The following is a 110,353-nucleotide window of genomic DNA, read 5'->3' as shown; positions in this document are numbered from 1 at the left end:
CCGCGGCGATCGCGGCCGGCCTTGTCTTCTACGCGCTCATCGAGCGTCCGTGCACCTTCCCGGACTGGCCGCAAAGGCTCGCCCGGATGTTGCGCCGGCCGCGGAACGACGCGCCAAGCCTCGCCTCGGAGCTGGACGGGCCGTCGGCCGCCCATCTCGCGCCACAGAGAAAATCAGAGACGTGACCACGCTTTCCTACGGAACCGCCCCGCGCACGGCCCCGAACACAGCCTCGGCCTCGACCGCGACGTCGCGACGCGAAGCCCGGATGGACTTCCTGTTCGCCGTGACGCCGATCATGCTGTTCATCGGCGGGTTCGCCGGCGAAGGCCGCAAGGCCCTGCCCTATTTCGTCGTGGCGCTGCTGGTCGCGGTCACCCAGTGGCGGCTGATCCTCTCGCCCCGGGGCATGCAGATCGCGGGCTCGCCGGCGCTGCTGCTGTTCATGTGCGCCCACCTCGGACTGGCGTTCTACACCAGCGTCGGCCAGGGCATCTATCGCGTCGCCCAGATGGCGTCCGCCTACGTCTTCATCGTGCCGTTCGTCGTCTGCTACTCGCAGCGGTCGATGAAGCGGTTCTTCAAGTACTCGTCGATCCTGCTGGCCGTGCTGATGATCGGCACCATCGGCTGGCACGTCACCCACCGGCACTTGGTGACCTGGAAGTATCTCTGGGACACCAAGACGGCCTACAGCCTCCTGCCGTTCCTGGCCCTGGCGTTCGTGACGTCCAAGACCCACGCCGCGCGGCTGTACGGCCCGGCGCTGATGGGCGTCGTCGCGGTGATCATCCTGCTGTCGGGCGAGCGCAAGGCCTACATCCTGCTGGGCGTCGCCCTGCTGTTGATGGCCAACCTGCGCAACCCCCTGACCTATCTGGCGCCGATGGCGATCCTGATCATCGGCCCGCTCGCCGCCGCGATCGACACGTCCGGCTACGTGACGCGGCAGATCGGCACGCTCACCGGCTTCGCGCACGGCGACGTCGTCCAGACCCTCAGCAATCAGCAGCGCGAGTGGCAGCTCAACTACATCATGGAGCTGTCCCGCCAGCACCCGGTCATCGGCCTGGGCACGGGGTCCTACGTCACGACCATGGTCGGGACCTACGCCAGTTCGGAGTCGCCGATCATCCGTCCGGGGATCGGCGTCCACGGCGAATTCCTGCGCGTCCTCGTCGAGAACGGCGCGCTGGGCATGGTCGCGTGGATCATCCTGGTCGTCAGCAGCGCCGCGGCGGCGATGCTGTACGCACGCGAGCGTCCGCGAGGCCTTCAGGAGCGGAAGCTGGCGACGTTCCTGTTCATCAGCGTCGGGATGTACATGATGTTCGAGGCCTTCGACACGACGATGGCCGTGGTCTACTGCCTGCTGCCGCACATCTGGCGCCTGCGGCTGGTGACGCCCCAGGCGACGCCCGTAACGACGGCCCCAATGGCGTCCCCGATGACGCCTGGAGCGAGACCCGCCAACTAGAGCATTTCCCGACCTGATTGCATCAGGTCGGGGCCCTAGGTTTTTGCCTTAAAGCATTTTCTTCACGCGAACCGGTATCCACTTCGCTCAAAAATGCTCTAGGCGGCGGGCGAAAGCCCTAGCGGCCGTAGAATTCCGCGTACCACTTGGCGAACCGGTCCAGGCCCTGGGCGAGCTTCACCTTGGGCTTGTAGCCCGTCAGCGCGTGGAGCTTGTCGATGTCGGCGAAGGTCGCCGTCACGTCGCCGGGCTGCATGGGGCGCATGACCTTGACGGCTTCCTGGCCGATGGCGGTCTCGAGCGTCGTGATCATCTCCATCAGGCCGACGGGATCGTTGTCGCCGATGTTGTAGATCTCGTGGCCGCCCTGGGCCGGGGGATTGTCCAGCACGCCGACGATCCCATCGACGATGTCGTCGATATAGGTGAAGTCGCGGGCCATCCTGCCTTCGCCGTAGACCTCGATGGACTGGCCGCCGAGGATCTTCTGGGTGAAGCCGTAATAGGCCATGTCCGGCCGGCCCCAAGGGCCGTAGACGGTGAAGAACCGCAGGCCCGACATCGGGAAGCCGTAGAGCTTGGCGTAGCTGATGCTCATCAGCTCGTTGGCGCGCTTGGTGGCCGCGTAAAGCGACACCGGCGCATCGACGGGATCGGTTTCCTTGAAGCCCGCGCCCTCCAGGGGGCGGTCGCCGTACACGCTGCTCGACGACGCATAGACCAGGTGGGTCACGCCGTTGTGGCGCGCGGCTTCCAGCACCGACAGATGGCCGGCGAGGTTGGAGCGCTGGTAGGCGAAGGGGTTCTCGATCGAGTAGCGCACGCCGGCCTGGGCGGCCAGGTGGACGATCCGCTTGGCGCCGCTGTCGCGGACCAGGGCCATCACGGCCGCGTCGTCCGCGATGTCCATCCGGACCATGGTGAAGCCCGGCCGGCCGTCCAGGCGGGCGGCGCGGGCGGCCTTCAGGGCCGGGTCGTAATAGTCGTTGAACACGTCGACGCCGATCACCGTCTCGCCGCGGTCGAGCAGGCGCTCGGCCACGTGCATGCCGATGAAACCGGCGGCGCCGGTGACGATGACCGGCCCGTCGCTCATGCGCCGCGCCCGATCGAGGCGTAGGTGAAGCCGGCGCGGACCATTTCGGCGGGCTTGTAGACGTTGCGCAGGTCGACCACGACCGGGGCCTTGAGCAGGGTCTTGAGGCGCGCCAGGTCCAGCGCGCGGAACTGGTCCCACTCGGTGATGATCAGCAGCACGTCGGCGTCCTGGGCCGCTTCGTACGGGCCGGCGACGAAGGTCACGCCCGGCATCATGTGGGCGGCTTCCTTGGCGCCCTCCGGATCGAAGGCCTGGACCTTGGCTCCCTTGGCCAGCAGGGCCGGCAGGATGTCGAGGCTGGGGGCGTCGCGCATGTCGTCGGTGTTGGGCTTGAAGGTCACGCCCAGCACGCCGACGGTCTTGCCGGACAGGTCGTCCGTACCCAGTACGGCGGCGACCTTCTCGGCCATGGCCTTCTTGCGGGAATCGTTCACCGCGACGGTGGTCTCGATCAGCTTGACGGGCGCGCCGTACTGCTGGGCGGTGCGCACCAGGGCGATGGTGTCCTTGGGGAAGCACGAGCCGCCATAGCCGGGACCGGCGTTGAGGAACTTGCCGCCGATGCGCTTGTCCAGGCCGATGCCGCGGGCAACCTGCTGCACGTCTGCCCCGACCTTTTCGCACAGGTCGGCCATCTCGTTGATGAAGGTGATCTTCATGGCGAGGAAGGCGTTGGCCGCGTACTTGATCAGTTCGCTGGTGCGACGGCCGGTGAAGACGATCGGCGTCTCGTTCAGCGACAGCGGGCGGTAGAGCTCGCGCATCACCGCCTGGGCGCGTTCGTCCTCGGTGCCGACCACCACGCGGTCGGGACGCTTGAAGTCCTCGATCGCCGCGCCTTCGCGCAGGAACTCGGGATTGGAGACCACGGCGAACTGGGCGTCGGGGCGGGCCTTCTTGATGATCGCCTCGACCTCGTCGCCGGTGCCGACCGGCACGGTCGACTTGGTCACGATCACGGTGAAGTCCTCGATCAGGCCGGCGATCTCTTCAGCCGCCGCATAGACGTAGCTGAGGTCCGCGTGGCCGTCGCCGCGCCGGGTCGGGGTGCCCACGGCGATGAACACCGCGTCGGCTTCCTTGATCGCCTTGGCGCCTTCCAAGGTGAAGAACAGGCGGCCTTCGCGCACGTTGCGCGCCACCAGATCGTCCAGGCCCGGTTCGAAGATCGGGATTTCGCCCTTCTCCAGGCGCTCGATCTTGCTCGGATCCTTGTCGATGCAGGTCACCACGTGACCGAAGTCCGCAAAGCAAGCGCCAGAAACCAGGCCAACATAGCCCGTGCCGATCATCGCTACGCGCATACTATCCCCATCTTATTAAGGACCCCGCCCAATGCGGCGAGACAAAGTTAGCTGTCGGCTATCATTGTCCAACAGTCAGGCGCAATCGTGTTCGCGTGATATTTGACGCATTCGCCCATTTCGATGTGAGAAATGCAGTCACTCGACATGTCGGGCTCCCCGCGCGCAGCGCAAATATACAGCATCGGCCGGCAAGCGGGGCCACGCATGAAATGTCAGTTCTTGTTGCTCCGCCCGCAGAGGTTTCGAAACCGCCGGCGGAGCACCTGAAGCTTCACGCCGGCCTCCGCGTCCCAGGAACCGTGAACCCCTGGCGGCGAGCAGCTCGTGAAGCAGGCCCGCCAGACCAGAGGACGATGGGCGCCGCCTGCGACACCATGACCTGAAAGATGAACGGCAGCTAAATTGCCGGTTAAGGGTATGTCCGCAATTTGGAGTCTAGTCTGGTTTCATCAGAACCAAGGTTAGTCTCATGGCTTGCTTCACTCTCCGCCCTTCGGACCGCTCGGAATTCGACTCGTTGCTCGGCGAACTGGCCGCCCAGTTCCCCGCCGCGCACGTCGAGGCCGCCCACAACGACAACTGGGCGTCCTACCGTGTCGACATCTCGTGCGACGCCCCGTGGGAAGGCGACCTGACCGCCTGGCTGCAGAGCAAGCACGCCGACTGCCCGCGCACCTGATCCCCCTTCTTGATTCTAGGGATTATTGGCTCGCCCAAAGGATACGGGCGATCCACACCACCTCGGCCAGATCCAGCGTCCGGTCCTGGCCGTCGCCCTTGAGGCAAGCCAGTTCGACGCTGCGGGCCGTGACCCGCGCCAGCTCCTTGACCAGCAGTTCGCCGCTTGTGGTCCGCACCACCACCCGGTCGCCCCTGCGCGGCTCGACCGACGGCGAGACCAGAAGGCGGTCGCCGTCGCGGAAGATCGGCGCCAGGTCGTCGCCGGTGATCTCCAGGGCGTAGACGCCCTCTTCGCCCAATCCCGGAAAATCGATCTCGTCCCAGCTCGACCCGACCGGCGCGCCGGTCTCGTCGAACGCGCCCTCGGCCCCGGCCTGGGCGAAGCCGATCAGCGGCACGGCGCGCGGATTGGGCCTGGGCGCCCGTTCGGTCAGGGCCGCGAATTCCGAGAAGCCGACGCCCGTCGCCTCCAGCACCTTGGCCAGGCTTTCGGTCGACGGCCAGCGCGGACGGGAATCCCCCTCGCCGCGCTTTGAACGGTTGAAGGCGGTGGGATCCAGACCCGCCATCTTCGCCATCGCCGAGGGGCTCATGTCGAACCGCCTGGCCAGGGCGTCGATCGCGGTCCAGATTTCGGTGTGCGACAGAGGCGTCATGGCTGCATCCTGGCCGTGAGCCTGGAAAATATGCCTCTACCCTAGGAAAGTAAACCTATCCGGCCGCAGCCAAGTTGACGTTTACGTAAACGTTGACGGCAGAATGTCGCGGGCATATGGTGATCGACGATAACCAACCGGCTCGGCCGCAGAAGTCGGGCCTGCCCAGGGAGGGTTCGAATGTTGGCCGACCTGCGACGTCCAGAGCGCACCTTTACAATCCGTCAGCTGTGCAACGAGTTCAAAGCCACGCCTCGCGCGCTGCGCTTCTATGAGGACAAGGGCCTGCTGACCCCGGCCCGCGAGGGCCTCAACCGCGTCTATTCCCACAAGGACCGCGTCCGCCTGCAGCTGATCCTGCGCGGCAAGCGCGTGGGCCTTTCGCTGTCGGAAATCCGCGAACTGCTCGACCTCTATGACGAGAACGACGACGGCGCGGCCCAGATGGCCCGGTCGCTGAAGAAGTTCCGCGAGCGCGCCACCGCGCTGGAGCAGCAGCGCGAGGACATCGACGGCGCCCTGATCGAACTGCGCGAAGCCTGTTCCCGCCTCGAGCGGCGCCTGGCCGAGATCCGCCCCGACCTGCTGCCGCGCGCCGCCGACTACGACCAGGTGCTCCGCGCCCGGCTCGACGGTCACGGCGACGCAGCATTGGGCAAGTAGACCCGATTCCGCGTTGTTCCTCCAAGACCGAGGACGCGCGCGGGACCACCTTCCTTTTCCACGATCCTCCCCGATCCGACTGACCAGGACCGCTTCATGACCTACCAGCCGCCCGTTCGCGAACACGCCTTCATCCTGCGCGACGTGCTCAACATCGATCAGCACGGCGACCTGCCGGGCTTCGCCGACGCGCCGTTCGAGACCGTCGAGCAGATCCTCGAGGCCGCCGCCCAGTTCACCGGCGAGGTGCTGGCCCCGCTGAACCCCGTCGGCGACAAGCAGGGCTGCGTCTGGAGCAAGGACTTCACGGTCAAGACGCCGGACGGCTTCAAGGAAGCCTACAAGCAGCTGTGCGAAGGCGGCTGGACGGGCCTGGGTTCGGATCCGACCTACGGCGGCCAGGGCCTGCCCCACGTCGTCAACCTGGCCTTCAGCGAGATGTCGAGCTCGGCCAACATGGCCTTCTCGATGTATCCGGGCCTGGCCCACGGCGCCTATTCGGCCATCCACACCGGCGGCAGCGACGACCAGAAGAACACCTACCTGCCCAAGATGGTGTCCGGCGAATGGACCGGCACCATGAACCTGACCGAGCCGCAGTGCGGCACGGACCTGGGCCTGCTGCGCACCAAGGCCGTTCCGGAAGCCGACGGCGCCTATCGCATCAGCGGCCAGAAGATCTGGATCTCGGCCGGCGAGCACGACATGGCCGACAACATCGTCCACCTGGTGCTGGCCCGCATCGAGGGCGCCCCGGCCGGCGTGAAGGGCATCAGCCTGTTCATCGTGCCGAAGTTCCTGCCCAAGGCCGACGGCTCGGTCGGCGAACGCAACGAGGGCGTCAAGTGCGTCGGCCTCGAAGAGAAGATGGGCATCCACGGCAACGCCACCTGCGTGATGCAGTACGAGGACGCCAAGGGCTGGCTGATCGGTGAAGAGAACAGCGGCCTGAAGCTGATGTTCGTGATGATGAACGAGGCCCGCCTCGGCGTCGGCCTGCAGGGCGTCGCCCAGGCCGAGGCCGCCTACCAGGCCGCCGTCGCCTTCGCCAAGGACCGCCTGCAAGGCCGTTCGCTGACCGGCCCGAAGAACGCCGAAGGCCCCGCCGACCCGATCATCGTCCACCCGGACGTGCGTCGCATGCTGCTGGAGAGCAAGGCCCTGATCGAAGGCGGCCGCGCCTTCCTGTTCTGGACCGCCCTGCACGGCGACCTGGCCCATCACCACCCGGACGAGGCCGTGCGCGCCAAGGCCGAGGACTATATGGGCCTGATGACGCCGGTGCTGAAAGGCTACCTGACCGACAAGGGCTTCAAGATCTGCTCGGACGCCATGCAGGTGCACGGCGGCAGCGGCTTCACCGAGCACTTCCCGGCAAGCCAATACCTGCGCGACGTCCGCATCGCCCTGATCTACGAAGGCACCAACGGCATCCAGGCGCTGGACCTGGTCGGCCGCAAGCTGGCGGCCAAGGGCGGCCGCGGCGTGATGACCTTCTTCCAGGAAGTCGACCAGTTCATCGGCGAGAACGACGGCGACGCCGAGCTGAAGCCGTTCATCGAGGCCCTGGCCGGGGTGAAGGCCCAGCTGCAGGACGGCACCATGTGGCTGATGCAGAACGGCCTGCAGAACCCCGACAACGCCGGCGCGGCCTCGACCGACTACATGCACCTCTTTGGCCTCACCGGCCTGGCCTACATGTGGTGCCTGATGGTCAAGGCGGCCAACGCCAAGATCGCCGCCGGCTCGACCGACCCGTTCTTCACCACCAAGATCGTCACGGCGAAGTATTTCATCGAGCGCGTCCTGCCTGACGCCGGGGCGCATCTGGCCAAGCTGAAGACCGGCTCGGCCACCCTGATGGCCCTGCCCGCGGAGGCCTTCTGATCATGGGCGTGCTCAACCTCGAAAAGCCGGCCTTCATGGCCGAAGAGGACATCGCGATCTTCGAGGACGCGGTCGGCAAGTTCTTCGATGAGCACGCCCCCGAATCCGTGGTGGCGACGTGGCGCAAGAACCACGTCGTCGACCGCGAGATGTGGAACACCGCCGGGCGGGCGGGCCTGCTGGGCCTGACCGTTCCGGAGGAATACGGCGGGGCCGGCGGCGACTATCGCCACGAGGCCGTGCTGATGGAGCAGTTGGGCCTGAAGGGCGTCGACGGCTTCGGCATCAGCCTGCACAACGCCATCGTCGCCCCGTACATCGTCCACTACGGCACCGAGGAGCAGAAGCAGCGCTGGCTGCCGCGCCTGTGCACCGGCGAGCTGGTCGGCGCCATCGCCATGACCGAGCCGGGCGCGGGCTCGGACCTGCAGGGGATCAAGTCCACCGCCAAGGTCGTCGGCAACCAGTACGTCGTGAACGGGTCCAAGACCTTCATCACCAACGGCCAGACCGCCAACCTGATCATCGTGGTGGTCAAGACCGACCCGACCGCCGGCGCGCGCGGCACCAGCCTGATCGTGGTCGAGACCGACGGCGCGGAAGGTTTCGAGCGCGGCCGCAACCTCGACAAGCTGGGCCACGAGGCCCAGGACACGTCGGAGCTGTTCTTCAACGACGTGAAGGTCCCGACCGAGAACCTGCTGGGCTCGGACGAGGGCCAGGGCTTCTTCCAGCTGATGGGACAACTGCCCCAGGAGCGGCTGAACATCGCCGTCCAGGGCATGGCCACCATCGAACGGGCCCTGGAGCTGACCATCGACTACGTCAAGCAGCGCAAGGCGTTCGGCAAGGCGATCATCGACTTCCAGAACACCCAGTTCGTGCTGGCGGAATGCAAGACCGAGGCGACCGTCGCCAAGGTGTTCGTCAACCACTGCATCGAGCAGCACCTGGCCGGCAAGCTGGACGCCGCCACCGCCTCGATGGCCAAGTACTGGATCAGCGACCTGGAGAACAAGATCGTCGACCGCTGCCTGCAGCTGTTCGGCGGCTATGGCTTCATGAACGAATATCCGATCGCCCGGATGTATCGCGACAGCCGCGTGCAGCGCATCTATGGCGGCACCAACGAGATCATGAAGCTGCTGATCGCGAGGACGCTCTAGCATGCTGGTCGAAGCCGCCGTCGTCCTGTGCCTGACCAACGCGACCAACGTGGCCGTGTCCGGACTGGTGCGCGACGGCCGCTTCAAGACCACCTCGGCCAAGCTCGAGGGCAACAGCCTGACCTATCGCGAGCCCCTGGCCGAGACGCCGTTCCCGGCGGTGGAGGCCGGCCAGACCGGCTGCGCCAACGTCGACGGCGTAACCCTGGCCAAGCCGCAGCTGGTGGTTCGGCCGGGCCAGTCCCCCGCCGTGGTCGCCGCCGCCGGCGGCGAGCATCGCAGCGACACGCTTTGCCGTCCGACCAAGCCGCTCAAGGCCGGCGAACGCCTGACCTTCGTCTATCGCAAGAGCCTGTTTGGCCAGCTTACGTGCAAGGAGACCCGCTGATGCCGATCGCCGCCGCTCCGCCGCCCGCCCAGGTCGCTTCCGACAGCCGCTCGGCCGTCGTCTGCGTGCGCGCGGCCGGTCCGCGTCCGCTGTTCTTCACCGGCAAGCTGGTGGGCAAGAAGCCCGGCTCCAAGCCGCCGGGCGATTTCGAGCTGCCGCTGAAGGTCGGCGTCGACCAGTGCAACAACCTGCTGCGCTCGAAGGTGGCCGACTGGACCCTGTCGGTGACGACGCCGGGCTTCACCGCCTGCAAGCTGGCGGCGCCGGAGTTCGGCTATCGCGTCACCTACAGCGCCAAGGCCGGCGCCCGGGGCCTGGCCTGCGCGCCGATCGCCAAGTCTCCAATCGGAACTTGGAAATAATGAGCCTGGCCCTACGCCTTGTTGACGCTGTTGGCCTTGATCTGGGCCGCGCCGCGCGCGTCCAGGTCCTTGCGCGTGGCATCCAGGCTGAGCGGGCCCAGCAGGGTGGCGTTGACGGCGTCCATGCCGGGCGCGGCGACGCCCGGTTTGCGGGCGATCAGGTAGCGCAGGCTGAGCCGCTCGTTGTCGGCGGCGTCGGGCTGGGTGCCGTGCAGGGTGCAGGCGTGCCACATGGCCGCGTAGCCGGTCTTGCCGGTCAGCAGGTGCTGGCGGGTCTGGACCTCGTGGCCGCGCCCGTCGCGATAGAGCCAGCCGGTCTCGTTCTTGGTGAGGTCATGCGGGAACAGCGTCCCGCCCAGCTTGTGGCTGTCCTCCAGCAGGAACAGCGGGGCGTCGTGCGTCCCAACGTCGTGCAGGTAGATGTACAGGGTGATGAAGTCGGCTTCCCGGTCCTTGTAGTCGATCAGGTCCTGGTGGAAGTCGATGCCGTAGAAATAGGTGATGTCCCGGAACGGGGCCTTCACATAGGCGCCCAGGTTGTTGACCGGGTTGCCGGCGATGCGGGTCTTCAGCCAGTCGGGCACGACGCTGGCCGGCACGCCGCAGATCAGCTTCTTGAGCAGGATCTCGTAGCCGTCGCCCAGCAGGGCGCTCAGAGCCGAGACGATCGCCGGGTCCTTCTCGACGAAGGCCAGGTCGTCCTCGAAACGCTCCAGCAGGTTCCTGCCGGGCGCGGGGTTGACCCCTATATATTGCGGGTCGGCGTCGAACTCGGCTTCCGACAGGAAGAGGTCCGCATCGAACGTCCGCAGCGCGCGGATCTTGGCCAGCAGGGCGCTCGCCGCCGCCGGGTCCACGCCGCCGCCGAACACATGATAGCCGCGCGCGATGAAGTCGCTCACCACCGGGGGGGCCGCGTCCGTCGAGCGCTCGGCTGCCGTCATCGTCCTGATCTCCAAATCACCGGAATCAGACGCCTTTTTGGTTAACGAACCATCCAAGCCTACGCAGGAAGGAGCCATACAATGGCCGACGCTTACATCTTTGACGCCGTGCGCACGCCGCGCGGCAAGGGCAAGAAGGACGGATCTCTGCACGAGATCACGGCCCTGTCCCTGGCCACCCAGGTCCTGGAAAGCCTGCGCGACCGCAACAACCTCGACACCTCGTACGTCGACGACGTCGTCCTGGGCTGCGTCGCCCCGGTGGGTGAACAGGGCAGCGACATCGCCCGCACCGCCGTCCTGACCGCCGACTACGCCGAAAGCGTCGCCGGCGTGCAGATCAACCGCTTCTGCGCCTCGGGCCTGGAAGCCGTGAACATGGCCGCGGCCAAGGTCGCCTCGGGCGAAGCCAACCTCGCCATCGGCGGCGGCGTCGAGAGCATGAGCCGCGTGCCCATGGGCAGCGACGGCGGCGCCTGGCCCACCGACCCGTCCTCGGCCTTCAAGACCTATTTCGCCCCGCAGGGCGTGTCGGCCGACCTGATCGCCTCGCTGTACGGCTTCAGCCGCGACGACGTCGACGCCTACGCCGTCGAGAGCCAGCGCCGCGCCGCCGCCTCGTGGGCCGACGGCCGCTTCAAGAAGTCGGTGATCGGCGTGAAGGACCAGTTGGGCCTGACCATCCTCGACCACGACGAGACCGTGCGCGGCTCGACCACCATGCAGACCCTGGCCTCGCTGAACCCCTCGTTCCAGGGCATGGGCGACATGGCCTTCGACGCCGTGGTCACCCAGCGCTATCCGCAAGTTGAAAAGGTAAGTCACGTCCACCACGCCGGCAACAGCTCGGGCATCGTCGACGGCGCCGCCGGCGTGCTGATCGGCACCAAGGAAATGGGCGAAGCGCTCGGCCTGAAGGCTCGCGCCCGCATCAAGGGCGCCGCCTCGATCGGTTCGGAGCCCTCGATCATGCTGACCGGCCCGTCGCTGGTCACCGAGAAGCTGCTCAAGAAGCTGAAGATGGAGGTCAAGGACATCGACCTCTACGAGCTGAACGAAGCCTTCGCCGCCGTCGTCCTGCGCATGATGCAGGCGCTGAACATCCCGCACGACAAGATGAACGTGAACGGCGGCGCCATCGCCATGGGCCACCCGCTGGGCGCCACCGGCGCGATGATCCTGGGCACCATGGTCGACGAGCTTGAGCGCTCGGACAAGGAAACCGCCCTGATCACCCTGTGCGTCGGCGCCGGCATGGGCACCGCCACCGTCATCGAACGCGTCTAGGATCCAAGGACTAGAGACATGGAAAACTTCAAGATCGAAGTCGACGCCGACGGCATCGCCCTGGTCACCTTCGACGTGCCCGGCCGCACGATGAACACCCTGACCGCCTCGGTGATCCGCGAGATCGGCGAGCTGGTCGAGCGCATCAAGACCGACGACGCCATCAAGGGCGCCGTGCTGACCTCGGGCAAGACCACCGGCTTCTGCGCCGGCGCCGACCTGGGCGAACTGGGCGGGGCCGAAGGCGGGATTGGCGGCGGCGACCTGAAGGCGGCGTTCGACGCCGGCTTCGCGCTGAACAAGGCCTTCCGGGCTCTCGAAACCGGCGGCAAGCCGATCGCCGCGGCGATCAACGGCTTGGCCATGGGCGGTGGTCTGGAAATGACCCTGGCCTGTCACTACCGCGTCGTGGGCGACAACCCGAAGATCCAGCTGTCCCTGCCGGAGGCCAAGGTCGGCCTGCTGCCGGGCGGCGGCGGCACCCAGCGCCTGACCCGCCTGATGGGCGTGATGGCCGCGGCCCCCTTCCTGCTGGAAGGCAAGTCTATGAAGCCGGCCGAGGCCCTGGGCTTCAAGGTCGTGCACGAGGTCGTTCCGGCCGGAACCGAGGTCGAGGCCGCCAAGACCTGGGTCAAGACCAAGGGCGACCCGGTCGCCCCGTGGGACAAGAAGGACTTCAAAATCCCCGGCGGCGGCCCCTACACGGCCAGCGGCAGCCAGGTGTTCATCATGGGTAACGCCATGCTGCGCAAGCAGACCTATGGCAACTATCCCGCCCAGCTGAACATCATGAAGGCGGTCTATGAGGGCCTGCAGGTGCCGTTCGACGCGGCCATCCGCATCGAGACCCGCTACTTCCTCAAGACCCTGATGTCGCCCCAGGCCAAGGGCATGATCCGCACCCTGTTCCTGTCTCTCCAGGAGCTGGGCAAGGGCTCGGGCCGTCCGGCCGGCGTGCCGCACTACGACGTCAAGAAGGTCGCCGTCCTGGGCGCCGGCATGATGGGCGCGGGCATCGCCTACGTCCAAGCCATGGCCGGCATCGAGACCGTGCTGATCGACCAGAGCCAAGAAGCCGCCGACAAGGGCAAGGGCTACGCCGAGGGCCTGGTCAAGAAGGCCGTCTCGCGCGGCAAGCTGACCCCGGAAAAGGGCGAGGCCATCCTGGCCCTGATCCACCCGACCGCCGACTACGCCAACGTCAAGGGCAGCGACCTGGTCGTCGAGGCCGTGTTCGAGAACCGCGACGTGAAGGCCGGCGTCACCAAGCTGGCGGAAGCCCAGCTGGCCGACACTGCGATCTTCGGCTCCAATACCTCGACCCTGCCGATCACCGGCCTGGCCAAGGCCTCGGTCCGTCCCGCCTCGTTCATCGGCATCCACTTCTTCTCGCCGGTCGACAAGATGGGCCTGGTCGAGATCATCATGGGCGAGGAGACCTCCCAGGAGGCCCTGGCCCAGTCGATCGACTACGTCCTGAAGATCAAGAAGACCCCGATCGTCGTCAACGACAGCCGCGGCTTCTACACCAGCCGCTGCTTCGGCACCTTCGTGCAGGAAGGCATGGAGCTGCTGGCCGACGGCTACGCCCCGGCCATCATCGACAATGTCGGCCGGGCCACCGGCATGCCGCGCGGTCCGCTGGAGATGCACGACGACGTCGCGCTGGACCTCTCCTACAAGATCGCCCAGCAGACCAAGAAGGACCTCGGCGACAAGTACGAGGAGCGCCCCTTCACCACGATCATCGAGAAGATGGTCGAGGGCGAGGGCCGCTACGGCCGCAAGAACGGCAAGGGCTTCTACGACTATCCGGAGAACGGCCCCAAGGTGCTGTGGAAGGGTCTGTCCGACCTGGCGCCGGTCAAGATCGCCGAGGTCGACAAGGCCGGCATCGAGGAGATCCGCACCCGGCTCCTCTACCGCCAGGCCGTGGAAGCCGCCCGCTGCTTCGAGGAAGGCGTGATCACCGACCCGCGTGAAGCCGACGTCGGCGCCATCCTGGGCTGGGGCTTCGCGCCCTGGACCGGCGGCCCGGTCAGCCTGATCGACGGCGTGGGCGTGGCCAAGTTCGTCGAGGCCTGCGACGCCCTGGCCCAGAAGTACGGCGCGCGCTTCGCCCCGCCGCAACTGCTGCGCGACATGGCCGCCAAGGGCGAGACCTTCTACAGCCGCTTCGGCGTCAAGGAGAAGGCCGCCGCCTAAGGGTGGTTCGCCGCTGAAAGACGGAGGGGCCCGGCGGCGACGCCGGGCCCTTCTCGTTTTCGGCCTCATTCGTTTCAGGCCCGACTTGTCGCGGCCATGCTCCCGCCGCACCCCGTCGCTAGAGCTTGGTTCGGTGAGATCGAGCCTATCTTTGACCCATCCCGCCAATGACGGCGCCCTAGCGGTCCGCCGGGAAGGTCGCCATGCGCCAGGTCCAGGATCGCGCTCCGTGAAATCGGCCCGACGGCGCTGGCTGGTGGTCGGCGGCATGTCTCTGGCCTTCCACGCCCTGCTGGGCTGGGCCCTGCTGATCGGCGTGCCCGCCCCGCCGACCCTGGTCGAGCCCCGCAGCGTCGAGGTCAGCCTGCTGGCTCCCGCGACGCCCGACCGCGCCGCGACTCCGGAAAGGGCGTCGACGGCGCCGGCGTTCCATCGCCCCGTCGCCGCCCCGCCGCCCAGCGTCCCGACGCTGCCCGTGCCGGGACCGACCCCGTCGCAGCGCGGCGAGGTCGTCGCCCCGCCCGGCTTCACCGCCCGAGGAACCCTGACAGGCGGCGGCGAGGCCCTGCGCGAAGCCGCCCGCAAGAGCGGTTGCACCGAGGCCGACATCGTCAAGTTGACCAAGGTCGAGCGCGAGGCCTGCGCCGAAGCCCTGGGCGCCAAGAACAAGAACGGCCCCGCCCTCTACGCGGCGATCGACCCCGACAAGAAGGCCGCCTTCGACGGCGACTGCAAGAAGGACGACGACTGGTGCCTCTACCGCACCGGAAAGGGCCCCTATCCCGGCCTGTTCGCCATCGGCAAGAAGAAGAAGATCAAGGGGTGGGACTAGGGCTCCGAGAAGAACGCGATGAGGACCGGCGCGATGGCGTCCGGGCGCGCGTTGTGGCCCTGCCCCTCGAGGGTGCGGCGCCTTGCGTTCGGAGCGGCCTGGGCGATCGTGTCGGCCGAGGCGCGCATGAACGGCATCGCCTCACGGCTCGCGCCGCCGTCCATCACCAGGACCTTGGCGCGGACCTTGGCGGCCCGCTCGACGGGAACCGAGCGATCGTCGCCGATCGCGGCCACGTCATAGGGCAACGTCGGCGCCATCGCCTCCATGCCCGCCCAGGCCGGCGTCGTCTTCATCTCGGCGACCGCGGCGTCGGGGATCCCGACGAACTTCATGTGATGCAGCACCGCCTCGCCACGACGCCCCGCGTCGAGCAGGCCGGCCTGCTCGGCCCTGTAGGTTCTCCACTTGTCCGCGGCGCCCGCCGACTCGTCATAGGGCGCTTCGTAGAGGGCCAGCTTGTCGACCTTCGGACCCAGCGCGCTGGCCGCTTCCAGCGCGAGCGCGGCGCCGGAAGAGAAGCCGGCCAGATAGACGGTTCCGCCGGCCGCCTCGATCAGCGCCGCGATATCCTCGATCTCGCGCTCGACGGCGAAGGGTGGGGTGTCGCCGCTGTCGCCTCGCCCCCGGCGGTCATAGCTGTAGACCGTGAAGCGTCCCGCCAGGCGCTTGGCGATGTCCGAACCGGCCTCCCGCCCCGCCAACGCGCCGTTCACCAGGATGACCGGGGGGCCGCTCCCCTGCTTGTCGTAGGCGATCTTGGTGCCGTCTCTCGAAGTGACCGTGTTCATCCTGGCTGCCTCGGCGGAGTAGGTCTGTGAATGATCCTGCTTTCGATCGTTTTCAGCGCCGCATCCGGCGAGCGCTCCGGTCGCCATGAGACAGCCGACCATCAGCGATCTTGTCGCCAAGCTGGGTAGTGTGCGCGGGTTCGGCGTCATGAAGGATCGCTTCCATCTTCGCCCCCTTGCCCCTTTAAGCCGCGGCCGCATCGATCGCTTGGGGGAAATTGCGCCTTCGTTCGATGCGGCGGACATTGAGCTGGCCGGACTCAACGGCAACGAAAAAGGGCCCCGTCTCGCGACGGGGCCCTTCTCGTTTCCAGTGAGCGCTAGACGCTTACCAGGCCTTGCTGAGGGTCACGAAGGCGCGACGCTCGACTTCCAGGCCCGACGTCTGGCGCTGGTGGCCGTCGGTCAGGTTCTGGCCGCTGACCGCCAGGGTCAGGCCGTGATCGAAGGTGCGGGCCACGCGGCCGCCCAGGGTGACGTAGTCCTCCACGCTGACCAGCGCGCCGGTCGACAGGTAGGCCTTGTGGTCGCCGGTGTAGTGGAAGAAGCCGTCGGCGGCCCACTGGGCGTTGGCCCAGCCGAACGAGACGTTGGCGCGGGTTTCCGGCGTCGTGGCCGAGAAGTTGGCCAGGCGGACTGTCGGCGAGAAGCCGGCGGTCGGTTCGTCGTCGACGTCGGTGAAGGTCCAGTCGCCGCTCCAGTGGTAGCCGCCCGAGATCTTGCCCGAAGCGCTCAGCTCCACGCCCCACATCTTGCTGTCGCCGATGTTGCGATAGCTGAGCAGCGGCAGGACGCCCGGCGCGGTCGGCAGGACGTCGATCTGGCCCGAGGTCGGCTGGCCCTTCACGTCTTCGGTCTTCTGGCTGAAGACGCTGACGCCGGCCTTGGCGTCCAGGCCCGGCAGGGCGCGCTCGTAACCGACTTCGTAGTTGGTGACGATCGAGGGCTCCAGGGTCGGATTGCCGATCACGCCGATGGTGAAGGGACCGGAGACGACCCGCAGTTGCACCGCGCCCAGGTCGACCAGGGTCGGAACCTGCACGCCGCGCGCGGCGGTGGCCTTGAAGGTGTCGGCCTGGGTCGGACGATAGACGGCGCCGAAGTTGTAGCTGGCCTTCTTGATCGAGCGATCCCAGTAGGCGTTGGTCACGGCCGGGTAGCCGGCCGGGAACGTGCCTTCACGCGACAGGCTCAAGTCGTCGTAGCGGCCGGCGGCGGTCACGGCCAGCTTGTCGCTGACGGCCCAGTTCCACATGCCCGAGACCGAAGCCACTTCGTAGCTCAGCTTGCCGCCGACCAGCGGGGCCGTGTTGACCTCGTTCTTGCGATACTCGCCGCCGATGCGGAACGTATGGTTCGCGCCGATCTTGAACAGGTCCTGGACGCTGACGACATCCAGCTTGTTCTCGAAGCGGGCCTTCTGGCCGACGATCAGTTGCTTGGCCGTCAGGTTGGTCTCGTAGGCCGAGACTTGCAGCAGGCCCAGCTTGGTGTCCGAAGCCAGGGTCGCCTTGACCGAGGTCGTGACGTATTTGCTGGGCGAGTAGCTGTAGTTCGAGACCGCCTCGCTGACCTGGACGTTCGACCACGAGCCTTCGACCCGCAGTTCGGTCTTCTCGGTCAGCTGGGTGATGGTGTCCAGGTTGGCCGAGACCCGGGCCGGGTCGGTCAGCAGGTTGGACGCCACGCCGGTGGTGTTCTTGTACTCGTCCATCTGGGCCGCGCCGGCCGACAGGCGGGCGAAGAAGCGCTCGCCCAGCTTCACCGACTTGACCACCGACAGTTCGCCGTAGCCGTTCGTGCCGCCCGTCAGGGTGACCGAGCCGGCGCTGTCGAACTTGGGGTTCTGGGTGATGATGTTGATCACGCCGCCCACGGCGTTGAAGCCGAACAGGGCGCTGTTGGGGCCCTTGACGACTTCGATCTGGCGGATTTCCGACAGCTGCACCGGCAGGGTGGCCCAGGCGGTGTAGCCGTAGTGGTCCAGATAGACCTGGCGGCCGTTGACCAGCACCAGCAGGCGCGGCGACATCGCCTGGTCATAGCCGCGGACGCTGACGTCCGAGGCGCCGGCGCCCCAGTTCAGCACGTCCAGGCCGGCGACGCGGCTGAGGATGGTCGGCAGGTCGACGGCGCCCGAGCGCTTGATGTCGTCGGCCGAGATGATCTCCATGGCGACCGGAACTTCGGTCGAGCGCTGCGGCGAGCCGGTGGCGCTGGTGGTGACCGGTTCGTTGAACAGCTGCTCCATCGAACCGTAGTCGATCGATTGGGCGTGGGCGGTCCCAGTGGACGCCAGGGCGGCCATGGACAGGGCGAAAGTGGCCGAAACGCCGGCCAGAAGAGTCTTTTTCATGATTGGTTCTCTGGGCTCGGTTCGGATCAGACTTCGCGGATCATCATGCGGAAGGCGGCCTTGAAGACCGCGCCCACGGCGGCGGCGGCCGCGCGGTTGACGACGATCTCGACCTTGGGGTCGGCCGAGACGCTCATCACGCAAGCGCCGCTGGTGGCGCACGAGGTGTCCGAACCGATGGTGATGATCTTCTTGGCCTTGGCGGCCGCGCCGACGTTGACGCCGGTGGTGACGTAGAGGGCGGCGACGCCGCTGACGCCCGAGACGGCCGAGGCTTCGACCGGCTTGGCGGTCAGGGTCACGGCGCCGGCGCTCATGCCGCCGCCGATGGCGGCCATCACGGCGTTCTTCTCGGCGACCGAGGCGGGCTTGGACGGATCGAAGACCACGCCCAGCACGGCTTTGCCGGTCGGGCCGTTCTCGAGGAAGGTCAGCGCGCGGCCGGCGACCTGGACGTCCTTGGCGGCGTCGGCGTGGGCGGCGCTCAACGGCGCAAACACGAGGGTCAATGCGCAGAGCGCGACGGCGCTCCGGGTATTTCTTTTCGACATTCTGTATCCCCTGCCCGAGTTTCTTCCGGGCTTTACGAGGCGGCAGATGTCGCGGAAGGAGTAAACGAGACTGTAATGGAATTCAGATAACGCCGGTACAATTCATGTGTAGTGAAGCCGACATTGAAGAAAATGTTCGTCAAAGAAGTCAGAAACGCACATCAATTCTAACTATCCGACTTGTCTATACAGAATTCGATGCAACTTTTGCGGCGCAACAAGCATCGATGAGGCGACCATGGCGACCAGATGCGCGGTGATAGCCTTTGATTTACGGCATTCAGTCGCGACAACCCTGGCTTCTCGTCAGTAGAAGTCGTGATTCTGCGAGTTAAAGATCCGTCGTCGGACATTTTGTCGCAACGCAGCGAAAACCGCCCGGCGAGACGCTTGGTCGCAGGCCCGCGCGCCTGGGAGGCGGGGCCGAAAGCGGGAATCGAAGACTGGGAAGTGGTGCCGCTTACAGGACTCGAACCTGTGACCCCCTCATTACGAATGAGGTGCTCTACCAGCTGAGCTAAAGCGGCGCGCTTCGTCTCCGGGCCGCTCGAAACGGGCCCGGAAGACACTGGTGTTCCTGTCGCCAAATCACCGACCCGGCGCGAGGAGCGGCCTATTTAGCGGCGCGAGGGCCGCTTGCCAAGCGTCGGCGTGAACCAGCTTTGCGACGAGGCGCCGGAGCGCCGGTTTCGGGGTCGGACGACGGGGCCGTGTCGAGGCCGCCATCGCCGGTCCCGTCGCCGATTCCAGGCCCGATTCCGGGATCGTCGGGAATGGGCATCAAGGCGCCGCCGGTCTCGGCCGCGCGGACGAAGGGCGTCGATTCCGCATAGGCCGAGGGCAGCTGCGGCAGTTCGCCCATCGTGCGCTCGCGGCGCTCGAAGCGCGGATGGATCAGTTCGCCGGTCTCGGCGTAGCTGACGGTCAGCCGCGCCCAGTCGTCCCGGGCGTAGGCGAAGGCCCGGCCTTCAGGGTCCAGGTCCGACCAGTCGGGCTCCTGCGGCGCGGCCACGCCCCGGGCGACCCAGGCGCGGGCCTCGTCGGCCTCGCCGCAGGCATAGGCGACGCGGGCCATCAGGCCGGCGACCCGCGCGGTCAGCGGTTCTTCGGGAAGCAGCCGGGCGGCGGCCCGGGCGGCGATCGGATCGCCGCCGATCAGGGCGCTCTCGACCTTCAGCAGCCGGCTCTCGCGGGCTTCGGGCTTCAGATTGGCCAAGGCGGCCAGGCGGGTCGCGCGCAGCTTGGGGGTCTCGCTGGTCTTCAGGTCGCGATAGGCCAGCCACAGGGCCGGGTGCGGAGCCTGCTTCCAGGCGGCCTCGATCAGGGTCCCGGCCTTGGCGGCCTTGCCGTCGGCGGCCTGCAGGCGCGCGGCCATCACCACGCCGGGCGCGAACTCGGGCTTGAGCCTGGCGGCCTGGGTCGCGAAGTCCAGGGCCTGGGCCAGGGTCTTGGGGTCGTCGGACTCCTCCAGACCGGCGGCCGAGGCGGCCAGCAGGGCGGCCCGGGCCCGTTCGGCGACCAGCGGCGGGACGATCTTGCGGTCCAGCGCGCCCTGGACCAGGGCCAGGGCCGCTTTCCAGTCACCCGCCTCCAGGCGCGCCTCGAGAAGCGCGCGCCAGGCCCAGCGGGCGGTCTTGGCCAGGCCGTAGGCGGTCTCGGCGTGCCTGAGGGCGAGCGCCTTGTCGCCCTCGGCCAAAGCGGTCTGCATCAGGCCGCGCAGGCCGGCCAGGCGCATCTCGGGGAAGCCCAGCATGGCGTTGTAGGCCTGGCGCGCGGCGACGTGGTCGCCCGCAGCCTCGGCGGCCTGGGCGGCCAGGACGCGGACCAGGGCCGGCGCGTCCTCGGCCAGTTCCGACGCCTTCTGGGCCAGGCGGCGGGCTTCCGAACCGTCGCCGGCGGCCACGGCCAGGAAGCCGCGCGACAGGGCCTCGACGCCCTGCTTGCGCTTGGCCTCGGCGCGGGCCCGGGCGGCGCGCTTCGGCGCCTCGATCACCCACAGCAGGGCGCGCCAAAGGATCGTGGCCAGCAGGGCCGTGAACAGGGTCATCAGGGCGGCCGCGGCGGCCGTCATCTCGACCCGCCAGCCCATCCAGTCGAGGCTCGCCGCGCCCGGTTCGCCGGTCAGGGCGACCATCGCCACGGCGATCGCGGCGACGAGGAAGAAGACGATCGCCGCGCGGATCATGGGGCCACCGGAGCGGCGGGCGGATAGGCCCCCTGGGCGCGCGTCACCTGGACCAGGCCGGCCAGGGCGTCGGCGCGGATCGCGGCGATGTGGCGGTCGATCTCGATCCGGCGCTCGGCGGCGGCGCGCCACGGCGCCAGCACGGTTTGAGCCGGAGGGGGCAGGCTCTCCAGGGTGGTCAGCGCGCCCTCGATATCGCCCTCGTTCAGCAGCCTCTGGGCGCGCGCCAGGACCGCGTCGGGCGTGCCGCCCTGGGTCGTGCCGACCTGGCGGATCGAGACGATGCTGGACAGGGCGTGCCGCAGCCGGGCCAGGAAGTCGGCGTTGCGGCCGGGGTCGCGGGCGGCGACGGCGACGCGGCCGGCCAGCGTCTCGAATTCGTCGGCCAGGCCCGCGCGGGTCGGCGCGCCGTCCTGGGCCAGGCGGGCCAGGCCGCGCAGGTCGGGCGACAGGGGCAGGACGCGCTCCAGGCCGGCCAGCTCCTCGGCGAACGGCCGGGCGGTGCGGGCGGCGTCGGCCAGGGTGGCGGCGGCCAGGGCCGCGCCGGCGGCGTCCAGGGCTCGCTGCTGACCGGTTTCGAGGACCGCGACCCGGCCTTCCAGCTGCGCCACGTCCTCGGACGCCGGCGGCGGGACGGCGGCGACGCTGGACGCGCCGTAAAGCGGCTGGCCGGGTCCGGCTTGGGAAGACGGGGTCGCGCTTCCGACGGGCTGCTGGACGGCGGGCGGCGGCTTGGCGCCGGAGAACCAGGTCGGGCCGAATCGCGCCAGGGCCGCGCCGGCCGCCACGCAGAGGATCCCGAAGGCGATCAGCGCCCAGAAGCCAGGACCCAGCAGGCGGCGACGCCCATACAGCGCCGGGTCGCGCGGGGCGTCGGATTCAACGGGGTCGGGAGCGAGCGTCATGCGCCATTCGTGCCCCACGCCGCCGCGCCGCGCAATCGTCCAGCTAGAGCGTGAGCAGATCCAGCAGCGCGGTTTCGGTCGGGTGCGGCGCGCAGACCACGGACGCCAGGCGGCCGTCCTGCTCCGCCGTCCCGAGCGCGCCCGCCACGGACGGCGACAGGCACAAGGCCCGAAGGCTGGGCGCGGGGCGGACCTGCAGCACCCGAGCCAGCTTGCCCGCCGCGCGCGGCGAATAGAGCAGAACCGCGGCCATGGTTCCCAGCTGGTCCAGGGTGGCGGGTTCGGGATCACGCTCGACCGTTTCGTACACCGCCACGCGCCGGGCGGTCAGGCCGGCCGCGACCAGGGGCGAGACGAGGTCGCCGGCGGGCTCCAGGGCGCTGGGGTGCAGCACCACGCCGCCGATCCGCGGCCCCTGCCCCACGATCAGCGCCGCGAGGGCGCCGACGTCGCCATCAGCCGAGACCACCTCGGCGAAGCCGGCCTCGCGCGCGGCCCGGGCGGTGCGGTCGCCCACCGCGAAGGCGGGGCGACTCCTGTCGGCGCAGAGGCGGGCGAAGGCCTCCACGCCATTGACGCTGGTGAAGGCCAGGGCCGCCACGCCGTTCAGATCGATCGACGGCGACAGGGGGACCACCTCCAGCAGCGGATCCACCAGCGGCGGCAGGCCCATGGCCGTCAGGCGCGCGGCGGTCTGCTCGGCGCCCGGCGAAGCGCGCGTGATCCAGATCCGCGGCGCGGCCGCCACCATCGGCCCTACTCGGTCAGGATGAGGGCGGGACCGCCCTCGGCGCGCACGGCCGCGCCCAACTCCAGGCCCAGGACCCGAGCCTCGTCGGCGGCGTCCTGGCTCGACAGAACCACCGAGCCTTCGCGGCGGAAGCGCTGGACGCCGTCCGGGGTCAGGGCCTCGACGATCAGGGTCAAGGTCAGGCCGTCCAGCCGGGCATGGGCGCCGACCGCCGTGCGGCACGAGCCCTCCAGGGCGTAGAGCGCGCCGCGCTCGGCGGCCACGGCTAGGGTCGTGGCCTGGCAGCGCACGGCCTGCAGCCACGGCAGGTCGACGTCCTCGGCGCGGGTCTCGATGACCAGGGCGCCCTGGCCCGGCGCGGGCGGGGCGGCCAGGGGATCGAGCCAGCTCTTGGTCAGGTGGCCCAGGCCCAGGCGGTTCAAGCCCGACTGGGCCAGCAGGATGGCGTCGGCCTCGCCGCGCTCCAGCTTGGCCAGGCGGGTGTCGACATTACCGCGCAGCATGACGACTTCGAGGTCAGGGCGCACGTGCAGGGCCTGGGCCTGGCGACGCAGCGATGCGGTGCCCAAGCGCGCGCCCTTGGGCAGGTCTTCCAGCCGCTCGGCCACATGGCTGATGAAGGCGTCGCGCGGATCCTCGCGTTCGGGCACGGCGGCCAGCACCAGGCCCGGCGGCAGTTGGGCCGGCATGTCCTTCAGCGAATGGATGGCGCAGTCGATGCGGCCGTCCAGCAGGGCTTCCTCGATCTCCTTGGTGAAGAGGCCCTTGCCGCCGATCTCCATCAGCCGGCGATCCTGGATGCGGTCGCCGCTGGTGACGATCGGGATCAGCTGGGCGAAGGCGTCGATATCCGCCCCGCCGCTCCAGCCGAGGGCGGCGGCGATGCGGGCCTGCATCAGGCCGGACTGGGCCAGCGACAGCTTGGAGCCGCGCGCGCCGATACGGATGGGTTGCCGGGACAAGGTTCGAACGTTACCTGCAAGGTCGAAAGACGCCTTGCCTGCTACAGGAGCGGGGAAGCGGCCGCAACCAGATGACCCCCTTAAGGAAAATGGGCCTCACCATCCTTGGACTGGAAACCAGCTGCGACGAGACCGCCGCGTCCGTCGTGCGCCGGGACGAGGACGGCCGCGTTACGGTGCTGTCGTCGATCGTCGGCACCCAGTTCGAGCAGCACGCCCCGTTCGGCGGAGTGGTGCCCGAGATCGCCGCCCGCGCCCATGTCGAGGCCATCGACGCGGTCGCGGCCGAAGCCATGCGCGCGGCGGGGATCGGCTTCGACGCCCTGGACGGCGTGGCCGCCACGGCCGGGCCGGGCCTGGTCGGCGGGGTGATGGTGGGCCTGGCGTTCGGCAAGGCCGTGGCCCTGGCCCGCGACCTGCCGCTGGTGGCGGTCAACCACCTGGAAGGCCACGCGGTCTCGGCCCGGCTGGGGGCCTCGATCGACTATCCGTTCCTGCTGCTGCTGGTCTCCGGCGGTCACTGCCAGCTTCTGGAAGTGGCCGGCGTCGGGGCCTGCACCCGCCTAGGCACCACCATCGACGACGCGGCCGGCGAGGCCTTCGACAAGATCGCCAAGAGCCTGGGCCTGCCCTATCCCGGCGGCCCGGCCCTGGAGAAGCTGGCGGCCAGCGGCGATCCCTCCAAGTTCGACCTGCCCCGCGCCCTGCTGGGCCGCAAGGACTGCGACTTCTCTTTCTCGGGGCTGAAGACCGCCGCCGCGCGCCTGGCCGAGAAGGTGACGTCCGAGCAGGAGCGCGCCGACCTCGCCGCCGCCGTCCAGTTCGCCATCGCCCGCCAGCTGTCCGAGCGCACCGACCGGGCCATGAAGCTCTACGCGGCGAGCCATCCAGGCCAGGCCCTGCGCTTCGTGGTGGCCGGCGGGGTGGCGGCCAATGGCGCGGTGAAGGCGGCGCTGCGGAAGAACTGCGCCGACAACGGTTTCAGCTTCGACGCCCCGCCCCTGGCTTACTGCACCGACAACGCCGCCATGATCGCCCTGGCCGGGGCCGAGCGGCTGGCGATCGGGATCTCCGACGATCTGGACGCCGTGGCGCGTCCGCGTTGGCCGTTGGACGAGGCCGCCGCGTTATCCAATCCGAGCAACAGTTTCGGTCGCAAGGGAGCCAAGGCATGACCTTCAAGCACGTCGGCGTCATCGGCGCCGGGGCCTGGGGCACCGCCCTGGCCCAGGTCGCGGCCCGGGCCGGCCTCCAGGTCACGCTGCAGGCCCGCGAGCCCGAGGTCGTGGCCTCGATCGCCGCCGACCGCGAGAACACCCTGTTCCTGGCCGGTGTGAAGCTGGAAGACGCCGTCACCGCCTCGGCCGACATGGCCGCCCTGACCGCCTGCGACCTGATCCTGGCCGTGCCGCCGGCCCAGCATCTGCGCTCGGCCCTGGCCGCCCTGAAGCCGCACCTGCAGGCCGGCGTTCCGGTGGTGCTGTGCTCCAAGGGCGTCGAGCAAGGCACGCTGAAGCTGATGAGCGACGTCGCCGCCGAGGTGCTGCCGGGCCAGCCGATCGCCGTGCTGTCGGGGCCCAGCTTCGCCGGCGAGGTGGCGCGCGGCCTGCCCACCGCCGTCACCCTGGCCTGCGAGGACGAGGAACTGGGCCAGCGGATCGGCCAGGCGATCGCCATCCCGACCTTCCGCCCCTACTGGGCCGCCGACGTGATCGGGGCCGAGGCCGGCGGGGCGGTGAAGAACGTCCTGGCCATCGCCTGCGGCATCTCCGAGGGCAAGGGCCTGGGCCGCAGCGCCCACGCCGCCCTGATCACCCGCGGCTTCGCCGAACTGACCCGCCTTGCCGTGGCCCTGGGCGGCAAGACGGAAACCGTCGCCGGCCTGTGCGGCCTGGGCGACCTGGTCCTGACCTGCTCCAGCCCCCAGTCGCGCAACATGAGCGTCGGCCTGGCGTTGGGCGGCGGCCAGACCCTGGAACAGGCCCTGGCCGGCAAGGTCTCGGTGGCCGAGGGCGTGGCGTCGGCGCCCGCCGTGCGCGCCCTGGCCCGCTCGCTGGATGTCGAGACCCCGATCTGCGAGGCCGTCGCCGCCATCCTGGCCGGCGAGGTCGATGTCGACAGCGCCATCCTCGGCCTGCTCTCGCGGCCGCTGAAGGCCGAGGTTTAGACGCCGTGCGTCCTTCGAGGCTCGCCGACGGCTCGCACCTCAGGATGAGGTAAGTGAGCGACTTCTGATTTCCTCATCCTGAGGCGCCCGCTCAGCGGGCCTCGAAGGACGCAGGGCTTTTCCACCTAGCCAAGGACCCCGCCCCATGCCGCTCTACGCCATCACCTGCAAGGACAAGCCCGGCGCGCTCGAGACCCGCCTGGCCACCCGCCCCAAGCACTTGGCCTATCTCGCCGAGTCCAAGGTCCTGAAGCTGGCCGGCGCCCTGCTGGACGACGACGGCAACCCGGTCGGCTCGATCCTGATCGTCGAGGCCGACGACAAGGCCGCCGCCCAGGCCCAGGCCGACAACGACCCCTACACCGCGGCCGGCATCTTCGAGAGCGTCGAGATCCACACCTGGCGGCTGGCGGTCGGCTCGGTCTAGCCGCCATGCCGCTGTTCGCCCTGCACTGCCTGGACGGGCCGGACACGGCGGCGCTGCGCACGGCCACCCGGCCGGCCCACCTGGCCTATGTGCGCGCCAAGGCCGACGAATACCGGTTCGGGGCCTATCTGCTGGACGAGGCGGGGGCGATGTGCGGCTCGCTGATGGCGGTCGAATGCGCCGACCTGGCCGCCGCGCGGCGCTTCTCGGCCGAGGATCCCTATGCGCGGGCCGGGCTGTTCGCGCGAATCGACATCCACGAATGGCCAATGGGGATCGATGCGGGGATCGACTCCGCCTCGGACTCGAAAACACCATGAACCCCGCCCGCCCCACCTCCGGGACCGTGCTGTGCCCGCTGGACGAGATCGCCTCGCCCGGCGCGCGCGGCTTTCGCTTCCGGGCCGAGGACGCGGTGTTCGCAGGCTTCGTGGTGCGGCGGGGCCAGGACGTGGTCGGCTATGTCGACAGCTGTCCGCACGCCGGCTGGCCGCTGGCCGGACCGAGCGGCCGGTTCCTGACCCGCGAGAACGACCTGATCCTCTGCGGCGGCCACGCGGCCCTGTTCCGCATCGAGGACGGGGCGATGGTCGCCGGCCCCTGCCAGAACGTCTCCCTGACCCCGTGGCCGGTGCGGGTGGTGGGCGACGCGGTCGTCACCGCCTGAGATAACGGCGGTCGCCAAGCGCCACGGTCAAGGTTAGGGTCCGCCTCAACGAAGACCTGGAAACAGGATTGGGGCGCGCCATGGACATCATTCTGCTGCAGCCGGGCGAGCCTGAGCTTGTCTATCCGCCGGCGGTTCCCAGGATCGACGGCCTGCCCGCCGCCGTGATCGGCGGCTTCGATCCCGGGCTGTGCGCGCCGCTGATCGCCTTCGGCCAGGACCTGAAGGCGCCCGCCTCGGCGACCGCGCCGCCGGCCGCCGCCTTCACCGTGGTCAAGCCCGTCGACGCCCTGTCGGTGAAGCTCTACGAGTTCTGCCTGCGGGCCAAGCCTCTGGGCGAAGGCCGCGAGCGCCCCACCTATCTGCACCGGGTGAGCAATGGCGTCCTGATGTTCACCGTCGCCCTGCGCGACGCGGCGATCACCGACATCCAGCTGCAGGGCCAGGCCGACGGATCGACCGTCGAGCGCCTGACCTTGAACCCCTCCGAAATGCTGTGGACCTACTACAGCGGGGCCGGGACGCTGCACACCGGTTGGAGCACCCTTCTGAAAGAGCCGATCGCCAGCTTCACCTGACCGTTCCTTAACCCCTTGGCGCTAGGGTTTTCCCGACTGAAACGGGAAACCGCGCCATGGCCGACGGGTCCAATCCGAATTTCGACGCCGCTCTGACCGACGCCGAGGACGCGCGCGGCCTGGGCGCCAAGCTGCGCTCGTTCGCCAAGGTCAATCCGCGCTTCGCCCCCGAGCTGGCCCGCACGATGCTGGCCAAGCGCGACCATTCGGTGGTCGAGGCCTTCAACGCCCACAGCGAAAAGGTCGGCTACGAGTTCACCTCGGGCTGGGCTTCGAACAACATCCCGTTCGTGACGCCGCTGCTGCGCGACTTCGCCGCTAAGAACGCCGACGGCCCGATCCGCTATCTGGAGATCGGGGCCTATGAGGGCCGTAACCTGGCCTTCATGGACTGGCTGATCCCCGGCAGGCTGGACGTGACGGTGATCGACCCCTGGTTCGACGAGGCCCTGAATCCGGAAGAGAAGTACCACGCGGTCGAGCCGCGCTTTCACCGCAACATGGCCAAGACCGGCTTCCGGTCGATGACGGCCCGCAAGGGCTTCTCGACCTATGAGCTGCCGAAGATGCTGGCGGCCGGCGAGCAATTCGACCTGATCTATGTCGACGGCAGCCACACCGCCCTGGCCGTGCTGATCGACCTGTGTTTCTGCGCCAGCCTGCTCAGCGTGGGCGGCATGATGGTGCTGGACGACTACTGGCACGACATCAGCGAGATCGGCGGCCCGGGCGTGAAACAGGCCGTCGACCAGTTCCACGCCGCGTTCGGCCGCTATTTCGAGATCACCGCCGTTTATCGTCAGGTGGCCTTGACCAAGATCGCCGAAATCCCGCGCTAGACTCCGATTGGGGACAGGCCCATGGGCCTGTCCCCGTCCGTGACTAGACCCGCTTCTCCGTCGAGAAGTCCGCCAGGTCCTCGATCAGCGACTTGGCGGCCTGGGCCACCAGCGCCCCGCCCTTTTCAGGCGTGGCCTGGGCCGGGTCGGAGCCCATGCGGCCGTCGGCGTAGCGGGCGCGGAAGTCCAGGGCCTCGCGGATCGGGCCGGTCGGGGCGATCTTGGGCGAATAGTCCACGGACTTGATGCTGTCCGGATAACCCCACTGGGTCACGGCGATCTCGGACGGCGTCGCATGGCTGCCGTGGCCGGTCGGGAACTGCTGGTTGGCCAGGCTGAGCACGCCCTTCAGGTCCCACCAGTTCTTCAGCTTCAGGGCGAAGGGCGCGCGTTCCTTGCGGAAGCTGTACTCGGCGTAGATCTCGGAGAAGGCCGCCTCGATCGAGGCGACGTTGCCGCCGTGGCCATTGAGGAAATAGATCTTCTCGAAGCCGTGGGCGCCCAGCGAGCGCACCCAGTCGCCGATCGCGGCGATGAAGGTCGAGGGCCGCAGGAAGATCGTGCCCGGGAACGCCAGATGGTGCTGGGCCATCCCGACATTGAAGGTCGGGGCGACCAGCACGGTTTCCGACAGCTTCGAAGCCTCGTGCGAGATGATTTCCGGGCACAGCCAGTCGGTGCCCAGCAGGCCCGTCGGCCCGTGCTGCTCGTTGGAGCCGATCGGCACCACCACCGTCTTCGACGTCGCCAGATAGGCCTCGATCTCGGGCCAGGTCGAAAGGGCGAGCAGCATGGCTGGAAACTCCGCGAGAAATCCTGGGCGGCGCCGGGGAAGGCGCGCGCCTACAAATTGGGGACGGCTTTACGCCCATCCAATGGCCCGACACACCCCCCTTTGGGCCGACCCTCTTTGGCGGATCAGGAGAGACGTCCATGACGCTCAAACTCGGCGACATTGCGCCGGACTTCACCCAGGACACCACCGAGGGCCCGATCCATTTCCACGACTGGGCCGACGGCAAGTGGGTGGTGCTGTTCTCGCACCCCAAGGACTTCACCCCGGTCTGCACCACCGAGCTGGGCGCCGTGGCGCGCCTGAAGCCCGAGTTCGACAAGCGCGGCGTCAAGGTGATCGGTCTGTCGGTCGACCCGGTGGACAACCACGCCCGGTGGGCCGCCGACATCGCCGAGACTCAAGGGACCGCCCCGAACTTCCCGATGATCGCGGACACCGACCTGAAGGTCGCCAAGCTCTACGGCATGCTGCCGGCCGACACGGCGGGCGGTTCGGACGGCCGCACGGCGGCCGCCAACGCCACGGTGCGCAACGTCTTCATCATCGCGCCCGACAAGACGATCAAGCTGATCCTGGTCTATCCAATGACCACCGGCCGGAACTTCGACGAGATCCTGCGGGTCATCGATTCCATGCAGCTGACCGCCGCCCACAAGGTGGCCACCCCGGCCGACTGGAAGCAGGGCCAGGACGTGATCATCGTCCCCTCGGTCAGCGACGAGGACGCCAAGGGCCTGTTCCCGGCCGGCTGGACCACCCACAAGCCCTATCTGCGCACCACCAAGCAGCCGGGCTGAGCCCGTCCAGCGGGAAGGTTCGCGCGGCGGCGGCAGAATCCTGAATGGTCTTCTTGCGTCGGGGCGCGCCGCGCGCATAACTCCGCCGCAACAAGACCAAGGGAGTTGACGGCGTGAGCGACGGACAGGTTTTTCCGGTTCCCGACGATTGGGCGGGCAAGGCCCATATCGACGCCGCCGGCTATGAGGTCGCGCTGGCCCGGATCGAGTCCGATCCCGAAGGCTATTGGCGCGACCTGGCCGGCCGGCTGGACTGGATCAAGGCCCCGACCCGGATCAAGGACGTCTCGTACGCCAAGGACGACTTCCGCATTCACTGGTACGCCGACGGGGTGCTGAACGCCTCGGTCAACTGCATCGACCGCCACCTGCCGCATCGCAAGGACGAGGTCGCCCTGATCTTCGAGGGCGACGAGCCGGGCCATTCGCACACGGTCACCTATGGCGAACTGCACGAGCAGGTCTGCCGGATGGCCAACGTCCTCAAGGACCAGGGGGTCCGCAAGGGCGACCGGGTGACGATCTACCTGCCGATGATCCCGATCGCGGCGGTGGCCATGCTGGCCTGCGCCCGGATCGGCGCGGTGCACTCGGTGGTGTTCGGCGGCTTCTCGCCCGACTCCATCGCCGGCCGCATCCAGGACTGCGCCTCGCAGTTCGTGATCACCGCCGACGAAGGCCGTCGCGGCGGCAAGCGGGTGCCGCTGAAGGCCAATATCGACAAGGCCCTGGATCACTGCCCCTGGGTCGGCAAGGTGCTGATGGTGCGCTGGACCGGCGCGGACGTGCCGCTGGTCCATGGCCGCGACATCGTCTGGGACGACGTCAAGGACAGCGTGCCCGCCACCTGCGAGCCCGAGCCGATGAACGCCGAGGACCCGCTGTTCATCCTCTACACCTCCGGCTCCACCGGAAAGCCCAAGGGCGTGCTGCACACCACCGGCGGCTATCTGACCTGGGCCAGTTGGACCCACGAGGCGGTGTTCGACTACCGGCCCGGCGAGGTCTTCTGGTGCACGGCCGACGTCGGCTGGGTGACCGGCCACAGCTATGTCGTCTACGGCCCGTTGGCCAACGGCGGGACCAGCCTGATCTTCGAGGGCGTGCCTAACTATCCGACCCCGGCCCGATTCTGGGAGGTGGTCGACAAGCACAAGGTCGAGATCTTCTACACCGCCCCCACCGCCCTGCGCGCCCTGATGCGCGAGGGCGACGAGCACGTGACCAAGAACGACCTGTCGTCGCTGCGCCTGCTGGGCAGCGTGGGCGAGCCGATCAATCCCGAGGCCTGGCTCTGGTACCACCGCGTGGTCGGCAAGGACCGCCTGCCGATCGTCGACACCTGGTGGCAGACCGAGACCGGCGGCATTCTCGTTTCGCCCCTGCCCGGCGCCACGGCCCTGAAGCCCGGCTCGGCCACCAAGCCCCTGCCCGGCGTCAAGCTCCAGCTGGTCGACGCCGAGGGCAAGGTCCTGGAGGGCGCGACCGAGGGCAATCTGGTCATCACCGACAGCTGGCCCGGCCAGATGCGGACGGTCTACGGCGACCACGGCCGATTCTTCGAGACCTATTTCAGCGCCTATCCGGGCAAGTACTTCACCGGCGACGGCTGTCGGCGCGACGAGGACGGCTATTACTGGATCACTGGCCGGGTCGACGATGTGATCAACGTCTCGGGCCACCGCCTGGGCACCGCCGAGATCGAGAGCGCCCTGGTCGCCCATGAGACCGTCGCCGAGGCCGCCGTGGTTGGCTATCCGCACGACATCAAGGGCCAGGGCGTCTACGCCTACGTCACGCTGAAGTCGGGGGTCGAGGCCACCGACCAGTTGCGCAAGGACCTGATCCTCTGGGTGCGGGCGGAGATCGGCCCGTTCGCCGCGCCGGACGTGCTGCAGTGGGCCCCTGGCCTGCCCAAGACCCGCTCGGGCAAGATCATGCGCCGCATCCTGCGCAAGATCGCCGAGAACGAGTTGGGCAGCCTGGGCGACACCTCGACCCTGGCCGATCCGTCGGTGGTGGACGATCTGGTGAAAAATCGCGCCAAGGCCTGATGCGCCAGGGGCTGAAACTCGGCTACGCTAGATTCATGCGTGGCCGAGCCCTTGTCGTTGCTTTCGTGATGCTGGCGGCCCCATGGGCGGCCGGGGCGCAGGAGCCGAACCCCGACTGGCTGCACCGCATCGAAAGCGGCGACGTCGCGTTGGAGGCCCACACCGATTCCAGCGGCCGCGGCGGCCAGGTGCGGGCGATGATCGACATCGCCGCCTCGCCGCACGTGGTCTGGAGCACCATCCTCGACTGCGAGCGGGCGGCGCGGATGACCCCCAGCGTCAAGAGCTGCACCGTGCTGTCGCGCGACGCCTCCGGCCGCGTGGAGGTGCGCGAGCACGTCGTCAAATGGAGCTTCCTGCTGCCGGCCCTGCACTCGACCTCGCGCCTGACGCTGGAGCCCTATCGGCGCATCGCCTTCCGCTGCGAGGCGGGCGACATCAAGGATTGCGAGGGTCAGTGGCTTCTGGAGCCGCTGGACGGCGGCAGAGCCACCCGGGTCACCTACGAGAACCGCGCCACCGCCCCCTTCGGCCTGCCCAACGGCATGACGACCATGGCCATGCGCCGCGACGTTCCAGCGGCCCTGCGCGCGCTGCGCCGAGAAAGCGTGGCGGCGGCGCGATGAGCCCGACGCCCGAGCCGCCCAAACTTGACGGACTCTGGCTGTTCGACGGGGTCTGCAACCTGTGTTCGGGCTCGGTCCGGGCGGTGCTGGCCATCGACCGCGAGGGCCTGATCCGCTTCACCCCGATCCAGTCGGCCTATGGCCGGCGACTGGCCCTGGAGCACGGGATCGATCCGGACCAGCCGACCAGCTTCCTGTTCCTCGACGGCGGCCAGGCCCTGGAGAAGAGCGCGGCGGTCCTGGCCCTGCTGCGGCGGCTGGGCCCGCCGTGGTCCTGGCTGGCGGTGATCGACATCCTGCCGCGCGCCTGGCTGGACGGCGGCTACGATTGGCTGGCCGCCAACCGCTACCGGCTGATGGGCAAGCGCTCGACCTGCATGTTGCCCACGCCCGAGCAGAAGGCCCGCTTCGTGCTGGAGCCGCCGACCATATGAGCGACAGCCTCAAACGCATCGTCCTGGTGGGGGCCAGCGGCGTGTTCGGCCAAAGGCTGGCGGCGATGATCGCCCGCTGGCCCGACGTCGTCCTGGTGCTGGCGGCCCGCAGGCTGGCACCGCTGGAGGCCCTGGCGGCCGACCTGGCCAGGACCAGACCCGCCGCGAAAATCGAGGTCGCCCGGCTGGACCGCCTCGACCCCACGGGCCTGGCCGCGCTGGGCGCTTGGGCGGTGGTCGACGCGGCCGGACCGTTCCAGGGCCAGGACCACGCCTTCCCCCGCGCCGTGCTGGCGGCCCGCGCCCACTATCTCGACCTGGCCGACGCCCGCGACTTCGTGGCCGGCTTCGAGGCGGCGCTGGACGGCGGAGCCCGCGCGGCCAAGCGCTGGGCGATCACCGGCGCCAGCTCGACCCCGGCCCTCAGCCATGCCGCCCTCGATAGGATGACCGCCGGCTGGACCCGGATCGAGCGGGTGGAAGCCGCGATCTCGCCCGGCGCCCGGGCGCCCCGGGGCCTGTCGGTGATCCGCGCCATCTTGGGCTGGGCCGGCGGGCCGGTGCGGGTGTTCGCCAAGGGCCATTGGGCGACCCGCCCCGGCTGGAGCGACCCGCGCCGCACGCCCTTCCCGGGTCTAGGCCGCCGCTGGACCGGGCTGGCCGAGGTGCCCGACCTCGACCTGCTGCCCGCCCGCTTCCACGTCCGCCGGGACGCGATCTTCCGGGCTGGGCTGGAGCTGCCGATTCTGCATTTGGGGCTATGGGCGCTGAGCCTGCTGCGGCGCGCGCGGCTGATCCGCACCTTGGAGCCGTTGGCCGTGCTGCTGGGCGAGGCGGCGGGCCTGGTCGCGCCGCTGGGCTCGGATCGCGGCGGCATGGTGGTCAGCGCCGAGGGCCTCGACGCCGACGGCGCGCGGCGCCTTGCCCGCTGGAGCCTGTGCGCCGAGGCGGGCGCCGGTCCCAGCACACCGGCCGCCCCGGCGGCGGCGGCTCTGCGCGCCCTGCTCGACGCCAGGCTGGGCGAGCCCCGCGCCGCGCCCTGCGTCGGCCTGGTCGAGCTGGACGCCATCCTGCACGAGCTGCGCGACCTGCCGATCCGCACCCGGTTGGAGAGCCAGCGTCTGGACACCCCCGGCCTGTTCCCCCGCCTGCTGGGCGACGCCTGGGAAGCCTTGCCCGAGGGCGTTCGCCGCGCTCACGCCGGCCTCGAGCCCGTCACCCTGACCGGCCGGGCGCGGGCGCGCGGCGCGTCCGGCCTGCCCGCCCTCGTTCGTCGCCTGCAGGGTCTGCCGCCGACCGGCCCGCACGAGACGACGGTGACGATCGCGCCGGCGAACGGCGGCGAACGCTGGATCCGCCGGTTTGGGGCCTGCACCTTCGACTCGACCATCGGGCCGGCCCGCGACGATCCGTGGACGTTCGAGGAAACCGCCGGCGCCCTGACCTTCCGCTTCTCGGTCGCGCCCTATCCGAACGGCCTGTCCTGGACCTTCGAGGGTTGGCGATTAGGCCCCGTTCCCCTGCCGCGCGCCTGGGCGCCGCGCATCCGGGCGCGGACCTTTGAGCACGACGGAAGCTACCGCTTCCGCGTGCTGGTCGCCCATCCCTGGCTGGGCGTGATCTTCGGCTATGCCGGCCGGCTCATTTCGCCCTCCCTCACTTCGGGCGAGGCGTGACCGTCAGCTTGTAGGGCACGTAAAGCGCCAGCTCGAGCGGCCCGGACTGGTACCAGGACAATGGCAGCTGCAGCCCCTCGGCGGTAACCGCGTAGTCGGGACCGAACGTTCCCGCCACCTTGCGCGCGTCGTCGGCCACCAGGGCCAGGACCTCGCCGCGATAGCGCTGCGGGCCGATCAGGGTGAGGTTCCAGTCCTCGGTCGGCAGGATTTCGGTGCGGCCGGCCTTGGCGGTCTTCTCGGCGAAGGCCGTGATGCGGCCGGTGGCGGCGTCGAACGTGTCGGTCGGGGCCACGTGGGTCTTGACCACCAGCACCGCGACGCTGGTGTCGGGCTTGGAGTCCGCGCGGATCACCGCGTCAAGCATGGTCTCGTCGAAGCGGCCGATCACCTCCTCGCCCTCCAGGCCCAGCTCGACGCCGGCGCCGGGCGCGGCCTTGATCATGTTGCGCAGGGTGGCCTTCAGCTCCTGCCGGCGCTGGGAGAGATCGCGGGTGTCGCACACCACCCGCACCTCGGTGATCAGGTTGTCGGCGCGCTTGGCGAGCGTCACGAAGGGCGTCTTGACCGGGTCGTACTCGGTGATCCGCGCGCCAGTGACCACGACTTCCTCGACCCCCGACTGACGGGCCTGGACCGGGGTGGAGACGACGACCAGCGCCGCCAGGGCGCTGGCGATGGACAGAGACTTCATGATGCTTCCCCCTCTGACTGTCTTTCCACCAGAGGATGCACGGTTGAGCTTCCCGGGCAATCCTCGCCTTTCATGACAAGACGGTAAGCTTGGCGCCTCCGGCCCGGATGCTAGGGTCGCGCCCTCAAGCTTTCGGAGCTCCGTCCTCATGATCCGTCCCGCCGCCAAGGCCGCCCTCGTCGCGCTGGCCCTTTCGACCACCGCTCTCTCTCCCTTGGCGCAAGCCCAGACCAAACCGGCTCCCGCGGCGGCGGCCGGCCTGGCGGTGCCGCCGATCGTCTACAAGGAGCGGACCCTGGCCAACGGCATGAAGGTCTACACCTCGCGCGACGCGACCACGCCGAACGTGACGGTGCAGGTCTGGTACGGCGTCGGCAGCAAGGACGATCCGGAGGGCCGCTCGGGCTTCGCGCACCTGTTCGAACACCTGATGTTCAAGGCCACGCGCAACATGCCCAGCGAGACCTTCGACCGCCTGACCGAGGACGTGGGCGGCTTCAACAACGCCTCCACCTATGACGACTTCACCAACTACTACGAGGTCGTCCCCGCCAATCACCTGCAACGCCTGCTGTGGGCCGAGAGCGAGCGCCTGAACTCGCTGGTCATCGACGACGCGGTGTTCAAGTCCGAGCGCGATGTGGTCAAGGAAGAGCTGCGCCAGCGCGTCCTGGCCAATCCCTACGGCCGGTTCTTCAACCTCTACATCACCCAGGCCTCGTTCGCCGACCACCCCTACAAGCGCCCGGGCATCGGCTCGATCGAGGAGCTGGACGCCGCCACCGTCGACGACGTGCGCGCCTTCCACGCCGCCTATTACCGCCCCGACAACGCCGCCCTGATCGTGGTCGGCAATTTCGACGAGGCCCAGCTCGACGCCTGGATCGACCAGTATTTCGCGCCGCTGAAGACCCCCGCCACGCCGATCAAGCAGGTCACCGTGGTCGAGCCGCCGCGCACCGGGTCGAAGACGATCACCACCTATGGCCCCAACGTGCCGCTGCCGGGCGTGGCCATGACCTGGCAGGCCCCGACCGCCGCCGATCCGGACGCCCCGGCCCTGGCCGTGCTGGACGCCATCCTCTCGGCCGGCAAGTCGTCGCGCCTGTACAACAGCCTGGTCTATGACCAGAAGATCGCCCAGACGATCTTCTCCTCGACCAGCACCAACGCCCAGCCGGGCATGTTCTACGTCGGGGCGATCATGGCCGGCGGCAAGACCGTGGAGCAGGGCGAGGCCTCGCTGAGCGCCCAGGTCGCCAAGCTGCGCACGACCCCGCCCACCGCGGCCGAACTGGCCGAGGCCAAGACCGGCCTGCTGGCCGACGCCGTGCGCGGCCGCGAGACCATCGACGGCCGGGCCTTCGCGATCGGCTACGCCCTGCGCACCGAGGGCGACGCCGAGCGCGCCAACACCGACCTGGCCGCCCTGCAGGCGGTGACCGCCGCCGACGTCCAGCGCGTGGCCGCCAAGTATCTGGCCGACGACCGCAAGGTGACCGTCCGCTACCTGCCGGAATCGTCCAAGCCGGCCGGCGCCAAGGACCCGTTCGAGGCCCCCAAGCCGACCCCGTCGGTGACCTACAGCGGTCCGGTCACCACCCTGGCCCCGGAAGCCGAGCGCACGGCCCCGCCCGCGCCCGGCAAGCCGGTCTCGCCGATCCTGCCCGCGCCGGTCGAGAAGACCCTGGCCAACGGCCTGCGGGTGATCGTCGCCAAGAGCAGCGACCTGCCGCTGATCACCGCCGACCTGACCGTGCGCGGCGGGGCGGGATCCGATCCCGTCGGCCTGGCCGGCGTGTCCAGCCTGACCTCCGAACTGATGACCGAGGGCACCAAGACCCGCACCGCCACCCAGGTGGCCGCCGCGACCGAGGCCCTGGGCGCCGATCTGGAGGCCGCTTCGGGCTGGGAGGCCTCGTCCCTGACCCTCAGCGTCATCGCCGACAAGGCCCCGCAGGCCCTGGCGATCATGGCCGATGTCGCCCAGAACCCGACCTTCAAGGCCGACGAGCTGGAGCGGGTGAAGGCCGAGACCCTGGACGGCCTGTCGGTCAGCTACCAGCGCCCCGGCGCCGTCGCGGGCTTCGTCGTGCCGACCGTGATCTATGCCGGCTCGGGCTACGGCCACGTCGCGGGCGGCACGCCCGGCTCGCTGCCGAAGATCCAGCGCGACGCCCTGGTCAAGACCCACGCCGCCAACTGGCGTCCCGACAACGCCATCCTGGTGCTGACCGGCGACCTGACCCCCGAACAGGGCTTCGCCCTGGCGGAGAAGGCGTTCGGCGGTTGGGCCAAGCCCGCCGGTCCGCCCCCGGCCCCAGTCAAGGGCCCGACCGGCTACACGGCCAAGAACGTGCTGGTCGACCTGCCCGGCACCGGCCAGGCCGCGGTGGTGGTGGCCAAGCCGGCGATTCTGCGCGCCGACCCGCGCTACTATGCCGGCCTCGTGGCCAACGGCGTGCTGGGCGGCGGCTATTCCTCGCGCCTGAATCAAGAGATCCGCATCAAGCGCGGCCTGTCCTACGGCGCCGGCTCCGGCCTGTCGCCGCGCGCGGCGATCGGCGGCTTCACGGCCACCGTCCAGACCAAGAACGAATCCGCCGCCCAGGTGGTGGGCCTGATCAAGGACGAGCTGACGCGCCTGGCCGCCGAACCGGCCTCGACCGCCGAGCTGGCGGCCCGCAAGTCGGTGCTGGTCGGCGACTTCGGCCGCGACCTGGGCACCTCGGGCGGGCTGGCCGACATCCTGGGCAACCTGGCGATCTACGGCGTACCGCTGAACGAGATCCAGGCCTATACCGGCAAGGTCGAGGCGGTCAGCGCCGCCGACGTCCAGGCCTTCTCCAAGGCCGTGCTGGACCCGACCCAGACCAGCGTCATCGTGGTCGGCGACGCCAAGACGATGGGCGAAAGCGTCAAGACGGCCCTGCCGGCCGCCGTGCAGATCCCGATCGACCAGCTGGACCTCGACAGCCCCACCCTCACGAAGGCCAAGTAAAGCGTGACCGACGACCGCCAGGCCGATCTGAAAAGCGAAGCCCAGCTCGCCTCGCCCTCCTATCGCCTGGCGGCGTTGGACCAGGACTTCCTGCTGGGCGAGTCGATGCGGGGCGTGCGGTTCCTGCTGGAGTTCGCCAAGGCCGACGAGGCCTTGCGGGCCTGGGGCGTGCGCTCGACCATCGTGGTGTTCGGCAGCGCCCGGGTCCGTGAGGACGGTCCCGGCGCGCAGGCCCGCTGGTACGCCGAGGCCCGGCGGTTCGGCCGCCTCGCGTCGGAGCGCGGCGGAGCGATCCACGCGACGGACGGCGTGCGCGACAACGTCATCGCCACCGGCGGCGGGCCAGGGGTGATGGAGGCGGCCAACCGCGGGGCCTGGGACGCCGGCGCGCCTTCGGTCGGCTTCAACATCACCCTGCCGCAGGAACAGCAGCCCAACCCCTACGCCACGCCGGACCTGTCGTTCCGCTTCCACTACTTCGCCATGCGCAAGATGCACCTGGCGATGCGGGCCAACGCCCTGGTGGTGTTCCCCGGCGGCTTCGGCACCTTCGACGAGCTGTTCGAGATCCTGACCCTGCGCCAGACCGACAAGGCGCCGCGCATCCCCATCGTGCTGTTCGACGAGGCCTATTGGCGCTCGGTGGTCAATTTCGACAGCCTGGTCGAGCACGGCATGATCAACGCCGCCGACCTGGAGCTCTTCCGCTTCGCCGAGAGCGCCGAGACGGTGTGGTCCAGCCTGCTGGCCTGCGGCCTCAAGCCGGGCGAGTCGATCGAGCTGGAGCCCGAGCAGGCGCCGCCGACGGAGCCGCCCACCCCATGACGGAAGTCGACGTCGCCATCATCGGGGCCGGGGCCGCTGGCCTGGCCGCCGCCTCCACCCTGGCGGCCGCGCCGCTGAACGTCTTGGTTCTGGAGGCCCAGGACCGGATCGGCGGTCGGGCCCATACCGCCCTGCTGGACGGCATGCCGCTGGACCTGGGCTGCGAGTGGCTGCATTCGGCCGACCGCAACCCGCTGGTCGAAAAGATTGCCGCCTCGGGCCTGACGATCGACAAGACCCCGCCGCCCTGGGCCCAGCCGGAAGCCACGATCAACTTCAGCGCCGCCGAGCGCCAGGCCTATGGCGAGGCCTTCGCGGCGTTCGACGAGCGGGTCGAGGCGGCGGCCGCCGGGGCGGCGGACCGGCCCGCCTCGGACCTGCTGGAGCCCGGCGGACGCTGGAACCCCCTGCTGAACGCCTTCAGCGCCTACTACAACGGGGCCGAGTTCGACCAGGTCTCGGTCAAGGACTATGGGGCCTACGACGACAGCGAGCTCAACTGGCGGGTCGCGGAGGGCTATGGGGTCGGGATCGCCGGCCTGGCGCCGCGCGGCGTGCGGGTCGTCGGCGACTGTCCCGTCTCGCTGCTACGCCACGACGGGCCTCGCCTGAGCCTGGAGACGGCCAAGGGGGTGGTCCAGGCCCGGGCGGCCATCGTCTGCATCCCCACGGCCCTCCTGGCCGCCGGAGCGCTGCGAATCCTGCCCGAGCTGCCCGCCAAGCTGGCCGCCGCCGAGGGCCTGCCGCTGGGCCTGGCCGACAAGGTGTTCCTGAAGCTGGACGAGCCGGACGCCTTCGCGGTGGAATCGATGGTCTACGGCGCGCCCGAGCGCACGGCGACCGGAGCCTATCACCTGCGCCCGCTGGGCCGGCCGGTGATCGAGGCGTTCTTCGGCGGCGCTCACGCGCGGTCGCTGGAGGCCGAAGGCCCCGGCGCGTCGGCGGCGTTCGCGATCGACGAGCTGGTTGGGGTCTACGGTTCGGGTCTACGCGGCCGAGTGTCGGTGCTGGCCAAGACCGCCTGGGCGTCCGATCCCTGGGCGCGGGGCTCCTATTCCCACGCCCTGCCTGGCCGGGCCGGCGAGCGGGCCGTTCTGGCCGCGCCGGTCGACGGACGGCTGTTCTTCGCCGGCGAAGCCTGCTCGCCGCACGCCTTCTCGACCGCCCACGGCGCGTGGGAGACGGGCGAGCGAGCGGCGCGCGAGGTGTTGGCGGCGTTGGGGGTCAGCGGGACCTAAGCCCTCCCCCTGTGGGGGAGGCGGCCGAAGGCCGGTGGGGGGATTGAGCTGAACCGGCCGATCACTCCCCCCTCCGATCGCTGCGCGATCACCTCCCCCACAGGGGGAGGGCCTATGAAATCAGGCCTTGGGCGCCGCCGGCTTGGCCAACAGGTCGCGAATCTCGGTCAGCAGCTTTTCCTCGGGCGTCGGGGCCGGCGGGGCTTCGGGCGCGGGATCCTCGGCGTCGGCGCGGCGGACCTGGTTGACCAGTTTGACCAGCAGGAACACCACCACGGCCACGATCAGGAACTGGATCACGGTGTTGATGAAGGCGCCGTACTGGATCGCCACCAGCTCGACCGCCTCGGTCGCCGGGTTCTCGGGCTTGAGCACCCACTGCAGCTTGGAGAAGTCCAGCCCGCCCATCGCCAGGCCGATCGGCGGCATGATCACCTGGTCGACCAGGCTCTTGACGATGCCGTTGAAGGCCGCGCCGATGATCACGCCGACGGCCAGGTCGATGACATTGCCGCGCGCGATGAACTCGCGGAATTCCTTGACGATGCTCATGCTGGACCTCCTCCGACTAGGGCCGGAAGGCTGAGCGCGTTCGCCCTCATGGGTCAAGCGTCGCCGGAAGTTCCTATTCGTCGGCGTTCAGGCGGCCGCGCAGTTCCTTGCCGCTCTTGAAGAACGGCACGTGCTTGGCGCGCACGTCGACGGTCTCTCCCGTGCGAGGGTTGCGACCGGCGCGGGCCGGGCGCGAGCGCACCGACAGGGCGCCGAAACCGCGGAGCTCCACGCGGCCTCCTTCTTCGAGCGCACCGATCATGCGCTCAAGAATGACGCCGACAACGCGCTCGACGTCCTTCTGGGTCAGGTGCGGATTCTCGTTCGCGAGCCTGGCGATGAGTTCGGACTTGATCATCGATATCCCCGACGCGTCAAAGCGATCCTGGGGAGGCAGGACCCGGCGCGCGTGCGACCTTTGCCCAAGCAAGCCTGAGTCTTCAAGGGGAAAGCTTGCCTAACGGGGGCTTTTGAGTCGGGTGGGCGACACCGTGGACCGACCTCAAAGACCCTTCGGCGCCCGGACGATCTTGGCTTCCGCCGCGGCGTTGCGCAGCTGCCGGTTGGTCTCTTCCACCGCCGCGAACGGGATTTCGCGGGCTTGACTGACCGTCTCACGCTCGAAACGCGCGATGCCGCCGGACAACGTGCTGGCCTGGACGCTCCGGGCGCCGCCGATCACCGCCTCGGCGTTCGGCCCCTTGATGCTGAACCCCTTGCCGGCGTTCGGCAGGACGATTTCGAACACGCCCTTTGAAAAGGTCGGATAGGCCACGGCGTAGGGCGCGTCGCTGTCGGGCCCCGGCTGGCGACGCGGCAGGGCCTTGGCCTGACCGTCTCCCGTGCCGGGGATCTGGAACTCCCGCATCCCCAGATCGTCGTTGAGCCGCCAATCCAGGGTCGCGTCGCCCGCCAGGGTCACGGTCATGGTCCCGTCGTCGGCGCGCGACCAGTCGACGGTCTTGAAATCGATCCAGCTGAGGCTCGAGGAAAAGCTCTGCTTGAGCGCGCGCTCGATGTCGGCGCGGCTGGCGGCCTCGGTCATCCGGCCGATGGCGCGCGCGCCCTCGCCCCGCACGGTGGTGGTCATCCGCGTGGGGGCCGGCGCATCCAGGCCCGCCGAGGCGTCGATGCGCAGGACGACCTCGCTGTCCGGAAGCGTCAGCGTCGGCTGCACGATCTCGACCAGGCCGGCCCCGCCCGCCTGGATCGGCAGGCCCCAGCGGTAGCCGGGCGGACGCAGGGTCGCCAGCCCGCCCCGATCACCGGTGCGCGTGCCGTCCAGCCAGTAGTCGGCGCCGTCGATGTGGGCGCGCACCAGGACGTGATTGAACTGGGCGGCGGCGGGAACGCGGAGATCGAGGCCGTCGCCGCCCGCCGTGGCCACAAGGACCGGCTCGGCCTGGACGCCCAGCTCGCGCAGCAGGGCCAGCAGCAGCACCGTCTTGGCCTTGCAGTCGCCGAACCGCCGCGACCAGGTCTCGTCGGCCGGCGTGGGGCGATAGCCGCCCTCGCCCATGCCCAGGAACAGATAGCGGGTCTTGTCCTCGACCAGCAGGGCGGCGAAGGCGCGGACCTTGGGATCCTGGCTGGCGGCGGCGATCTTCGCGGCCTCGGCCTTCAGCGGCGAGTCGGCGGCCAGGGTCGAGGCCTCGGTGAACAGCGGCGCCATCCGGGCCGAGATCTCGTTCCAGTCGCGGAAGGTCGAGGCCTCCAGCTGGCCCACGCGCTGGAACCGGGCCGGCGCGCCGACCGGCGGCCTGGGCGCGGTGACATTGGCGACGTCGACCAGCAGTTCGTGGGTCTTGCCGCTGATCGAGACCTTGGGCTCCGGAAAGCCCGCCGTCGCCTTCCAGGCCATCGGGACGCCGTCTGGCCACAGCAGGCGCACCCGATAGCGCGCCGCAGCGCCCGCCCAGCCCATGCGCTCGGAATCGTTGGCGCGGCCGCCGAACAGCGGCTCGTTGTGCTGCAGGCTATAGGACCAGTCGACCACGTCGCCGACCTGCAAGTCGTTGAGCTGGAGGCTGGCGGTCATCCGCCCGTCCAGCATGGCCCGCTCCATGTTCTTCTCGCGCCGCAAGACCAGGACGTCCTTGCCGCCCTTGAGCAGGTCGATCGTCTGGCCGTTCCGCACGATGCTCAGGCCGTGCAGGGTGAGCTTCTCGCGCGCGGGGTCCCAAGTCATCGACCGCGAGCCCGAGCCCGCCAGCCCCTCGGGCTTGGCGATCCGCACGACACGGCGGTTGTAGTAGGTGAAGCCCTGGGGATCGGCGAGGGCCTGGTTGTCGTCCAGCAGCATCTGGACGGCGGGCGGCGGCTGGCCGTCGTCGGGCGCGGCGGGGATCGGGGCCAGCTGAACCCATTTGGCGGGCGGGGCGTAAGTCGGCTTGTCGTCGGCTCTGGCCAGGTTCGCGCCGAACGCGCTCCAGGCGAGGATCGCGGCCGCGGCCGCCAAGGATTTCAGCACGCGAACGCCCCCAGAAGCCACGCGGCGCACAGGCGCCAAGCCACAACCTTAGGCAGTCGTAGCAAGCTTCCGGACAAAAGAAAACGGCGGCCGGATCGCTCCGGCCGCCGTTCCCATTCTGCTTTCGCGGTAAGGCGAAGGCTTAGTCCTTGGTGGCCCGCTCGCGCAGGGCCGCGCCGAGGATGTCGCCCAGCGAAGCGCCGGAGTCCGACGAGCCGAACTGCTCGATGGCTTCCTTCTCTTCGGCCATTTCCAGCGACTTGATCGACATCGAAACGCGGCGAGCCGCCTTGTCGATGTTGGTGATCTGAGCGTCGACGCGGTCACCCACGGCGAAGCGCTCGGGGCGCTGTTCCTGACGGTCGCGCGACAGGTCCGACTTGCGGATGAAGGCGGTCATCAGGGCGTCGTCTTCACCGAAGCGCACTTCGATGCCGCCGGTGGTGACTTCCGTCACCGTGACGGTCACGGTCTGGTTCTTGCGGTAGGTGTCGCCCGACATCGGATCGCCGCCCAGCTGCTTGATGCCCAGCGAGATGCGTTCCTTCTCGACGTCGACGTCCAGGACCTTCGCCTTGACGATGTCGCCCTTCTTGTAGCGAGCCATGGCTTCTTCGCCCGACGCGCTCCAGTCGATGTCCGACAGGTGCACCATGCCGTCGATGTCGTTGTCGAGGCCGATGAACAGACCGAATTCGGTCGCGTTCTTGACTTCGCCTTCGACGGTCGAGCCGACCGGATGGGTTTCCAGGAAGGAATCCCACGGGTTGGCCAGGGCCTGCTTCAGGCCCAGCGAAACGCGGCGCTTGGACGGATCGACGTCCAGCACGACGACGTCGACTTCTTGCGAGGTCGAGACGATCTTGCCGGGGTGGACGTTCTTCTTGGTCCACGACATTTCCGAGACGTGCACCAGGCCTTCGACGCCGGCTTCCAGCTCCACGAAGGCGCCGTAGTCGGTGATGTTGGTGATGCGGCCCGTGAACTTGGCGCCGACCGGGTACTTGGCTTCAACGCCGTCCCACGGATCCGACTGCAGCTGCTTCATGCCGAGGCTGATGCGCTGGGTGTCCGGGTTGATCTTGACGATCTGGACCTTCACGGTGTCGCCCACGGCGAGCACTTGGCTCGGGTGGTTGACGCGCTTCCAGCTCATGTCGGTGACGTGCAGCAGGCCGTCGATGCCGCCCAGGTCGACGAACGCACCGTAGTCGGTGATGTTCTTGACGACGCCTTCGCGGATTTCACCCTCTTGCAGCTGCGACACCAGTTCGGTGCGCTGCTCGGCGCGGGCTTCTTCCAGGATGGCGCGACGCGAGACGACGATGTTGCCGCGCGGACGGTCCATCTTGAGGATGGCGAAGGGCTGTTCCTTGCCCATGAGCGGGCCGACGTCGCGCACCGGGCGGATGTCGACTTGCGAGCCGGGCAGGAACGCCGAGGCGCCGCCCAGGTCGACGGTGAAGCCGCCCTTGACGCGACCGACGATGGCGCCGAGCACGGGTTCGTTCTTGGCGTAGACGCCTTCCAGACGGGTCCAGGCTTCTTCGCGCTTGGCCTTTTCGCGGCTGATGACCGCTTCGCCCAGGGCGTTTTCCAGGCGTTCCAGGAAGACTTCGACCGAGTCGCCGACCTTGATGGTGGGCTTGCCGGTTTCGTCGACGCCGAATTCCTTCTGGGGAACGCGGCCTTCGGTCTTCAGACCGACGTCGATGATCGCGAAGTCCTTCTCGATCCCGACAACGATGCCCTTGACGACGGTGCCTTCCTGGAAGTCGCGGCCGCCCATGGAATCGTTCAGCAGCGCTTCGAAATCGTCGCGCGTCGGGTTGAAGCTCATATCGTCAGCCATGCTGATGTTTAGTCTCGTGTTGTGGGAAGCCCTGCGGTGAGCGGCCGTCGGATGACGGTTCTCGGGATTCCGGATGATGTGAGTTTTCTCGTGCGGTCCGGCGCTTCCAAAGCGGCGGCGAGGCGGGCGGTGGATTAGCCCGGGAGGTTTCCCGACCGGGCGCGCGCCGTCTCGACAATGCGGCGAGCCGCATCGAAGGCCTGCTCTATAGTCATTTCCGACGTATCAAGCAAGACGGCGTCCGGGGCCTGCGTCATCGGCGCGCTGGCCCGGCCGCCGTCGCGTTCGTCGCGTTTCCTGATGTCGGCCAGGATCTCGTCGAAGGTCACGGCCTCGCCCTGGCCGACCAGCTGCTTCCAGCGGCGGTCGGCGCGGACCTCGGGGGTGGCGGTCACGAACAGCTTGGCCGGCGCTTCGGGGGCGATGACCGTGCCGATGTCGCGGCCGTCGATGACGCTGCCGGGCTCGCGGCCGGCGAAATTACGCTGCAGGTCGAACAGGGCCGCGCGGACGCCTGGATGCACGGCCACCCGGCTGGCGGCTTCGCCGGCCTGGCGGGTCCGGACCTCGGGCATCTCCAGCTCGGCCAGTTCCAGGCCGCGCGCCGCGGCCTCGGCGCCGGTCGCGTCGTCCAGGTCGCCGTCGGCGTTCAGCAGGCGCACGCCCACCGCCCGATAGAGCAGGCCGGTGTCCAGCATCGGATAGTCGTAGAGCCTGGCCAGGCGGCCGGCGACCGTGCCCTTGCCCGAGGCGGCGGGACCGTCGACGGCGATGACGAAAGCCATGGTCAGGCCTCCCCGATCGTCCCGCCCAGGCCGCGCATCATGTCGGCGAAGCCGGGGAAGCTGGTGGCGATCATGCCGGGCTCGTCGATCGACACCGGCGACTGGGCGGCCATGCCCAGGATCAGGTGGCTCATGGCGATCCGGTGGTCGCCGTGGGTCTCGACCATGGCCCCGCCACGCGGCGCCTGGCCCGTTCCCCGGACGATGAAGCCCTCGGGCTCCTCCTCGACGTCGACGCCGCAGGCTTCCAGGCCGGCGGCAGTCAGGGCGATGCGGTCGCTTTCCTTGACGCGCATCTCGCCGACGCCGCGCATGATCGTCTCGCCAGAAGCGAAGGCGGCCGCGACGGCCAGGATCGGATATTCGTCGATCATAGCCGGGGCGCGCTCAGGCGGCACGACGACGCCCTTCATGGCGGGCGAATGGCGGGCGGTGATGTCGCCGACCTGCTCGCCGCTGCTCTCGCGAACGTTCGAGATCGTCAGGTCCGCGCCCATCTCCTGCAGGGTGGTGAACAGGCCCGTGCGCAGTTCGTTGAGCATCACGCCCTCGACCGTCACTTCCGAACCGGGGACGATCAGGCCGGCCACCAGCGGGAAGGCCGCCGACGACGGGTCGCCCGGCACGGCCACGTGGGTCCCGGTCAGCTTCTGGCCGGCGGGCAGGCGGATATGCCGCACGCCGTCTTTGTCCTCGACGATCACCTCGGCGCCGAAGGCGCGCAGCATGCGCTCGGTATGGTCGCGGGTGGCTTCCGGCTCGATCACCTCGACCCCGCCCTCGGCGTGCAGGCCGGCCAGCAGCACGGCCGACTTCACCTGGGCCGAGGCCATCGGCAGCTTGTAGGACAGGCCACGCAGATTGCCGCCCTTCAGGGTCAGCGGCAGGCGGCCCTTGTCGCGGCCCAGCCAGGTGGCGCCCATCCGGGCCAGCGGATCCAGCACCCGGCTCATCGGCCGGCCGCGCAGGGAATTGTCGCCGGTGAAGGTGGCGCACAGCGCGAAACCCGCGGCCGCGCCCATGATCAGCCGCACGCCGGTGCCGGCGTTGCCGCAGTCGACCACGTCGGAGGGCTCGACGAAGCCGCCCTGGCCCTCGATCCGCCAGCGGCCGCCGCCTTCCTGTTCGACCCGCGCGCCGAAGCTGCGCATGGCCTGGGCGGTCGCCAGAACGTCGGCGCCCTCCAGCAAACCCTCGACCGTGGTGGTCCCCGAAGCCAGCGCGCCGAGGATCATCGAACGGTGGGAAATCGACTTGTCGCCCGGCGCGCGAACCGTCCCGCGGAGGGGCCCACCGGGGGTGCTCTTCAATCCAGCCGCCGTCATGCCGCCACCGGCCTCCGTATCACGCGCTTTTCACGAGGGGATTGCTTTTGACAGCGGCCCCCGGCCATGGCAAGTGACCCGCCGCTTTCCCCATCTGGATCAAAGGGTCGCCAACTTGGCCAATCCCGAACTGGGCGCAAAACAAATTTGCCCCAACTGCCAATCGAAATTCTACGACCTGGGCCGCCGCCCGGCCGTTTGTCCGAAGTGCGGCGAGTCGTTCGATCCCGAAGAGGCGCTGAAGTCGCGCCGCGTCCGTGCTCGCGCCGTCACCCCGGACTACGACGCCGAGGACGAGAAGCCCGCTCCCCCTCCCAAGGAGGAGGACGGCTACGAGGACGAGGTCGATGAGACCCCGGAAATCGACGAAGCCGCCGAGGAAGTCGTCGAGCCCGACGACGACGACAGCGACCCGACCGTCGCCCCGGCCCCGGCCGCCGACGACCTGGGCGTCGACTTCTCGGAAGACGAGGATCTCGCCGAGGACGAAGCCGACGACGTTCCGTTCCTCGAGGACGAAGACGACGAGGACGTCCTGGAGGACGAAATCGAAGGCCTGCCGGGCGCGGACGACGACGACTAAACGTCACCTGCGCCTGTCGGAAAATTGATCGAACAACGGTCCGAAAAATTTTCCAAAAAAGTGTGCCGGGAGGGTTGATCCAAAAATCCTCCCGGCATAGGTTCCGCGCCTCTTCGGGGGCCACCCACTCGGAACCGCCGGAGACACTGAGGAATTCTAGGTTTCCCCACTCGGAAATCTTTGAACCTTGGGGCTTTAGCTCAGCTGGTAGAGCGCTTGCATGGCATGCAAGAGGTCAGCGGTTCGACTCCGCTAAGCTCCACCAAGACGGCCGCTTCCCTAAAGGGAGCGGCCGTTTCCATTTCCGGCGCCCGGTTCGGCGACGCCGAGGCGCCCCGGGTCCGCCAAGGGCGCGGACGCAACTTCCCCGATAAAAAACGACTTCGGCTTGCAGCGGTTTGGCGCTCAGACTGTTTTCCGTGTTCGGAGGCTGTTCATGCGACCCATTTCCCAACCCGCCCTCGTCGTCATCGCGACCCTGCTGCTGGCGACCCCGGCCATGGCCCAGACCGAGCCCTCCAAGACCCAGCAGGTCGAGGAGGGCGCCTCGAAGGTGGTCACCGCGCCGCTCAAGGACGTCGGCGTGGTCAAGGACAAGATCCCCCAGGTGCTGATCGACGCCCGGACCGGGACCTACGTCCTGCCCTCGCCCCTGACCTGCAAGACGATCTTCGACGCCGTCGACGCGCTCGACGCCGAGCTGGCGCCGGACCTCGACGCCGACTCCACCCGGATCAAGAGCGGCATGTCGGCCACCGAACTCGGCGAGACCGTGGTCCACGGCCTGATGCCGATGCGCTCGTGGGTCCGCAAGCTCAGCGGCGCCGAGAAGAACGCCAACGAGGTCCAGGCGGCGATCGTGGCCGGCTCGATCCGGCGCGGCTACCTCAAGGGCGTGGGCCTGGGGATGGGCTGCAAGCCGCCCGCGGCTCCGCTGGGCGTGGCCTTGCCGACGACCGCGCCCGCCAAGGCCAAGCCCAAGAAGCGCTAGGCCCGCCAGAGCTTCCGCGCCTCCTCGGCCACGACATCGGGATATTCCTCGGGCCAGAACAGCTTGGCCTTGGGAAGCCGGCGCACGCCCCTGGAGTTCGGAAGGATGGCGGCCAGATAGTCCGGGCTCTCCTTGGCGAAGATGTCGTCGGCCATGCCCCAGACGATGCGGGTGGGGACCTTGCACGCGCGCAGCGACGCCTCGATCCCGGCCAGGGGATTGGGGTCCAGGCCCAGGGTGTAGGCGTTGACCAGGGCCTTGCTGGCCGGGGTGGCGACCAGCGGACCGAAATACATCTGGATCGCCGCGTCGGTGGGCTGGCTGGGGTCGGAGAAGCACATGCCGCCGAAACCTTCCGGAGAACGCGCCAGCTTGGGGTCCTGGAACCACGGAACCAGCCATTGGTCGGGATAGGTCCCCTCGCGGGCCAGGGCCAGGACTGGCTGCAGGGCCGGCGGCGGGCTGTCGGGCTCGACGTCGCAATTGGTCAGCAGCATCGTGCGGACCCGGTTCGGGAAGCGGGTGACGAAGATCTGGGCCACGGCCCCGCCGCTGTCGCTGGCGACCAGGTCGACCGAGGCGATCCCGAGGGCATCGAGGAACACCGCCAGCATGTCGGCCTGGTCGAACGGCGCGACGCCCTGGCCGGCGGCCACGCGGGTGAAGCCCAGCCCCAGGGAGTCCGGCGCGATGCAGCGGCGCTCGCCCGACAGCCGATCAAAGGCCCCTCGCCATTGGAACCCGTTGAGCGGGAAGCCGTGCAGGAACAGGGCGACCGGGCCGGCGCCGCGCTCGACATAGGCGATGTCGCCGAACCTGGTGGTCAGGTAGCGGCGCTCGGCGTTCCAGGCGCGCGCGGCCTTGGCGTCGTCCTCGGCGCGGGGCAAGGCCCCCTCGGCTTGGGCCGAGCCGGCGGCCGCCACGGCCAGAAGACTCATGGCGGTCAGGAACTGTCGTCTTTGCATCGTCCGATCCTCATGACGGGGACGGAAGGTCCCGGTTGCTGGAGGACTAGGACCGCGCGATCACCGGCTCCATGACCTGCGAGGTTATGGCGATCATGCCCGGCGCGGTTAGTGTCAGGTCATGAACACGATGACCTCGCCGCCGCCCCGCTCCGCCCCCGCCACGGCCGATCACCCCCTGGGCGACCTGCTTCGCCAGTGGCGGAGCACGCGCCGGATGAGCCAGATGGACCTGGCGCTGGAGGCCGGGATCTCGACCCGCCACCTCAGCTATGTCGAGACCGGCAAGGCCCGACCCAGCCGTGAGCTGATCGCCCTGCTGGCCGGGGCGCTGGACATGCCCATGCGCGACCGCAACGCCCTGCTGGTCGTCGCCGGCTACGCGCCCGGCTATCGCGAGACGCCCCTGTCGGATCCGCAGATGGCGCTGATGCGACGGGCCATCGAGTTCATCCTGGGCCAGCAGGAGCCCTTCCCCGCCTTCGTCGTGAACCGGCACTGGGATGTGCTGATGGCCAACCAGGGCCTGTTGCGGCTGTTCGGCTGGCTGCGCGACGGGGTCCAGCCGCACGGCAACATCATGCGCCAGGTGTTCGACCCGGCCGACATGCGGCCCTTCGTCGAGAACTGGGAGGAGGTGGCCGGCGACCTGATCAGCCACCTGCATCACGAGGCGGCCACCGACAAGACCTCGCGCGCCCTGCTGGACGAGGTGCTGGCCTATCCGGACGTGCCGACCCGCTGGGAACGACGGCAGCTGGGCGCTGCGCCCCTGCCGCTGCTGACCGTGACCTTCCGCAAGGGCGACCAGCGCCTGACCTTCTTCTCGACCCTGACCACCTTCGGCACCTCGCGCGACATCACGCTGGAGGAGCTGCGGGTCGAGTGCATGTTCCCCGCCGACGACGAGACGGCGGCCTTCTGCCGCGCGCTGGCGGACAAGGACGCCTGACCTCAATACAACCTCTGGCGCCAAACTTGCTGCATGGATCGCAAGCAGGAGGGGCGACCATGGACATCGGCGCGAGCGGCATCCAACGCGAAAGCCGCATCACGACCCTGAAATCGCTGGATGGAGGCGGCATGGCCATGCTGGCCGCCGTCAAGGACCAGGCGTTCAAGGCTTTCGACGCCGACCGGGACGGCAAGGTCTCGGCGCAGGAGATCGCCAAGCTCGGCAATAACGACCCGGACAAGCTTGCCGACAAGCAGGCTCTGGTCTCGGCTTTCGACAGCAATGGCGACGGCGCGCTGGACACCAGCGAATTCGGCGCCTCCAGGCTGCTGGACGGCAAGAACCTGCAGACCCTGCTGGGCGTGCAGGACGAGGCGGGCATGGCCAACTGGCTGATCGCCCGGGCCGACACCGACGGCGACGGGACCTTGTCCGCCGACGAATATGCGGGCGTGGCCTCGCCCACCGTCCGCTCGGGCCGGATCGTGGACGGCACGAGCGTCTGGGACCCGGTCGAAGACGTCAACGCCCAGCATTTCGGCGGGACCGACGCCGACAAGGACGGGCAGCTGTCGGCGGAAGAGCTGGCGACCAAACTCAAGGCCGCGCCGCAACTCATCCGGCTCGCCGGCACCAGCCAGGCGGCCGGCGTCCTGTCCACGCGCGGCGACAGCGATGGCGACGGCGCCCTGTCGGCCGACGAACTGACGGCGGCGGTCAAGGCCCAGAACCTCGACCCGAGCGATGTCGGCGACCTGATGCGATCGGCCGACCGCGACGGGGACGCGAAACTCTCCGCCGGCGAACTGCAAGCGGCCGCCAGACGCCAGCCGCTGCTTTTCATGCGCGACCAGATCAGCGGCGCGCCCGTCCCGCCCTCGAGCGGCGAGATGCTGCTGAGCCGGCTCCTGCACTCGACCATGCGCGGCCTGAGCGACCAGATGGCCTCGGAACTGGGCGGCGCCCTGAACCGGACGGCCTAGAGCATTTTCGAGCGAAGTGGATACCGGTTCGCGTGAAGAAAATGCGTAAAAACAAGAATCTAGAGCTCCCGGCTTGATGCAATCAGTCGGGAAGCGCCTTAGGCCCCGCGGGCCACGAACCAGCCGTTGCGGAAGCCCTGGTCGGCCTTGCCGTAGGTGAAGGCCTCGCCCTCGGGCATGGTGAAGCGGCCGCCGGCGGCGACCAGGATGGCGTGACCGGCGGCGGTGTCCCACTCCATGGTCGGTCCATGGCGCGGATAGATGTCGGCCGCGCCCTCGGCAATGCGGACCAGCTTGATCGAGCTGTCCATCGGGGCGCGCAGGGAGAAGCCGTACTGGGCCGCCAGCTCGGCCGCCCGCTCTTCCTTCATGGTGTGGCTGACCAGGGCCAGGGCCTGGCCCTCGGGCCAGGCCCGGACCGCGACCTTGATCTCCGCGCCGCCCGGGGTCTCGCGCTTGAGCACGCCGTCGGCGCTGGTGAACCAGACCTCGCCCGTCGCCGGAGCGCAGATCGCGCCGGCCACCGGCGCGCCGTTGTCGATCAGGCCGATATTGACCGTGAAGTTGGGATCGCCGCGCACGAAGGCCTTGGTGCCGTCCACCGGATCGACCAGGAAGAACCGCGGGCCGATGGCGTCGGGCGTGCCGAACTCGCTGGCATGCTCTTCCGAGATCGCCGGGATTTCCGGGAAACGCTCGACCAGCCGGGCCAGGATCAGGCGCTCGCCGGCCTTGTCGGCCTCGGTCACCGGGCTCTCGTCGGCCTTGCGGACCACGTCCAGCTCGGTGCGCCAGAACGGCAGGATGACCTCGGCGGCCGCCTCGACGATCGTCGCCAGGTCGCGGCCGTAGTCGGCCAGGTTCGCATAGCTCATCAGTTACCTCCAGAGCATGGGCGAGCCCATGCTCTGCTTCCTTTTGGTTCTGAGGGTCGTAGCCTTCGGCTAGGACCCTCGGGGATCGTCGCCGACGAACAGCAGGGTGACGCGCGTCGCGTCCACCGTCTGCTTGCCGGCGTCTTCGAAATTGACGGTCACGCGATGGCCGATCACCGACTGCACCTGGCCCAGACCCCAGTCGGGCTGGTCGGGATGGCGCACGAGGACGCCCGGCTCGAGAAACGGATCCATGACGCGCCCCTGATACGGCGCTGGCAGCGTTTGCCAAAGTCCCAAATCACGCCAAAGATCGCGCCATGACCGACGCCGACGCTCCCACCCCCGCCACCGACGCTCCCGAGCTGAACGTCAATGGCCCCGACTTCGCCGCCCTGGTGGCCGCCCGCCTCTGTCACGACTTCATCAGCCCGGCCAGCGCCATCGTCTCGGGCCTGGACCTGCTGGAGGACCCCTCCGCCCAGGACATGCGCGAGGACGCCATGAGCCTGATCGCGTCCAGCGCCCGCAAGCTGGCCGACCTGCTTCAGTTCACGCGCGTCGCATTCGGCGCCTCGGCCTCGGCCGAGAACTTCGACTCCCGCGAGCTGGAAAAGCTGGCCCAGGGCGTGTTCGCCCATGTGCGCCCGACGATGGACTGGGCCATCCCGCCGTCGACCATGAACAAGGCCAGCGCCCGCGCCATCCTCAACATCGCCCAGATCGCCGCCAGCGCCCTGCCGGCCGGCGGCAAGGCGACGCTGCGGGCCGTGGTCGCCGACGACCGGGTGGCGATCACCGCCGACGCCGTCGGTCCCCGCGCCCGTCTTCGTCCCGAGGTCCTGGCGGGACTGAAGGGCGAGGCCCTGGCCGAGGGCCTGGGCGGCCCGTGGGTGCAGGCGGCTTATCTGACCGCCCTGGTCCGCGCGGCCGGCGGACAGGTCGGCGTCGAGCTGGGCGAAGACCAGGTCACCCTGGCGGCCTGGGTCCCGGCCTGAACTTTTCCGGGGGATAAAACCCCGAAGATCGCGATCACCGTCACCGCTCCTTAACTCCCTCCGCCGCAAGGTGAGGGGATTGTATTGGAGCGTGCCGTGAAGACCTGTCTCGTCGTCGACGACAGCCGGGTGATCCGCAAAGTCGCCCGGCGCGTCCTGGAAGACATAGGCTTCGAGATCGCCGAGGCCGCCGATGGCGTGGAAGCCCTGGCCTGGTGCCGGGCGGCGATGCCCGACGCCGTGCTCCTGGACTGGAACATGCCGGTGATGAACGGGATCGAGTTCCTGCGCCACCTGCGCCAGGAACCGGGCGGCGAAGGCCCGACCGTGGTCTTCTGCACCGTCGAGAACAAGATCGAGGCCATCCGCGAGGCGCTGGACGCCGGCGCCGACGAGTACATCATGAAGCCGTTCGACGGCGACATCATCGCGGCGAAGTTCGCCGAGGCGGGCCTGCTGTGACGCCCGAGGACATGGACCTGCTGGCCGCCCTGGCCCGCCAGCGCGCCGGTCTGCGGATCGAGAGCGACAAGGCCTATCTGGTCGAGAGCCGGCTCAATCCCCTGGCCCGCCGCGAAGGCTTCGACTCGATCGAGGCGATGATCGCCGCCCTGCGCGCCCATCGCGAGGACCGCCTGATCTGGGCCGTCGTCGAGGCCCTGACCCTGAACGAGACCGCGTTCTTCCGCGACCGCGAGGTCTTCGCCCAGCTGCGCGACGAACTGCTGCCGACCCTGTCGAAGCTAGTGCGCAAGCGGCCGATCCGCATCTGGAGCGCCGCCTGCTCGACCGGCCAGGAGGTCTATTCCCTGGCCATGACCGCCGAAGAGTCCCGCGACATCGCGCCCGGGGCCCGGTTCGAATTCTTCGGCTCCGACCTTTCCGACCGTTGCCTGGAGAAGGCCCAGAGCGGCCTCTACACCCAGTTCGAGGTGCAGCGCGGCCTGCCGATCCGTGCGCTGGTCAAGCACTTCGAGAACCAGGACGAGATGTGGGCGATCAGCCCGCGCATCCGCCAGTCCGTGCGCTGGCGGCGGATCAACCTGCTGGCCGACCTGTCCTCGATGGGCAAGTTCGACGTCATCCTGCTGCGCAACGTCCTGCCTGGCCTGGATCCCAGCGTGCACGGCCGGGTGATCGAAAGCCTGGCGGCCCGGCTGGAGGACGACGGCGTGCTGCTGGTCGGCAGCGGCGAGTCCCTGGAGGGCGTCACCGGCGCCGTGCGGGCGATCGCCGGACGATCGGGCCTGTTCACCCGCGCCGCGGCCTGACGCTTCCAGGCCGGTTCAGGCCTGAGCCGTTCCCAGCTTCGCGCCTTGCTCGCGCCAGAACGCCAGCATCCGATCCCAGGCCGTCGCGGGCTCGCGCTCGGGCAGCGCCTTGACCAGCTTGCGATAGAGCGTCTGGACCGGTCCCGGCGCCGTCAGCGTCGCGGAGAGGTCCAGGGCCTCGATCATCGCCACGGCTTCCTTGCGGTAGTCGACCGGCAGCCTGCCGGCATGCGGCGCGGGCGTGCGGCAGTCGCTGAAGTCCAGCTTCACCCCGGTCAGCACCTCGATCGCCGTGGCCATGGTGCGGGCGTATTCAGGGTCCGCGCCCAGCCGGTCCACGTCGACAACCAGGTCGGCGCGCGGCAGGGCCGCCACATAGGACAGCACATAGACGGCCAGGAAGGCGGCGAACGACACGCGGGCCGGCGCGCGTTTCAGCCGCTTGCGCACGGCCTGGATGCGCTCGAACAGGTCGCCCTTGGCCGCCGTCAGCCCCAGCCGCCGGGCCCCGGCCTCGCCGCCCGCGGTCTCGGACAGGATCACGTACTGGCAGAGCTCGAAATAGGTCGGCCGGGGCCGCTTGCGCAGCGAATAGAACGACCGCCACTGCTGCACGGGATCGCGGATCAGCACGATGTGGGTGCCGCCGAACCGCCGCCGCAGCCAACCGATCCGGCCCAGGGTCCGGCAGCAGGCCAGCACCGGTGTGCGATCCTCGCGCCGCGCCGCCTCGATCAGGGTCTCGACATAGGCGGCCTGGCCCGGATCCTCGTGATCGGCCGGCAGGAAATAGTCGTCCAGAGCCAGGCGGGTCTCGAAACCGTGGACGCCGCCGTCCTGCCGCAGCAGGCCGGAAAATTCTGACAGGTAGGGCAGGCCTTCGTTCGGATGGCGCAGACCGCTGGTGGACGGCCGCTCCCGTTCGATCCACTCCGGCGTCAACCGCGCCAGCTGCTCGTGCCAAGGCTCGTAATAGGCCATCACCTCGGGAAGGGCGCGGAAGCGATGCCAGACGTAGGTGCTGGAGCATCGCCAGCCGCTATGGACGAAGATCGGCGCGGAGGAAGGACGCGGCAATTTGAGATCACACCCGTGGAACAGACGACCACAGGCTGAAGCCCCGGCGTGGCTGGCGGATATCGGTTCGGGCTGGATTGGGGCGAGATTTGTAACCGGTGCGCCACCGGTGAAATCGATTGTTACGAAGGATGGCCCGGATTTACCGGATCGTCTTCAAATTGCATCTTTGAAACAAAACCTAGGATGGATTTCACGGAATCCTGGGCACGAAAAAGCCCGCCGATCGGAAATCGGCGGGCTCGATCGAAGGTCCGGCGAACCGGACTCCGGAATGGACTACTTGGCGTCCTTGGCGGTGTCGCTGACGGCGCCGCCGACCGACGAGACGTCCTTGCCGGCGCCTTCGACGGTGTTGCAGGCGGCGACGCTGAGGCTGGCGGCGATCGCGGCCAGAATGATGAGCTTGCGCATGGGTCTTCTCCGGTGATCGCCCCAAATGGGCGTCTAGGTGTTGCCCCTCTTGAACGTGGACGGCGCAGCTAGGTTCCGGTGATGGCGGGCTCGGCCGGCGGGACCAATGGCGTCGGGAAGATCAGGCGCACCAGGAGGCCGCCGGCCGGCGAGGTGTCGAACAGCAGCTTGCCGCGCAACTGACGGGCGAAGGCGGTCATCAGGGTTCGACCCACGCCCTCGACCGGACCCTTGGGCGCGCCGGGACCGTCGTCGCCGATCGCCAGCTCGGCTTCCTCGCCGCGCACGAAGAACTCGACCGTCAGCGTGCCGCCGCGTTCGGCCAGGGCATGCTTCTGGGCGTTGGTGATGGCCTCGACCGCGAACAGGGCCAGGGGCGCCAGGCGGTCGGGATCGATGACCAGCGGGTCGGCGTGGACCTCGGTGCGGATCGGCCCGCCGGTCGACATGTCGCCGGCCAGCAGCAGGGCGGTCAGCTCCTCAAGGAACGGGCGCAGGTCCACGCGCTTGAGGTCCGGGCCCTGGTAGAGCGCGCGGTAGATCTGGGCCAGGGCGGTGATCCGCTGGCGGGTGTCGTTCAGGGCGGTGCGGGCGGCGGGATCGGTCAGGGCCCGTTGCTGCATGTTCAGCAGGCTGGAGATGATCTGCAGGTTGTTCTTCACCCGGTGATGGATCTCGCGCATCAGCGCGTCCTTCTCGCCCAGGCTGTCGCGCAGCGAGGCGTCGCGGGCGACGATGGCGGCGGCCATGTCGTCGAGCGTGGCGGCCAGTTCGCGGATCTCGGGCGGGGCGCGCTCGGCCTGCAGCGGCCGCACGGTGAACCGCCCCCGGGCGTAGATTGCCGCGACCCGGCGCAGATAGACGATCCAGCGGATCACCGCCTGTTCAGTGGCGTAGACCACCGCCGCCAAGGCCAGGACGAAGGCCAGCAGCGGGGCCAGCAGGCGCAGCATCGGGTTCAGCCACGCCCAGGACGCCAGGCCCGGGGCCTTGGCCGACAGGATGACGAACACCTCCTCGCCGACCAGGGGCGCGGCCGAGAAGTCGCGGGGGCGATCGTCGGCGTCGCGCCCCGACCACAGGGCCGAGCCGTTCTTGATGGTCTGGTCGCGCCAGGCCGTGGACGGCGTGCCGAACGCCCGCCGGTTGGTCGCCGCGAAGACGTGGCCCTCGGAATCGGCCAGGGCCACCTCGGCGCCGCCCGGCAGGTAGCGGTTGGCGGTTTCGGGCTGGATGGTCGACAGGGTCAGCACGGCGGCCATGGCCCCGTCGAAGCGGCCGTCGCGCTTTTCGGCCCGCACCGCCGTCAGGACCGCGGGCTCGTCGGCGTAGTCGACGCCGGGAATGCTGGCCACGACCATGTGCGATCCGGCGGCCAGGCGCTGGAACCAGCGGCGATTGGCGCGCGTGGCGTCGGGCGGCGTGGTGGCGGCCGCGCAGGACACCCGGCCATAGGCGTCGAAGCGGATCAGGTTGGCGTAGCCCGGCAGGCGTTGCTTCACGGTGTCCAGGCGTTGGGTGCATTCCAGCCCGACCGAGCCCGGACCCAGGGTCTGGAGCAGGACGCCGGCCGCCTCGATGCGGGCGCGGGCGATCGCGGCGCTGCGGCCGGCGGCCAGCTCCAGGCTCTGGCGACGCGAGTCGGCCTCGGCCTTGAACGCGAACACCGATTGCAGGACGCCGAGGATCAGGACGGGCAAGAGCGCGAGGAACAGCGCGCCCGCCAGTCGAACCCGGATGGACCCGACCGCCCCGGCGCCTCGCCCTAGAAGAGACTTCACCGCAGGGTGCTCAGTCTCTCCGCGTCGGCCAGGATGGCGTACATGGCGTCGCCGGCGGCGGCGCCGTCGCGGTCATAGGCGCCGGCCTCGAGAATCGCCTGCAGGGCTCGCCGCGCCCGGCTCACCCGGCTCTTCACCGTGCCCACGGCGCAGCCGCAGATCTCGGCCGCCTCTTCGTAGGCGAAGCCGCCGGCTCCGACCAGGATCAGGGCTTCGCGCTGTTCGGGCGGCAGCATGGCCAGACTGAGCCGCAGCTCGTCCAGGGCCACAGGCGCCTCGGGATCATCGACCGCCACCAGGGTGCGTTCGGCCGCTTCCTGGTCGAGCTGGCTCTGACGCCAGGACCGGCGCTTTTCCGAATAGAACTGGTTGCGCAGGATCATGAAGGTCCAGGCCTTCATGTTGGTGCCCAGCTGGAAGCTGGCGCGGGCGTCCCAGGCCTTCATCATGGCGTCCTGCGCCAGGTCGTCGGCCGCGGTGGGATCGCCCGTCAGGGTTCTGGCGAAGGCCCGCAGATGCGGGATGAGCGTGACGAGTTCCTTCTTGAAGGTCCCATCACGGGCCGGATCGAACGGTGACCGGCCGACTTGCGCTTCGCTCATGCTCAACGCTCTCCCGAAGGCTTTTCGGCCCTGCGCAGGATGTCTAGAAATTCGTCCGGAACCGGCTCGTTCACGACCTCGTCGAACATTTGACGAAGCTTGACGCCGATAGCCTGCTGACGGAGCCGCGCTTCATCCAGCGCGGCCGCCCCTTTGCGGTGATCTTCCATGGGTACGTGTTCGATCATGTCCTCGACGCCGACAAAGCGCAGCGCCCGCCCCCTTTGGCCGAATGAGAGTACGCCGGATGACAACGTCGGATTCCCTATGGGGTTCCACAAGCTTGGGCATATGATGGCAAAATTCTTCTGACTTCGGAACCTGCCATGGAACCGGCGCCCAGGGGTCGCGTTTATGTTCGGATGGCCGCACGGCGTAGCTTCACCGCACCGTAGGCTTTTTTGTATCCGAAGACACTCACACGGGAGGGGTCATGAGTCTTCTTGCCCGGCTGGCGCCGCATTTGCCTTACGTTCGTCGCTATGCCCGCGCCCTGACCGGCGACCAGACCACTGGCGACCATTATGTCCGTGTCGCGCTCGAGGCCCTGGCGGCCGGCGAGCGGTCGCTGGACGCCAATCTGTCGCCGCGCGTCGCCTTGTATCGCGTTTTCCACGCCATCTGGCTGTCCTCGGGCGCCCAGCTCGAAGCGCGCCGCGACGACTCGATCAATCCGGCCGATGACGCCTCGCAGCGTCTGATGCGGATCGCGCCGCGCTCGCGCCAGGCGTTCCTGCTCACCGCCCTGGAAGGCTTCACCCCGACCGAAGCCTCGCAGATCCTCGACTGCGACTTCGCCGAGGTCGAGCGCCTGATCGCCGAAGCCCAGAGCGAGATCGACGCCGAACTGGCCACCGAGGTCCTGATCATCGAGGACGAACCGGTGATCGCGGCCGATATCGAAGCCCTGGTTCGTGAACTGGGACATGACGTGATCGACATCGCCGCCACCCGCGGCGAGGCGGTCGACGCGGTGACCCGTCGCACGCCCGGCCTGGTGCTGGCCGACATCCAGCTGGCCGACGGCTCGTCGGGCATCGACGCGGTCAAGGACATCCTGGCTCGTCTCGACGTGCCGGTGATCTTCATCACCGCCTTCCCCGAGCGCCTGCTGACCGGCGAGCGACCGGAACCGACCTTCCTGATCACCAAGCCCTTCCAGCCCGAAACGGTGAAGGCGGCGATCGGCCAGGCGCTGTTCTTCCACCCGCGCCGGACCCAGAAGGCCGCCTGAAGTCTCGTCAGGTTCTGAAACGATCAAGGCCCCGGTTCTCACCGGGGCCTTTTTCTTGTGCGCTGTGTCAGGGGTCGCGAAACCAGGCTAGCCGGCGGGCGTCTGCTTCACCGGCGCCTGCTCGGTCGAATAGCGTTCGGCTTCCTGCGTGCTCTTGGCGCCGTTGTTGTGCTCGACACCGGCCAGGTCGCCGGAACGCAGGCCCCAGGCTCCGAACAGCGCCGCCGCGGCCAAGACGGTCGAGATGATCAGCACCCAGAAAACGTGCTTGCCCCAGCGGCCCTGGCGGGCGCGGGTCGCGTTGACGGCGGGGTGATGTTGTTCGAGATCGGCGGGCATGGGAGGGCCTCCTTATCGGGCGGCGGAATAGGCCCCCGCGTACGGCGTCGCCGCACCGCTGGGCGCCAGGTTGTCGTTGAAATGCTGGAGAACGCCCGCCGAAGCCGCCACCGCGGCGATCACCGCCAAGGCGGTCAGGCGGTTGCGACGGGCCTTCTCCCGGCGCGTCGGCGCGTTTTCGAAGGCCAGTCCACCATGCTCGGCTTGATAGGTGCGGATCACGACGTTAGCTCCCCAGTCCAAGGCCACGCGGCCTTCGGGAAATCAACGTTTCGTGCCCGGCGGCGTTCCCTTCGGACTTGACCGTGAGGCGTCCACGCGACGGGTCGGAAAAATAATCGCGGAAAAGGCGAAAAAAGTTTCGCCGGGCGGGAACCGCCTTGGGGAAGCGACGTTTTCGAATTGCGGAGGCGGCGACGCCCCCCCGACTTGAGGCTGGTGAAAGCCAGCCTGCTGCCTCCGCACCCCTCTTCCAGCCCTCCGAGGCGGACCCGATCGGGCCCGCCTTTTTTAATGCCCGCAAGGGAGCCGAGGGGTGGGGTCTGGCTAGCGCAGCTTTCCGTCGAGATCGAACCGGATGTCGGTGCGCCGCCGCAGAGGACGGTTCTCGCCGTCGCTGGTCATCGCGCCCGCGTCCCCGGCCGCGCCGACGTCGAACTCCACGTTGCCGTAGCCCATCTTGCCCATCGTCTTCATCACCACGTCGGCCCGTTGCTTGGACAGCGCCAGATTGGCGCCGGGCGCGCCCACGGCGTCGGCCAGGCCGATCACCCTCACCGAGGCGACCTTGCAGCCCGTGGCCAGGGCGTCGGCGCTCTTGAGCACCGAGCGCGCCTCGTTGGTCAGCTTGGCCGACTGGCTCTCGAAATAGATCTGGACCGAGAAGTCCTCGCAGCTCGGCGCCGTCTGCACGATCTGGGAGCGCGACTTGGGCCAGGGATTAGTCGTCGTGCATCCCGCAGCCAGGGCGCCCACAGCCACCGCGCCGACAATCGCCAATCCGATTTTCTTCATCGCTTGCCCTCTCTGACGTCACGGCGCGCAAAAGGCGGCCGACACGTGTCGACCGCCTTTACGAAGATTTCAGGTCAGGCCCGACTTAACGGGGGCTGCCGTCTTCCCAGTAGTAACGACCGCTGCGCGAGTCGTAGTAGTAATACCGTCCGGCTCGCTCGTCATAGTACTGACGGCGATTGACGTTGGTCGCGCCGCAGCCGCCGTCCTCGCGGCAGCCCTTCACGGCGCCGACGGTGCCGCCCAGGGCCGCGCCGACCAGGGCGCCGGTGCTGGCGCTGCCGCCGCCGACATTGTTGCCGACCACGGCGCCCGCCAGGGCGCCCAGGGCCGCGCCGCCCGCGGCGTTACGTTCGGTGTTACCGGTGGCGGTGCAAGCGCTGGCCAGCACGCCGACGCCCAAGAGGGCGATCAAGGTCTTGTTCATCGTGGCTCTCCGTTCGAGCTTGTCCCAAGCAGGCAAACGGCCGCCTCCGCCAACGGTTCCGGGAACCCCCGGCCAAGCGCCGCCGTTTGTCGTCTCGAACCTTCCCGCGCCCGTTCGCGCCTCTTGGAATTTCGCATGCGTGTGGAAGTCGTCACCAACATCGCCTCCGGCTCGGTCGGCAAGGACGCTCCGGCCCAGGCCGAGGCCATACTGGCCGAGCACGGCGTCACGGGGCGGGTCCACGCCCCCAGCGAGGGCGAGCTGAACGCCTGCCTGCGCGACGCCCTGGACGCCAAGCCCGACGCCATACTGGTGGTGGCCGGCGACGGCACCGCCCGGGCGGCCGCCGAGATGGCCGGCCCTAACGGTCCGATGATCGCGCCGCTGCCGGGCGGCACCATGAACATGCTGCCCCACGCCCTCTATGGAGCCGTTCCCTGGCCCGAGGCCATGGCCAGCTGCCTGAAGGACGGCCAGGAGCGGATGATCTCGGGCGGCGAGATCAACGGCCGCCTGTTCTTCGTCGCCGCCATCCTGGGCAGCCCCGCCCTCTGGGCCGAGGCCCGGGAAGCGGCGCGGGCCGGCCGCGCCGACCTGGCGCTGATGCGCGCCCAGCGGGCCCTGCGGCGGGCCTTCTCCAGCCGCCTTCGCTATGTGCTGGACGGCCGCCCCAAGGGCAAGACCGAGGCGCTGAGCCTCATGTGTCCCTTGGTCTCCGCCGAACTGCACGAGGACGAACAGGCCCTGGAAGCCGCCGCTCTCGATCCGGTCAGCGCCCTCGACATCTTCCGCCTGGGGGTCAACACCGTGACCGGCAACTGGCGCAACGACCCGTCGGTGATCGTCGGCCGCTGCCGGATCGGCAAGGTCTGGGCCGGCGGCCGGATCCCGGCCATCCTCGACGGCGAGCCGGTGCGCCTGGACGACACGGTCAGCATCCGCTTCCGCCCCAAGGCCTTCCGCGCCCTGGTGCCGCCTCCGGTTTCCGCCAAATGAAGCCGCTTAAACTGGTTCAGGTGTCCGACATCCATTTCGGCGGCGAGCACAAGGCCGCCGTCGAGGCGGCCGTCGAGCGCATCCACGCCGAGGCGCCCGACCTGGTGATCGCCGCCGGCGACCTGACCAAGGACGGCAAGGTCGAGGAGTTCGACGCCGTCCAGGCCTGGCTGGACCGCCTGCCCCAGCCGCGCATCGTCACGCCGGGCAATCACGACACCCCCTTCGTCGGCCCGCGCGAAATCCTGACCCGGCTTGTCTCGCCGTGGCGGCGGTACGAAGATCGGTTCGGCGAGCGGATGAACAGCGACTGGGACGACCCGCGCGCCACGGTCGTCACCCTCAACTCGGCCCGCGCCTTCCAGCTGCGGCTGAACTGGTCCAAGGGCGCGGTGTCGCGCCGGCAGGTCCGCGACGTCTGCGCCGACCTGAAGCAGGCCGCGCCCGACGCCCTGAAGATCGTGGTCTGCCACCATCCCCTGATCGAGATGATCGGCGGCCCGATGACCGCCAAGGTGCACGGCGGCACGGCGGCCGCCCAGGCCTTCTCGCAGGCCGGGGTCGACCTGGTGCTGACCGGCCATATCCACGCGCCGTTCGTCCACCCCTACCCGTTCGCGGACGGCTGCACCCAGGCGGTGGGGTCGGGAACCCTGTCGGTGCGCGAGCGCGGCGTGCCGCCCAGCTTCAACGTGATCGAGGTCGACGACGTCGACATCCGCATCACCGCCCTGGCCTTCGAGCGGACGGAGTTCGTCACCTGGCGGACCTGGTCGGTCCCGCGCCGCTGCGTGCCCAAAGGCCCAAACGAAAACGGCGCGACCGAGGTCGCGCCGCTCAAGGTCTAGAACCGAGCCTTAGACGGGTTCGGGATAGGTCCAGGCCGCGCCCTGGCCCTTGGCCGCGGCGAACTGGGCGTCGGCGAACGCCCAGTTGGGCAGGACGTCGAACCAGGCTTCCAGGAAGCCCTTCCGGTTGTTCTGGTGGTCCAGATAGTAGGCGTGCTCCCAGACATCGCAGACCAGCAGCGGGGTGATGCCGTCCTTGGTCAGGGTGTCGTCCGCGTCGTGGGTCGACAGGATCACCAGCTTGCCGCCTTGCACGGCCAGCCAGACCCAGCCCGAACCGAAGTGGCCGACGCCTTCGGCGACGAACTTCTCCTTCAGGCCGGCCAGGTCGCCGAACGCTTCGGTGATGGCGGCGGTCAGCTCGGCCGAGGGGCCGGCCTTGTCGGCGCTCATGCACTCCCAGAAGAACGCATGGTTCCAGGCCTGGGCGGCGTTGTTGAACACCTTGCCGGGACCGGCTTCCTTGATCACGGCTTCCAGCGGACGCTTGTCGCCTTCCGGCAGCAGGCCGTTCAGCGCGTTCACATAGGCCGCATGGTGCTTGTCATGGTGGAAATGAAGCGTGTTGGCCGAGATCGTCGGCTCCAGGGCTTCATAGGCGTAGGGGAGGTCGGGGAGTTTGAACATGATGGCTCCAGGGCAAAACGCCCCCGGAAGATGGGCGGGGAGGCCCAGAAAACCAGAGGCGGGAAAGGCTCGTCTTGTCGTTTAACGCTAGCGCGCTCGTCTATCGCGGCGGGGGCTTCTGCGAATCCAGCAAGGCCTTGGCGACGATCGCGGCCAGGGCCGGATTGCGGAAGGCGATGATCCCGGCCGCCAACCCTGCCCCGACGGTCAGGATCGGGCGATCCTTGACCATCTCGATGGCCTTTTCGGCGAAGGCGAAGGCGTCCGGCGCCGGCGCCGGACGGGTCCTTTCCTCGGCCTTGAGGGCGGCCACCAGGCCTGCGATCCCGACGATCGCCGCGGCCACCGCCGCGACCACCGCCGCCGCGCCGGCCGAACCGAGATGGGGCGCCAGCACCGCGAACAGCGCGAAGGCGGCGGAGACCACGCTCACAGCAGCGGCCGCGGCGATCGCCGCGGCCGCTGCCAGGGTCGTCAGAGTCTTGCCGAAGATCACTTGTCGCGGCCGCTACGGTTTCCGGCCAGCAGCAGGCCCAGCAGAACGCCGACGCCGAGGCCGGCCAGGGTGGCGGTGATCGGCCGCTCGCGAACGCGCTCGCTGACATAGCGGCCGGCTTCGTCGACCTGTTGGCTGGCCGTGTCGGTGTAGGTGCGGCTCTGGGCGCGCAGGGTTTCGAGGCCCTGGGTCAGCGACGCTTCGATGCGCTTGGCGGCGTCGGACAGGTTGGCCTTCGCCGAGGCGGCGGCCTCGCTGAGGTTGCTGCGGGCGGCGCTGGCGGCTTCGCCGAAGCTGCGCTCGGCGTGATCGAGGGCCGCGCCGGCGTTCGACGAGGCCTTGCTTGCTTCATTCAAGGCGGGGTTCAGGCTGTTGTCGGGCATGAGAATCTCCGGTTCGCGGCTCGGTTCTTGTTGGGGGCGGGCAGCGCGAAGCTGCGCCCGCACAACGCAATGCCGAGGCGACAAGTTCCATTGTAGCCTCAAGGCTGGAGCTTCACCACAGGCGATCTTCACCGCGCCTCGCAAAGGATCGGCGGGCGCCGCTTTTATCGATCTCGCGCCATGCGCGAACCCGGTCTATGGTCGAATCATGGACGATGCGGGCGGAACGCTGGCAGATGATCAGGAGGCGCGCCGGCTGCGCGCCCTCGACGCCCTTCGCGCCTTCGACGGCGACCCGGCCGACCCCCGGTTCGACCGGATCGTCCGCCTTGCCTCACGTCTGTTCGGCGCCCCGCGGGCGGCCATTCGCCTGATCGGCAAGGATCGTGTCTGGCTGAAAGCCAAGGTGGGCTTCGACCATGTCGAGGAACCTCGCCCCGCCGGCATCGCCGAACGTCTGCGCGAAAGCGGCGTCGTCTCGCATCCCGACCTGGCCGGAGCTCCCGACCAGACCCTGCGCCCCTGGTGCGCCGACAGCCGCTTCTTCGCCTGCGCGCCGCTGAAGACCGCGTCGGGCGAGATCGTCGGCCTGCTGACCGTCGAGGATCCCCTCCCCCGGGAAGGCGTCGACATCGGACTGGCCGACGCCCTGGCAGACCTCGCCGCCCTGGCGATGGAAGAGCTGCTGCATGACGCCGAGACGGCTCGCAACGTCGCCGAGCGCACGCTGGACAGCGAACGCATCGCCCTGGCCCTGCACGCCGCCAACCTCGGCGAGTTCGTCTGGGACATCGTCGCCGACACCGTCCGGGTCAGCGCGCGGATGGCCAGCATCACCGAGCTTCCCGAAGGCGTCGCGCCGGCCCAGGGCGGCGACGCCCTCTACGCCTTCGTCCACCCCGACGAGCGCGAGGCGATCCGCGCCGAAGTCGAGGCCCAGTTGCAGACCCAGGGCCGCTACGAGGTCGAGTTCCGGCGGGTGTCGTCCGATCCGCACCGGGTGGTCTGGAACAGCGTCGCCGGCCTGCTGGTGAAGGACGCCGGCGGCGAGCCGCTGCGGCTGATCGGCGTGGTCCAGGACATCACCGCCCGCAAGGACGCCGACGACCAGCGCGAGAACCTGCTCACCGAGCTGGACCACCGCATCAAGAACATCCTGGCCGCCGTGCAGTCGGTGGCCGGCCAGTCGGCCCGCAAGGCCTCGTCGCTGGACGGCTTCCTCAAGGCCTTCAACGGCCGGCTCAAGGCGATGAGCTCGGCCCACGACCTGCTGAGCGCGGCCCGCTGGCGCGGCGCGACCCTGGCGCGGATCGCGGCGGCCGAGCTGGGCGGCCTGGCGCCGAACCAGACCCGCTGGGACGGGCCGGAGCTGTTCCTGACCCCCCGCGCCGCGGCGGCCCTGTCGCTGACACTGCACGAACTGGCCGTCAACGCGGTCAAGTACGGGTCGCTGTCGGTCGAGAGCGGCCGGGTCGAGGTGGTCTGGCGCGTGGCCCCCGGCGGCGGTTTCAATCTCGAATGGCTGGAGACCGGCGGGCCGATGACCTCGCCGCCGGACAAGCGCGGCTTCGGCATGACCCTGATCGAGGACGTGGTCGGCCGCGAACTGGGCGGGCGGGCGACCGTCGAATACAAGCGCAGCGGCGTCACGGCGATGATCCACGCCGCCGCCGACGCCCTGGTCGACGAACCCGAGCCGGAACCGGTCGAGGCCCCCGACGCCCGCATCGTCGAGACCGTGGGCGGCGGCGAGGACAGCTTCAGGTCCGGCGACATCGCGGGCCTGAAGGTGCTGATCGTCGAGGACTCGCTGCTGCTGGCCATGGAGCTGGAGGCGGGGCTGGAGGATTCCGGCGTCGAGGTGGTGGGCTGCGCGGCCGAGCTGGCAGAGGCCCTGCAGATGCTGGAGCTGACGTTCGACGCCGCCGTCCTGGACGCCGACCTCAACGGCCAGTCGGTGGCGCCGGTCGCCGAGGTGCTGCGCCGCGAGGGCCGGCCGTTCGTGTTCGCCACCGGCTACGCCGACAAGGCCGCCCCGATGGGCTTCGACGCCCCGATCGTGAGAAAGCCCTACAACGTCCACCAGATCGCCCGGGCGTTGGCCTCGGTGACGGGGCGCTAGAACTTCCCGAGCTTGGTGCGGCTAGCACTTGCCCCCTACGGGCCTTCGGCCCTCTTCACCCAGAGGGGGAAGAGGACGCCGTACGGCCGCTGTGGGGGCGGACAGATGGCAAAGCCGTCAGGTGGGGGAAGTGGTGCGCCGCCCTAACCCGGCAGCCCCTCGAACGCCTCCAGCCCCTCCGGGATCACCGCCCAGTCCGGCCGGCCCTTCACGAAGATCGCCACGGTCGGTCGGAAGGCCGACGGATCGTCCAGCGACCCCGCGTAGATCGTGTGGGAGTCCGTCTCGCCCACCGGCCCGCCGAACACCAGGCTGGCGCAGGTGGGACAGCTGTTGCGCACCGCGTCGCTGCCTCGCGCCGATACGCACACGAAAGTCTTGGTGGGGGCGCTGAACGTCAGGTCGGCGGCGGCGAAGGCCATGAACGGGATGAAGCCCGAGCCGGACGCCTTGCGGCAGTCGGCGCAATAGCAATGGCCCATGTAGAGCGGCTCGCCCCGCGCCTCGTAGCGCAGCGCCCCGCAGAGACAGCCGCCGGTGTAGATCTTCCCGTTCATCACACCACCCCCTTGGCCCGCAGGCCCGCGATCGTCTCGTCCGACAGCTTGACCACGTCGCGCAGCACCACGTCGGTGTGCTCACCCAGGGCCGGCCCCGGCCAGCGGACCCCGCCGGGCGTGTCGGACAGCTTCGGAAACGCGTTCTGCATCTTCACCGTGCCGAACACCGGGTGGGCGACCTCGACGATCGACTCGCGGGCGGCGAACTGCGGGTCCTTCAGCATGTCGGGCGCGCGATAGACCCGGCCGACGGCCAGGCCCGCGTCCTCCAGCAGCGGCAGCAGCTCCTCGATGTCGTGCTCGACCGTCCACCCGGCGATCGTGGCGTCCAGCTGCAGCTGGCTTTGTCCTCTTGCCGCATGATCGCGGTAGCGCTCGTCGGTCGCCAGCTCGGGCCGGCCCATGGCGTCGCACAGCCGCTTGAACAGGGTGTCCTGGTTGGCGCCGATCAGGATCAGCTCGCCGCTGCGGGTGGGATAGACGTTGGACGGCGCGATGCCGGGCAGGATCGCGCCGGACCGCTCGCGCACATAGCCCGACAGGTCGTATTCGGTGATCAGGTTCTCCATCACCGTCAGCACGCTTTCGTAGATCGCCGCGTCGACCACCTGGCCCTTGCCGGTGGCGTGGCGGTTGTGGATGGCCATCATCACGCCGAGAGCTGCGTTGAGGCCGGCCAGGCTGTCGCCGATCGAGATCCCCGCCCTCGCCGGAGGCCGATCGGGCTCGCCGGTGATGTGGCGCAGGCCGCCCATGGCCTCGCCGATCAGGGCGTAGCCCGCGCGGTGCGAATAGGGACCGGTCTGGCCGAACCCGGAGACCCGGGCCATCACCAGGCCGGGATTGGTCCTGGCCAGATCCTCGTACCCCATGCCCCACTTCTCTAGCGTGCCGGGCCGGAAGTTCTCGACCACCACGTCGGCGGTGTCGATCAGGGCGCGGGCGATGTCGCGGCCCTCGGGCGCGCGCAGGTCCAGCGTCACCGAGGTCTTGTTGCGGCCGATCACCGGCCACCAGGGCGAGTGGCCCTTGGGCTTGGTTCGGCCCCACTGGCGCATCGGATCGCCGGCCTTGGGATCCTCCAGCTTGATGACCTCGGCGCCGAAATCGCCCAGCACCTGGCCGCAGAACGGGCCCGCGATCAGCGAGCCCATTTCGATGACCCGCAGGCCGTTCAGCGGCGCGTCGGCCATGCGTTTCTCTCCCCAGGGTCACGGAACCATCACGGCTGCGTGAAGTTGATTAGGCCTCTGAGGCGCAAGCGCGGCGCCCGAACGATCAACGTTCTAGAAAAACGCGCAGGGAAAGAAAGCCATGACTCGTAAGCTTCTCATCGTCGGCGCCGCCATCGCCGCCCTCAGCGTCGCCGCCTGCGGCCAGAAAACCGACGAGACCAAGGGCGCCGCCACCCCGGCCGAACAGGCCGCCACCCCGGACGCCAACCCGTCGGCCACCGTTCCGACCCCGTCGGACGAAACCAAGGCCGCCACCTTCGTCGAGAAGGCCGCCGCCACCGACATGTACGAAATCGAGGCCGCCAAGGTCGCCGCAAAGCGCTCGACCAACGCCGAGGTGAAGAAGTTCGCCGCGATGATGGAAAAGGCCCACACCAAGACCACAGAGGACCTGAAGGCCGCCATCGCCGCCTCGGGCGCCGCCCTGACCCCGCCGACCGCCCTGCCGGCCGACCTGCAGGACAAGCTGGACGACCTGAACAAGGCCAGCAACGAGGACTTCGACAAGACCTATGCCGACGACCAGGTCGACGTCCACCAGGCGGCCCTGAACCTGATGCAGCGCTACGCCCAGGACGGCGACACCGTTGCCATCAAGGCCTTCGCCGCCGCCACGGCCCCGGCCGTGCAGGAACACTTGAACGAAGCCGAAGGCCTGAAGAAGGGCTTCGTCCACTAACCAGGACCGGATCGGAGCGCGCCCCGGCGCGCTCCGTCTCTCTCACGGGATCGCGTAGGCGACCGTCGCCTTGGCGGCGGCTCGCTCGCGCGATTCCGACCAGATCAGCACGTCGACCGTCGCGATCCGCCGGCCCAGCTTGAGCAGCGTCCCCTCGGCGTAGAGCTCGCCCGGCTTGGCGCCGCGCAGGAAGTGGATTGTCAGCGAGGTGGTCACCGCCATGGCCACCTCGCCGATATGGGCCAGGATCACGGCGTAGGCCGCGGTGTCGGCCATGGCCATCTGGGTCGGTCCCGAGATCAGCCCGCCCGGCCGCAGCGCGCGGCTGGCGAAAGCCTGGCGCACCAGCACTCGACCGGGCTCGGCCTCCAGCACCTGCGGAAGCAGCGGCCCCGCCTCTGGAAAGGCCTTCGACAGGAAGGCGTTCAACTGGTCCGCGTCGAGCTTCAGCTCCGTCTCTTCGGCCATGTCGCCTCCCCGCTTCTGCAGCGCCCCCGTTTCTTCAGCGCATCGTGACCTTGGTGGTGTTGTCGTCGCCATTGCGGTCGATGACGATGTTGTAGGGGTCCACGCCCGCCACCTTCGGCGCGAGCTTGGTCACGAAGGTCAGGGTCTGGGTCCCCGTGCGGATCCGCCGGCGCTCGAAGGCCAGGACCTTGTCGTCGCCGAAGCCCTTCTTGCCGGGCTCCAGGCTGAACAGGCCGACATCCATCACCTCGTCCAGCGGCGCGGCGGTCTCCTGGCCGCGGCCCTGGGCGTAGAGCTTCTTGGCCTCGATCGTCAGGACGGTCTCGAACCGCCCGTCGGGCAGCTTGCGCGTGACCGCCGTCTTGGTCTTCAGGTCGTAGAGGGTGATCTTCTCGAACAGGTCGGTGATCAGCGCCTGCTTGTCGGCCGGGACCTCGGCGCGCAGGGCGGCCAGGAAGTCCAGCGAGGTCGGATAGGGCGCACCCTTGAAGGCGTGGTCGGCGATCAGCTTGCGCAGCGCCCGGTTCACCGTCTCCTCGCCCACCTCGTGCTGCAGCCGGTACATGACCAGCGAGCCCTTGCGGTAGTGGATGTAGGGCTGGTTCTCGACCCGGGCCAGCGGCTGCTCCTCCAGCGGATCGCCGCCGCGGGCCCGCAGGTAGCTGTTCAGCTCGAACTTCAGGAACTTGCGGATCTGGGCCTCGCCGTACATCCGCTTCATGACCATCAGTGCCGAGTACTGAGCGAAGGTCTCGCTCAGCATGGTGCCGCCCTGCTGGTCGGCGCCGATCACCTGGTGGGCCCACCACTGGTGGCCGATCTCGTGGGCGCCGACATAGGTGACCATGTCGATCTTCTCGGGGTCGTCGTACTTGGCGATGAAGAACAGGTTCTCCGACCACGGAATGGTGTTGGCGAACGACTGGGCGAAGTCGGCGTAGCCGGGGAACTCTTGGAACCGCAGCTGGCGGAATTGATAGGGGCTGAAATTGGCCTGGTAGTAGTCGAGCGAGGCCTTCATCCCGGTCTTCATCCGCTCGATGTTCCACGGGTGGTGCGGGTCGTAGTAGATCGCCAGGTCAACGCCCTTGTAGCGGTCGCGGGCCACGGCGTAGCGGGCCGACTGGATCGACATGTAGGGCAGGATCGGGGCCTCGGTGACGAAGCGGGCCGCGCGCCGGCCGCCCTGCGTCTGGTCGGAGACCTTGTAGCCGGGCGCGATCGGCGTCTGATCGGCATCCGTGGTCACCGTGATGTCCGAAGCGACGAAGTCCGCGTCGTGGCGCAGGCCGTTGAACTGCAGGCTGGCCACGTCGCCCAGCTTGGCCATCCGCCGCTCGGGCGGCAGGCCGTACTTGCGGCGCTTGGCGCGGTCCTGCAGCAGGCCGTCGCGGCTCATGCCCAGCATCGGGGCGATCTCGGTGTTGTCGATGAACGTGCCGTTGTCGACCACGCGGGTGTCGTCGCCGCGGTTGCGGAAGCCGTCCTGGGCGCGATGGGTGATGAAGCTCATCATCCGCCGCTCGCCCGGCTTCATCGGCGTGTCGAACGCGAAGATCCGGTAGTTGAAGCGGTCGAAGGTCTGCTTGGAGCGGGCGCCCTCGATCGACAGGCCCTTGACCTTCAGGTCGCGGTCGAAGCGGACGTGGATCTCTTTCAGGATCTGGCCGCTGCGGTTCTCCAGGGTGTAGACGCCCTTGGTGTTGACGCCCGGATCGTGCGGATAGAGGTCGACGTCCAGCTTCATCGCCACGATCTTGGGCTGGGGCGTGGTCTCGAAGCGCAGCAGGGTCTTCTCGTAGTCGGCCTGCCACTTCTCGTTGTCGATCCGGGTCCGATAGGGATTCCAGACGTTGGTGTTCATGTAGATGAAGCCGCCGACGGCGACGAACACCACCATCGCGACCGCGAAGGTCAGGCCGGCCTTGCCCGTCAGGCGCGAGGGCAGACGCCGCAGCCGCGGCCAGAGCCGGGTCTCGGTCCCGCGACGCCAGAGGGCGTAGCCCAGCACCACCAGGCCCGTCGCGAAGGCGCCCCAGTAGACGCGGGTCCACCAGGCGCCGATCCAGAACTTGCCCAGGCGGTTGATGTCGGAGGTCGGGGTCATCAGGCCGACCAGTCCGCCGCCGCCGTAGTTGTAGAGGCGGTGCTCGAAGCCGAGGTTGGCGAACGTCTGGCCGGCCACGATGTAGAGCACCATCAGGCCCCAGCCGACGAACTTGTGCGGGCTCAGCACCTGCAGGAACACCGCCAGCACCGCCAGCAGGATCAGGTTCACCGACATCGGCGCGATGTACCAGAGCAGGTACTTGTCGAGCTCGAGATTGACGTAGCCGTGGGCCAGCTGGCTGACGATCGCGGCCAGCACGCTGACCAGCAGGGTCGAGATCAGCACCAGCGAGATCGCCGCCACCTTGGGCGCGATGAACGCCCAGTCGGCCACCGGGGTCGACTCGATGATCTCGTGGGTCTTGCGGTCGCGCTCGCGCCAGACCAGTTCGCCGGCGTAGTAGATCGAGATGATCACCGGGATCAGGGTGAACGAGCCGATCAGCGGGTTCAGCAGCACCCGGGTCAGCGGATAGATGGCCCCGCCGTAGCTGGTCTCGTCGGTCGCGAACCACAGGGCGCCGGCGGCGTTGAACAGCCCCAGGGCCAGCAGCACGAAATAGGCCGGGCTCTTGAACACCTGGCCCATGTCCAGGCGGGTGCGCGCCACCAGCTGCGCCCAGGCCCAGTTCGCGTCGAAACTGGTGCTGACGGGAGCGGCCAGGACGGTCGGCGGCGTTTCAGCCGCGGCCTCGGCCAGCGTCTGGCGGCGGCGGGCCTTCCTGGTCTTGCCCGACAGCTCGGCGGCCTGCAGGCGGAAACCGAAATGGGCCGCCACCAGGAAGGCGGCCGACAGGATCAGCACGAAGACGCGGTTGAACAACAGGACGCCGTCCACGGGCGGCACCAGGGTGTTGCGCTCGCTGACCGTCCAGTACTTGCTGATCAGGCCGTAGGCGGAACCTCCCATTGGCTCCCACTGGGCCACGGCGTGCTCGAACTCGGGCTTGTTCAGGGCGATGTTGGCCACCACCCAGATCACCAGGAAGCCGATGACCCCGACATAGGTCCACATCATCGAGCGGGTGACCGTGGCCAGGGCGAAGAACATCGCCGAGGTCAGCAGCAGAGTCGGAAGCGCGACCACGCCATAGGCGAACAGGTAGGCGTCCCAGCGGTTCGGACCCAGCAGCTCGCTGTCGACCCAGGGCATGTGCGAGCCGATCCACACCGCGGCCGGCACGACCAGGAACGAGATCGCCGCGGCCAGGAACGCGCCGACGAAGCGGCCGTAGAGATAGTCGAACTTGGTCAGGCGGGTGGTGCGCAGGATCGGGCCGAAACCGGTCTCGTCGTCGCGCACGATCACGTTCGACACGAACGCCGTGGTCACGAACATGTAGAAGAGCGAGAAGACCAGGCTGGCCTGGGCCAGGGCGTACGGGCCGTTGCGATGGTCGCTGGGGCCCAGGCCGATCGAGAAGTTGCTGACGGTCGTGATCGCGAAGGCCAGCAGCAGGAAAATCACCGTCACCACCCAGAAGACGGGCGATTTCAGCTGGTAGCGGAGTTCGAAGCCCGCGATCTTGCCAAACATCCCCGAGCCCTCAGGCCGCGCGTCGGGTGTTGGACAGGGTGGAGAAATAGACGTCCTCCAGCCCGCCCTCGACCGGCGTGAAGCCGTTGCCCGGATCCTGGTCCGCCAGGACATGGATCACGGTGCGGCCGCCCAGCAGGCGCGTGGAGATGACCTGATGCTCCTTCTTGGCCGCCTCGAGCTCGGCCTTGTCGATGACCTTGCGCCAGATCCGGCCCGAAAGCTGGCCGACCAGGTCGCGCGGCGCGCCTTCCTTGACGATGCGGCCGTCGCAGATGATCGCCATGGCCGGGCAGAGGTCCGACACGTCCTCGACGATGTGGGTCGACAGGATCACCACCACGTTCTCGCCGATCTCGGCCAGCAGGTTGAGGAAGCGGTTGCGCTCTTCGGGGTCGAGACCGGCGGTGGGCTCGTCGACGATGATCAGGCGCGGATCGCCGATCAGGGCCTGGGCGATGCCGAACCGCTGGCGCATGCCGCCCGAGAAGCCGGCGATGGCCTTCTTGCGCACGTCCCACAGATTGACCTGGTTGAGCAGGCTCTCGACGACCTCCTTGCGCTCCTTGGGCCGGGCGATCCCCTTCAGCACCGCCATGTGGTCCAGCATGTCGTAGGCCGAAACGCGCGGATAGACGCCGAAGTCCTGCGGCAGGTAGCCCAGGGTGCGCCGCAGCTGGTCGGGCGACTTCAGCACGTCGATGTCGCCGAAACGGATGTGGCCCGAGGTCGGGGCCTGCAGGGTGGCGACGGTGCGCATCAGGGTCGACTTGCCCGCGCCGTTCGGCCCCAGCAGACCGTACATGCCGCCGGGTATCGTCAGGCTGACCTCGTCGAGGGCCTTCACGCCGTTGGCGTAGACGTGAGTCAGGTTCTCGATGATCAGCATCGTCGGTCCCGGGCCCCTTCGACGTCGACATGGCGGGTTTTCGCCACAATTGCCTACCCGTCATGCCTTGTCGTCGCAGGTCGGGGCAAGTGAAAGAACGTTTAGACACGCGTCGTGGCCGGCGTGTTGCAGGATCATGTCCTCACGAAGGTGACTTTTGGCGAAGCGGGTTTGGGTCTAATCAGGCGCCATGACGCACTTCGCCTTCCCCCCGCCCGCCCAGTCCACGGTTCCGGTCGAAGGCGGCGACTCCGTCTTTCCCGTGCGCCGGATCCTCTGCGTGGGCCGCAACTACGCGGCGCACCGGCGCGAGATGGGCGCCGACGAGCGCGATCCGCCGTTCTTCTTCGCCAAGCCGGCCGACGCCGTGGTGATTGGCGACAAGGTCCCCTATCCGGTCGCCACCCACGACCTGCACCACGAGATCGAGCTGGTGATCGCCCTGAAATCGGGCGGCGCCAACATCGCCGTCGAGGAAGCGATGGGCCACGTGTTCGGCTACGCGGTCGGGGTCGACCTGACCCGCCGCGACCTGCAGGCGGCCGCCAAGACCAAGAGCCACCCCTGGGACTCGGCCAAGGGTTTCGACGCCAGCGCCCCGATCACCGCCATCGTCCCGGTCGACCGCGCCAAGCCCGACGGGGCCATCACCCTCAGCGTCAACGGCCAGCTTCGGCAGACCGGCCAGATCGCCGACATGATCTGGACGATCCCCGAGATCATCGCCGAGGCCTCCAAGCTGTGGACCCTGGCGGCCGGCGACCTGATCTTCACCGGCACACCCGAGGGCGTGGCCGCCATCGGCCGGGGCGACCGGGTCGAGGGCGTGGTCGAGGGCGTCGGCAAGCTGACCTTCACCGTCGTCTGAGGCGGGCGCCATGCAGCTCACCCTCCACAGCGCCTGGCGGTCCAGCGCGGCCTATCGGGTGCGGATCGGCCTGAACCTCAAGGGCCTGGCCTACGACACCGCGCCCGTGAACCTGGTCGCCAACCAGCAACAGGCGCCGGCCTTCGCCGCCCTGAACCCGCAACAGCTTTTACCCGCGCTTGAAGTGGGCGGCAGGACCCTGACCCAGAGCCTGGCGATCCTGGACTGGCTGGACGAGACCGTGCCCCAGCCGCCCCTGCTGCCGACCGATCCGTTCGACCGCGCCTTGGTGCGTTCGATGGCGCAGATCGTCGCCAGCGACATCCACCCGGTGAACAACCTGCGCATCCTGCGGGCCCTGACCGGCCTGGGCGTCGATGAGCCTGGCCGCGAGGCCTGGATCGCGCGCTGGATCACCGACGGCTTCGAGGCCCTGGAGGCGCTGGTCGCGAAACACGGCCGAGGCTACGCATTCGGCGACGCCCCGGGCCTGGCCGATTGCTGTCTGGTCCCGCAGGTCTATAACGCCGAGCGTTTCAAGACCGACCTGGCCCCGTTCCCGGGCATCCGCGCCGTCGCCGCGCGCTGCGCCGAACACCCGGCCTTCGTCGCCGCCCATCCCAACCAACAGCCGGACGCCATCCATGCTTGAAGACCTGAAGAGCAACAATCTGGCCTGGTCGCTGCGCAAGACCGAGGCCGACCCCCAGTTCTTCAAGCGCCTGGAGGGCCAGCAGAGCCCCGAATATCTGTGGATCGGCTGCAGCGACAGCCGGGTGCCGGCCAACGAGATCGTCGGCCTGGATCCGGGCGAGCTGTTCGTCCACCGCAACGTCGCCAACCTGGCCCCGCCGCAGGACGCCAACTACCTGTCGGTGCTGCAGTTCGCGGTCGACGTGATCAAGGTCAAGCACGTGATGGTCGTGGGCCACTACGGCTGCGGCGGCGTGGCGGCGGCCATCGACGGCAAGCGGCGCGGCCTGGTCGACCACTGGCTGCACCCGATCCGCGAGGTCCACGCCGAGCACAAGCACGAGCTGGACGCCCTGCCGAACGAGAAGGCCATGCTCAACCGCCTGTGCGAGCTGAACGTCATCCGCCAGGTGCGCAACGTAGCCTCCGACGTCTTCGTCCAGGACGCCTGGGCGCGCGGCCAGCAGCTGTCGGTGCACGGCTGGGTCTACTCGCTGGCCAACGGCCTGGTGAACGACCTGAACGTCGGGATCTCCAGCCTTGAGGACTACGAGCGGGTCGCCAGCGGGCCATGCTGATACTGCCCCTCTCCCCTTGCGGGAGAGGGTGGCCTCCGAAGGAGGTCGGGTGAGGGGTTGAAGAACAGAAACGCCGCGACAGCCTCTAGGCCGGTCGCGGCGTTTGCGTTTGAGAGACCCCTCATCCGGCGGCTGCGCCACCACCTTCTCCCACAAGGGGAGAAGGGTCCAGTCACCGGCCCTCGACCCGGAACACCCGCCCCGTCGCCGGCTCGCGGATCAGGTCCACGCGACCACCGTCCCAGTGGTAGTCCAGGTGCCGGCCTTGGACGGCGTTCGAGGCCAGGTCCGGATAGAACAACCCCACGCACTCGCCGCCTGGATGGCGCTGGCTGGGGTAAACCACGCCCTCGGAACCCGCCGCGCGCAGCTGGGCGCCCAGGGCCTGGCCGGGTCGGTAGTCGTCAGGATCCAGCGCCGGGCCCAGGGCCGGATCATCGCCGCGCAGGTCGTGCAGCGCGCCCCGGACGTCCAGCACGATCTCGCGGAACTGCGAGGTCCAGCCCGGCGTCTGGGCCGTGGCCGCCATGAACAGGGCGTGGTGGTGGATGGTCTCCGACAGCGCCACCTCAACGCGGTCGGCGACGTAGAGCACCCCGAACGCTCCGGCGCTGAACCGGCTGGGGCGATCGGGGCTGACATGGGTGAACGGCGCCATCAGGTAGCTGGCCCCGGCCCCCGCGACCCAGCGGTCCTGGGGCACGAGGTCGAGATTGCCGATGGTCTCCATCAGGCGGGGATTGGTCTTCTGCTCGGCGGCGATCAGCAGCGGCCAGTCGGCGGGGTCGGCGATGTCCTCGAACAGGTCGATCGGCGGCCAGGCGCTGCGGATGATGCGAACCGCGCCACGCCAGACGATCGGCGCGCGCGGGATCGTCGCCGGATCGATCACCAGGCCCCGCGCTCGGCGTCCAGATAGCGGCGCACCCGCATCAGGTCGGTCAGCTCGCCGCCCAACATCACGTCCAGGGCCGAGCGGCCGCCGAACGCGGCGTTGGGCGCCTTGATCCACGCGTAGCCGCGCTGGGGTTCCTGGAAGATCAGCCGCAGGGCCTTGTGGACGCCCATCAGGTTCGACAGCCGCGCCTTGCCGTCGCGATTGATCCGTCCGATCTCGCCGGCCTTCCAGCGGCGATAGCTGCGCACCGGCTGGTCCAGCAGCACGGCGGCCTCGTCGTCGGTCACGCCCCACAGCTTCAGCAAGTTGACCGCGGCGCGGAACATGGCGGCGGCTTCCGCGTCCGAAATCGGCTCGGGGGCGAAGGCCTTGGGTTCGGTGTCGACCAGGGTGACCAGGGACATGCGGAATACCTCTTTGGCCGAATATAGGATATCAGCTGCCAAATGGCAATTCTCAGCCGGTCGGCGCCTTGATCCGCACGCGGGCCGAGGCCGCCCGCCCTTCCCCGTCCACCACCTTCAACCGATAGAAGCCAGGCGCGGCCGGGCGCCAGATCACCTTGCCGCTGACCGGGTCGGCCGACAGGGGCGCGCCGGCGATGTACCAAGTCAGGTCCTCGCCGCCAGCCGCCATGACCAGGCCGCGCGAGGTGGGGCCGACACTGTCGACCTGCACCGTCGCGCCGTCGGGCGGGAAGATCAGGCGAGGGCCTTCGCTGGCCTGCTGAAGCCGCTGCAGGGCGCCGGGGGCGGCCTTGGGGGCGATCGGGCGCGGGGCGATGGCCGGGGCGTTGATCACGTCGGCCACGTCGAACAGCAGCGGCAGGGCCGCGTCGCGCCCTGTCATGCCGCCGCGCGCGCCGCCGTCGGCTCGCCCCGTCCAGACGACGATCGCGTAGCCGCCGACCACCCCCGCCGCCACCGCGTCGCGGAAGCCGTAGGAGGTGCCGGTCTTGAAGGCCATGGCCGGTCCGCCCCGGGTCAGGGCCGACGGCGCCCGACCCCGCGGAGCCGGGGCTTCGCGCAGGATGTCCAGCACCTGGGCCGCCGCCTCGGGCCGGACGATGCGGGTCCCGCCCATGCGCTCGCGTGACTTGGCCTGCGCCTCGGTGAAGGCCAGGGGCTTGGCGACGCCGCCGTCGCCCAGGGCCGCGTAGAGCACGGCCATGTCGCGGGGCGTGATCCCCGCGCCGCCCAGGGCCAGGGCCAGGCCGGACGCCTTGATCGCCGTCTTGGGCCGCACCAGCCGCACGCCGCCGCTCTCCAGCCGGGCGGCGAAGGCGTCGGGGCCGATCTTCTCCAGGGTGGCGACGGCCGGCACGTTCAGCGAATAGGCCAGGGCCTCGCGGGCCGTGACCTTGTCGTGGAACACATGGTCGAAGTTCTCGGGCTGGTAGTCGGCGAAACGGGTGGCGGCGTCGTCGATCTGGGTGTCGGGCGCCAGCGCGCCGTCATCGAAGGCGAAGGCGTAGATGAAGGGCTTCAGGGCCGAGCCCGGCGAGCGCACGGCCCGGGTCAGGTCGATCCAGCCGCCGGGCCGGTCGCGCCCCGCTGAACCGACCAGCGCCCGCACGGCGCGGTTCTTGATCTCGACCACCAGGATGGCGGCAGTGACGTCCGGTCCCTGCGCGGCGGCGACGGCGGCGGCCATCGGCTCCAGGCGGGTCTGCAGGTCGGCGTCGATCGTCGAGACCACGCTGGGCTGACTGGCGGGCGCCGCCAGGGCCAGCTCGCCGGCCGCGTGCCAGGCCAGGGTGGGGAAGGCGCCGCGCCGTGGCAGCGGCTCGGCCTCGGCTTCGGACGCGGCGGCCTCGGTCAGCACATGGGCGCGGACCATCTTGTCGAGCACGGCGCGACGGGCGGCGCGGGCCGCCTCCGGACGGCGGTCCGGACGGCGGGCCTCGGGCGACTGCGGCAGGGCGATCAGCAGGGCCTGCTCGCCGTCGGTCAGGCTGGTCGGCTCGTGGCCGAAATAGGCCAGGCTGGCGGCCCGCACCCCCTCCAGATTGCCGCCGTAGGGCGCCAGGGTCAGGTAGAGGGCCAGGATCTCGCGCTTGGTCAGCCGCGCCTCCAGCTGGGCGGCGCGGACCATCTCGATCAGCTTCGAACCCAGGTTGCGGGGCCGTGGCTCCAGCAGGCGGGCGGTCTGCATGGTCAGGGTCGAGGCGCCCGAGGTCGCCCGTCCGTGCACCGCCGCCGAACCGACCGCCCGGATCAGGGCCAGGGGATCGACGCCCAGGTGCTCGCGGAACCGCGCGTCCTCGACGGCGATCAGGCGCTTCTGAAAGGTCGGGTCGGTGCGCGCCAGGTCGGCCCGCACCCGCCAGCGGCCGTCCTCGACCGGCAAGGCCCGCAGCCACGCGCCGCGATGGTCCAGCACCACGGGCGACGAGCGCCTGGCGCGGGCCATGTCGGGCGGAAACGCGGCGCTCAGGGCGAACAGCGCGACCTGGACGGCGACAAAGGCGACGAGAAGCCGCGTCAGGCGAGCGGGCGAGATCATGACGGGTGTCGGCGACGCATGCCCCACGCTGCTTCGCGTCGGCATGACCGTCAATCCTGGCGTGACGACGCTCTCCGCGCGCCCGAAGTCTCAGTCGGTCTCGAGCATCCTCTGGACGCCCACCCGCGCCAGCTTGGCGGTCAGGGCCCCGGTCGGCAGGTAGTCGAAACGGCCCTGGCGACCCAGCGACTCCACGCCCAACGCCTTGAGCTCGGCGACCAGGCGGGCGACGGTGGCGGTCGCGCCCCGGCGATAGACCGGATAGGCGAAGCGCGTGACGTCGTGGCCCTCCAGCTTCAGGTCGCCCTGGAACAGGCCGACCGAGGCGATACTGTCGCGGAAATCAGCTTCGATCTCGTCGATCGAGACGTCGCCCGCCGGAACCTCGACGCTGAAATACTCACGTCCCTGCGCCGTTCCGTAGAAGTCGGAATGCATGGTCAGCCGCTTCCAGCGCCCGCGGTCGGCGAAGTTCTGGAGGATCTGGTCGCGGAAACCCCGCTTCCCCTCGAAGCTGAAATACAACGACACCAGGTCGACGTTCTGGAGCGGCTCGATCTCGGTCAGCGCCCCGAACAGCGGCGCGGCGTGCTGGATCGGGATCGTCGAGATGATCCGCCGGGCCTGGATCGACCTGTGGTTGGTGCGAATGTGGAACACGCCGTCGATCCGGGTGACGGATTCGATCCGTTCCCCCAGCAGCACCTGAACCCCGCGCTTTTCGAGGGCGGTCTTGACCGGCGCATAGAGCTTGTCGAAGCCCTGGGCCGGACGCACCAGCTGGACGCCGGCGGTCGGCGCGACGATCTTGAGGTTCTTGGCGCGCTGGCGGATCGAGCCCGCGCGGGCGATCCAGGTCATCCGGCGCTTGGCGAACTCGATCTCGATCTCGCCCGCCTTGCTGCCCAGCAGGCGCTCGATATAGAGCTCCAGGCCGCTGTCCTTGAAGATGCGCTCGCCCATGTAATATTTCGCGTAGTCGGCGGCGTTGCTCTTCTTCTGGTACTTGATCTTCGAGATCAGGACGGACGCCAGGCTGCCGATCCCGGACACGTACCCATCGCGGAACAGTTCGGTCCGCGGCGAGTAGGGATACTTCTCGACATGGCCGCCCGGAGCGATGCGCTGCACGTTGACCGGCGTCGGCACGCACAGCTTTTCCAGTTCGGGGAACGTCTTGAACAGCTCGTCCGAGCCCTTGAAGACGAAGGATCCGATGTCGAACGTATAGGGCCCGATGGTGCGGGACTTATGATTGCCGCCCATGCCGGCGTACTCGTCGATCATCACCACCGAACTGACGTCCGAGAGCGTGTTGGCGGCGGACATGCCGCTGACGCCGGCCCCAAGGATCGCGAAATCGAAGCACACGGCGGGAACCTTCTGCGGCGAGGCGCGCCGAACGGGGGTCACTTCAGCGGCGCGGGAAAGGTCTTGGGCTTTGAGCATGTGGCTTTTCATAAGAGTTCGAGACTCCGTCGCACGCTGAGTCGACGGCGCCGAACGATGCTCACCGCATCGCCACACCATTGACCACCAAGCCTTTGCAGGCCGCCTTTTGACAGTTAGTCCCCCGACTTTGTCCCGATGTGGGCCGGAGGTTCCCGGCAATCTCGCTAAGAGCAAAATACGGACCAAGCTTCACCACACCGTAAACGTCAGTCCTCCGCCTCATCAGTAATATAGTCAAGCTCAGGAAAAGTTCGGAAAAGCGCCCGCGAAAAATCGAATAAGTCACAGATTATAGGGCTGAAATTCGCCGAGCAGCAGCGCTTGGCGTCACCATTAACTATGCGAGTATTTATTCCGGGCGTTCGATAAAACAACCTCAAGGGGTCGAGCGCGACGCCCAACCCCCACCTAAAGGTGTGTCCAGTTTCGCGGCAGGCCCAGCCTCGTCGCTAGGCGCCGTGGCGCCGAGGGTCTAGCCCCCCGGCGCCACGGTGATCCGCCCGGCGTCCGACCGCGCGTTCAGGCTGGGCCGGTACATGTCCTTGGCGATCGCGCCGGGCAGGAAGAACTCGCCCGGCGTCACCGCCCGCGCCACGTAGGCCATGGCGAACGGCTTCTCTCCCCCCAGGTCCAGGGCGGCGATGTAGCGGTCGTCGCGGCTTTCCTGGACGTCGGGATTGGTCAGCTCGCCCAGGAACTTGAACGGCCCGTTCTGGGCGTCGTCGGCGCCCAGGGTGGTTTCGATCTCGAAGCCGGCCGGCAGCGCGTCGTCGACCACCAGGGCGGTCGAGCGAGCCTGCATCGAGCGGCCCGACACCAGCACGATCACGCGGTCGCCCTGTCGGATCTGCATCGGATCGATCGACCCGCCGTTCATCGAGAACAGCCGCTTGGACACCGAGATGCCGTTGGCCTCGGCCCCCGGCGCGGCGACCGGCGTGCCGCGCACGCTGACCGTGCGCCACAGGGCGCCCTTGCCCTTGTTGACGAAACGGGCGTCGGACAGCCTGCCGACAGCCCAGCGCGGCGCTCCGCCGGCCGGCGGCAGGGCGGTCACGCCCTGGGCGTCGATGGTGATCGGACCGGCCGCCTTGAGCAACTGCGAGGCCGCGAACAGCACCGCCGCCTGCTCCTGGGTGTTCAGGGCGTCGGGATCCTTGACCACGTTCTCGAGGCGTCCCTGCAGCTGGCGGGCGATGTCGCCCTGGCCGGCCTGGACCGCCAGGGCGGTGATCGTGGCCACGTCGCGCAGCGGGCTCTGGTACCAGTCGCTGTCGTCGCGCCAGCCCAGTGAGCGGACCGCCTGGCGCATGGCCGAGCGGGCCCGCGCCTGATCGCCCATCAGGGCGAGGCCCGTCGCCACCTGGGCCTTGGCCAGGGGCTGGTCCTCGTCCTTCATCTGCACGTCGTGCCACCAGCGCAGCCGCGCCAGGTCGCCGCGTCCGGCCTTGGCCATTACGTAGAGGGCGTAGGCCGAGGCCCGTCGGCGCATGCGCTCGGTGGCCTTCTTGGAGTCGTCGGGCGAGCGGCCCCACCACTCCGGATACTCCAGCCGGTAGGACACCGAGCTCCAGCCGTCGGGACGGCTGATCTGGCGCATGGCGTTCAGCGCCTTGTTCATCGCCTCGTCCGGCACGGCCACGCCCTGGGCCTTGGCTTCCACGAGGAAGTCGGTGGCGTAGGCGCCCAGCCAGGCGTCAGCCTCGCCGTCGCCCACCCGCCAGAGGCCGAAGGCTCCGTCGAGCGTCTGGCGGTCCAGCAGCTTGCCCACCGCCCCGGCCAGGATGGCCGGATTGCGCTGGAGCTTGGGATCGTTGGAGACGCTCTGGGCGTAGAGCAGCGGATAGGCGGTCGAGACCAGCTGCTCGGTGCAGCCGTAGGGGTAGCGTTGCAAGGCCACGGCGATCGCCGAGGGGTCGAAGCCCTTGAACGGCGAGTAGCTGACCTGCAGCGTGACGTCGCCGGCCGCCAGGCCCGACATCAGCTCGGCGTTGGGCGTGTAGGTCGCGCCTGGCTGTTGCAGCTCCGTCGTCGTGCGCACCACGTCGCCCCAGCCCAGGCGGGTCTGGATCGGATAGTCCTTGGTGGTCTGGAAGCCCGGCCCAGCCACCTTGAAGCCGACCTTGCCGATCCCCGTGACGGTGGGGGCCAGGAACGGGATCTTCTCGGCGATGCGCTGGCCCAGCACCAGGGTGATGACCTTCTTGAAAGCCACGGCGATGCCGTTGGTGGCGTTGGCCTCGACCGTGTAGGCCCCGGCCTTGCCCTCGACATTGTGCAGCTCCAGCGTGGCCATCGGCTTGTCGCCGGGAGCCAGGAAGCGCGGCAGGTTGAGGTCGGCCACCACCGGCTGACGCACGGTCATGGCCTTGGAGCCCGAGCCCACGGCGGTGTCGGTCCAGGCCACGGCCATGATCCGCAGTTCGCCGTTGAAGTCGGCGGCCGGCAGCTTGACCACCGCCTTGCCGTCCATCCCCGTCTCGACGATGCCGGACCACAGGGCCACGGTCTTGATCGGCGTCACCGTCAGCCCTTCGCCGCCCAGCTCGTCGGCGCCGAAATTGACGTTGGCCGGCGCGCCCATGTTCGGGTCGAGCAGGCGGCCGTAGTCGTCGCGGTAGTTCAGGGTCAGGGCCCGCTTGCCGAAGTACCACTTCACCGGATCGGGGCTGTCCTGGCGGGTCAGGCGCAGGATGCCTTCGTCGACGGCGGCGATGGTGACCTTGGCCTTCTGGCCGAGGCCCAGGCCCTGCACCTTGATCGGCACCTCGACCGGCGCCTTGGAGTCCAGTTTCAGCGGCGTTCCGATGTCGACGGTCAGCTTGCGGCCCTTGGGCTCCAGCGGGACGTAGATCAGGCCCAGGGCGCGCTTGGGCTTGGGCGAGCTGACCGGGTCGCGCGGCTGGATCACCGTGACCATCACATAGGCCCCGCCGCCCCAGGCGGCCGAGGTCTTCAGGCGCACGGTCGTGCCGTTCTCGCCGACGCTCAGGGTCTTGAAGTCGATCAGCCGGTCGGTGGCGACGGCCACCTGGGCCTGGCCGGCATAGGGCGACTTCAGGGTGATCTCCACCGTGTCGCCTTGCGCATAGGCCTTGGTTCCGGCGCTGACCCGCACGAAGTCGGGCGCCTCGCCTTCCTTGGCGGGTGAACCCCAGCCCGACGAGAACTTGGTCACGGTCTTGGACCCGTCGGGCCCCTCGACCACCAGGCGGTAATCACCCCAGCCCAGGCGGCGGTTGAAGCGCGCGGGCGCGCCCGCGCCGATGTTGACGCTGGCCCTGGCCACCACCGCGTCGCGGCTGGTGCGCCGCCACTGCCAGCGGCCGTCCTGCTGGAACCAGTCATAGTTCCAGTTCTCGCTGATCAGGGTGTAGGTCGCCGTCGAGGCGATCCGGGTCCCGGCGGCGTTGACCGCGATCATCTCCAGGCTGACCGGCGGGTCGCCGCGCCCGGCGTCGCCCTGCTCGACCTTGACGCCGTAGTACACCGGCTTGCCGCGCACCTTCAGTTCCATGCCCTCGCGGACCGGACGGCCGCCGGGTTCGAACACCGAGGCGGTCACCGCCGCCACCAGCGGCTGGGCGGTGTCGCCGGCCTCGGTGGTGGCCAGGTTCAGCATGGCGTGGCCGTCGCCGTCGGTGACGGTGGTGCCCAGCTCGATGAACTTCTCGTCGAAGGGCGTCAGGTCGTCGCCCCACTCGTAGCCCTTGAACTGCGGGAAGGGGTCGTTGTCGAGCCGCAGCCGCGCCTCGCCTTGCGTCTGCAGGCCCGCGCCCGGCGCGCCGTAGAGGAAGCGGGCCGAAACGTCGATCTTGCGCTCCTGGCCGGCCGCGACCGGGACGGACTCCTGGCCCGTGGCGGTGACCGCGAGGCGTTGCGGGGCGAAGTCCTCGACGCTGAAGCTGAACGAACCGGAATCGGCCTCGACCCCCTCCATCTTCAGCACCGCCGTCCAGCGGCCGCGCGGGGCGCTGCGCGGCAGGGCGATGTCGGCCAGCACGGCGCCGGCGTCGGCGCGGCTGAAGTTGTAGCGCTTGAACTCCACGCCCGAGGGCCGCTTGACCAGGATGTAGCCCTTGCGGTCGTTGACCGCCTTGGCCAACCGGTCGCGGACCATGGCCGTCAGGTGCACGGTCTCGCCCGGCCGATAGATGCCGCGGTCGGCGTAGAGATAGCCGTCGATATCGGTGGAAAGCGCCCTGCCGCCGTCGGACTCGGTGCGGCCGCCGACGCCCTGCTTGGACAGGTCGACCGGCGAGCGGTCCAGATCCAGCACCGCCAGGTCGCCCTGGTCGCCATAGGCCATGACCATCTTGGCCCGCGAGGCGCCCTCGCCTTCCAGCAGGGTATGGGCGAAGCGCGCTCGGCCGTCGGCGTCGGTCTTGGCCACGGCCAGGTCCTCGCCGTCCTTGGCCACCAGGGCCACGCGCACGCCCGCCACGGTCTTGGCGCTCTTCAGCGAGCGGACCACCACGTCCAGGGATTCGGCGCCGTCGTAGCCGATCAGGGCCATGTCGGTGAACATGATCCAGCGGCGGGCCTGGGCGGGAGTGGGCTCGCCTTCGCCGTCCGGATCTCGGCCGCCCGAGGCGTCGCGCGCCTTGATCACATAGCCGCCGGGCTTCATTTCCTTGAGCACCGCGCCCAGCGGGAAGACGGTCGTGGCCTTCTGGCCGGCCGCGCCCTCGACGTTGATCACGCCCTTCCAGACCTGGCGGCCCTCGTCGTCGGGGCTGTCGTCGCCATAGTCGCTGGAATAGTCGCCCTCGCCGGTCGGGTCGGGCGCGCTGATCGACTTGCGCACCAGATTGCGGTCCGACACACGCCAGACCTCGATGGCCAGCTTGGAGACGTTCATGGTCTCCAGGGCCACGCCGTCGGATTCCTCGCGCGGCAGGATCACGCCGTCGCCGGCGAAGCCGACATAGGGCGGCTTCTCGCCGAACGTGAAGTCGACGTCGGCGTTGGCCGCGAGCGTCTCGCCGTTCTTGCCCGGCAGGCCCTTGAGCAGGGTGACGCGGTGATCGGTGAAGCCGACACCGCCGACGCACAGCTCGTCGTTCCTGACCCGCACGGCCGGCTGGCGGCCCAGGTCCGGCGAGATCAGCACGAAGTCGGCATAGGCCTTGGACGGGTCGAGCGGCTTGCTCATCCGGACGCAGGCCATCGGCTCGGCGCCGGAGCTGTCGATGCGGCTTTGCCAGACGGCGAAGCCCTCGGGCTTGGGGATGCCGCGACGGGGAGCATTGGCCGAGCGGGGCTTGCCGAACAGCGACCAGGCCTGGCCCTTGGGCGCCTCGGCGGTGGCGGCCGATTTGCCGCCGAACCAGCCGAGGTCCGCGACCTTGCCCACGGCGAAACCGCCGCCGAAGCCCACGACCAGGGCGGCGGCGGCCACCGCCACCAGCGGGGACTTCAGTTGCGGCAGGATCTTGCTCTTGAAGTCGTCCCAACGGGTCGACCAGGAAGCGCCGGAATGTTCGCGTCCGCCTTCCGGCGGCGTCTCGTCCGTCGACATCCGGGGTCTCCCAACTTTAGCGTGTCGGGGCGACTTGAACCTAAGCCGGGCAACGGGTCAACGGCTCCATGGTCCCTCTCCCCTAGGGAGACGTAAGGCGCTAGGCGTCGAACGCCACCACGCCGGTGGCCAGCTCGTAAGTGGCCGAGACGATCTTCAGTCGGCCCTCGGACAGCTTCTCGGCCAACGTGCCGTCGGCCACCTTCAGGCGGGCGGCGACGTCGCGGACATTCTGGCGGATGGCCGCGTCCTGCAGATCGGCGGGGTGCTTTTCCTGCGCCTCCAGCACCGCCGGGATGATCGGCAGCACCATGTTCAGCAGCGAGCCGTGCAGGTCGGCATGCTTGGTGGCCACGTCCACCGCCGCGCCGACGGCGCCGCACTTGGTGTGGCCCAGCACCACGATCAGCGGCGCGCCCAGGTGCTCGACGGCATAGACGATCGAGCCCAGGCCCTCCTGGCTGACGGTCGAGCCGGCCACGCGGACCACGAACAGTTCGCCCAGATTGCAGTCGAAGACCAGTTCGGGGCCGACGCGGCTGTCGCTGCAGCCGACGATCACCGCGAACGGCCGCTGGCCCTTGGACAGCTCGGCGATCCGCACCAGGGTCGGCAGGGCGATGCTGGCCCCGCCGCGCGCGAAGATGGCGTTGCCCTGCTTGAGGCGGCCCAGCGCCTCGTCGGGACTGACGGCCGGCGGATGCACTTCGGCGGGTTCGACCGCGTTGGGATCTTCCAGCGGCTTGACCTGGGCCAGCGCCTTGTCGAGCGCGGCCTTGTCGGCGGTCTGGGTCTTCAGGGCGCGGCGCGTGCGGCGGCCCTTGCGGGTCAGCACCGACGGCGTCGTGGGATTGTCGCCCTCGGCCCAGGCCAGGACGGGCGCGGCGAGGCCGGCGCCCAGAGCGCCCAGCAGGAGTCGTCTCGAAACCATCTCATCCCCCGACGAGTGCAGCGATTAGGTCGACCCTAGTTCTGGAGGCAAAGGGTTAACCACGCCGCAACGCCGGCCCGGCCTCAAAGCGGCAATTCGACACGTTTGACCACGGTGCGCATGGCGATCGACGAGCTGACCCGGACCACGCCGGGAATTCGGGTCAGGCCCTGGGCGTGCACCCGCTCCAGGTCGTCGACATCGGCCACCACCAGCCGCAGCAGATAGTCCGAGCCGCCGGTCATCAGGTAGCACTCGGCCACTTCGCGGACATTGGCGATCGCCTTCTCGAACGCGCTGAGCGTCGCTTCGGCCTGGGACGACAGGGTGACAGTGACGAACACGCTGAGCGGCAGGCCCACCGCCCGCTCGTCGATCACGGCGGCATAGCGCCCGATCACCCCGGCCTCCTCCAGCGCCTTCACGCGACGCAGGCAGGCGGATTCGGAAAGATTCACCGCCTCGGCCATTTCCACATAGCTGGCCCTGCCGCGTCGCTGGAGCAGATGCAGCAGCTTGCGGTCGAAGGCGTCGAGGATCACCGCAGCTTTTTTCACCGTGAAGGCTCCATGGCGCAGGATTCCTGCATAACACGGATACTGTCACATGAAATGGCCCGGGAACCTGCAGTCTGGCGGGCGTAAACCAGCGTCAAAAGCCATTTGGAGGAGACTATCATGCGCGTTGGAGTGCCTTCCGAGATCAAACCGGGCGAACACCGGGTCGGCCTGACCCCCACCGCAGTGCGCGAGTATGTGGGTCATGGTCACTCGGTGCTGGTCCAGACCGGCGCGGGCCTTGGGGCCGGCTACGGCGACGACCTCTACGTCAAGGCCGGCGCGACCATCGCGCCCGACGCCGACGCGGTGTTCGCGGGCGCCGAACTGATCATCAAGGTCAAGGAACCGCAGAAGATCGAGTGGGAGCGCCTGACGCCCCGCCACATCCTGTTCACCTACCTCCACCTGGCGCCCGATCCGGCCCAGACCGAAGGCCTGCTGGCCTCGGGCTGCGCGGCCATCGCCTACGAGACCGTCACCGACGCGCGCGGCGGCCTGCCGCTGCTGGCCCCGATGTCGGAAGTGGCCGGCCGCATCGCCGTCTTCTCGGCGGCCGAGACCCTGCTCAAGCACAACGGCGGCATGGGCCTGCTGCTCTGCGGCGTGCCCGGCGTTCCCCCGGCGCGCGTGGCGGTGCTGGGCGGCGGCGTGGTCGGCTCCAACGCCGCGCGCATGGCCGCCGGCCTGGGCGCCGAGGTGGTGGTGCTGGAACGCTCGATCCCGCGCATGCGCGAGCTGGACGATCTCTATCAGGGCCGCATCCTGACCCGCTATTCGACGATGGCGGCGGTCGAGGACGAGATCCTCAAGGCCGACGTGATCATCGGCGCGGTGCTGACCGCCGGGGCCGCCGCGCCCAAGCTGGTCAAGCGCGAACACCTGTCGAAGATGAAGCCAGGCTCGGTGCTGGTCGACGTCTCCATCGACCAGGGCGGCTGTTTCGAGACCAGCCACCCGACCACCCACGCCGAGCCGACCTACACGGTCGACGGCGTCGTCCACTACTGCGTGGCCAACATGCCCGGCGCCGCGCCGCGCACCTCGTCCGAGGCCCTGGGCAACGCCACCCTGCCCTTCGGCCTGGCCCTGGCGGACCATGGCCTGGAAGCGCTGAAGAGCAACATCCACCTGGCCAAGGGGCTCAACGTCCTGAACGGCCAACTGACCCACCCGGCCGTGGCCGAGGCGCTGGGCAAGACGTCGGTGGATCCTTACGGCGCTTGGAAGTAGCGACAGGCTGGGGACAGGCCCATGGGCCTGTCCCCGACCGTGTTTCTTAGGCCGCGAACCGTCCCAGGTCCTGGTGGCTCTCCACCAGGTCCAGCACGTCGTGCATCGAGAAGCCGGGATCGGCCGGATACAGCGCGTCGTAGATCGAGCGCGCGAAGGCCAGGTCGGCCGGGGTCTTCACCCGCCAATCATAGTGCGACCAGTCGCGATGGGCCTTGAGGTGGGCCTGGCGGAAACGATCGGGCCGCTCGCGGATGGCGGCGGTCGGCGAGATCATGGCCAGCGGATCGCGGACCTCGGCGGCGGCCATGCGCAGCGCCTCGACGGTGACCACCTCGACCTCGAGGCCGGCCGGAAAGGTGCGCTCGACGCGGTTGGAGGTGTAAGCCGCGCCGCTGACCTGGGCCAGGCGGACGGCCTCGTCGATCACGGCCGGATCGACGAACGGCGCGTCGCCCTTGATGCGGACGATGTGGCTGACCGGGCCGGCGGCCTCGGCGCAGCGGGCGATGCGGTCGAGGATGTCGCTGCCCGAGCCGCGGTGCACGGCGTAGCCGCGCGACACCACCAGACCGGCCAGGCCGTCGTCGTCAGCGGCGTCGCTGGTGGCGACGATGATCTTGTTCAGGCGCCGGGCGCCGCGCAGCCGCTCGAGCTGGCGCAGGATCATCGGCTGACCCTGGAGGGTGGCGACGGCCTTGCCGGGCAGACGCTTGGAGCCCATGCGGGCCTGGACGACGGCGAGGATCATGGCGTTCGTCTCCCTCTTTGTTTCTCAGCTCTTGTTCTGAGGCTGAGCTTCGATTCGCCTGGTCGTCAGGCGACCCAACGTCGCGGGTCCAGGGCCACCGGATCGTCGATGGCCATGTCGTCCCAATCGAGGTCGGGCGGCGGGCTGGAGGCGGCGGCGACCACGGCCGACAGTTCGGCGGCCGAGGTGACGCCCACGAGGACGGCGCTGGCTTCGACGCGCGACAGGGCGAAGCCCAGCGCCGCCTGCAGCGGATCGGAACGGCCCTCGGCGATCATCCGGCGCACCTTCGACAGGCGGCCCGAGGCCCCCTTCAGCTGGGCGGGAACGCGGTCGGGCGGCAGGAACAGCAAGCCGTTGAGGAAGATCGAGCGCAGTTGCACCTCGATCCCCATGCCGGCGATGCGTTGCAGCGAGCCGTCGGCCAGCAGGCGCTGGTCCAGCAGGCTGGCCGGGGCTTGCAGAATGTCGGGCTTGAAACGACGGGCCACGCCCACCGGATCGTCGCTGGCGTGGGCGGCGACGCCGATCTTGGCGAACAGACCCTCGTCGCGCAGGCGGGCCAGGCGCTCCCAGACGGCCGCGCCGTGCGCGCCGAACAGTTCCGAGGGCGAGGAGACGATGACGGCGTCAGCGCGCTCGATCCCCAGGCGGCGCAGGGACGCGCGGGCCTCGGCCTCGACGAAATCAGGACCACGGTCGGCGCGGGCGGCCGCCAGGGTGACGCGGAACGGTACGGGCCGCGGAATCAGATCGCCCAGCACCTGCTCGGCGCGGCCGTAGTTGCCGGACACGTCCAGCACCGACAGACGGGCGCGGGCGGCGATGTTGAGGATGTCGCGGGCTTCGGTTTCCGGAGAACGGGCGCGCGGCGACGCGCTCATGCCGTCCAGTCCGAACTGGGCGGCGGCAAGACCGAGCTTGGAAACGGAAAGCGACATGGAAATCCGTGCGGACTGAACACCAGTGTCGACGAGCCTACGCCCCAAGGTTTGAAGAAGGCGTTTCTGGAAACTTGCCGAGGCGTTAACATGCTTGGCAATGAACCTGCCCGATCACGCCGACACCGACGTGTCTCTCGCCGCCGCCTCCGCGCCTTCCGATTGGCCGCTTCACGGCCTGGCGGAAGACATGCGGCCGGCCCTGGCGAGCGCCCTGGCGCAAGGCCCGGCGGGCCTTGCGACCATCATTTCCCTAGGCGACGGCGGGCCTCGCCCGGTCGGCACGCAGATGGTGTTCGGGGCCGAAAGCCGGGCCGGCTTCCTGTCGGGCGGCTGCATCGAGGCCGACGTCGAGGACCACGCCAGGGCCTGCATGGCCGACGGACGCCCCCGGCGCCTGCTCTATGGCGAAGGCAGCCCCTGGCCCGACATCCGCCTGCTGTGCGGGGCGCGGATCGAGATCTTGGTCGAGCGAATCACGCCGGACGATCCGGCGGCCCGCGAACTGCTGGCCTTGGCCGAGGCCCGGGTTCCGGCGATCTGGATCAGCGACGGCGAACGGCGGCTCTGCGCGCCCTTGCCGGAGTTCGTCTCGGCCTGGCCCGAGGCCTTTTCGCGTCGCTTCGATCCGCCGCCTAGGCTGGTGGTGTTCGGCGGCGACCCGACCGCCCTCGCCGTGGCCGGCCTGGGCGCGCAGTCGGGCTTCCAGACCACCCTGGTGCGGCCCAAGGGCCCGACCTCGCCGCCGCCCCTGCCGGGCGTGGCCTATCGCCGTGACGACGTCGCCTCCGCCGTGGCGGCGATCGGCCTGGACCCCTGGACGGCCGTGGCGATCTGCGGCCACGACGAGGAGGTCGACCACCAGGCCCTGCTGGCCGCTCTGCCCTCGGCCGCGCCCTACGTCGGCCTGCTGGGCGCGCGGCGGCGGCTGGGCGAGCGGCTGGACCGTCTGCGAGCGGCCGGGGTCGGCGAGCGTGACCTTCAGAAGCTGCGCGCGCCGATCGGCCTGGACCTGGGCGGCAAGGCGCCGTTCGAGGTGGCCGTGGCGGTGATCGGCGAGATCATGGCGACCCGGCACGGCCAGCCGGCCCTGGCGCGGCGACTCTGATGAAGCATGCGGGTTCCGAGGCCTTGGACCAGTTGGAGCCGTTGATCGCACGGATCCGCGCCCTGCCCGGCCTGGTCGAGAAGCAGCGCGGAACCTTCTACCGCAAGTCCCGGGCCGTCCTGCATTTCCACGAGGACCCCAAGGGCCTGTTCGCGGATATCCGCGTCGAGGGGGAGGATTTCGAGCGCATCGACGTCACGGACGCGGCCGGCGCCGATCGGCTGGTGGCGATGGCTCGGGCCTGGCTCGAGCCCTAGTCGGCCCGCCAGTCGCCCGACTTGCCGCCAGTCTTCTCGACCAGGCGCACGGCCTCGATGACCATGCCCTTCTCGGCGGCCTTCAGCATGTCGTAGATCGTCAGGCAGGCCACCGACACGGCGGTCAGGGCCTCCATCTCCACGCCCGTCTGGCCCTTCAGCTTGACCCGGGCCATCACCGCCAGCCCGCCCTCGGCCGGCTCGACCGAGACCTCGATCTTGGACAGGGCCAGGGGGTGGCACAGCGGGATCAGGTCGGAAGTTTTCTTGGCCGCCATCACCCCGGCGATCTCGGCCACGGCGCGGACGTCGCCCTTGCGCCCTGTTCCGGACACGGCCAGCTCGAGGGTCGAGGGGCGCATCCGCACGAAGCCGACGGCGATCGCCTCGCGGACCGTCTCGGCCTTGTCGGAGACGTCGACCATGCGGGCGCGGCCCTGGTCGTCGATGTGGGTCAGGCGGGTCACTGTTCCAGCAGTCCTATTGCTCTAGGAGTCGGGGCATCAGTTCGACCATGTTGCAGGGCTTGTGGCGGCTGTCGAGCTGAGCCGAGACCACCTTGTCCCAGCCGTCCTTGACCGCCCCGTTGCTGCCCGGCAGGCAGAACACGAACACCCCGCCGATCAGGCCCGCCGTAGCGCGGCTCTGCAGGGTCGACAGGCCCACCGAGGCGTAGCTGACCAGGTGGAAGACCACCGAGAAGCCGTCGATCTTCTTGTCGAACAGCGGCTCCAGGGCCTCGACCGTGACGTCGCGGCCGGTCAGGCCCGTGCCGCCGGTGCTGACGACGGCGTCGACCTGGCCGCCGGCGATCCAGTCGCGCACCGTCCGGCGGATGGTCTCGATGTCGTCGCGGACCACCGCCCGGCCGGCCAGCTCATGGCCGGCGGCCTTGACCCGATCGATCAGCAGCTGGCCGGAGGTGTCATTGGACTCGTCGCGGGTGTCCGACACGGTCAGGATCGCCACGCGCACCGGCTTGAACGGAAGCTCCGGCTTGATACCGCCGCCGGGGATGAGGCCTGCCGACATCGATTGCTCTCCTAATCCCAGCGCTGCGCGTCGGTCCTATCCTGAGCCGTGGGCTCGATCCAGCGGTCGCCGTCCGGGCCGTGCTCCTTCTTCCAGAAGGGCGCGCGGCTCTTGAGGTAGTCCATCAGGAAGTCGCAGGCCTCGAAGGCGGCGCGGCGATGGCCGGCCGCCGTGGCCACGAAGACGATCGCCTCGCCCGGCGCGACGCGGCCGACGCGATGGACGATGCGGTAGTCGTGCAGGGCGAACCGGGCCTTGGCCTCCTCGGCGAACTGGGCGATCGCCGCATCGGTGAAGCCGGGATAGGCCTCCAGCTCCAGGATCCGGGCCTGGCCCTGTTCGGCCCGCGCCAGGCCTACGAAGCTGGCCACCGCGCCGGTCTCGTCGCGGCCGGCGCAGAAGCTCGTCAACAAAACCCCCGGCTCGAACGCCTCGCCGGTCAGGCTGATGGACGGAAAGGTCGTCATCCGCCGCTCATCGGCGGCAGGAAGGCCACTTCGGTGGCGGCGGCCAGGCTCGCCTCGCCCCGGACGATGGCCTTGTCGACCGCCACCTGCACACCGGGGCCGTCCAGAGCCTCGCCCAGGTCCGGATCGTCGGCGGCGAGAGCAGTGCGCAGGGCGGCCAGGGTCGCGGCCTCGATGGAGCGGTCGCGCCAGCCGGCCTGGTCGGCCAGGCGTCCGAACAACAGCACCCGCGCCATGCTCAGCCGCCTGTCGTCGACATGTGACGGGCCACGGCCGGCCGCGCGCCGTCGATCTGGAAGTCGTGGCCCTGGGGCTTGGTCCCGATGGCCGCGAAGATCGCCCGCTCCAGGTCCGCGTCGTCGGCCCCGCCGCGGATCACCGCCCGCAGGTCGCTGGCGTCGTCGCGACCCAGACAGGTGTGCAAGGTGCCGGTGCAGGTCAGGCGGACCCGATTGCAGGCCTCGCAGAAATTGTGGCTCAGCGGCGTGATCAGGCCCAGCCGCCCGCCGGTTTCCTCGACGCGGACATAGCGGGCCGGCCCGCCCGTGGCGTAGGCCAGGTCCGTCAGGGTCCAGAACGACGAAAGATCGCGGCGGACGTCCTTCAGCGACAGGTACTGGTCGGTGCGGTCCACCTCGACCTCGCCCAGCGGCATGGTCTCGATCAGGGTCATGTCGGCGCCCAGGCCGTGAGCCCACTGGATCAAGGCCGGCAGTTCCTCGGCGTTGTCGTGCTTGAGGGCCACGGCGTTGATCTTGACCTGCAGCCCGACGGCCAGGGCCGCGTCGATCCCCGCCAGCACCTTGGACAGGTCGCCGCCCCGGGTCAGCTTGCGGAACAGGTCGGGCTTGAGGGTGTCGAGCGACACGTTGATCCGCCGCACGCCCAGGCGGGCCAGGTCGGCGGCGTGACCGGCCAGCTGGGTGCCGTTGGTGGTCAGGGTCAGCTCGTCCAGGGCGCCGGACCGCAGATGCCGCGACAGCCGCTCGACCAGGGTCATGATCCCCTTGCGCACCAGCGGCTCGCCGCCGGTCAGCCGCAGCTTGCGCACGCCCAGCTCGACGAAGGCCGTGGCCAAGCGATCCAGCTCCTCCAGCGACAGGACCTCCGCCTTCGGCAGGAAAGTCATGTGCTCGGCCATGCAATAGGTGCAGCGCAGGTCGCAGCGGTCGGTGACCGAGACGCGCAGATAGGTCACCGCGCGGCCGAAGCCGTCGACCAAACGGCTTGGCAGGCGCGGAGAACGGATGACCGCTTGCGCGGGGCTGGCGTCATAGGGCGTCATGTCGGTTCGTAAGATAGGCGTGGGACGGCATGGCGGAAAGTGAAAGCGCGCGGCGCGACGCCGTGATCCTGGCGGCGGGGGCCGGGCGCCGGTTCGCAGAGCACGCCGGCGGCCGCAAGCTGCTGGCGTCGTTCGAGGGCCGCCCGCTGGTGGCCGGGGCCCTGGACGCGGCCTTCGCGGCCCCGGCGCGGCGGGTGCTGCTGATCACCGACGGCGATCCGGACCTGGCCAGGATCGCCAGAGACCATGCCGGATCTCTGGATCGCGGGGACGATCTCGACGTCATCGTCGCCGCCGACGCCGCCGAAGGCATGGGCGCCTCGCTGCGGACGGCCGTCGCCGCCCTGCCCCCGGATTCGGACGGCGTCTTCGTGTTCCTGGGCGACATGCCGCGTGTTTCGTCCGGCGTGACGCGCGACCTGGCGCGGGCGCTGCGCCCGGGCGTCGACGCCGTGGCGCCATGCTTCGCGGGACGACGCGGACATCCCGTGCTGTTCGGAAGGGCCTGCTATCCCGCCCTGCGGAGCCTGGACGGCGATGTCGGCGCGCGGGAGGTCCTGGCCGCGCTGGGCGACCGCCTGGCGCTGATCGACGGCCCGGACGACGGCGTGCTGTTCGATGTCGACCGTCCCGAGGACCTGACCCGCGACGGGTGACCGCTCAGGAGGGGGCGTGGCCATGCCGCCGGCCGCCGGCCCAGGTCCCGAAGGCGATGCACGCCAGGACCCCGTAGCTCCAGATCGCCATGCTGGCCTTCAGCGTGTTGATGGTCACCCGAAGGTCGATCATCACCGCCACGTGCGAGGCCACGATGATCGCCATGAAGGCCGAGGCGATGATCGTCCAGAGACGCCGGGTCCGCATCGAGATCCAGATGAACGCCGCCAGCGCCGCGATGTCGATCGCCAGCACCCCGTAGTCGGCGCTCTGGACTTGCTGGCGGTGGACCAGCAGGGAGCCCAGCCAGTCGGCGAGGAAGGCCGCGCCGATCCAACGGGCGCTCCGATCGCCGCGCCACATCGCGAGCCCGCAGACCAGGACGGCCAGGATCAGGGAGATGATGGTGTGGATCTGCACGGCCGTGGCGCTCGAAACCAAGTTCGAACGCCACCATGCCGCAAGCGTGGTTCGGAGAATAGCAACCTGTGGTCAGTGCCGCGTGCGGCGGCCTTCCCACAGGATGGTCTTCACCTCCTGGATGATGCTCAGCGCGCCGTCAGTGTCGCCGGCCTCGTCGAGGGCGACCAACTGGGGCATCAGCACGGACAGGATCCGGCGCTGGACGGGCCCGAGGGTGCGCAGGTGCTGGCGGAATTCCTGCAGCTCGTCGGCCGTCGAGTCCTGCGGTTGCTGAACGGTCTGGGCGGTGCTCATTGCACGTCATCTTTCATGGGTCGTGCGCGGTTCGGGCCGTGCACGGACGAGGTGGAATATCGGATCAGGCGGCCAGGCCGCCGCGTACGGCGTGCAGGCCGCTGGTGCGCGGCTCTTCCGGACCCTTGTCCAGGTCGCCGCCGGCCATGGCGCCGCAACCGATCTGGCTGCGCACGGCGGCCAGGGCGCTGTGGGTCTCGATGATCGTCCGGCGGGCGGAAACGATGTGGGCCAGGGTCTCGCCCAGGTTGGCGACGGCTTCCTGGCCGAGCACGGCCGACAGCTTGGTCTCGAGCCGGAGCGAGGGCAGCAGACCCATCAGCTCGGCGGTTTCGCGCAGGGCGGCGTCGATCGCGGCTTCGGCGCGCATCAGCTTTGCAGCGCCCGCGCGGGCGGCTTCGGTGCGTTTCATGGCATGACTCTCCCGGTCGCACGGGTCCCCCCCGCACGTTCAAGTCGATGAAATTGTTTCTGGAAATTCGGCGTCAGTGCGCCGGAGGCGGGCTCCAGCCCTCGCGGAACCGCTGAAGGGCGTAGAGGAATTCATGGGCGCCCATCGTGACCGTCCCGAGCAGGATTCCGCCCAGGGTGGCGACGGCGAGGATCAGGCCCAGCCACTGCAAGGGCGTCAGGTCATCGCGCCAACTCCTTCCGTACGGAGCGGCGTGTCGTCCGCCAGGAAGGCCGTCGCGGCCAGGACCCTCAGGAGCAGCTTGCCAGGCGGATCGCCCGCCGCCTGCGCCTTGCGCAGCGCCGAGACCGTCTCCGAGACCAGGCGGCCGCGTTCCGGGGTTCCCGCCATCAAGATCAGCCCCTCTTCCAGGGACTGCCAGCTTGCGATGAAGAAGGCCGAGGCCGGGTTCGGAGTGTTCGTGGAAGATTTCGTCATGGCTGCTCTCGCTGTTGAAACGAGAAGAGACCTCTGACTGGGCCATGGCTAGGTCGGCCGATTGCTTACGGTAGTCATTACCGGGGTCGGTTTCCCAGGCGATGAACGCCAGGGCGGCGTCGCGGCGGTTCAGGCCGGCCAGGCGGCGGCGCGCGCTGAGCACGTGCATCTCGACCGTCTTGGGCGAGAGCCGCAGCAGACGGGCGATTTCCTTGGACTGTCGATGCTGAGCGATAAGCCGCAGAATCTCCCGCTCGCGAGGAGTCAGCCGCTCAAAGCCCAGGTTGTCGCCAGCGTCCACCATGCCGCTAAAATGGTTCGCGGCTCGCCTTACGTCCAGCAAGACTTGACTGATCGTGTCCCTGGAGGGCGCGTCACGTCAAAACCGCATCGAATTTCGCTACGTCTGGCGGCCTTTATTGTCGATCGCGTGACAGTCAGACCTCGGCGCGAACAAAAGGCAGGCGCTGGGTCGGGGTCTTGGAAAGCGCCAGAAGGGCGTTGGCCACCGCGGGGGCGATGACCGGCGTTCCCGGCTCGCCCACGCCGCTGGGCGGGTTGCCGGAAGGCACGACATAGGTCTCGACCGTCGGCGCCTCGTTGATCCGCAGCACGCGGTAGGTGTCGAAATTGCTCTGGTCGACCCGACCGTCCGTCAACGTGATCTCGCCGTAGAGCGCCGCCGACAGGCCGTAGCAGGTGCCGCCCTCGACCTGGGCCGCCACCTGGTTCGGCGCGACCGCCACGCCGCAGTCGATCGCCGTCACCACGCGGCCCACCCGGGGCTGGCCGTCGACCAGCTTGACCTCGGCCACCTGGGCGACGACCGAGCCGAAGCTCTCGTGCACCGCCACGCCGCGCGTGTAGCCCGCGGCCGGCGCGGGACCGGCCTTTTCGACCGCCAGGTTCAGGGCCGCCAGATGGCGCGCGCCCTCCGGGCCGATCTTGGTGTAGAGCGCCCGGCGGTACTCGACCGGGTCCTTGCCGGCCTTCAGGGCCAACTGGTCAATGGTGTGCTCCATGACGAAGGCGGTGTGGGTCGCGCCCACCGACCGCCACCACAGCACCGGCACGCCGCCTTCCGGCGTGGCCAACTGGGCGTCGACGATGGGCGTGGCCTTCAGATAGGGAGAGCCGGCCGTTCCCTCGATCGCGGTCTGGTCGGGACCCTTCGCCTTCATGGGCGAGTCCTTCATGATCGACTGGGTGACGATTCGATGGCGCCAGGTCGCCGGATAGCCGTCCTTGTCCAGCGTCACCCGCACGGCGTGGTGGATCAGCGGCCGGTAATAGCCGGCCCGCATGTCGTCCTCGCGCGTCCAGATCAGCTTCACCGGCCGGCCGCGGCCGACCTTCTGGGCGATGGTCACGCACTCGGCCGCGTAGTCGGACTGGAAATTGGCCCGCCGCCCGAACGAGCCGCCGGCGTACAGGGTCTCGATCTCGACCGAACCGGGCAGGGTCTTGACGATCTTGGCCGCGTTCATCTGGTCCAGGGTCTGGGCCTGGGAGCCGTGGATCAGCTTGACCTTGTTGCCGTCGACGATGGCCACGCAGTTCATCGGCTCCATGGTGGCGTGGGCCAGGTAGGGGAAGTCGTAGGTGGTCTCGAAGACCTGGGCGCCCCCTTTTGAAGGATTGGGGCCGGCCGAGGCGGCCGCCGCGTCGCCCTTGGAGTCGAAGGCCTGCCACTCCAGATCGGCGGGACCCTTGCCGGCGGCGATGTCGCGCCACTGCTGGGCGATCGTCGCCGAGCTTCGGGTCTCGGCCTTGCCCTCGTCCCACTCGACCTTCAGCGCCTCGCGGCCCATGCGGGCGGCGTAGGTGGTGTCGGCGACCACCGCGACCCCGGTCGGAATCTCGTAGACGTCGACGACTCCGGCCACCTTCTTGGCGTCGTCGCCGTTGAAGCTCTTCACCTTGCCGCCGAAACGCGGCGCGTGGGCGACCACCGCCACCAGCATGTCCGGCAGCTGGACATCCTGGGTGTAGCGGGCGGTCCCGTTGCTCTTGATCAGGCTGTCCTTGCGGCGCACCCGATCGGTGCCGATCAGGGTGAAGGTCTTGGGATCCTTCAGGGTCGGGTTCTCGGGCGGCGTCACCTTGGCGGCGTCGACGATCAGCTCGCCGAAGCCCGCGCTCTTGCCGCTGGCGTGGCCGACCACCCCGTCCTTGACGGTGATCTGGCCGACCGGGACGTTCCACCGGGTCGCCGCCGCCTGGACGAACATCGCCCGCGCGCCGGCCCCGGCCTTGCGCAGTTGCTCCCAGGAATTGGAGATCGCCGACGAGCCGCCGGTCAGTTGGATGCCCGAGCCGGTGTTGGCGTAGAGCTTGGCGTTGGCCGGGGCGTGGACGACCTTCACCCGGCTCCAGTCGGCGTCCAGCTCCTCGGCGACGATGGCCGCCAGGCCCGCGTGATTGCCCTGGCCGAACTCGATGTGCTTGGACAGCACCGTCACCGCGCCGTCCGGATCGAACTGGATGAACGGCCCGAACGCGCCCGGTTCGACCTTGGAGCCGGCGCTCATCAGCTCGGCCGGCGAACAGCCGACCAGCAAGGCGCCGCCGGCCAAGACGGCGCCGACCACCACGTCGCGGCGGCTGACGCCCTCTTGGCCCTGCGGCTTCTGGAAGGGCGCGTTCATTGGCCCACTCCGCGACCGGTCGAGCCCGAGGCGGCGGCGATCTCGTCGTCGACGTCGTTCGAGGCCACGGGTTTGGCGGCGGCCGGAGCGGCGACCGTCGGGGCCGCGGCCAGGCCGGCGGCGTCCTTGATGGCGGCGCGGATGCGCTGGTAGGTGCCGCAGCGACAGATGTTGCCGCTCATGGCGTTGTCGATGTCCTCGTCGCTGGGCGACTTGGTGGCGGCCAGCAAGGCGGCGGCCGACATGATCTGGCCGGACTGGCAGTAGCCGCACTGGGGCACGTCGTGCCTGACCCAGGCCTGCTGCAGCGGGTGCTCGCCGCCCAGGCTCTCGATCGTGGCGATCTTGGCGCCGGCCAGCGCCGCGATCGGCGTCACGCAGGAGCGCACCGGGTCGCCGTTGACGTGGACCGTGCAGGCCCCGCACTGGGCCATGCCGCAGCCGAACTTGGTGCCGGTCAGGCCCAGCTCGTCGCGTAGCACCCACAGCAGGGGCGTCTCGGGGGCGGCCTTCACGGCGACCGTCTTGCCGTTGATGTCCAACGTCGACGTCATGGCTTTCGCCTCCCAAGCGAAAAGCGGGGCCCGACGACCCAGCTTGGCCGAATCTAACACTGCTCAAACCCAAACCCGCCAGTGAAATCTTGGTTCAGGCAGGCTAGCCTGACACGCACGTTCGTTTGCTTTGTTCAGGACCCGCGCCTTGGATTCCTTCCCCGCCTACTTCCCCCTGGCCGGCCGCAAGGTCGTGATCGCCGGCAGCGGCGAGGCCGCCGACAACAAGGCGCGGCTGTTTGACGGGTCGCCGGCGACGCTGGTGCGGGTCGACGGCCACGCCGCCTTCCTGCCGGGAACCTACGCCGGCGCGATCCTGGCCTTCGTGGCCGGCGACGACGAGGTCTTCCTTCAGAGCGCGGCCAGCGCCGCTCGGGCCGCTCGGGTCTTGGTCAACGTCGTCGACAAGCCGGCGATGAGCGACTTCAACACCCCGGCGGTGATCGACCGCGGCGAGGTGGTGGCGGCCGTCGGCACCGGCGGCGCCTCGCCCACCCTGGCCACCAAGCTGCGCAACGACATCGAGGCCCAGGTGCCGGAAGGCTCGGGCCGGGTGGCGGCCCTGCTTCGCAAGTTCCAGGACGAGGTGCGCGGCGCCCTGCCCGCCATGCACGAGCGCCGGGCCTTCCTGCGCGACGCCGTAGCCGGCGAAGCCGCCCAGGCGGCCATGGCCGGCGACATGGAAAAGGCCGGCCAATTGTTCCGCCAGGCCCTGGCCAAGGGCGTCGGCCGCGAGGGCAAGGTGCGGTTCATCGCCGGCAAAGGGCCTTCGGACCTGCTGACGCTGCGCGCGCTCCGGGCGCTGGGATCGGCCGACGTGCTGATCGCCGACGAGGGCGCCGACGCGGAGGTCGTGACCATGGCCCGCCGCGACGTGAACCGGATGGAACCAGCCGAAGCAAGCGCCGAGACGCTGGTGGCGCTGGCCAAGGAAGGCAAGCAGATCGTCCGGCTCATCGTGGCCCCGGTCGATCCGGCGCTGGTCCAGGCCCTCGCCGCAGCCTCGGTGGCGGTCGAGGTGCTGATGGCCGCGCCCGCCGTCTAGTCCAGCGACCGGTCCTTGGTCTCGGGCAGCAGGAACAGGGTCGTCAGCACGCTGATCAGGGTGAAGACCACGGGGTACCAGAGCCCGGCATAGATGTTTCCCACCGCCGCCACGATAGCGAAGGCGCTGAACGGCACGAACCCGCCGATCCAGCCCGTGCCGATGTGGTAGGGCAGCGACAGGGCGGTGTAGCGCACTCTTGTCGGGAAAAGCTCGACGAGGGCCGCGGCCAACGGTCCGTACAGGGCGGTGGCGGCGACCACGAACACCAGCAGGACGCCGAACACGCCCCACCAGTTCATCCGCGCCGGATCGGCCTTGGCCGGATAGCCGGCCTTGACCAGGGCGGCCTTGATGGCGGCTTCGCCGGCGGTCTTCACCGCCTTGGCGTCCGCGGCCGGCAGGTCCTTGGCGCTTCGCGAGACGATGCGGGTCTCGCCCACCTGGACGACGGCCGCCGCGCCGGCCGGGCCGACACGGTTGGCGTAGGACACCCCGGCGTTGGCCAGGGCGCTCTTGGCGATGTCGCACGACGAGACGAAGGCGGCCTTGCCGATCGGGTCGAACTGCAGGGCGCAGTCCTTGGGATCGGCGGTCACGGTGACCGGCGCCCTGGTCGAGGCTTCGGCCAGGGCCGGATTGGCCGCCCGCTCCAGCAGGTGGAAGCCGGGGAAGTAGAAGACCAGGGCCAGGGTCATGCCGCCCAACATCACCGGCTTTCTGCCGATCCTGTCGGACAGCCAGCCAAACACGACATAGAACACCGCGCTGACCGCGGCGGCGGCCATCATCAGGCCGTTGATCGTGCCCGGCGCGACCTTCAGGAACTTCTCCATGAAGGTCTGGATGTAGAAGAAGGTCGTGTACCAGACCGCGCCCTGGGCCGACATGACGGCGAAGAAGGCCAGCAGCACCAGCTTGAGGTTCTTCCACTGACCGAAGGCCTCGGCATAGGGCCCCTTGGACGCCGCGCCCTCTTCCTTCATCCGGGCGAAGGTCGGGCTTTCACTGAGCTTCAGACGCATCCAGACCGAGACCGCCAGCAGGCCGATCGAAACGGCGAAGGGGATACGCCAGCCCCAGGCGTCGAAGGCGGTCGGCCCGGCAACCTCGCCCAGCAGCCAACGGGTCGCCAGGATGACCAGCAGCGCCGCGAACAGACCCATCGACGCCGAACTCTGCACCCAGGCGGTCGAGCGGCCGCGCTGGTGCGGCGGCGAATGCTCGGCCACGTAGATCGCCGCGCCGCCGTACTCGCCGCCCAGGGCGAAACCCTGCACGCAGCGCAGGATGATCAGCAGGATCGGCGAGATGATCCCCGCCTGCTGGTAGGTGGGCAGCAGGGCGATGGCGAAGGTCGCGCCGCCCATCAGCAGCACCGTGGCCAGGAACGCGCCCTTGCGGCCGGCCTGGTCGCCGATCTTGCCGAACACCAGGGCGCCCAGCGGCCGGAAGGCGAAGCCCACGCCGAACAGGGCCAGGGCGGCCACGTAGCCGGCCGTGTCGGACAGACCCGTGAAGAAGGTCTTGGAGATCACCTGGGCCAGGCTGCCGAAGATGAAGAAGTCGTACCACTCGAAGGCGGTGCCCGCGGAGGAAGCCGCCACCACCGTGCGCATCGACGCGCGGTCCTCACCCTGAGCCTGGGCCGTCATGCGTGGCTTCCCCCATGTTCTTGGGGGAAATGCTTAGCGCGGTTTCGGGCGGGCTGGAAAGCCTAGGCCACCGCCGCCTCGTCCCCAACCTGGCCGCCCGCCAGCCGGATGATCTCGCCGATCAGGGCGGCGGGGGAGATCGGCTTGGCGGCGACGCCGTCCATGCCCGCGGCCAGATAGGCGGCGCGCTGGTGCGACAAGACGTTGGCGGTCAGGGCGATGATCGGGGTGCGGGCCGCGGGGCTGGGCAGGTTGCGGATGCGTCGGGCGGCTTCCAGCCCGTCGATGCCGGGCATCTGCACGTCCATGAGGATCAGGTCGAAGCCCCGCGCCGCCGTGGTCACGCCGTCCAGCCCGTCCTCGGCCGTCTCGACCTTGGCGCCCAGCTGCTCGAGGATGCGGCGGGCGACCAGGCGGTTGGTGGCGTTGTCCTCGACCACCAGGATCTTCAGGCCCTGCAGCAGGCCGTCGGCCATCTCCGCCTCGACGGCCCGCGCCTGGGCCGGCGGCGCGGCGATGGTCAGCAGGAAGGTCGAGCCGACGCCCTCGCGGGAGGTGAAGCCGACCTCGCCGCCCATCATCTGGGCCAGGCGCCGGGTGATGGCCAGGCCCAGACCCGACCCGCCGAACCGGCGGGTGGTGCTGGCGTCGGCCTGCTGGAAACGCTCGAACAGCCGCGCCTGGGCCTCGGCGGCGATGCCGACCCCGGTGTCGATCACCTCGAAGGCGACGCGCGGCCCGGCCTCGTCTCCATCCCCCTCCAGCCGACGGACCTTCAAGGTCACCGAACCGGCCAGGGTGAACTTCACGGCGTTGCCCACCAGGTTGAACAGCGCCTGGCGCAACCGGCTGGGGTCGGTGAGGATCAAGCCGAGGTCGGGGGCGTCGACCCGCAGCTCCAGCCCCTTGTGCTCGGCCTGGGCTCGCAGCAGCCGCGCCACGCTCGTGGCCAGTTCGCTGGGATCGACCGCCTCGCGGGTGACGTCCAGCCGTCCGGCCTCGATCCGCGAGAAGTCGATCACGTCGTCCAGCAGGGTCGACAGCATCCGCCCGCAGGCCAGGGCCTCGCCCAGCAGATGGTCGGCCTCGCCCGGCAGCTTCTCGCGCTTGAGCAGGTGCATGACCCCCAGCACCCCGTTCATCGGCGTGCGGATCTCGTGGCTCATATTGGCCAGGAACTGGGCCTTGGCGTCGTTGGCGGCCTGGGCGGCGCGCTCGGCCTCGACCAGGGCCAGCTCGGCGCGTTTCTTGTCGTCGATGTCGAGGATCAGGCCGAACGCCTTGCGGATGCGGCCGCTCGCGTCCGTCCGCACCTCGTGGAAGATGCGGATCCAGCGCTCGTCGCCGCTGGGCGTGACCACCCGCACGTCGAATGAGCGTCCCTTGGAGCTCAGATGCCCTTCCTGATGGCCCTGCCAGTCCCCGGCGGCCTCGTAGACCGCCGCCACGTCGTCGGGATGGATCATCGGCCAGACGGCGCTGCGCACGTCGTCATAGGTGACCCGGCGGCCCAGGATGCGATGGAACTCGGGCGAGCCCCAGAAGCCCTTGCCCGCATGGTCGATCTCGTAGACCCCCGCCTGGGCCGCGCCTAGGGCCACCCGCAGCCGCCGGGCGTTGGCGCGCGCCTCGCGGCGGGCCTCCGACAAGGCCGTGACGTCGTCCATGTAGGTGATGACGCCGACGATCTCGCCCTGGGCGTCGCGCCAGGGACGGGCCTCCCAGCGCAGGGTGTGGCTGCGGCCGTGACCGTCGTGCAGCTGATCCTCGCGCCGCACCACCGTCTCGCCCGTCAGGGCGCGCTCGACGGCGCGGACGAAGCGCTTGCGGGCTCCCGAGGTCAGCTCGTGCAGGGTGCGGCCGATGACCTCCGCCTCGGTGGCCTGGAAGGTCTCCAGGAAGCGCGGGCTGACCACCTGCAGGCGCAGATCGCGGTCGTAGAGCGCCACGGCGAACGGGGCCTCCTCGACCAGCCGGCGGGCCTGGCGCTCGCCCCAGACCGCGGCGTCGCGGGTGCGGGCCACGTCGGTGACGTTCTGGGAGATGCCCTTCAGGGCGAACAGGCCGTCGGCGCGCGGTTCGGTGCGGAAGGTGGCGCGGTAGGTGAACCATTGGCCGCCGGCCCCACGCAGGCGGTGCTCGATCGTGCCGCCCACGCCCGTGCGCACGGCGCGGTCGAAGGCCTCGGCCAGGGCGTCGCGCTCGGCCGGGTCCAGCCGGTCGTAGAACTGCTCGGGACGGGCGATGGTCGCCGCGCCCAAGCCGGTGGTCTCCAGCAGATCGCGGGACCACTCGATGTATTTCTCGTGCGGCTCGTAGCTCCACATGCCGACGCCGGCCGAGGAGGCCAGCAGGTCGCGGGTCTGGCGGGCGGCGGCGACCTCGGCGCGGCGGGCCATGTCGGCGGTGACGTCGCGCAGGGCGCCGATCGTCTCGCCGTTGGGCCCCAGGCGCGAACTGCCCTCCAGCCAGACCCAGCCGCCGGTCTTGCAGGTCACCTTCAGGCGGTGGGAGGCCTCGCCGGAGGCGCGGATCAGGGCGGCGGTCTCGACGAACTCCTGGCGCGAGTCCGGGTGCACGAAGCGCAGGGCGGGCTGGCCTATCAGGTCCTGGGGGGTCCAGCCGGTCACCCGCGTCCAGGCCGGATTGACCGTGGCGAACCGCCCCCTCGACACCACGGCGAACAGATCGTGCGAATGGTCGAAGAACCATTGCGCGCTCTCCGCGTCGCTCAGTTGTGGGGATTTCGAGGGCGAGGTCATCGCGGCTCCAGGAAACGGACGCCGGATGGTGAAGCTCAAGGGTAAACTTATGGTTGGCGTCGGCGATCATTGTTCGCCGACCGCGTGTCAGACCTCGGCCCACATCCGCAGAAGGTTGTGATAGGTCCCCGTCAGCGACAGCACCGAGGCGTCCGTGGAGCCCACCGCGCCGGACAGGCGCTGGATCGAAACGTCCATGTCCAGCAGCAGGGCCCGCTTGGCGTCGTCGCGCACCAGGCTCTGGATCCAGAAGAAGCTGGCGGTGCGGACGCCGCGGGTCACCTGGGTGACGTGGTGCAGGCTGGAGGCCGGATAGAGGATCGCCGCGCCCGCCGCCAGCTTGACCAGGTGGCTGCCGTAGCTGTCCTCGACCACCAGTTCGCCGCCGTCATAGTCGTCCGGATCGCTGAGGAAGACGGTGATCGACAGGTCGGTGCGCAGGGGCTGGCCGGTCGAGGGATCGCGGCGGATCGCGTTGTCGACATGGTCGGCGAAGCCCATGCCGACGCCATAGCGGTTGAACAGCGGCGGCAGGATGGTGCGCGGCAGGGCGGCCGAGACGAACAGCGGATTGGCCTGCAGGGCCTGGACGATCAGCGACCCGACCTCGCGGGCCGCCGCGCCGTCCTGCGGCAGCTGCTGGTTGTTCTTGGCCATCGCCGCCTGGAAGCCCGAGGTGGCGTTGCCGTCGACCCAGTCGGCGGCGTCGAGCACGGCCCGGCAGTGGGCGACCTCGTCGGGCGTCAGGACGTCGGGGATCTGGATCATCATGATCCTTCTCCTAGCAAGAAATCGGCTCCTGGCAGAAATAGGACCTCGCCCGGGAGGGGCCGCTCCCGGGCGAGGCTTTGAGCGTCAGGACGAGCACTCCGGGGAGGAGAAGGCTCAGTACTTGACGTTCAAGGTCAGGATCGCCTGCCGGCCGGGAGCCGGGTCGGCGTGGTGGGTGCCGTTGGTCTTGGTGAAATAGCGCTCGTCGGTCAGGTTCTGGACGTTCAGCTGCAGGTCCATCTTGTCGTTGATCGTGTAGCTGGCGAAGGCGTCGTAGCGCCAATAGGACGGCAGGTAGATGCCGTTGGCGCCGCCGCCGGCCCCGCCCTGGTTGCCGCCGAAGGTCTTGGAGACGTAGTAGGCGCCGCCGCCCAGCGACAGCGGGCGGATCACGCGATAGGTCGTGAACAGGCTGAAGGTGTTCTTCGGCGTGTTGGCCAGCGGGTCGCCCTGGTTGACGCCGTTATAGGCGCCGCGGACCAGTTCGCTGTCCATGTAGGTGTAGCCGCCGAACGCCTGCCACTTGGGCGTGATGTTGCCGGACACGCCCAGCTCGACGCCCTGGACCTGGGTCTCGCCGACCTGCTGGTAGAAACCCGGGTCGGTCTGGATCTGGGCGTTCTTGCGGGTGGTCTTGAACAGCGCCGCCGACAGGGCCAGGGCGTCGTTGAACACGTTGACCTTGGCGCCCAGCTCGAAGCTTTCGCTGTCTTCCGGCTCCAGCACGGTGTTGGCCAGGTTGCCCGTGCCGTTGTTGCCGTTGCTGTTCTGGTCGCCGGCCGAGATGCCCGGCGGGGTCGAGGCGGTGCCGTACGAGATGTAGACGCTGCTGTCCTCGGTCGGCTTGTAGACCAGGCCGGCCTGATAGTTGGTGAAGCTCCACTCGGCGTTGCGATAGGTGATGCCGGTGACGGTGAACACGCCCTGGGCCTGGCTCAGCGTGTAGTCGTGGCCGAGGCTCCGGTAGTTGTCGTGGCGAATGCCCAGGTTCAGCAGCCACTTGTCGCCGAACTTGAGGGTGTCGAACGCGTAGATCGCCGCCGTCTTGCTGATGTTGTAGTTGGCCGGAGCGCGGTTGACGACGCCCGTCCACGGATCGTTGGCGTTCGGGGCGAAGACGTTGGTGCAGTCGCCCTCGCCCAGATTGGCCTTGAAGGTTCCGGTCCAGACATAGCCGGTCGGGCAGGCCGCGCCACTGGTGGTGAAGGTGGAATAGGTGGCGTTGAGGTTCTTCTCGCGGCTCAGCTCGACGCCGACGTCGAAGCTGTGCTCGATCGCGCCGGTCGTGACCTTGCCGTGCAGGTCGGTGACCGCCGCCAGGGTCGTGGTGGGGTTCCAGCGGGTCTTGGGACCGCGCTTCATCCACCAGACGCCGTTGATGAACTGGGCCGGGCCCGCGTCGCCGGGATTGGTCAGGATGTAGTCGTTCAGCGTCTTGGAGTAGCGCAGCACCTGGCGGACGCCGAGGTTCTCGCTGATCTGGTGATCGATCGACAGGGTGCCGATGTCGGCCTTGGTCTTCTGGTAGTCGCGCGACTTCAGGCCATAGAAGGTGTCGCGGTCGACCTTGAGGATGCCCGAGGCGTCGCGCGGCTGGCTCGGAACCTTGGTGAACAGCGGCAGGCCGTAGTCGGGCATGTTGTTGCCGTCGAGGTGGTAGTAGCTGGCCACCACCTGGGTCGGGCCGTTCAGGCCGAAGGCCACCGAAGGCGCGATCGCCCAGCGATCGAAGTCCACCGCCTTGCGGCCGGGCGTGTTGCCTTGCGTGCCCAGCAGGTTCACGCGCACCGCGACGCTGTCGTTGATCTTGTGGTTCAGGTCGACCGTGGCGCGGACGTATTCGTCAGTGCCGACGCCCAGCGAGCCGGTGGCGAAGTCGTCGGCCTTGGGGCTCTTGGAGGTCAGGTTGATGCTGCCGCCGCCCGAGCCGCGGCCGCTATAGGCCGAGTCCGGCCCCTTCACGACTTCCACCTGCTCGAGGTTGAAAACCTCGCGGGTCTGGCCGCCGCTGTCGCGGACGCCGTCGACGAAGATGTTGTTGCCCGAGGCCTGGCCGCGGATGAACGGACGATCGGCCAGCGGCTGGCCGCCCTCGCCCGCCCCGAAGGTGATGCCCGGCGAGGTGCGCAGGATGTCCTGCAGCGAGGTCGCGGCGGTCTGTTCGATGATCCTGCGCGGAATGACCGTGATGGCCTTGGGCGTGTCGACCAGCGGCGCGGTGATCTTGGTCGTCTGGACCTCGGCGGTGCGCTTGCCGTCGATCTTGACGCCCGAGACCTCGGTGCTGGTGTCGGCCGGCGCGGTGGCGACCGCGGCGTCGGCGTCAGGGGCGGCGGCGGCAAAGGCCGTCGGGGCCATGGCCAGCCCGGCCAGGCCGGCGACGGCGGCGACGCCCAGGGCGCTGCGGGCCTGGCTGCGGACGCCGGCGACGGCGGGCTTGGAAATCTTTTGCATGTCTGAAACCCCAGCAGGCCGTCGGGAGAGCGCGGCCCTTTGTCGTAATTGCGACGCGTTCTTATCTGGAGCGTTGCCAGTGTGCAATGATAATCATTCTCAGAAATGTCCGATCTTGACCCTCCGCCCCCTATGGGGGCGGACAGACCGCGAAGCGGTCAGGTGGGGGCAAGTGTTCGCGGGCACGGCGCTGCATGCTCACGCGGTCTCCCGCTGAGGAAATGGAAAGGGTCGCGGAGCGCCGGACGACGTCCGGAGTTCTTTGAATGAATACCGTTTCGACGAAGCCGACCGCTCCGCGCCATCGTTATCCGCCAGCATCCGGTGGGCAGCCCTGTTGAGGCTTAGCCGGACCCGATCCCTGTCGTTTCCGACGAGATCAGCCGCCGGGGGCGCGGGCCAATGGGC

At 69.2% G+C, this 110,353-nt stretch carries 109 protein-coding genes and 2 tRNA genes (1 of these 111 cut by a window edge); 47 read left to right on the top strand and 64 right to left on the bottom strand.

Annotated elements, in window-relative coordinates; translation table 11 throughout:
• Positions 1-185 carry the 3' end of an acyltransferase family protein gene (locus AC1DMQ_RS18900; protein ID WP_477035094.1) on the top strand. Its footprint begins 1,102 nt before the window's first position, so only the last 185 of its 1,287 coding nucleotides appear in the window; its start codon lies beyond the left edge, outside the window; it ends in the stop codon at positions 183-185.
• On the top strand, positions 182-1,477 hold the full coding sequence (locus AC1DMQ_RS18895) for a hypothetical protein (RefSeq protein ID WP_477035093.1): 1,296 nt from the start codon (positions 182-184) through the stop codon (positions 1,475-1,477). Before AC1DMQ_RS18900 ends, AC1DMQ_RS18895 begins: the two co-directional genes overlap by 4 nt.
• 118 nt (positions 1,478-1,595) lie before the next feature.
• Here AC1DMQ_RS18895 and AC1DMQ_RS18890 read toward each other — a convergent pair whose 3' ends face one another.
• A complete protein-coding gene (locus AC1DMQ_RS18890) occupies positions 1,596-2,573 on the bottom strand; it encodes an NAD-dependent epimerase/dehydratase family protein (RefSeq protein ID WP_477035092.1) in 978 nt (325 codons plus the stop codon).
• Complete coding sequence (locus AC1DMQ_RS18885) at positions 2,570-3,880, bottom strand: UDP-glucose dehydrogenase family protein (protein WP_477035091.1); 1,311 nt, start codon at positions 3,878-3,880, stop codon at positions 2,570-2,572. Before AC1DMQ_RS18885 ends, AC1DMQ_RS18890 begins: the two co-directional genes overlap by 4 nt.
• Positions 3,881-4,352: 472 nt before the next feature.
• Here AC1DMQ_RS18885 and AC1DMQ_RS18880 point away from each other — a divergent pair, with 472 nt between their 5' ends.
• Complete coding sequence (locus tag AC1DMQ_RS18880; protein ID WP_056438330.1) at positions 4,353-4,562, top strand: hypothetical protein; 210 nt, start codon at positions 4,353-4,355, stop codon at positions 4,560-4,562.
• 22 nt (positions 4,563-4,584) lie between these two features.
• Here AC1DMQ_RS18880 and AC1DMQ_RS18875 read toward each other — a convergent pair whose 3' ends face one another.
• On the bottom strand, positions 4,585-5,220 hold the full coding sequence (locus tag AC1DMQ_RS18875) for a S24 family peptidase (RefSeq protein WP_477035090.1): 636 nt from the start codon (positions 5,218-5,220) through the stop codon (positions 4,585-4,587).
• Between the two features lie 183 nt (positions 5,221-5,403).
• On the opposite strand from AC1DMQ_RS18875, the gene AC1DMQ_RS18870 reads away from it, so the two are divergent.
• The 5 genes from AC1DMQ_RS18870 (at position 5,404) to AC1DMQ_RS18850 (ending at position 9,686) form a co-directional block, all read left to right on the top strand.
• Positions 5,404-5,883, top strand: a complete 480-nt coding sequence (locus AC1DMQ_RS18870; RefSeq protein WP_477035109.1) for a MerR family transcriptional regulator — start codon at positions 5,404-5,406, stop codon at positions 5,881-5,883.
• Positions 5,884-5,979: 96 nt separating this feature from the next.
• The gene (locus tag AC1DMQ_RS18865; RefSeq protein WP_477035089.1) at positions 5,980-7,770 is read left to right on the top strand and encodes an acyl-CoA dehydrogenase C-terminal domain-containing protein; all 1,791 of its coding nucleotides are present in this window, start codon (positions 5,980-5,982) and stop codon (positions 7,768-7,770) included.
• 2 nt (positions 7,771-7,772) lie between these two features.
• Positions 7,773-8,936, top strand: coding sequence for an acyl-CoA dehydrogenase family protein (locus AC1DMQ_RS18860; RefSeq protein WP_477035088.1), 1,164 nt, complete (start codon positions 7,773-7,775; stop codon positions 8,934-8,936).
• A gap of 1 nt (position 8,937) precedes the next feature.
• The gene (locus tag AC1DMQ_RS18855) at positions 8,938-9,324 is read left to right on the top strand and encodes a hypothetical protein (protein ID WP_477035087.1); all 387 of its coding nucleotides are present in this window, start codon (positions 8,938-8,940) and stop codon (positions 9,322-9,324) included.
• A complete protein-coding gene (locus tag AC1DMQ_RS18850) occupies positions 9,324-9,686 on the top strand; it encodes a hypothetical protein (RefSeq protein ID WP_477035086.1) in 363 nt (120 codons plus the stop codon). The genes AC1DMQ_RS18855 and AC1DMQ_RS18850 overlap by 1 nt, the downstream gene beginning before the upstream one ends.
• An 11-nt stretch (positions 9,687-9,697) precedes the next feature.
• On the opposite strand, the gene AC1DMQ_RS18845 is transcribed toward AC1DMQ_RS18850, so the two are convergent.
• Entirely contained in the window at positions 9,698-10,630 is a 933-nt protein-coding gene (locus AC1DMQ_RS18845; protein WP_477035085.1) for a phytanoyl-CoA dioxygenase family protein, read from the bottom strand.
• A gap of 81 nt (positions 10,631-10,711) precedes the next feature.
• Here AC1DMQ_RS18845 and AC1DMQ_RS18840 point away from each other — a divergent pair, with 81 nt between their 5' ends.
• The 3 genes from AC1DMQ_RS18840 (at position 10,712) to AC1DMQ_RS18830 (ending at position 14,954) form a co-directional block, all read left to right on the top strand.
• Positions 10,712-11,917: an acetyl-CoA C-acetyltransferase gene (locus AC1DMQ_RS18840; protein ID WP_477035084.1), complete on the top strand. Its 1,206-nt coding sequence runs from the start codon at positions 10,712-10,714 to the stop codon at positions 11,915-11,917.
• An 18-nt stretch (positions 11,918-11,935) separates the two neighbouring features.
• On the top strand, positions 11,936-14,122 hold the full coding sequence (locus tag AC1DMQ_RS18835) for a 3-hydroxyacyl-CoA dehydrogenase NAD-binding domain-containing protein (protein WP_477035083.1): 2,187 nt from the start codon (positions 11,936-11,938) through the stop codon (positions 14,120-14,122).
• A gap of 229 nt (positions 14,123-14,351) precedes the next feature.
• Positions 14,352-14,954, top strand: a complete 603-nt coding sequence (locus AC1DMQ_RS18830; RefSeq protein ID WP_477035082.1) for a hypothetical protein — start codon at positions 14,352-14,354, stop codon at positions 14,952-14,954.
• Here the strand turns inward: AC1DMQ_RS18830 and AC1DMQ_RS18825 are convergent.
• The 8 genes from AC1DMQ_RS18825 to hemC all read right to left on the bottom strand — a co-directional run bounded on the left by AC1DMQ_RS18825 (position 14,951) and on the right by hemC (position 23,455).
• The gene (locus AC1DMQ_RS18825) at positions 14,951-15,895 is read right to left on the bottom strand and encodes an alpha/beta fold hydrolase (protein WP_477035081.1); all 945 of its coding nucleotides are present in this window, start codon (positions 15,893-15,895) and stop codon (positions 14,951-14,953) included. The two genes, AC1DMQ_RS18830 and AC1DMQ_RS18825, sit on opposite strands and share 4 nt — an antisense overlap.
• Before the next feature lie 178 nt (positions 15,896-16,073).
• On the bottom strand, positions 16,074-18,101 hold the full coding sequence (locus AC1DMQ_RS18820; protein WP_477035080.1) for a TonB-dependent receptor plug domain-containing protein: 2,028 nt from the start codon (positions 18,099-18,101) through the stop codon (positions 16,074-16,076).
• A 26-nt stretch (positions 18,102-18,127) separates the two neighbouring features.
• Positions 18,128-18,601, bottom strand: coding sequence for a hypothetical protein (locus AC1DMQ_RS18815; RefSeq protein ID WP_477035108.1), 474 nt, complete (start codon positions 18,599-18,601; stop codon positions 18,128-18,130).
• 502 nt (positions 18,602-19,103) lie between these two features.
• Positions 19,104-19,179, bottom strand: a tRNA-Thr gene (locus tag AC1DMQ_RS18810).
• Between the two features lie 86 nt (positions 19,180-19,265).
• Positions 19,266-20,837: a heme biosynthesis HemY N-terminal domain-containing protein gene (locus AC1DMQ_RS18805; protein ID WP_477035079.1), complete on the bottom strand. Its 1,572-nt coding sequence runs from the start codon at positions 20,835-20,837 to the stop codon at positions 19,266-19,268.
• A complete protein-coding gene (locus tag AC1DMQ_RS18800) occupies positions 20,834-21,742 on the bottom strand; it encodes a COG4223 family protein (RefSeq protein ID WP_477035078.1) in 909 nt (302 codons plus the stop codon). The genes AC1DMQ_RS18805 and AC1DMQ_RS18800 overlap by 4 nt, the downstream gene beginning before the upstream one ends.
• 43 nt (positions 21,743-21,785) lie before the next feature.
• Entirely contained in the window at positions 21,786-22,493 is a 708-nt protein-coding gene (locus tag AC1DMQ_RS18795) for a uroporphyrinogen-III synthase (protein ID WP_477035077.1), read from the bottom strand.
• A gap of 5 nt (positions 22,494-22,498) precedes the next feature.
• Positions 22,499-23,455 carry a hydroxymethylbilane synthase gene (gene hemC / locus AC1DMQ_RS18790; RefSeq protein WP_477035076.1) on the bottom strand — a complete coding sequence of 319 codons (957 nt, stop codon included), beginning with the start codon at positions 23,453-23,455 and terminating at the stop codon, positions 22,499-22,501.
• 71 nt (positions 23,456-23,526) lie between these two features.
• Between hemC and tsaD the strand changes: the two genes are divergently transcribed.
• The 7 genes from tsaD (at position 23,527) to AC1DMQ_RS18755 (ending at position 28,133) form a co-directional block, all read left to right on the top strand.
• Positions 23,527-24,630, top strand: coding sequence for a tRNA (adenosine(37)-N6)-threonylcarbamoyltransferase complex transferase subunit TsaD (gene tsaD / locus AC1DMQ_RS18785; RefSeq protein WP_477035075.1), 1,104 nt, complete (start codon positions 23,527-23,529; stop codon positions 24,628-24,630).
• Positions 24,627-25,622 carry an NAD(P)H-dependent glycerol-3-phosphate dehydrogenase gene (locus AC1DMQ_RS18780; protein WP_477035074.1) on the top strand — a complete coding sequence of 332 codons (996 nt, stop codon included), beginning with the start codon at positions 24,627-24,629 and terminating at the stop codon, positions 25,620-25,622. Before tsaD ends, AC1DMQ_RS18780 begins: the two co-directional genes overlap by 4 nt.
• A 145-nt stretch (positions 25,623-25,767) precedes the next feature.
• Positions 25,768-26,049 carry a YciI family protein gene (locus tag AC1DMQ_RS18775; protein WP_477035073.1) on the top strand — a complete coding sequence of 94 codons (282 nt, stop codon included), beginning with the start codon at positions 25,768-25,770 and terminating at the stop codon, positions 26,047-26,049.
• 5 nt (positions 26,050-26,054) lie between these two features.
• A complete protein-coding gene (locus AC1DMQ_RS18770) occupies positions 26,055-26,369 on the top strand; it encodes a YciI family protein (protein WP_477035072.1) in 315 nt (104 codons plus the stop codon).
• Complete coding sequence (locus AC1DMQ_RS18765; RefSeq protein WP_477035071.1) at positions 26,366-26,716, top strand: Rieske (2Fe-2S) protein; 351 nt, start codon at positions 26,366-26,368, stop codon at positions 26,714-26,716. Before AC1DMQ_RS18770 ends, AC1DMQ_RS18765 begins: the two co-directional genes overlap by 4 nt.
• 80 nt (positions 26,717-26,796) lie before the next feature.
• Positions 26,797-27,294 (top strand): Hcp family type VI secretion system effector, encoded by a 498-nt coding sequence (locus AC1DMQ_RS18760; protein ID WP_477035070.1) that lies wholly within the window; start codon positions 26,797-26,799, stop codon positions 27,292-27,294.
• Between the two features lie 56 nt (positions 27,295-27,350).
• A complete protein-coding gene (locus AC1DMQ_RS18755) occupies positions 27,351-28,133 on the top strand; it encodes a class I SAM-dependent methyltransferase (protein WP_477035069.1) in 783 nt (260 codons plus the stop codon).
• A gap of 43 nt (positions 28,134-28,176) precedes the next feature.
• Here AC1DMQ_RS18755 and AC1DMQ_RS18750 read toward each other — a convergent pair whose 3' ends face one another.
• Positions 28,177-28,926, bottom strand: a complete 750-nt coding sequence (locus tag AC1DMQ_RS18750) for a creatininase family protein (RefSeq protein ID WP_477035068.1) — start codon at positions 28,924-28,926, stop codon at positions 28,177-28,179.
• Between the two features lie 140 nt (positions 28,927-29,066).
• Between AC1DMQ_RS18750 and AC1DMQ_RS18745 the strand changes: the two genes are divergently transcribed.
• From AC1DMQ_RS18745 to AC1DMQ_RS18725, 5 genes are all read left to right on the top strand, one after another.
• Positions 29,067-29,726: a peroxiredoxin gene (locus AC1DMQ_RS18745; RefSeq protein WP_477035067.1), complete on the top strand. Its 660-nt coding sequence runs from the start codon at positions 29,067-29,069 to the stop codon at positions 29,724-29,726.
• A gap of 113 nt (positions 29,727-29,839) precedes the next feature.
• Positions 29,840-31,780: an acetate--CoA ligase gene (gene acs, locus AC1DMQ_RS18740; protein ID WP_477035066.1), complete on the top strand. Its 1,941-nt coding sequence runs from the start codon at positions 29,840-29,842 to the stop codon at positions 31,778-31,780.
• Between the two features lie 35 nt (positions 31,781-31,815).
• A complete protein-coding gene (locus AC1DMQ_RS18735) occupies positions 31,816-32,406 on the top strand; it encodes an SRPBCC family protein (RefSeq protein ID WP_477035065.1) in 591 nt (196 codons plus the stop codon).
• Positions 32,403-32,840 (top strand): thiol-disulfide oxidoreductase DCC family protein, encoded by a 438-nt coding sequence (locus tag AC1DMQ_RS18730; RefSeq protein ID WP_477035064.1) that lies wholly within the window; start codon positions 32,403-32,405, stop codon positions 32,838-32,840. The genes AC1DMQ_RS18735 and AC1DMQ_RS18730 overlap by 4 nt, the downstream gene beginning before the upstream one ends.
• Positions 32,837-34,516 carry a DUF4166 domain-containing protein gene (locus AC1DMQ_RS18725; protein WP_477035063.1) on the top strand — a complete coding sequence of 560 codons (1,680 nt, stop codon included), beginning with the start codon at positions 32,837-32,839 and terminating at the stop codon, positions 34,514-34,516. Before AC1DMQ_RS18730 ends, AC1DMQ_RS18725 begins: the two co-directional genes overlap by 4 nt.
• Here the strand turns inward: AC1DMQ_RS18725 and AC1DMQ_RS18720 are convergent.
• Positions 34,497-35,210 (bottom strand): hypothetical protein, encoded by a 714-nt coding sequence (locus AC1DMQ_RS18720; RefSeq protein WP_477035062.1) that lies wholly within the window; start codon positions 35,208-35,210, stop codon positions 34,497-34,499. The two genes, AC1DMQ_RS18725 and AC1DMQ_RS18720, sit on opposite strands and share 20 nt — an antisense overlap.
• Before the next feature lie 148 nt (positions 35,211-35,358).
• Here AC1DMQ_RS18720 and AC1DMQ_RS18715 point away from each other — a divergent pair, with 148 nt between their 5' ends.
• The 3 genes from AC1DMQ_RS18715 to AC1DMQ_RS18705 are packed head-to-tail and all read left to right on the top strand — an operon-like array spanning position 35,359 to position 40,274.
• The gene (locus tag AC1DMQ_RS18715; protein WP_477035061.1) at positions 35,359-38,211 is read left to right on the top strand and encodes a M16 family metallopeptidase; all 2,853 of its coding nucleotides are present in this window, start codon (positions 35,359-35,361) and stop codon (positions 38,209-38,211) included.
• A 27-nt stretch (positions 38,212-38,238) separates the two neighbouring features.
• Positions 38,239-39,036 (top strand): LOG family protein, encoded by a 798-nt coding sequence (locus tag AC1DMQ_RS18710; RefSeq protein WP_477035107.1) that lies wholly within the window; start codon positions 38,239-38,241, stop codon positions 39,034-39,036.
• Positions 39,033-40,274, top strand: coding sequence for a flavin monoamine oxidase family protein (locus AC1DMQ_RS18705; protein ID WP_477035060.1), 1,242 nt, complete (start codon positions 39,033-39,035; stop codon positions 40,272-40,274). The genes AC1DMQ_RS18710 and AC1DMQ_RS18705 overlap by 4 nt, the downstream gene beginning before the upstream one ends.
• Before the next feature lie 120 nt (positions 40,275-40,394).
• Here the strand turns inward: AC1DMQ_RS18705 and mscL are convergent, their stop codons facing one another.
• From mscL to aroA, 6 genes are all read right to left on the bottom strand, one after another.
• Positions 40,395-40,826 (bottom strand): large-conductance mechanosensitive channel protein MscL, encoded by a 432-nt coding sequence (gene mscL, locus AC1DMQ_RS18700; RefSeq protein ID WP_477035059.1) that lies wholly within the window; start codon positions 40,824-40,826, stop codon positions 40,395-40,397.
• A gap of 73 nt (positions 40,827-40,899) precedes the next feature.
• The gene (locus AC1DMQ_RS18695; protein ID WP_007676040.1) at positions 40,900-41,184 is read right to left on the bottom strand and encodes an integration host factor subunit beta; all 285 of its coding nucleotides are present in this window, start codon (positions 41,182-41,184) and stop codon (positions 40,900-40,902) included.
• 144 nt (positions 41,185-41,328) lie between these two features.
• Positions 41,329-43,296: a DUF3857 domain-containing protein gene (locus AC1DMQ_RS18690; protein ID WP_477035058.1), complete on the bottom strand. Its 1,968-nt coding sequence runs from the start codon at positions 43,294-43,296 to the stop codon at positions 41,329-41,331.
• A gap of 142 nt (positions 43,297-43,438) precedes the next feature.
• Entirely contained in the window at positions 43,439-45,148 is a 1,710-nt protein-coding gene (gene rpsA / locus AC1DMQ_RS18685; protein ID WP_477035057.1) for a 30S ribosomal protein S1, read from the bottom strand.
• A gap of 134 nt (positions 45,149-45,282) precedes the next feature.
• Positions 45,283-45,933 (bottom strand): (d)CMP kinase, encoded by a 651-nt coding sequence (gene cmk, locus AC1DMQ_RS18680; protein WP_477035056.1) that lies wholly within the window; start codon positions 45,931-45,933, stop codon positions 45,283-45,285.
• Between the two features lie 2 nt (positions 45,934-45,935).
• A complete protein-coding gene (gene aroA / locus AC1DMQ_RS18675; protein ID WP_477035055.1) occupies positions 45,936-47,258 on the bottom strand; it encodes a 3-phosphoshikimate 1-carboxyvinyltransferase in 1,323 nt (440 codons plus the stop codon).
• 115 nt (positions 47,259-47,373) lie between these two features.
• On the opposite strand from aroA, the gene AC1DMQ_RS18670 reads away from it, so the two are divergent.
• From AC1DMQ_RS18670 to AC1DMQ_RS18660, 3 genes are all read left to right on the top strand, one after another.
• The gene (locus AC1DMQ_RS18670) at positions 47,374-47,841 is read left to right on the top strand and encodes a TIGR02300 family protein (protein ID WP_477035054.1); all 468 of its coding nucleotides are present in this window, start codon (positions 47,374-47,376) and stop codon (positions 47,839-47,841) included.
• A gap of 189 nt (positions 47,842-48,030) precedes the next feature.
• Positions 48,031-48,106, top strand: a tRNA-Ala gene (locus AC1DMQ_RS18665).
• Positions 48,107-48,277: 171 nt separating this feature from the next.
• Positions 48,278-48,832, top strand: coding sequence for a hypothetical protein (locus tag AC1DMQ_RS18660; protein WP_477035053.1), 555 nt, complete (start codon positions 48,278-48,280; stop codon positions 48,830-48,832).
• Here the strand turns inward: AC1DMQ_RS18660 and AC1DMQ_RS18655 are convergent.
• On the bottom strand, positions 48,829-49,797 hold the full coding sequence (locus AC1DMQ_RS18655; protein ID WP_477035052.1) for an alpha/beta fold hydrolase: 969 nt from the start codon (positions 49,795-49,797) through the stop codon (positions 48,829-48,831). The genes AC1DMQ_RS18660 and AC1DMQ_RS18655 overlap by 4 nt on opposite strands.
• A gap of 121 nt (positions 49,798-49,918) precedes the next feature.
• Here AC1DMQ_RS18655 and AC1DMQ_RS18650 point away from each other — a divergent pair, with 121 nt between their 5' ends.
• Together AC1DMQ_RS18650 and AC1DMQ_RS18645 are read left to right on the top strand one after the other, a co-directional pair.
• Positions 49,919-50,749 (top strand): helix-turn-helix domain-containing protein, encoded by an 831-nt coding sequence (locus tag AC1DMQ_RS18650; protein ID WP_477035051.1) that lies wholly within the window; start codon positions 49,919-49,921, stop codon positions 50,747-50,749.
• Between the two features lie 59 nt (positions 50,750-50,808).
• Complete coding sequence (locus tag AC1DMQ_RS18645) at positions 50,809-51,735, top strand: EF-hand domain-containing protein (RefSeq protein WP_477035050.1); 927 nt, start codon at positions 50,809-50,811, stop codon at positions 51,733-51,735.
• A 98-nt stretch (positions 51,736-51,833) separates the two neighbouring features.
• Here AC1DMQ_RS18645 and cysQ read toward each other — a convergent pair whose 3' ends face one another.
• Positions 51,834-52,610 carry a 3'(2'),5'-bisphosphate nucleotidase CysQ gene (gene cysQ / locus AC1DMQ_RS18640; RefSeq protein ID WP_477035049.1) on the bottom strand — a complete coding sequence of 259 codons (777 nt, stop codon included), beginning with the start codon at positions 52,608-52,610 and terminating at the stop codon, positions 51,834-51,836.
• Between the two features lie 69 nt (positions 52,611-52,679).
• Positions 52,680-52,865, bottom strand: coding sequence for a DUF3553 domain-containing protein (locus tag AC1DMQ_RS18635; protein WP_035080297.1), 186 nt, complete (start codon positions 52,863-52,865; stop codon positions 52,680-52,682).
• 65 nt (positions 52,866-52,930) lie between these two features.
• Here AC1DMQ_RS18635 and chpT point away from each other — a divergent pair, with 65 nt between their 5' ends.
• From chpT to AC1DMQ_RS18620, 3 genes are all read left to right on the top strand, one after another.
• Positions 52,931-53,608: a histidine phosphotransferase ChpT gene (chpT, locus tag AC1DMQ_RS18630; protein ID WP_477035048.1), complete on the top strand. Its 678-nt coding sequence runs from the start codon at positions 52,931-52,933 to the stop codon at positions 53,606-53,608.
• Between the two features lie 84 nt (positions 53,609-53,692).
• On the top strand, positions 53,693-54,070 hold the full coding sequence (locus tag AC1DMQ_RS18625; protein WP_477035047.1) for a response regulator: 378 nt from the start codon (positions 53,693-53,695) through the stop codon (positions 54,068-54,070).
• Entirely contained in the window at positions 54,067-54,879 is an 813-nt protein-coding gene (locus AC1DMQ_RS18620; protein ID WP_477035046.1) for a CheR family methyltransferase, read from the top strand. Before AC1DMQ_RS18625 ends, AC1DMQ_RS18620 begins: the two co-directional genes overlap by 4 nt.
• Positions 54,880-54,894: 15 nt before the next feature.
• Here the strand turns inward: AC1DMQ_RS18620 and AC1DMQ_RS18615 are convergent, their stop codons facing one another.
• The 5 genes from AC1DMQ_RS18615 to nepR form a co-directional block, all read right to left on the bottom strand.
• Positions 54,895-55,956 carry a hypothetical protein gene (locus tag AC1DMQ_RS18615; protein ID WP_477035045.1) on the bottom strand — a complete coding sequence of 354 codons (1,062 nt, stop codon included), beginning with the start codon at positions 55,954-55,956 and terminating at the stop codon, positions 54,895-54,897.
• A 279-nt stretch (positions 55,957-56,235) separates the two neighbouring features.
• Positions 56,236-56,370, bottom strand: a complete 135-nt coding sequence (locus AC1DMQ_RS18610; protein WP_422182087.1) for an entericidin A/B family lipoprotein — start codon at positions 56,368-56,370, stop codon at positions 56,236-56,238.
• Between the two features lie 68 nt (positions 56,371-56,438).
• Positions 56,439-58,151 (bottom strand): sensor histidine kinase PhyK, encoded by a 1,713-nt coding sequence (gene phyK, locus AC1DMQ_RS18605; protein WP_477035044.1) that lies wholly within the window; start codon positions 58,149-58,151, stop codon positions 56,439-56,441.
• On the bottom strand, positions 58,148-58,753 hold the full coding sequence (locus AC1DMQ_RS18600) for a sigma-70 family RNA polymerase sigma factor (protein WP_028040105.1): 606 nt from the start codon (positions 58,751-58,753) through the stop codon (positions 58,148-58,150). The genes phyK and AC1DMQ_RS18600 overlap by 4 nt, the downstream gene beginning before the upstream one ends.
• A gap of 2 nt (positions 58,754-58,755) precedes the next feature.
• Complete coding sequence (nepR, locus tag AC1DMQ_RS18595; protein ID WP_477035106.1) at positions 58,756-58,941, bottom strand: anti-sigma T factor NepR; 186 nt, start codon at positions 58,939-58,941, stop codon at positions 58,756-58,758.
• Between the two features lie 245 nt (positions 58,942-59,186).
• On the opposite strand from nepR, the gene phyR reads away from it, so the two are divergent.
• Entirely contained in the window at positions 59,187-59,987 is an 801-nt protein-coding gene (gene phyR / locus AC1DMQ_RS18590; RefSeq protein WP_477035043.1) for an anti-anti sigma factor/receiver protein PhyR, read from the top strand.
• Positions 59,988-60,074: 87 nt separating this feature from the next.
• Here the strand turns inward: phyR and AC1DMQ_RS18585 are convergent, their stop codons facing one another.
• From AC1DMQ_RS18585 to AC1DMQ_RS18570, 4 genes are all read right to left on the bottom strand, one after another.
• Positions 60,075-60,326 carry a hypothetical protein gene (locus tag AC1DMQ_RS18585; protein WP_477035042.1) on the bottom strand — a complete coding sequence of 84 codons (252 nt, stop codon included), beginning with the start codon at positions 60,324-60,326 and terminating at the stop codon, positions 60,075-60,077.
• A gap of 12 nt (positions 60,327-60,338) precedes the next feature.
• Entirely contained in the window at positions 60,339-60,548 is a 210-nt protein-coding gene (locus tag AC1DMQ_RS18580; protein ID WP_477035041.1) for a hypothetical protein, read from the bottom strand.
• Between the two features lie 324 nt (positions 60,549-60,872).
• Positions 60,873-61,340 carry an OmpA family protein gene (locus AC1DMQ_RS18575; protein ID WP_477035040.1) on the bottom strand — a complete coding sequence of 156 codons (468 nt, stop codon included), beginning with the start codon at positions 61,338-61,340 and terminating at the stop codon, positions 60,873-60,875.
• A gap of 85 nt (positions 61,341-61,425) precedes the next feature.
• Positions 61,426-61,767 carry a YMGG-like glycine zipper-containing protein gene (locus AC1DMQ_RS18570; RefSeq protein WP_477035039.1) on the bottom strand — a complete coding sequence of 114 codons (342 nt, stop codon included), beginning with the start codon at positions 61,765-61,767 and terminating at the stop codon, positions 61,426-61,428.
• A 135-nt stretch (positions 61,768-61,902) separates the two neighbouring features.
• Between AC1DMQ_RS18570 and AC1DMQ_RS18565 the strand changes: the two genes are divergently transcribed.
• Together AC1DMQ_RS18565 and AC1DMQ_RS18560 are read left to right on the top strand one after the other, a co-directional pair.
• Entirely contained in the window at positions 61,903-62,763 is an 861-nt protein-coding gene (locus AC1DMQ_RS18565; protein ID WP_477035038.1) for a diacylglycerol/lipid kinase family protein, read from the top strand.
• On the top strand, positions 62,760-63,611 hold the full coding sequence (locus tag AC1DMQ_RS18560) for a metallophosphoesterase family protein (protein ID WP_477035037.1): 852 nt from the start codon (positions 62,760-62,762) through the stop codon (positions 63,609-63,611). The genes AC1DMQ_RS18565 and AC1DMQ_RS18560 overlap by 4 nt, the downstream gene beginning before the upstream one ends.
• A gap of 9 nt (positions 63,612-63,620) precedes the next feature.
• On the opposite strand, the gene AC1DMQ_RS18555 is transcribed toward AC1DMQ_RS18560, so the two are convergent.
• The 3 genes from AC1DMQ_RS18555 to AC1DMQ_RS18545 all read right to left on the bottom strand — a co-directional run bounded on the left by AC1DMQ_RS18555 (position 63,621) and on the right by AC1DMQ_RS18545 (position 65,117).
• Positions 63,621-64,238, bottom strand: a complete 618-nt coding sequence (locus AC1DMQ_RS18555; protein WP_477035036.1) for a superoxide dismutase — start codon at positions 64,236-64,238, stop codon at positions 63,621-63,623.
• 100 nt (positions 64,239-64,338) lie between these two features.
• On the bottom strand, positions 64,339-64,734 hold the full coding sequence (locus AC1DMQ_RS18550) for a hypothetical protein (protein ID WP_477035035.1): 396 nt from the start codon (positions 64,732-64,734) through the stop codon (positions 64,339-64,341).
• Complete coding sequence (locus AC1DMQ_RS18545; RefSeq protein ID WP_477035034.1) at positions 64,731-65,117, bottom strand: hypothetical protein; 387 nt, start codon at positions 65,115-65,117, stop codon at positions 64,731-64,733. The genes AC1DMQ_RS18550 and AC1DMQ_RS18545 overlap by 4 nt, the downstream gene beginning before the upstream one ends.
• A gap of 208 nt (positions 65,118-65,325) precedes the next feature.
• On the opposite strand from AC1DMQ_RS18545, the gene AC1DMQ_RS18540 reads away from it, so the two are divergent.
• The gene (locus AC1DMQ_RS18540; RefSeq protein ID WP_477035033.1) at positions 65,326-67,239 is read left to right on the top strand and encodes an HWE histidine kinase domain-containing protein; all 1,914 of its coding nucleotides are present in this window, start codon (positions 65,326-65,328) and stop codon (positions 67,237-67,239) included.
• A gap of 143 nt (positions 67,240-67,382) precedes the next feature.
• Here the strand turns inward: AC1DMQ_RS18540 and AC1DMQ_RS18535 are convergent, their stop codons facing one another.
• The gene (locus AC1DMQ_RS18535) at positions 67,383-67,796 is read right to left on the bottom strand and encodes a GFA family protein (RefSeq protein ID WP_477035032.1); all 414 of its coding nucleotides are present in this window, start codon (positions 67,794-67,796) and stop codon (positions 67,383-67,385) included.
• The gene (locus AC1DMQ_RS18530; protein ID WP_477035031.1) at positions 67,796-68,992 is read right to left on the bottom strand and encodes a CaiB/BaiF CoA transferase family protein; all 1,197 of its coding nucleotides are present in this window, start codon (positions 68,990-68,992) and stop codon (positions 67,796-67,798) included. Before AC1DMQ_RS18530 ends, AC1DMQ_RS18535 begins: the two co-directional genes overlap by 1 nt.
• Positions 68,993-69,113: 121 nt before the next feature.
• Between AC1DMQ_RS18530 and AC1DMQ_RS18525 the strand changes: the two genes are divergently transcribed.
• Positions 69,114-69,713, top strand: coding sequence for a DUF4142 domain-containing protein (locus AC1DMQ_RS18525; protein ID WP_477035030.1), 600 nt, complete (start codon positions 69,114-69,116; stop codon positions 69,711-69,713).
• Positions 69,714-69,755: 42 nt separating this feature from the next.
• On the opposite strand, the gene AC1DMQ_RS18520 is transcribed toward AC1DMQ_RS18525, so the two are convergent.
• The 3 genes from AC1DMQ_RS18520 to AC1DMQ_RS18510 are packed head-to-tail and all read right to left on the bottom strand — an operon-like array spanning position 69,756 to position 74,716.
• Entirely contained in the window at positions 69,756-70,181 is a 426-nt protein-coding gene (locus AC1DMQ_RS18520; RefSeq protein WP_477035029.1) for a PaaI family thioesterase, read from the bottom strand.
• Between the two features lie 34 nt (positions 70,182-70,215).
• Entirely contained in the window at positions 70,216-73,827 is a 3,612-nt protein-coding gene (locus AC1DMQ_RS18515) for an ABC transporter permease/M1 family aminopeptidase (RefSeq protein WP_477035028.1), read from the bottom strand.
• A 10-nt stretch (positions 73,828-73,837) separates the two neighbouring features.
• Positions 73,838-74,716, bottom strand: coding sequence for an ABC transporter ATP-binding protein (locus AC1DMQ_RS18510; RefSeq protein ID WP_477035027.1), 879 nt, complete (start codon positions 74,714-74,716; stop codon positions 73,838-73,840).
• Between the two features lie 190 nt (positions 74,717-74,906).
• Here AC1DMQ_RS18510 and AC1DMQ_RS18505 point away from each other — a divergent pair, with 190 nt between their 5' ends.
• From AC1DMQ_RS18505 to AC1DMQ_RS18495, 3 genes are read left to right on the top strand one after another with little or no spacing between them, the layout of a single operon-like run.
• Positions 74,907-75,584: a fumarylacetoacetate hydrolase family protein gene (locus tag AC1DMQ_RS18505; protein ID WP_477035026.1), complete on the top strand. Its 678-nt coding sequence runs from the start codon at positions 74,907-74,909 to the stop codon at positions 75,582-75,584.
• 10 nt (positions 75,585-75,594) lie between these two features.
• The gene (gene maiA / locus AC1DMQ_RS18500) at positions 75,595-76,236 is read left to right on the top strand and encodes a maleylacetoacetate isomerase (RefSeq protein WP_477035025.1); all 642 of its coding nucleotides are present in this window, start codon (positions 75,595-75,597) and stop codon (positions 76,234-76,236) included.
• Entirely contained in the window at positions 76,229-76,855 is a 627-nt protein-coding gene (locus tag AC1DMQ_RS18495) for a carbonic anhydrase (RefSeq protein ID WP_477035024.1), read from the top strand. The genes maiA and AC1DMQ_RS18495 overlap by 8 nt, the downstream gene beginning before the upstream one ends.
• 172 nt (positions 76,856-77,027) lie before the next feature.
• Here the strand turns inward: AC1DMQ_RS18495 and AC1DMQ_RS18490 are convergent, their stop codons facing one another.
• The 7 genes from AC1DMQ_RS18490 to AC1DMQ_RS18460 all read right to left on the bottom strand — a co-directional run bounded on the left by AC1DMQ_RS18490 (position 77,028) and on the right by AC1DMQ_RS18460 (position 88,719).
• Positions 77,028-77,747: an RES family NAD+ phosphorylase gene (locus AC1DMQ_RS18490; protein WP_477035023.1), complete on the bottom strand. Its 720-nt coding sequence runs from the start codon at positions 77,745-77,747 to the stop codon at positions 77,028-77,030.
• Positions 77,744-78,157, bottom strand: a complete 414-nt coding sequence (locus AC1DMQ_RS18485; RefSeq protein WP_477035022.1) for an antitoxin Xre/MbcA/ParS toxin-binding domain-containing protein — start codon at positions 78,155-78,157, stop codon at positions 77,744-77,746. The genes AC1DMQ_RS18490 and AC1DMQ_RS18485 overlap by 4 nt, the downstream gene beginning before the upstream one ends.
• 52 nt (positions 78,158-78,209) lie before the next feature.
• Positions 78,210-80,258, bottom strand: coding sequence for a penicillin-binding protein 1C (gene pbpC / locus AC1DMQ_RS18480; RefSeq protein ID WP_477035021.1), 2,049 nt, complete (start codon positions 80,256-80,258; stop codon positions 78,210-78,212).
• Positions 80,259-80,348: 90 nt separating this feature from the next.
• Positions 80,349-81,707: an NAD(P)-binding protein gene (locus AC1DMQ_RS18475; protein WP_477035020.1), complete on the bottom strand. Its 1,359-nt coding sequence runs from the start codon at positions 81,705-81,707 to the stop codon at positions 80,349-80,351.
• Between the two features lie 475 nt (positions 81,708-82,182).
• The gene (locus tag AC1DMQ_RS18470; RefSeq protein ID WP_477035019.1) at positions 82,183-87,231 is read right to left on the bottom strand and encodes an alpha-2-macroglobulin family protein; all 5,049 of its coding nucleotides are present in this window, start codon (positions 87,229-87,231) and stop codon (positions 82,183-82,185) included.
• Positions 87,232-87,331: 100 nt separating this feature from the next.
• Entirely contained in the window at positions 87,332-88,162 is an 831-nt protein-coding gene (locus AC1DMQ_RS18465; protein WP_477035018.1) for a carbonic anhydrase, read from the bottom strand.
• A gap of 83 nt (positions 88,163-88,245) precedes the next feature.
• Positions 88,246-88,719 carry an Lrp/AsnC family transcriptional regulator gene (locus tag AC1DMQ_RS18460; RefSeq protein WP_477035017.1) on the bottom strand — a complete coding sequence of 158 codons (474 nt, stop codon included), beginning with the start codon at positions 88,717-88,719 and terminating at the stop codon, positions 88,246-88,248.
• Positions 88,720-88,839: 120 nt separating this feature from the next.
• On the opposite strand from AC1DMQ_RS18460, the gene ald reads away from it, so the two are divergent.
• On the top strand, positions 88,840-89,952 hold the full coding sequence (gene ald / locus AC1DMQ_RS18455) for an alanine dehydrogenase (protein ID WP_477035016.1): 1,113 nt from the start codon (positions 88,840-88,842) through the stop codon (positions 89,950-89,952).
• 46 nt (positions 89,953-89,998) lie between these two features.
• Here ald and AC1DMQ_RS18450 read toward each other — a convergent pair whose 3' ends face one another.
• Together AC1DMQ_RS18450 and AC1DMQ_RS18445 are read right to left on the bottom strand one after the other, a co-directional pair.
• The gene (locus AC1DMQ_RS18450) at positions 89,999-90,703 is read right to left on the bottom strand and encodes a glycosyltransferase family protein (protein WP_477035015.1); all 705 of its coding nucleotides are present in this window, start codon (positions 90,701-90,703) and stop codon (positions 89,999-90,001) included.
• Positions 90,704-90,768: 65 nt separating this feature from the next.
• Positions 90,769-91,644: a bifunctional regulator KidO gene (locus tag AC1DMQ_RS18445; protein WP_477035014.1), complete on the bottom strand. Its 876-nt coding sequence runs from the start codon at positions 91,642-91,644 to the stop codon at positions 90,769-90,771.
• Between the two features lie 100 nt (positions 91,645-91,744).
• Between AC1DMQ_RS18445 and AC1DMQ_RS18440 the strand changes: the two genes are divergently transcribed.
• Together AC1DMQ_RS18440 and AC1DMQ_RS18435 are read left to right on the top strand one after the other, a co-directional pair.
• Entirely contained in the window at positions 91,745-92,752 is a 1,008-nt protein-coding gene (locus AC1DMQ_RS18440) for an XdhC family protein (RefSeq protein ID WP_477035013.1), read from the top strand.
• Complete coding sequence (locus tag AC1DMQ_RS18435; protein ID WP_477035012.1) at positions 92,752-93,009, top strand: hypothetical protein; 258 nt, start codon at positions 92,752-92,754, stop codon at positions 93,007-93,009. Before AC1DMQ_RS18440 ends, AC1DMQ_RS18435 begins: the two co-directional genes overlap by 1 nt.
• Here the strand turns inward: AC1DMQ_RS18435 and moaC are convergent.
• From moaC to moaA, 5 genes are read right to left on the bottom strand one after another with little or no spacing between them, the layout of a single operon-like run.
• The gene (gene moaC / locus AC1DMQ_RS18430) at positions 93,006-93,476 is read right to left on the bottom strand and encodes a cyclic pyranopterin monophosphate synthase MoaC (RefSeq protein WP_477035011.1); all 471 of its coding nucleotides are present in this window, start codon (positions 93,474-93,476) and stop codon (positions 93,006-93,008) included. The two genes, AC1DMQ_RS18435 and moaC, sit on opposite strands and share 4 nt — an antisense overlap.
• A 13-nt stretch (positions 93,477-93,489) precedes the next feature.
• Positions 93,490-94,041, bottom strand: a complete 552-nt coding sequence (gene moaB / locus AC1DMQ_RS18425) for a molybdenum cofactor biosynthesis protein B (RefSeq protein ID WP_477035010.1) — start codon at positions 94,039-94,041, stop codon at positions 93,490-93,492.
• Positions 94,042-94,052: 11 nt separating this feature from the next.
• Positions 94,053-94,508 carry a molybdenum cofactor biosynthesis protein MoaE gene (locus AC1DMQ_RS18420; RefSeq protein ID WP_477035009.1) on the bottom strand — a complete coding sequence of 152 codons (456 nt, stop codon included), beginning with the start codon at positions 94,506-94,508 and terminating at the stop codon, positions 94,053-94,055.
• Positions 94,505-94,744, bottom strand: a complete 240-nt coding sequence (locus AC1DMQ_RS18415; RefSeq protein ID WP_477035008.1) for a MoaD/ThiS family protein — start codon at positions 94,742-94,744, stop codon at positions 94,505-94,507. The genes AC1DMQ_RS18420 and AC1DMQ_RS18415 overlap by 4 nt, the downstream gene beginning before the upstream one ends.
• A gap of 2 nt (positions 94,745-94,746) precedes the next feature.
• Complete coding sequence (gene moaA, locus AC1DMQ_RS18410) at positions 94,747-95,793, bottom strand: GTP 3',8-cyclase MoaA (RefSeq protein WP_477035007.1); 1,047 nt, start codon at positions 95,791-95,793, stop codon at positions 94,747-94,749.
• A 29-nt stretch (positions 95,794-95,822) separates the two neighbouring features.
• Between moaA and AC1DMQ_RS18405 the strand changes: the two genes are divergently transcribed.
• Positions 95,823-96,449 (top strand): nucleotidyltransferase family protein, encoded by a 627-nt coding sequence (locus AC1DMQ_RS18405; protein ID WP_477035006.1) that lies wholly within the window; start codon positions 95,823-95,825, stop codon positions 96,447-96,449.
• Positions 96,450-96,453: 4 nt separating this feature from the next.
• Here AC1DMQ_RS18405 and AC1DMQ_RS18400 read toward each other — a convergent pair whose 3' ends face one another.
• From AC1DMQ_RS18400 to AC1DMQ_RS18375, 6 genes are all read right to left on the bottom strand, one after another.
• On the bottom strand, positions 96,454-96,870 hold the full coding sequence (locus tag AC1DMQ_RS18400) for a hypothetical protein (RefSeq protein WP_477035005.1): 417 nt from the start codon (positions 96,868-96,870) through the stop codon (positions 96,454-96,456).
• Positions 96,871-96,942: 72 nt separating this feature from the next.
• Positions 96,943-97,167 carry a hypothetical protein gene (locus tag AC1DMQ_RS18395; protein ID WP_477035004.1) on the bottom strand — a complete coding sequence of 75 codons (225 nt, stop codon included), beginning with the start codon at positions 97,165-97,167 and terminating at the stop codon, positions 96,943-96,945.
• A gap of 64 nt (positions 97,168-97,231) precedes the next feature.
• A complete protein-coding gene (locus tag AC1DMQ_RS18390) occupies positions 97,232-97,579 on the bottom strand; it encodes a hypothetical protein (protein ID WP_477035003.1) in 348 nt (115 codons plus the stop codon).
• A gap of 73 nt (positions 97,580-97,652) precedes the next feature.
• Positions 97,653-98,360, bottom strand: coding sequence for a helix-turn-helix domain-containing protein (locus tag AC1DMQ_RS18385; RefSeq protein WP_477035002.1), 708 nt, complete (start codon positions 98,358-98,360; stop codon positions 97,653-97,655).
• A 133-nt stretch (positions 98,361-98,493) separates the two neighbouring features.
• Complete coding sequence (locus tag AC1DMQ_RS18380) at positions 98,494-100,704, bottom strand: xanthine dehydrogenase family protein molybdopterin-binding subunit (protein ID WP_477035001.1); 2,211 nt, start codon at positions 100,702-100,704, stop codon at positions 98,494-98,496.
• Positions 100,701-101,258, bottom strand: a complete 558-nt coding sequence (locus AC1DMQ_RS18375) for a (2Fe-2S)-binding protein (protein ID WP_477035000.1) — start codon at positions 101,256-101,258, stop codon at positions 100,701-100,703. Before AC1DMQ_RS18375 ends, AC1DMQ_RS18380 begins: the two co-directional genes overlap by 4 nt.
• A gap of 148 nt (positions 101,259-101,406) precedes the next feature.
• Between AC1DMQ_RS18375 and AC1DMQ_RS18370 the strand changes: the two genes are divergently transcribed.
• Positions 101,407-102,303, top strand: a complete 897-nt coding sequence (locus AC1DMQ_RS18370) for a precorrin-2 dehydrogenase/sirohydrochlorin ferrochelatase family protein (RefSeq protein WP_477034999.1) — start codon at positions 101,407-101,409, stop codon at positions 102,301-102,303.
• Here the strand turns inward: AC1DMQ_RS18370 and AC1DMQ_RS18365 are convergent.
• From AC1DMQ_RS18365 to AC1DMQ_RS18350, 4 genes are all read right to left on the bottom strand, one after another.
• Positions 102,300-103,958, bottom strand: a complete 1,659-nt coding sequence (locus AC1DMQ_RS18365) for an MFS transporter (protein ID WP_477034998.1) — start codon at positions 103,956-103,958, stop codon at positions 102,300-102,302. The two genes, AC1DMQ_RS18370 and AC1DMQ_RS18365, sit on opposite strands and share 4 nt — an antisense overlap.
• Positions 103,959-104,020: 62 nt before the next feature.
• Positions 104,021-106,720, bottom strand: coding sequence for a PAS domain-containing hybrid sensor histidine kinase/response regulator (locus AC1DMQ_RS18360; RefSeq protein WP_477034997.1), 2,700 nt, complete (start codon positions 106,718-106,720; stop codon positions 104,021-104,023).
• Between the two features lie 87 nt (positions 106,721-106,807).
• Positions 106,808-107,491 (bottom strand): Fe2+-dependent dioxygenase, encoded by a 684-nt coding sequence (locus AC1DMQ_RS18355; RefSeq protein WP_477034996.1) that lies wholly within the window; start codon positions 107,489-107,491, stop codon positions 106,808-106,810.
• A gap of 114 nt (positions 107,492-107,605) precedes the next feature.
• A complete protein-coding gene (locus AC1DMQ_RS18350) occupies positions 107,606-109,945 on the bottom strand; it encodes a TonB-dependent receptor (RefSeq protein ID WP_477034995.1) in 2,340 nt (779 codons plus the stop codon).
• Positions 109,946-110,353 lie beyond the last annotated feature (408 nt).

This window comes from Caulobacter sp. 05L422 (assembly GCF_056397765.1).
Note: the sequence above shows the minus strand (reverse complement) of the source record. Positions and strands in the feature narration are given on the sequence as shown.

Coding starts and splice junctions, on each gene's coding strand:
- AC1DMQ_RS18890 (WP_477035092.1), bottom strand. CDS start 2,573: ATGAGCGACGGGCCGGTCATCGTCACCGGCGCCGCCGGTTTCATCGGC.
- AC1DMQ_RS18885 (WP_477035091.1), bottom strand. CDS start 3,880: ATGCGCGTAGCGATGATCGGCACGGGCTATGTTGGCCTGGTTTCTGGC.
- AC1DMQ_RS18880 (WP_056438330.1), top strand. CDS start 4,353: ATGGCTTGCTTCACTCTCCGCCCTTCGGACCGCTCGGAATTCGACTCG.
- AC1DMQ_RS18875 (WP_477035090.1), bottom strand. CDS start 5,220: ATGACGCCTCTGTCGCACACCGAAATCTGGACCGCGATCGACGCCCTG.
- AC1DMQ_RS18865 (WP_477035089.1), top strand. CDS start 5,980: ATGACCTACCAGCCGCCCGTTCGCGAACACGCCTTCATCCTGCGCGAC.
- AC1DMQ_RS18860 (WP_477035088.1), top strand. CDS start 7,773: ATGGGCGTGCTCAACCTCGAAAAGCCGGCCTTCATGGCCGAAGAGGAC.
- AC1DMQ_RS18855 (WP_477035087.1), top strand. CDS start 8,938: ATGCTGGTCGAAGCCGCCGTCGTCCTGTGCCTGACCAACGCGACCAAC.
- AC1DMQ_RS18850 (WP_477035086.1), top strand. CDS start 9,324: ATGCCGATCGCCGCCGCTCCGCCGCCCGCCCAGGTCGCTTCCGACAGC.
- AC1DMQ_RS18845 (WP_477035085.1), bottom strand. CDS start 10,630: ATGACGGCAGCCGAGCGCTCGACGGACGCGGCCCCCCCGGTGGTGAGC.
- AC1DMQ_RS18840 (WP_477035084.1), top strand. CDS start 10,712: ATGGCCGACGCTTACATCTTTGACGCCGTGCGCACGCCGCGCGGCAAG.
- AC1DMQ_RS18835 (WP_477035083.1), top strand. CDS start 11,936: ATGGAAAACTTCAAGATCGAAGTCGACGCCGACGGCATCGCCCTGGTC.
- AC1DMQ_RS18825 (WP_477035081.1), bottom strand. CDS start 15,895: ATGACGCCGAACCCGCGCACACTACCCAGCTTGGCGACAAGATCGCTG.
- AC1DMQ_RS18820 (WP_477035080.1), bottom strand. CDS start 18,101: ATGAAAAAGACTCTTCTGGCCGGCGTTTCGGCCACTTTCGCCCTGTCC.
- AC1DMQ_RS18805 (WP_477035079.1), bottom strand. CDS start 20,837: ATGATCCGCGCGGCGATCGTCTTCTTCCTCGTCGCCGCGATCGCCGTG.
- AC1DMQ_RS18800 (WP_477035078.1), bottom strand. CDS start 21,742: ATGACGCTCGCTCCCGACCCCGTTGAATCCGACGCCCCGCGCGACCCG.
- AC1DMQ_RS18795 (WP_477035077.1), bottom strand. CDS start 22,493: ATGGTGGCGGCCGCGCCGCGGATCTGGATCACGCGCGCTTCGCCGGGC.
- tsaD (WP_477035075.1), top strand. CDS start 23,527: ATGACCCCCTTAAGGAAAATGGGCCTCACCATCCTTGGACTGGAAACC.
- AC1DMQ_RS18780 (WP_477035074.1), top strand. CDS start 24,627: ATGACCTTCAAGCACGTCGGCGTCATCGGCGCCGGGGCCTGGGGCACC.
- AC1DMQ_RS18775 (WP_477035073.1), top strand. CDS start 25,768: ATGCCGCTCTACGCCATCACCTGCAAGGACAAGCCCGGCGCGCTCGAG.
- AC1DMQ_RS18770 (WP_477035072.1), top strand. CDS start 26,055: ATGCCGCTGTTCGCCCTGCACTGCCTGGACGGGCCGGACACGGCGGCG.
- AC1DMQ_RS18765 (WP_477035071.1), top strand. CDS start 26,366: ATGAACCCCGCCCGCCCCACCTCCGGGACCGTGCTGTGCCCGCTGGAC.
- AC1DMQ_RS18760 (WP_477035070.1), top strand. CDS start 26,797: ATGGACATCATTCTGCTGCAGCCGGGCGAGCCTGAGCTTGTCTATCCG.
- AC1DMQ_RS18755 (WP_477035069.1), top strand. CDS start 27,351: ATGGCCGACGGGTCCAATCCGAATTTCGACGCCGCTCTGACCGACGCC.
- AC1DMQ_RS18750 (WP_477035068.1), bottom strand. CDS start 28,926: ATGCTGCTCGCCCTTTCGACCTGGCCCGAGATCGAGGCCTATCTGGCG.
- AC1DMQ_RS18745 (WP_477035067.1), top strand. CDS start 29,067: ATGACGCTCAAACTCGGCGACATTGCGCCGGACTTCACCCAGGACACC.
- AC1DMQ_RS18735 (WP_477035065.1), top strand. CDS start 31,816: ATGCGTGGCCGAGCCCTTGTCGTTGCTTTCGTGATGCTGGCGGCCCCA.
- AC1DMQ_RS18730 (WP_477035064.1), top strand. CDS start 32,403: ATGAGCCCGACGCCCGAGCCGCCCAAACTTGACGGACTCTGGCTGTTC.
- AC1DMQ_RS18725 (WP_477035063.1), top strand. CDS start 32,837: ATGAGCGACAGCCTCAAACGCATCGTCCTGGTGGGGGCCAGCGGCGTG.
- AC1DMQ_RS18720 (WP_477035062.1), bottom strand. CDS start 35,210: ATGAAGTCTCTGTCCATCGCCAGCGCCCTGGCGGCGCTGGTCGTCGTC.
- AC1DMQ_RS18715 (WP_477035061.1), top strand. CDS start 35,359: ATGATCCGTCCCGCCGCCAAGGCCGCCCTCGTCGCGCTGGCCCTTTCG.
- AC1DMQ_RS18705 (WP_477035060.1), top strand. CDS start 39,033: ATGACGGAAGTCGACGTCGCCATCATCGGGGCCGGGGCCGCTGGCCTG.
- mscL (WP_477035059.1), bottom strand. CDS start 40,826: ATGAGCATCGTCAAGGAATTCCGCGAGTTCATCGCGCGCGGCAATGTC.
- AC1DMQ_RS18695 (WP_007676040.1), bottom strand. CDS start 41,184: ATGATCAAGTCCGAACTCATCGCCAGGCTCGCGAACGAGAATCCGCAC.
- rpsA (WP_477035057.1), bottom strand. CDS start 45,148: ATGGCTGACGATATGAGCTTCAACCCGACGCGCGACGATTTCGAAGCG.
- cmk (WP_477035056.1), bottom strand. CDS start 45,933: ATGGCTTTCGTCATCGCCGTCGACGGTCCCGCCGCCTCGGGCAAGGGC.
- aroA (WP_477035055.1), bottom strand. CDS start 47,258: ATGACGGCGGCTGGATTGAAGAGCACCCCCGGTGGGCCCCTCCGCGGG.
- AC1DMQ_RS18660 (WP_477035053.1), top strand. CDS start 48,278: ATGCGACCCATTTCCCAACCCGCCCTCGTCGTCATCGCGACCCTGCTG.
- AC1DMQ_RS18655 (WP_477035052.1), bottom strand. CDS start 49,797: ATGCAAAGACGACAGTTCCTGACCGCCATGAGTCTTCTGGCCGTGGCG.
- AC1DMQ_RS18650 (WP_477035051.1), top strand. CDS start 49,919: ATGAACACGATGACCTCGCCGCCGCCCCGCTCCGCCCCCGCCACGGCC.
- AC1DMQ_RS18645 (WP_477035050.1), top strand. CDS start 50,809: ATGGACATCGGCGCGAGCGGCATCCAACGCGAAAGCCGCATCACGACC.
- cysQ (WP_477035049.1), bottom strand. CDS start 52,610: ATGAGCTATGCGAACCTGGCCGACTACGGCCGCGACCTGGCGACGATC.
- AC1DMQ_RS18635 (WP_035080297.1), bottom strand. CDS start 52,865: ATGGATCCGTTTCTCGAGCCGGGCGTCCTCGTGCGCCATCCCGACCAG.
- chpT (WP_477035048.1), top strand. CDS start 52,931: ATGACCGACGCCGACGCTCCCACCCCCGCCACCGACGCTCCCGAGCTG.
- AC1DMQ_RS18610 (WP_422182087.1), bottom strand. CDS start 56,370: ATGCGCAAGCTCATCATTCTGGCCGCGATCGCCGCCAGCCTCAGCGTC.
- AC1DMQ_RS18600 (WP_028040105.1), bottom strand. CDS start 58,753: ATGAGCGAAGCGCAAGTCGGCCGGTCACCGTTCGATCCGGCCCGTGAT.
- nepR (WP_477035106.1), bottom strand. CDS start 58,941: ATGATCGAACACGTACCCATGGAAGATCACCGCAAAGGGGCGGCCGCG.
- phyR (WP_477035043.1), top strand. CDS start 59,187: ATGAGTCTTCTTGCCCGGCTGGCGCCGCATTTGCCTTACGTTCGTCGC.
- AC1DMQ_RS18585 (WP_477035042.1), bottom strand. CDS start 60,326: ATGCCCGCCGATCTCGAACAACATCACCCCGCCGTCAACGCGACCCGC.
- AC1DMQ_RS18575 (WP_477035040.1), bottom strand. CDS start 61,340: ATGAAGAAAATCGGATTGGCGATTGTCGGCGCGGTGGCTGTGGGCGCC.
- AC1DMQ_RS18570 (WP_477035039.1), bottom strand. CDS start 61,767: ATGAACAAGACCTTGATCGCCCTCTTGGGCGTCGGCGTGCTGGCCAGC.
- AC1DMQ_RS18565 (WP_477035038.1), top strand. CDS start 61,903: ATGCGTGTGGAAGTCGTCACCAACATCGCCTCCGGCTCGGTCGGCAAG.
- AC1DMQ_RS18560 (WP_477035037.1), top strand. CDS start 62,760: ATGAAGCCGCTTAAACTGGTTCAGGTGTCCGACATCCATTTCGGCGGC.
- AC1DMQ_RS18555 (WP_477035036.1), bottom strand. CDS start 64,238: ATGTTCAAACTCCCCGACCTCCCCTACGCCTATGAAGCCCTGGAGCCG.
- AC1DMQ_RS18545 (WP_477035034.1), bottom strand. CDS start 65,117: ATGCCCGACAACAGCCTGAACCCCGCCTTGAATGAAGCAAGCAAGGCC.
- AC1DMQ_RS18540 (WP_477035033.1), top strand. CDS start 65,326: ATGGACGATGCGGGCGGAACGCTGGCAGATGATCAGGAGGCGCGCCGG.
- AC1DMQ_RS18535 (WP_477035032.1), bottom strand. CDS start 67,796: ATGAACGGGAAGATCTACACCGGCGGCTGTCTCTGCGGGGCGCTGCGC.
- AC1DMQ_RS18530 (WP_477035031.1), bottom strand. CDS start 68,992: ATGGCCGACGCGCCGCTGAACGGCCTGCGGGTCATCGAAATGGGCTCG.
- AC1DMQ_RS18525 (WP_477035030.1), top strand. CDS start 69,114: ATGACTCGTAAGCTTCTCATCGTCGGCGCCGCCATCGCCGCCCTCAGC.
- AC1DMQ_RS18520 (WP_477035029.1), bottom strand. CDS start 70,181: ATGGCCGAAGAGACGGAGCTGAAGCTCGACGCGGACCAGTTGAACGCC.
- AC1DMQ_RS18515 (WP_477035028.1), bottom strand. CDS start 73,827: ATGTTTGGCAAGATCGCGGGCTTCGAACTCCGCTACCAGCTGAAATCG.
- AC1DMQ_RS18510 (WP_477035027.1), bottom strand. CDS start 74,716: ATGCTGATCATCGAGAACCTGACTCACGTCTACGCCAACGGCGTGAAG.
- AC1DMQ_RS18505 (WP_477035026.1), top strand. CDS start 74,907: ATGACGCACTTCGCCTTCCCCCCGCCCGCCCAGTCCACGGTTCCGGTC.
- maiA (WP_477035025.1), top strand. CDS start 75,595: ATGCAGCTCACCCTCCACAGCGCCTGGCGGTCCAGCGCGGCCTATCGG.
- AC1DMQ_RS18495 (WP_477035024.1), top strand. CDS start 76,229: ATGCTTGAAGACCTGAAGAGCAACAATCTGGCCTGGTCGCTGCGCAAG.
- AC1DMQ_RS18485 (WP_477035022.1), bottom strand. CDS start 78,157: ATGTCCCTGGTCACCCTGGTCGACACCGAACCCAAGGCCTTCGCCCCC.
- pbpC (WP_477035021.1), bottom strand. CDS start 80,258: ATGATCTCGCCCGCTCGCCTGACGCGGCTTCTCGTCGCCTTTGTCGCC.
- AC1DMQ_RS18475 (WP_477035020.1), bottom strand. CDS start 81,707: ATGCTCAAAGCCCAAGACCTTTCCCGCGCCGCTGAAGTGACCCCCGTT.
- AC1DMQ_RS18470 (WP_477035019.1), bottom strand. CDS start 87,231: ATGTCGACGGACGAGACGCCGCCGGAAGGCGGACGCGAACATTCCGGC.
- AC1DMQ_RS18465 (WP_477035018.1), bottom strand. CDS start 88,162: ATGGTTTCGAGACGACTCCTGCTGGGCGCTCTGGGCGCCGGCCTCGCC.
- ald (WP_477035016.1), top strand. CDS start 88,840: ATGCGCGTTGGAGTGCCTTCCGAGATCAAACCGGGCGAACACCGGGTC.
- AC1DMQ_RS18450 (WP_477035015.1), bottom strand. CDS start 90,703: ATGATCCTCGCCGTCGTCCAGGCCCGCATGGGCTCCAAGCGTCTGCCC.
- AC1DMQ_RS18445 (WP_477035014.1), bottom strand. CDS start 91,644: ATGTCGCTTTCCGTTTCCAAGCTCGGTCTTGCCGCCGCCCAGTTCGGA.
- AC1DMQ_RS18440 (WP_477035013.1), top strand. CDS start 91,745: ATGAACCTGCCCGATCACGCCGACACCGACGTGTCTCTCGCCGCCGCC.
- AC1DMQ_RS18435 (WP_477035012.1), top strand. CDS start 92,752: ATGAAGCATGCGGGTTCCGAGGCCTTGGACCAGTTGGAGCCGTTGATC.
- moaB (WP_477035010.1), bottom strand. CDS start 94,041: ATGTCGGCAGGCCTCATCCCCGGCGGCGGTATCAAGCCGGAGCTTCCG.
- AC1DMQ_RS18420 (WP_477035009.1), bottom strand. CDS start 94,508: ATGACGACCTTTCCGTCCATCAGCCTGACCGGCGAGGCGTTCGAGCCG.
- AC1DMQ_RS18415 (WP_477035008.1), bottom strand. CDS start 94,744: ATGGCGCGGGTGCTGTTGTTCGGACGCCTGGCCGACCAGGCCGGCTGG.
- moaA (WP_477035007.1), bottom strand. CDS start 95,793: ATGACGCCCTATGACGCCAGCCCCGCGCAAGCGGTCATCCGTTCTCCG.
- AC1DMQ_RS18405 (WP_477035006.1), top strand. CDS start 95,823: ATGGCGGAAAGTGAAAGCGCGCGGCGCGACGCCGTGATCCTGGCGGCG.
- AC1DMQ_RS18395 (WP_477035004.1), bottom strand. CDS start 97,167: ATGAGCACCGCCCAGACCGTTCAGCAACCGCAGGACTCGACGGCCGAC.
- AC1DMQ_RS18390 (WP_477035003.1), bottom strand. CDS start 97,579: ATGAAACGCACCGAAGCCGCCCGCGCGGGCGCTGCAAAGCTGATGCGC.
- AC1DMQ_RS18385 (WP_477035002.1), bottom strand. CDS start 98,360: ATGGTGGACGCTGGCGACAACCTGGGCTTTGAGCGGCTGACTCCTCGC.
- AC1DMQ_RS18380 (WP_477035001.1), bottom strand. CDS start 100,704: ATGAACGCGCCCTTCCAGAAGCCGCAGGGCCAAGAGGGCGTCAGCCGC.
- AC1DMQ_RS18375 (WP_477035000.1), bottom strand. CDS start 101,258: ATGACGTCGACGTTGGACATCAACGGCAAGACGGTCGCCGTGAAGGCC.
- AC1DMQ_RS18365 (WP_477034998.1), bottom strand. CDS start 103,958: ATGACGGCCCAGGCTCAGGGTGAGGACCGCGCGTCGATGCGCACGGTG.
- AC1DMQ_RS18360 (WP_477034997.1), bottom strand. CDS start 106,720: ATGACCTCGCCCTCGAAATCCCCACAACTGAGCGACGCGGAGAGCGCG.
- AC1DMQ_RS18355 (WP_477034996.1), bottom strand. CDS start 107,491: ATGATGATCCAGATCCCCGACGTCCTGACGCCCGACGAGGTCGCCCAC.
- AC1DMQ_RS18350 (WP_477034995.1), bottom strand. CDS start 109,945: ATGCAAAAGATTTCCAAGCCCGCCGTCGCCGGCGTCCGCAGCCAGGCC.